Source organism: Thermodesulfobacteriota bacterium (assembly GCA_040754335.1).
GTDB lineage: Bacteria > Desulfobacterota_D > UBA1144 > Nemesobacterales > UBA2774 > 2-12-FULL-53-21.
Genome location: JBFMCV010000001.1, coordinates 460350 through 575692 on the forward strand (window position 1 = coordinate 460350; position 115343 = coordinate 575692).

At 55.3% G+C, this 115343-nt stretch carries 103 protein-coding genes and 1 other RNA gene (2 of these 104 cut by a window edge); 28 read left to right on the top strand and 76 right to left on the bottom strand.

Annotated elements, in window-relative coordinates; translation table 11 throughout:
- Positions 1–1062, bottom strand: partial view of an ABC transporter permease gene (locus AB1598_02205; protein MEW6143808.1) — the 5' portion only. The gene continues 87 nt to the left of window position 1, outside the view; the window shows 1062 of its 1149 coding nt (coding positions 1–1062); it begins with the start codon at positions 1060–1062; its stop codon lies off the left edge, out of view.
- Between the two features lie 94 nt (positions 1063–1156).
- On the opposite strand from AB1598_02205, the gene AB1598_02210 reads away from it, so the two are divergent.
- The gene (locus tag AB1598_02210) at positions 1157–2248 is read left to right on the top strand and encodes a hypothetical protein (protein ID MEW6143809.1); all 1092 of its coding nucleotides are present in this window, start codon (positions 1157–1159) and stop codon (positions 2246–2248) included.
- On the opposite strand, the gene AB1598_02215 is transcribed toward AB1598_02210, so the two are convergent.
- On the bottom strand, positions 2245–3114 hold the full coding sequence (locus tag AB1598_02215; protein MEW6143810.1) for a phosphatidate cytidylyltransferase: 870 nt from the start codon (positions 3112–3114) through the stop codon (positions 2245–2247). The two genes, AB1598_02210 and AB1598_02215, sit on opposite strands and share 4 nt — an antisense overlap.
- A 109-nt stretch (positions 3115–3223) precedes the next feature.
- Here AB1598_02215 and AB1598_02220 point away from each other — a divergent pair, with 109 nt between their 5' ends.
- Entirely contained in the window at positions 3224–3940 is a 717-nt protein-coding gene (locus AB1598_02220; protein MEW6143811.1) for a formyltransferase family protein, read from the top strand.
- A 27-nt stretch (positions 3941–3967) separates the two neighbouring features.
- Here the strand turns inward: AB1598_02220 and AB1598_02225 are convergent, their stop codons facing one another.
- Positions 3968–5653: a glutamine--tRNA ligase/YqeY domain fusion protein gene (locus AB1598_02225; GenBank protein MEW6143812.1), complete on the bottom strand. Its 1686-nt coding sequence runs from the start codon at positions 5651–5653 to the stop codon at positions 3968–3970.
- Positions 5654–5782: 129 nt separating this feature from the next.
- Between AB1598_02225 and hemB the strand changes: the two genes are divergently transcribed.
- On the top strand, positions 5783–6766 hold the full coding sequence (gene hemB, locus AB1598_02230) for a porphobilinogen synthase (protein ID MEW6143813.1): 984 nt from the start codon (positions 5783–5785) through the stop codon (positions 6764–6766).
- A 3-nt stretch (positions 6767–6769) separates the two neighbouring features.
- Entirely contained in the window at positions 6770–6970 is a 201-nt protein-coding gene (locus AB1598_02235; GenBank protein MEW6143814.1) for a DUF4177 domain-containing protein, read from the top strand.
- Between the two features lie 332 nt (positions 6971–7302).
- On the opposite strand, the gene AB1598_02240 is transcribed toward AB1598_02235, so the two are convergent.
- Positions 7303–7740 (bottom strand): EamA family transporter, encoded by a 438-nt coding sequence (locus AB1598_02240; protein MEW6143815.1) that lies wholly within the window; start codon positions 7738–7740, stop codon positions 7303–7305.
- 36 nt (positions 7741–7776) lie between these two features.
- A complete protein-coding gene (locus AB1598_02245; protein ID MEW6143816.1) occupies positions 7777–8493 on the bottom strand; it encodes an HAD-IA family hydrolase in 717 nt (238 codons plus the stop codon).
- 51 nt (positions 8494–8544) lie between these two features.
- Between AB1598_02245 and AB1598_02250 the strand changes: the two genes are divergently transcribed.
- Positions 8545–8946: a hypothetical protein gene (locus tag AB1598_02250; GenBank protein MEW6143817.1), complete on the top strand. Its 402-nt coding sequence runs from the start codon at positions 8545–8547 to the stop codon at positions 8944–8946.
- A gap of 14 nt (positions 8947–8960) precedes the next feature.
- Here the strand turns inward: AB1598_02250 and metH are convergent, their stop codons facing one another.
- Positions 8961–12659, bottom strand: coding sequence for a methionine synthase (metH, locus tag AB1598_02255; GenBank protein MEW6143818.1), 3699 nt, complete (start codon positions 12657–12659; stop codon positions 8961–8963).
- Positions 12660–12713: 54 nt separating this feature from the next.
- Complete coding sequence (locus tag AB1598_02260; protein MEW6143819.1) at positions 12714–13520, bottom strand: hydroxyacylglutathione hydrolase; 807 nt, start codon at positions 13518–13520, stop codon at positions 12714–12716.
- A 156-nt stretch (positions 13521–13676) separates the two neighbouring features.
- Between AB1598_02260 and AB1598_02265 the strand changes: the two genes are divergently transcribed.
- The 3 genes from AB1598_02265 to AB1598_02275 all read left to right on the top strand — a co-directional run bounded on the left by AB1598_02265 (position 13677) and on the right by AB1598_02275 (position 15739).
- Positions 13677–14114, top strand: coding sequence for a hypothetical protein (locus AB1598_02265; GenBank protein MEW6143820.1), 438 nt, complete (start codon positions 13677–13679; stop codon positions 14112–14114).
- Between the two features lie 88 nt (positions 14115–14202).
- Positions 14203–15492, top strand: coding sequence for a threonine synthase (gene thrC, locus AB1598_02270; protein MEW6143821.1), 1290 nt, complete (start codon positions 14203–14205; stop codon positions 15490–15492).
- Positions 15461–15739, top strand: coding sequence for a MoaD/ThiS family protein (locus AB1598_02275; protein MEW6143822.1), 279 nt, complete (start codon positions 15461–15463; stop codon positions 15737–15739). Before thrC ends, AB1598_02275 begins: the two co-directional genes overlap by 32 nt.
- 38 nt (positions 15740–15777) lie before the next feature.
- On the opposite strand, the gene dnaJ is transcribed toward AB1598_02275, so the two are convergent.
- The 28 genes from dnaJ to AB1598_02415 form a co-directional block, all read right to left on the bottom strand.
- Complete coding sequence (dnaJ, locus tag AB1598_02280) at positions 15778–16872, bottom strand: molecular chaperone DnaJ (protein MEW6143823.1); 1095 nt, start codon at positions 16870–16872, stop codon at positions 15778–15780.
- 25 nt (positions 16873–16897) lie between these two features.
- Positions 16898–18733 (bottom strand): molecular chaperone DnaK, encoded by a 1836-nt coding sequence (dnaK, locus tag AB1598_02285; protein ID MEW6143824.1) that lies wholly within the window; start codon positions 18731–18733, stop codon positions 16898–16900.
- 23 nt (positions 18734–18756) lie between these two features.
- Positions 18757–19389, bottom strand: coding sequence for a nucleotide exchange factor GrpE (grpE, locus tag AB1598_02290; protein MEW6143825.1), 633 nt, complete (start codon positions 19387–19389; stop codon positions 18757–18759).
- Positions 19390–19569: 180 nt separating this feature from the next.
- Positions 19570–20526, bottom strand: coding sequence for a Ppx/GppA phosphatase family protein (locus AB1598_02295; protein MEW6143826.1), 957 nt, complete (start codon positions 20524–20526; stop codon positions 19570–19572).
- Between the two features lie 213 nt (positions 20527–20739).
- A complete protein-coding gene (fusA, locus tag AB1598_02300) occupies positions 20740–22821 on the bottom strand; it encodes an elongation factor G (GenBank protein ID MEW6143827.1) in 2082 nt (693 codons plus the stop codon).
- Between the two features lie 120 nt (positions 22822–22941).
- On the bottom strand, positions 22942–23145 hold the full coding sequence (gene rpmE, locus AB1598_02305) for a 50S ribosomal protein L31 (GenBank protein ID MEW6143828.1): 204 nt from the start codon (positions 23143–23145) through the stop codon (positions 22942–22944).
- A 177-nt stretch (positions 23146–23322) separates the two neighbouring features.
- Complete coding sequence (gene dnaK / locus AB1598_02310) at positions 23323–25269, bottom strand: molecular chaperone DnaK (GenBank protein ID MEW6143829.1); 1947 nt, start codon at positions 25267–25269, stop codon at positions 23323–23325.
- Positions 25270–25311: 42 nt separating this feature from the next.
- A complete protein-coding gene (locus AB1598_02315; protein MEW6143830.1) occupies positions 25312–26166 on the bottom strand; it encodes an RNA polymerase factor sigma-32 in 855 nt (284 codons plus the stop codon).
- A gap of 180 nt (positions 26167–26346) precedes the next feature.
- Positions 26347–27513, bottom strand: coding sequence for an ADP-forming succinate--CoA ligase subunit beta (sucC, locus tag AB1598_02320; GenBank protein ID MEW6143831.1), 1167 nt, complete (start codon positions 27511–27513; stop codon positions 26347–26349).
- A 27-nt stretch (positions 27514–27540) separates the two neighbouring features.
- A complete protein-coding gene (locus AB1598_02325; GenBank protein MEW6143832.1) occupies positions 27541–28281 on the bottom strand; it encodes a succinate dehydrogenase/fumarate reductase iron-sulfur subunit in 741 nt (246 codons plus the stop codon).
- Entirely contained in the window at positions 28282–30009 is a 1728-nt protein-coding gene (locus AB1598_02330) for an FAD-binding protein (GenBank protein MEW6143833.1), read from the bottom strand.
- Complete coding sequence (locus AB1598_02335) at positions 30010–30741, bottom strand: succinate dehydrogenase (protein MEW6143834.1); 732 nt, start codon at positions 30739–30741, stop codon at positions 30010–30012.
- Positions 30742–30886: 145 nt separating this feature from the next.
- Entirely contained in the window at positions 30887–31825 is a 939-nt protein-coding gene (gene mdh / locus AB1598_02340; protein MEW6143835.1) for a malate dehydrogenase, read from the bottom strand.
- An 86-nt stretch (positions 31826–31911) separates the two neighbouring features.
- On the bottom strand, positions 31912–33165 hold the full coding sequence (gene icd, locus AB1598_02345) for an isocitrate dehydrogenase (NADP(+)) (GenBank protein MEW6143836.1): 1254 nt from the start codon (positions 33163–33165) through the stop codon (positions 31912–31914).
- Positions 33166–33331: 166 nt separating this feature from the next.
- Positions 33332–36025, bottom strand: coding sequence for an aconitate hydratase AcnA (gene acnA, locus AB1598_02350; protein MEW6143837.1), 2694 nt, complete (start codon positions 36023–36025; stop codon positions 33332–33334).
- A 224-nt stretch (positions 36026–36249) separates the two neighbouring features.
- A complete protein-coding gene (fabF, locus tag AB1598_02355; GenBank protein ID MEW6143838.1) occupies positions 36250–37482 on the bottom strand; it encodes a beta-ketoacyl-ACP synthase II in 1233 nt (410 codons plus the stop codon).
- A complete protein-coding gene (gene acpP / locus AB1598_02360; protein MEW6143839.1) occupies positions 37482–37727 on the bottom strand; it encodes an acyl carrier protein in 246 nt (81 codons plus the stop codon). The genes fabF and acpP overlap by 1 nt, the downstream gene beginning before the upstream one ends.
- Before the next feature lie 20 nt (positions 37728–37747).
- Complete coding sequence (fabG, locus tag AB1598_02365; GenBank protein MEW6143840.1) at positions 37748–38494, bottom strand: 3-oxoacyl-[acyl-carrier-protein] reductase; 747 nt, start codon at positions 38492–38494, stop codon at positions 37748–37750.
- The gene (fabD, locus tag AB1598_02370) at positions 38487–39413 is read right to left on the bottom strand and encodes an ACP S-malonyltransferase (protein ID MEW6143841.1); all 927 of its coding nucleotides are present in this window, start codon (positions 39411–39413) and stop codon (positions 38487–38489) included. The genes fabG and fabD overlap by 8 nt, the downstream gene beginning before the upstream one ends.
- Positions 39414–39444: 31 nt before the next feature.
- A complete protein-coding gene (gene rpmF, locus AB1598_02375; GenBank protein ID MEW6143842.1) occupies positions 39445–39636 on the bottom strand; it encodes a 50S ribosomal protein L32 in 192 nt (63 codons plus the stop codon).
- A 30-nt stretch (positions 39637–39666) separates the two neighbouring features.
- The gene (locus AB1598_02380; protein MEW6143843.1) at positions 39667–40179 is read right to left on the bottom strand and encodes a DUF177 domain-containing protein; all 513 of its coding nucleotides are present in this window, start codon (positions 40177–40179) and stop codon (positions 39667–39669) included.
- A 98-nt stretch (positions 40180–40277) separates the two neighbouring features.
- Positions 40278–41246 carry an oligopeptide/dipeptide ABC transporter ATP-binding protein gene (locus tag AB1598_02385; GenBank protein ID MEW6143844.1) on the bottom strand — a complete coding sequence of 323 codons (969 nt, stop codon included), beginning with the start codon at positions 41244–41246 and terminating at the stop codon, positions 40278–40280.
- Between the two features lie 7 nt (positions 41247–41253).
- Positions 41254–42231: an ABC transporter ATP-binding protein gene (locus AB1598_02390; GenBank protein ID MEW6143845.1), complete on the bottom strand. Its 978-nt coding sequence runs from the start codon at positions 42229–42231 to the stop codon at positions 41254–41256.
- Positions 42232–42265: 34 nt separating this feature from the next.
- Positions 42266–43270, bottom strand: a complete 1005-nt coding sequence (locus AB1598_02395; GenBank protein MEW6143846.1) for an ABC transporter permease — start codon at positions 43268–43270, stop codon at positions 42266–42268.
- Positions 43267–44268 (bottom strand): ABC transporter permease, encoded by a 1002-nt coding sequence (locus AB1598_02400; protein ID MEW6143847.1) that lies wholly within the window; start codon positions 44266–44268, stop codon positions 43267–43269. Before AB1598_02400 ends, AB1598_02395 begins: the two co-directional genes overlap by 4 nt.
- 147 nt (positions 44269–44415) lie before the next feature.
- Positions 44416–46065, bottom strand: coding sequence for a peptide-binding protein (locus AB1598_02405; protein MEW6143848.1), 1650 nt, complete (start codon positions 46063–46065; stop codon positions 44416–44418).
- A 39-nt stretch (positions 46066–46104) separates the two neighbouring features.
- Positions 46105–46866, bottom strand: coding sequence for a slipin family protein (locus AB1598_02410; GenBank protein MEW6143849.1), 762 nt, complete (start codon positions 46864–46866; stop codon positions 46105–46107).
- A gap of 25 nt (positions 46867–46891) precedes the next feature.
- A complete protein-coding gene (locus tag AB1598_02415; protein ID MEW6143850.1) occupies positions 46892–48337 on the bottom strand; it encodes a nodulation protein NfeD in 1446 nt (481 codons plus the stop codon).
- Between the two features lie 137 nt (positions 48338–48474).
- Between AB1598_02415 and AB1598_02420 the strand changes: the two genes are divergently transcribed.
- On the top strand, positions 48475–49155 hold the full coding sequence (locus tag AB1598_02420) for a tetratricopeptide repeat protein (GenBank protein MEW6143851.1): 681 nt from the start codon (positions 48475–48477) through the stop codon (positions 49153–49155).
- Between the two features lie 40 nt (positions 49156–49195).
- Here AB1598_02420 and AB1598_02425 read toward each other — a convergent pair whose 3' ends face one another.
- Positions 49196–50539 carry an SH3 domain-containing protein gene (locus AB1598_02425; GenBank protein MEW6143852.1) on the bottom strand — a complete coding sequence of 448 codons (1344 nt, stop codon included), beginning with the start codon at positions 50537–50539 and terminating at the stop codon, positions 49196–49198.
- A gap of 140 nt (positions 50540–50679) precedes the next feature.
- Positions 50680–50919, bottom strand: a complete 240-nt coding sequence (locus AB1598_02430; protein ID MEW6143853.1) for a zf-HC2 domain-containing protein — start codon at positions 50917–50919, stop codon at positions 50680–50682.
- A gap of 427 nt (positions 50920–51346) precedes the next feature.
- On the opposite strand from AB1598_02430, the gene AB1598_02435 reads away from it, so the two are divergent.
- Both AB1598_02435 and AB1598_02440 read left to right on the top strand, forming a co-directional pair.
- Positions 51347–52744 (top strand): magnesium chelatase, encoded by a 1398-nt coding sequence (locus AB1598_02435; protein ID MEW6143854.1) that lies wholly within the window; start codon positions 51347–51349, stop codon positions 52742–52744.
- Positions 52741–54345, top strand: a complete 1605-nt coding sequence (locus AB1598_02440; protein MEW6143855.1) for a VWA domain-containing protein — start codon at positions 52741–52743, stop codon at positions 54343–54345. The genes AB1598_02435 and AB1598_02440 overlap by 4 nt, the downstream gene beginning before the upstream one ends.
- Positions 54346–54408: 63 nt before the next feature.
- On the opposite strand, the gene AB1598_02445 is transcribed toward AB1598_02440, so the two are convergent.
- The 12 genes from AB1598_02445 to AB1598_02500 form a co-directional block, all read right to left on the bottom strand.
- Positions 54409–54699: a GIY-YIG nuclease family protein gene (locus tag AB1598_02445; protein MEW6143856.1), complete on the bottom strand. Its 291-nt coding sequence runs from the start codon at positions 54697–54699 to the stop codon at positions 54409–54411.
- Between the two features lie 77 nt (positions 54700–54776).
- A complete protein-coding gene (locus tag AB1598_02450) occupies positions 54777–55688 on the bottom strand; it encodes a metallophosphoesterase (GenBank protein ID MEW6143857.1) in 912 nt (303 codons plus the stop codon).
- 20 nt (positions 55689–55708) lie between these two features.
- Entirely contained in the window at positions 55709–57031 is a 1323-nt protein-coding gene (mtaB, locus tag AB1598_02455; GenBank protein ID MEW6143858.1) for a tRNA (N(6)-L-threonylcarbamoyladenosine(37)-C(2))-methylthiotransferase MtaB, read from the bottom strand.
- On the bottom strand, positions 57004–58092 hold the full coding sequence (gene mnmA, locus AB1598_02460; GenBank protein MEW6143859.1) for a tRNA 2-thiouridine(34) synthase MnmA: 1089 nt from the start codon (positions 58090–58092) through the stop codon (positions 57004–57006). Before mnmA ends, mtaB begins: the two co-directional genes overlap by 28 nt.
- Positions 58093–58416: 324 nt before the next feature.
- Positions 58417–59655: a hypothetical protein gene (locus tag AB1598_02465; protein ID MEW6143860.1), complete on the bottom strand. Its 1239-nt coding sequence runs from the start codon at positions 59653–59655 to the stop codon at positions 58417–58419.
- Between the two features lie 297 nt (positions 59656–59952).
- A complete protein-coding gene (rpmA, locus tag AB1598_02470) occupies positions 59953–60213 on the bottom strand; it encodes a 50S ribosomal protein L27 (GenBank protein ID MEW6143861.1) in 261 nt (86 codons plus the stop codon).
- Positions 60214–60232: 19 nt separating this feature from the next.
- On the bottom strand, positions 60233–60544 hold the full coding sequence (gene rplU / locus AB1598_02475) for a 50S ribosomal protein L21 (protein ID MEW6143862.1): 312 nt from the start codon (positions 60542–60544) through the stop codon (positions 60233–60235).
- 349 nt (positions 60545–60893) lie between these two features.
- Positions 60894–62027 (bottom strand): FAD-dependent oxidoreductase, encoded by a 1134-nt coding sequence (locus tag AB1598_02480; GenBank protein MEW6143863.1) that lies wholly within the window; start codon positions 62025–62027, stop codon positions 60894–60896.
- A gap of 55 nt (positions 62028–62082) precedes the next feature.
- Positions 62083–63099 (bottom strand): methyltransferase, encoded by a 1017-nt coding sequence (locus tag AB1598_02485; protein ID MEW6143864.1) that lies wholly within the window; start codon positions 63097–63099, stop codon positions 62083–62085.
- Positions 63100–63640: 541 nt separating this feature from the next.
- On the bottom strand, positions 63641–65515 hold the full coding sequence (locus AB1598_02490; protein ID MEW6143865.1) for a radical SAM protein: 1875 nt from the start codon (positions 65513–65515) through the stop codon (positions 63641–63643).
- Positions 65516–65775: 260 nt separating this feature from the next.
- Positions 65776–66267 carry a ribonuclease E activity regulator RraA gene (rraA, locus tag AB1598_02495; protein MEW6143866.1) on the bottom strand — a complete coding sequence of 164 codons (492 nt, stop codon included), beginning with the start codon at positions 66265–66267 and terminating at the stop codon, positions 65776–65778.
- 49 nt (positions 66268–66316) lie between these two features.
- Positions 66317–66829, bottom strand: coding sequence for a histidine phosphatase family protein (locus tag AB1598_02500; GenBank protein MEW6143867.1), 513 nt, complete (start codon positions 66827–66829; stop codon positions 66317–66319).
- A 128-nt stretch (positions 66830–66957) separates the two neighbouring features.
- On the opposite strand from AB1598_02500, the gene AB1598_02505 reads away from it, so the two are divergent.
- The 3 genes from AB1598_02505 to AB1598_02515 all read left to right on the top strand — a co-directional run bounded on the left by AB1598_02505 (position 66958) and on the right by AB1598_02515 (position 68787).
- Complete coding sequence (locus AB1598_02505; GenBank protein MEW6143868.1) at positions 66958–67488, top strand: IPTL-CTERM sorting domain-containing protein; 531 nt, start codon at positions 66958–66960, stop codon at positions 67486–67488.
- Between the two features lie 18 nt (positions 67489–67506).
- Positions 67507–68037, top strand: coding sequence for an IPTL-CTERM sorting domain-containing protein (locus tag AB1598_02510; protein MEW6143869.1), 531 nt, complete (start codon positions 67507–67509; stop codon positions 68035–68037).
- A gap of 213 nt (positions 68038–68250) precedes the next feature.
- The gene (locus AB1598_02515; GenBank protein ID MEW6143870.1) at positions 68251–68787 is read left to right on the top strand and encodes an IPTL-CTERM sorting domain-containing protein; all 537 of its coding nucleotides are present in this window, start codon (positions 68251–68253) and stop codon (positions 68785–68787) included.
- A gap of 299 nt (positions 68788–69086) precedes the next feature.
- On the opposite strand, the gene AB1598_02520 is transcribed toward AB1598_02515, so the two are convergent.
- Positions 69087–69575 carry a GNAT family N-acetyltransferase gene (locus tag AB1598_02520; protein ID MEW6143871.1) on the bottom strand — a complete coding sequence of 163 codons (489 nt, stop codon included), beginning with the start codon at positions 69573–69575 and terminating at the stop codon, positions 69087–69089.
- Between the two features lie 205 nt (positions 69576–69780).
- Here AB1598_02520 and AB1598_02525 point away from each other — a divergent pair, with 205 nt between their 5' ends.
- Both AB1598_02525 and AB1598_02530 read left to right on the top strand, forming a co-directional pair.
- The gene (locus AB1598_02525; GenBank protein MEW6143872.1) at positions 69781–70614 is read left to right on the top strand and encodes a hypothetical protein; all 834 of its coding nucleotides are present in this window, start codon (positions 69781–69783) and stop codon (positions 70612–70614) included.
- A gap of 203 nt (positions 70615–70817) precedes the next feature.
- On the top strand, positions 70818–71432 hold the full coding sequence (locus AB1598_02530) for a YceI family protein (protein ID MEW6143873.1): 615 nt from the start codon (positions 70818–70820) through the stop codon (positions 71430–71432).
- 246 nt (positions 71433–71678) lie between these two features.
- Here the strand turns inward: AB1598_02530 and AB1598_02535 are convergent, their stop codons facing one another.
- From AB1598_02535 to AB1598_02545, 3 genes are all read right to left on the bottom strand, one after another.
- The gene (locus AB1598_02535) at positions 71679–72320 is read right to left on the bottom strand and encodes a hypothetical protein (protein MEW6143874.1); all 642 of its coding nucleotides are present in this window, start codon (positions 72318–72320) and stop codon (positions 71679–71681) included.
- 172 nt (positions 72321–72492) lie between these two features.
- Positions 72493–73146: a metallophosphoesterase family protein gene (locus AB1598_02540; GenBank protein MEW6143875.1), complete on the bottom strand. Its 654-nt coding sequence runs from the start codon at positions 73144–73146 to the stop codon at positions 72493–72495.
- An 11-nt stretch (positions 73147–73157) separates the two neighbouring features.
- Complete coding sequence (locus tag AB1598_02545) at positions 73158–73763, bottom strand: diadenylate cyclase (protein MEW6143876.1); 606 nt, start codon at positions 73761–73763, stop codon at positions 73158–73160.
- Between the two features lie 248 nt (positions 73764–74011).
- Here AB1598_02545 and AB1598_02550 point away from each other — a divergent pair, with 248 nt between their 5' ends.
- On the top strand, positions 74012–75706 hold the full coding sequence (locus AB1598_02550) for a thiamine pyrophosphate-binding protein (GenBank protein MEW6143877.1): 1695 nt from the start codon (positions 74012–74014) through the stop codon (positions 75704–75706).
- 397 nt (positions 75707–76103) lie between these two features.
- Positions 76104–76838: an SDR family oxidoreductase gene (locus AB1598_02555; protein MEW6143878.1), complete on the top strand. Its 735-nt coding sequence runs from the start codon at positions 76104–76106 to the stop codon at positions 76836–76838.
- Between the two features lie 63 nt (positions 76839–76901).
- Here AB1598_02555 and AB1598_02560 read toward each other — a convergent pair whose 3' ends face one another.
- Positions 76902–79766, bottom strand: coding sequence for a choice-of-anchor I family protein (locus AB1598_02560; protein ID MEW6143879.1), 2865 nt, complete (start codon positions 79764–79766; stop codon positions 76902–76904).
- A 192-nt stretch (positions 79767–79958) separates the two neighbouring features.
- On the opposite strand from AB1598_02560, the gene AB1598_02565 reads away from it, so the two are divergent.
- The 3 genes from AB1598_02565 to AB1598_02575 all read left to right on the top strand — a co-directional run bounded on the left by AB1598_02565 (position 79959) and on the right by AB1598_02575 (position 82495).
- The gene (locus tag AB1598_02565) at positions 79959–80996 is read left to right on the top strand and encodes a M42 family peptidase (GenBank protein MEW6143880.1); all 1038 of its coding nucleotides are present in this window, start codon (positions 79959–79961) and stop codon (positions 80994–80996) included.
- Positions 80997–81094: 98 nt separating this feature from the next.
- Positions 81095–81847, top strand: a complete 753-nt coding sequence (locus tag AB1598_02570; protein MEW6143881.1) for a hypothetical protein — start codon at positions 81095–81097, stop codon at positions 81845–81847.
- 318 nt (positions 81848–82165) lie between these two features.
- Positions 82166–82495: a hypothetical protein gene (locus AB1598_02575; protein ID MEW6143882.1), complete on the top strand. Its 330-nt coding sequence runs from the start codon at positions 82166–82168 to the stop codon at positions 82493–82495.
- A gap of 196 nt (positions 82496–82691) precedes the next feature.
- Here the strand turns inward: AB1598_02575 and AB1598_02580 are convergent, their stop codons facing one another.
- From AB1598_02580 to ptsP, 3 genes are all read right to left on the bottom strand, one after another.
- Positions 82692–84002 (bottom strand): citrate synthase, encoded by a 1311-nt coding sequence (locus tag AB1598_02580; protein ID MEW6143883.1) that lies wholly within the window; start codon positions 84000–84002, stop codon positions 82692–82694.
- A 229-nt stretch (positions 84003–84231) separates the two neighbouring features.
- Complete coding sequence (locus AB1598_02585; protein ID MEW6143884.1) at positions 84232–85137, bottom strand: site-2 protease family protein; 906 nt, start codon at positions 85135–85137, stop codon at positions 84232–84234.
- Between the two features lie 62 nt (positions 85138–85199).
- On the bottom strand, positions 85200–87503 hold the full coding sequence (gene ptsP / locus AB1598_02590) for a phosphoenolpyruvate--protein phosphotransferase (GenBank protein ID MEW6143885.1): 2304 nt from the start codon (positions 87501–87503) through the stop codon (positions 85200–85202).
- A 310-nt stretch (positions 87504–87813) separates the two neighbouring features.
- Here ptsP and AB1598_02595 point away from each other — a divergent pair, with 310 nt between their 5' ends.
- A complete protein-coding gene (locus AB1598_02595) occupies positions 87814–89247 on the top strand; it encodes an FAD-dependent oxidoreductase (GenBank protein ID MEW6143886.1) in 1434 nt (477 codons plus the stop codon).
- Between the two features lie 37 nt (positions 89248–89284).
- On the opposite strand, the gene AB1598_02600 is transcribed toward AB1598_02595, so the two are convergent.
- The 7 genes from AB1598_02600 to rph all read right to left on the bottom strand — a co-directional run bounded on the left by AB1598_02600 (position 89285) and on the right by rph (position 98290).
- Entirely contained in the window at positions 89285–91294 is a 2010-nt protein-coding gene (locus tag AB1598_02600) for an RNB domain-containing ribonuclease (GenBank protein MEW6143887.1), read from the bottom strand.
- A 104-nt stretch (positions 91295–91398) separates the two neighbouring features.
- The gene (locus AB1598_02605) at positions 91399–91797 is read right to left on the bottom strand and encodes a DUF5329 family protein (protein ID MEW6143888.1); all 399 of its coding nucleotides are present in this window, start codon (positions 91795–91797) and stop codon (positions 91399–91401) included.
- Between the two features lie 12 nt (positions 91798–91809).
- The gene (locus tag AB1598_02610) at positions 91810–93444 is read right to left on the bottom strand and encodes a glycosyltransferase family 39 protein (protein ID MEW6143889.1); all 1635 of its coding nucleotides are present in this window, start codon (positions 93442–93444) and stop codon (positions 91810–91812) included.
- 165 nt (positions 93445–93609) lie between these two features.
- Complete coding sequence (locus AB1598_02615; GenBank protein MEW6143890.1) at positions 93610–95151, bottom strand: glycosyltransferase family 39 protein; 1542 nt, start codon at positions 95149–95151, stop codon at positions 93610–93612.
- A 51-nt stretch (positions 95152–95202) separates the two neighbouring features.
- Positions 95203–96816, bottom strand: a complete 1614-nt coding sequence (locus AB1598_02620; protein ID MEW6143891.1) for a CTP synthase — start codon at positions 96814–96816, stop codon at positions 95203–95205.
- Between the two features lie 160 nt (positions 96817–96976).
- Positions 96977–97564: an XTP/dITP diphosphatase gene (locus AB1598_02625; GenBank protein ID MEW6143892.1), complete on the bottom strand. Its 588-nt coding sequence runs from the start codon at positions 97562–97564 to the stop codon at positions 96977–96979.
- A 9-nt stretch (positions 97565–97573) separates the two neighbouring features.
- Positions 97574–98290: a ribonuclease PH gene (rph, locus tag AB1598_02630; protein MEW6143893.1), complete on the bottom strand. Its 717-nt coding sequence runs from the start codon at positions 98288–98290 to the stop codon at positions 97574–97576.
- A gap of 215 nt (positions 98291–98505) precedes the next feature.
- On the opposite strand from rph, the gene AB1598_02635 reads away from it, so the two are divergent.
- From AB1598_02635 to AB1598_02645, 3 genes are all read left to right on the top strand, one after another.
- Positions 98506–98841 carry a metalloregulator ArsR/SmtB family transcription factor gene (locus AB1598_02635; protein ID MEW6143894.1) on the top strand — a complete coding sequence of 112 codons (336 nt, stop codon included), beginning with the start codon at positions 98506–98508 and terminating at the stop codon, positions 98839–98841.
- Positions 98841–99338: an SRPBCC family protein gene (locus AB1598_02640; protein MEW6143895.1), complete on the top strand. Its 498-nt coding sequence runs from the start codon at positions 98841–98843 to the stop codon at positions 99336–99338. Before AB1598_02635 ends, AB1598_02640 begins: the two co-directional genes overlap by 1 nt.
- 248 nt (positions 99339–99586) lie before the next feature.
- Positions 99587–99997, top strand: a complete 411-nt coding sequence (locus tag AB1598_02645) for a hypothetical protein (GenBank protein MEW6143896.1) — start codon at positions 99587–99589, stop codon at positions 99995–99997.
- Between the two features lie 68 nt (positions 99998–100065).
- Here AB1598_02645 and sulP read toward each other — a convergent pair whose 3' ends face one another.
- The 5 genes from sulP to dtd all read right to left on the bottom strand — a co-directional run bounded on the left by sulP (position 100066) and on the right by dtd (position 104232).
- Positions 100066–101799 carry a sulfate permease gene (gene sulP, locus AB1598_02650; GenBank protein ID MEW6143897.1) on the bottom strand — a complete coding sequence of 578 codons (1734 nt, stop codon included), beginning with the start codon at positions 101797–101799 and terminating at the stop codon, positions 100066–100068.
- Between the two features lie 257 nt (positions 101800–102056).
- The gene (locus tag AB1598_02655) at positions 102057–102374 is read right to left on the bottom strand and encodes a DUF5615 family PIN-like protein (GenBank protein MEW6143898.1); all 318 of its coding nucleotides are present in this window, start codon (positions 102372–102374) and stop codon (positions 102057–102059) included.
- Positions 102375–102557: 183 nt separating this feature from the next.
- Positions 102558–102911, bottom strand: a transfer-messenger RNA (tmRNA) gene (gene ssrA / locus AB1598_02660).
- 135 nt (positions 102912–103046) lie between these two features.
- Positions 103047–103496 (bottom strand): SsrA-binding protein SmpB, encoded by a 450-nt coding sequence (gene smpB, locus AB1598_02665; GenBank protein MEW6143899.1) that lies wholly within the window; start codon positions 103494–103496, stop codon positions 103047–103049.
- A 286-nt stretch (positions 103497–103782) separates the two neighbouring features.
- Positions 103783–104232: a D-aminoacyl-tRNA deacylase gene (gene dtd, locus AB1598_02670; protein ID MEW6143900.1), complete on the bottom strand. Its 450-nt coding sequence runs from the start codon at positions 104230–104232 to the stop codon at positions 103783–103785.
- Between the two features lie 139 nt (positions 104233–104371).
- On the opposite strand from dtd, the gene AB1598_02675 reads away from it, so the two are divergent.
- A complete protein-coding gene (locus AB1598_02675; GenBank protein MEW6143901.1) occupies positions 104372–104713 on the top strand; it encodes a LysM peptidoglycan-binding domain-containing protein in 342 nt (113 codons plus the stop codon).
- On the opposite strand, the gene AB1598_02680 is transcribed toward AB1598_02675, so the two are convergent.
- The 4 genes from AB1598_02680 to AB1598_02695 all read right to left on the bottom strand — a co-directional run bounded on the left by AB1598_02680 (position 104710) and on the right by AB1598_02695 (position 108377).
- Positions 104710–105906: a sigma-70 family RNA polymerase sigma factor gene (locus AB1598_02680; GenBank protein MEW6143902.1), complete on the bottom strand. Its 1197-nt coding sequence runs from the start codon at positions 105904–105906 to the stop codon at positions 104710–104712. The genes AB1598_02675 and AB1598_02680 overlap by 4 nt on opposite strands.
- 223 nt (positions 105907–106129) lie before the next feature.
- On the bottom strand, positions 106130–106549 hold the full coding sequence (locus AB1598_02685) for a hypothetical protein (GenBank protein ID MEW6143903.1): 420 nt from the start codon (positions 106547–106549) through the stop codon (positions 106130–106132).
- A gap of 322 nt (positions 106550–106871) precedes the next feature.
- Positions 106872–107282, bottom strand: a complete 411-nt coding sequence (locus AB1598_02690) for a hypothetical protein (protein ID MEW6143904.1) — start codon at positions 107280–107282, stop codon at positions 106872–106874.
- Positions 107283–108170: 888 nt separating this feature from the next.
- Positions 108171–108377 carry a dodecin family protein gene (locus tag AB1598_02695; GenBank protein ID MEW6143905.1) on the bottom strand — a complete coding sequence of 69 codons (207 nt, stop codon included), beginning with the start codon at positions 108375–108377 and terminating at the stop codon, positions 108171–108173.
- A 210-nt stretch (positions 108378–108587) separates the two neighbouring features.
- Here AB1598_02695 and AB1598_02700 point away from each other — a divergent pair, with 210 nt between their 5' ends.
- Complete coding sequence (locus AB1598_02700) at positions 108588–109724, top strand: acyl-CoA dehydrogenase family protein (protein MEW6143906.1); 1137 nt, start codon at positions 108588–108590, stop codon at positions 109722–109724.
- A gap of 119 nt (positions 109725–109843) precedes the next feature.
- Here the strand turns inward: AB1598_02700 and AB1598_02705 are convergent, their stop codons facing one another.
- Together AB1598_02705 and AB1598_02710 are read right to left on the bottom strand one after the other, a co-directional pair.
- The gene (locus AB1598_02705) at positions 109844–110041 is read right to left on the bottom strand and encodes a hypothetical protein (GenBank protein MEW6143907.1); all 198 of its coding nucleotides are present in this window, start codon (positions 110039–110041) and stop codon (positions 109844–109846) included.
- 21 nt (positions 110042–110062) lie between these two features.
- Positions 110063–111091, bottom strand: coding sequence for a nitroreductase family protein (locus AB1598_02710; GenBank protein ID MEW6143908.1), 1029 nt, complete (start codon positions 111089–111091; stop codon positions 110063–110065).
- Positions 111092–111376: 285 nt separating this feature from the next.
- Here AB1598_02710 and clpB point away from each other — a divergent pair, with 285 nt between their 5' ends.
- Positions 111377–114010: an ATP-dependent chaperone ClpB gene (clpB, locus tag AB1598_02715; protein ID MEW6143909.1), complete on the top strand. Its 2634-nt coding sequence runs from the start codon at positions 111377–111379 to the stop codon at positions 114008–114010.
- A gap of 768 nt (positions 114011–114778) precedes the next feature.
- Here the strand turns inward: clpB and pyrF are convergent.
- Positions 114779–115343, bottom strand: partial view of an orotidine-5'-phosphate decarboxylase gene (gene pyrF, locus AB1598_02720; GenBank protein ID MEW6143910.1) — the 3' portion only. The gene runs 158 nt beyond the window's last position; 565 of the gene's 723 nt are visible here — the last part of the coding sequence; the start codon falls outside the window, past its right edge — the gene reads right to left on this strand; its stop codon occupies positions 114779–114781.

Consider the following 115343-nt stretch of genomic DNA (forward strand, 5'->3'; position numbering starts at 1 on the left):
CGCATCTCCTACCGCAGACGGGCCTCTCGAAGCCCTCATGCCCGAGAGGCAGCCCACGCCGGCTATCAGCACCGCGAAAAAGAGGGTCTTGAACAGTCCCGCGAGAAGCATAGTGTACGTCCCCGAAGCCGTTATCTGGTTTATATACGTCTGGACCGTGAACCCCATGGAGAGCATCACCACCAGGCCCCCTAGTATGCCGAAGAGGTTACCGAAGACGGTGAGCAGGGGTAGCATGAAGAGGGCCGCAATCACCTTGGGCACGACGAGGAAATTCACCGGGTCGAGACCCATCGTGTCGAGTGCGTCGAGCTCCTCGTTCACCTTCATGGTGCCGAGCTCGGCTGCGAATGCGGAGCCGCTCCTGCCGTTCACGACGAAGGCGGTCATCAGCGGACCGAGCTCTTTAAAATAAGCGATGACTATGAGGTCGGCGACGAATATCTGTGCGCCGTACTGTTCCATCGGTATGGCGGACTGGAACGCGATTACGAGGCCGACAAGGAAATTCACGAGGGCGATGATGAAGAGGGAGTTCGCGCCGAACTTCTCGCACGTGACGAACACGTCCTTCCATCTGACCTTGAAAGGGTTTAACGCCGCAGTCAGCAGCCCTACCGTGACGCGGCCGGTAAAGTATATATGCACCCTGAACTCTTCGAGCACCGCCCACGATTTCTCGCCCAGCCTTTCGATGAGGTTCCCCGAAGGGGGTTTGCCGGCCCCTTCCGGTTTTGCGAGTACATCGGGTTTGAAGAGCCCGTAAAGTTTTTCTGTATCCGGGCTCAGCCCTCTCAGCTCGAAGCCTCCCCCTTTCTTCTCCTGCGTCAGCTTGAGCTCGATGAGGAGGGCTATGCCGGAGGCGTCGCAGTATTCGATCCCCTCTCCGTCCACGATAAGCTTCCGGGGGCTCGATTTCTTCAGCTCGCTCTCGGCATCCTGCCATATTTTCCCCGTCGTGTAGGCGTCGAGCCGTCCCTTTATTTTCAGCACGAGGGTGTCGTCCCTTTCTTTTGATGCCTCGACCGAGGGTGGGGAGAACGCGGGGCCGTTATATTTCATATTGTTATCGGCGGGTATTCGAGTACCGATAATATGACACCAAAACGTTGGATTAACAAGTGAGATTAACATAGAATAAACAATAAAGACGGATATGAAAGGAAATCCACCGTTTGTCAGGAACCTGGACGCGATCTCTTACGCCGAAGTCTTTATTATCTGCGCGGTCTCCGCTATTCTGACCATCAGGCTGTTCCTGCACATAACCGGATACCCTCAGATCGGGAACAGCACGCTCCATGTCGCGCACATGCTCTGGGGCGGGCTGCTGATGCTCGTGTCGATAGTCATGCTGATAGCGTTTATCGGGAGGCGGAGCGAGCTCTGGGCGGCGGTCCTCGGCGGGGCGGGGTTCGGCACGTTCATTGACGAGGTCGGGAAGTTCATCACCAGGGACAACGACTATTTCTTCGAGCCCTCGGTCGCTATCATGTACATCGTGTTCGTCCTGATCGTCATCTCACTCCAGATGATAAAGTCCGGCTGGACGTTCACGAAAAGAGAATACCTTATAAACGCGCTCAGGGGTCTCGAGGAAGCTGCGCTCCGGGACCTCGACGAAGACGAGAAAAAGAAGGTCCTCGGGTATTTGGCGAAAAGCGATCCGGATAACCCTCTCACCTCTCCTGTAAGGAATCTTATTATGGGTACGACCCCTCTTCCCGCGCCGGAGCCGGGGATATACGAGAGAGCAAAGTCCGGGTTCCGGAAACTCTACGAGAGGATTGCCGGAACCCGTTATTTCAGGGCGGGCATAACCGTCTTCTTCCTCCTCCAGCTCTTCGTGACTCTTGCTTACGTGGCGGTCATCACGCTCTTTATCGGGTTCGGGAAAGAGAGGCTCCTGAACGTACGCGCGCTCGAGAATATTACCGTCACTCTCGGAGACCTTACGTTCGTCGACAAGGCCCGAATATTCTCGTCCCTGCTTTCGGGCGTCTTCGTTTTCCTCGGCGTTTACTACTTGAGGAAATCGCGTCTGCTCGCTTACCGCATGTTCGAGTGGTCGGTGCTCGTCTCCATTCTCCTTACATACGTGTTCGTATTCTACAAGGAGCAGTTCGCGGCTCTCGCAGGACTCACATTAAACGTGCTGATACTGATAGGGCTCAGGATAATGATAAGGCGGGAGCAGGCGGACGCGGTGACGAGAGAGGTGGCCCGGAGCTTCGGCGGTTTCAATTAACCGTGTATGGCGCCGCCAGTTATGTAATAAATGAGGACGAAATAATACGATACAGGGAACACGAAGATAAGGCTGTCGAACCTGTCGAGCACACCGCCGTGGCCGGGGACTATGCCGCCCGTGTCCTTGATGCCCGCCCCCCTCTTGATCGCCGATTCCACGAGGTCCCCGAACACCGCCGAGACCGCTATGATTATGGATAGGAATATAGTCCAGTCGGAATTGAGAGGGGAGCCGAACCCGTAATTCACTATTATTCCGGTCAGTATGCAGGCTATGATACCGCCTATCGTGCCTTCTACGGTCTTCCCGGGGCTGATTTCAGGCGCGAGCTTTCTCTTTCCCAGCCTGAGCCCGGTGAAATAGGCGCCCGTGTCGTTAAGGAACGTGCACGCGACTGTGAAGAATATATAGAAGAAACCGGGGTCCTTGAGTCCCTGCCCGTTTAAGGCGAACTCCCTGATTGCCTCTATATCGCCTATGTTTCGGAGAAGAACGGCGTGGCCGAGGAGCCAGCCGATATAAACGATGCCGAAGAGCGTGACGCCGGCCCTCAAAACGGTGCCCCCTTCCCTCAGCTTCCACAGCTCGAACACGAGGACGAGCACTACAGCGCCCGTGAATGTCATCATGAAATAGAAATAGCCCATGTACGCGGAGAGGGCGAGGAGGAGGGAGAAGGCGATCCCCGATATCTTTTCGTCGGGGAAGTTCTTTGAGCGCAGGAGCTTCTGGAACTCCAGCTGGCCGACGAGTATAAGGGCCATGATGAAGAGGAGGTACACGACGCCCCCGATGCGGAATATCGCATACAGGATCGGCACCGCTACGGCGGCCGTAAGTATCCTCTGCCAGAAGTTGCTCATGTTATTCAAGTAGATATACTTTCCATGACTTGCGAAATAATGCAACTGAATTCTACATCCGATGAACGCTCCTCTGATAGAGCCTTTGTATAGTCCCTCCGGTGAGCCTATGAGGGTCGCGGTTTTCCTCTCGGGATCGGGGACGAATTTCACGGCCATATACGAAGAGGGGAAGAGGCTCGCAGGTATAGGCGGGAAACCCTATGCGGCGATCGCAGCGGTATTCACGAACGTCCCCGGCTGCAAGGGGGCTCTGAAGGCGGCCGGGCTCGGTATCCCCGTCCTCGCCCTCAGCTCGAAGCTCTTTTTCTCCTCCCTCGGAAGGGACCCCGACGATAAGGAAGGAAGGGATTATTACGATGCCGCCGCACTCGCCATGCTCGAGGGAATATGCAAACCCGACCTCATAGTGCTTGCGGGCTACAGGCGGAGGCTCGGCGGCATGTTTCTGAGCAGATACAGAAACCGCGTCGTGAACCTCTATCCAGGGGATATAACCAAGGGCTATCTCATAAGGGGTGTGGACGCTTCGGTCCAGGCCATACGCGCGGGCGAGAGCTCGATAAAGTGCACTGTCTACCTCGAAAGGGAGCACGAGAGGTTCGGCCCGGCTCTAGTCCAGTCGGAACGCATATCACTCGCCGGCTATAAGGAAGAGGACGCGGAGACCCTGAACGAGCTCATACGCTCGCAGGGGGAGTGGCGCATATACCCTTACGCCGTACATAACCTGATCGCCGGGGGAAGGCTAGGAATCGATGAGGACGACAACGTCTATCTCGACGGCAAGAGGCTCGGAAAGGAAGGTTATCAATTCAGGGAATGATGCGGATTATCCGATTCACTATGCCGCCTAATCCTGCTTGCCCTTCTCTTTTGCCCAGGTGTCTTTGAGCGTGACTGTTCTGTTGAATACAGCGGCGCCCTTCTTGGAATCTATATAATCCGGAGTGAAATATCCCAGTCTCTCGAACTGGTAATTGACGCCCGGCTCGGCGTCCGCAAGCCCCGGCTCGAGTTTGCAGTCCCTGAGCACGATGAGAGAGTCGGGGTTGAGATAGTCCTTGTAATCCCCTCCGCCGCTTCCCGGCTCGGGTTCCGTGAACAGCCTGTCGTAGAGCCTTACCTCGGCCGTGATCGCGTGCCTGGCCGATACCCAGTGAATGGTTGCTTTGACCTTTCTTCCGTCGGGGGCGTCCCCTCCCCTCGTCTCCGGGTCGTACGTGCAGCGTAGTTCCGTTATCTCGCCCTCTTCGTCCTTCACCGCCTCGTTGCATTTAAGGAAGTAGGCGTACCTGAGCCTCACCTCAGCACCCGGCGAGAGACGGAAGAACTTTTTGGGCGGGTTTTCCATGAAGTCGTCCCTTTCGATAAAAAGCTCCCCGGAAAAGGGCACCTTCCTCTTGCCCATGCTTTCGTCCTCGGGGTTGTTCACCGCGTCTAACTCTTCAGACTGTCCTTCGGGATAGTTGGTTATGACGACCTTTAACGGATTGAGCACGCCCATCACGCGCAGCGCCTTTTTATTTAGATCGTCCCTCACGCTGTGCTCGAGCAGAGTCATGTCTATGACGCTCTCCTGCTTCGTTACTCCGATCCTGGAGGAGAAATTCCTTATCGAGGCGGGGGTGTATCCCCTCCTCCTCAAGCCAGAGATTGTGGGCATCCTGGGATCGTCCCAGCCGGATACATACCCTTTCTGCACGAGCTCAAGGAGCCTCCTCTTGCTCATGACCGTGTAGTTGAGGTTCAAGCGGGAGAACTCTATCTGCTGCGGGTGGTATATGCCGAGCTCGTCTAAAAACCAGTCGTATAGCGGCCTGTGGTCCTCGAATTCGAGCGTGCAGAGCGAATGCGTTATCCCTTCTATTGAATCCGATATGCAGTGGGCGTAGTCGTACATGGGGTATATGCACCAGGCGTCGCCCGTCCTGTAATGAGGCTCGTGGAGTATCCTGTACATAACCGGGTCGCGCATGTTTATGTTGCCCGAAGTCATGTCTATCTTTGCCCTGAGCACGTGCGTCCCCTCTTCGAACTCTCCCTTCCTCATGCGCTCGAAGAGGTCGAGGCTCTCTTCAACCGGCCGATCGCGGTACGGGCTTTCCCTTCCGGGCTTGGTGAGCGTTCCCCTGTGCTCCCTTATCTCGTCCGCGCTAAGGCTGTCGACGTAGGCCTTGCCCTTCCTGATAAGCTCCACGGCATAATCGTAGAGCCGCTGGTAATAATCGGAGGCGTAAAAGAGCCTGTCGTCCCAGTCGAATCCGAGCCACCTGACGTCATTCATTATCGACTCGACGTATTCCATGTCTTCCTTTTCCGGATTCGTATCGTCCATCCTGAGGTTGCACGTGCCCCCGTACTCTTCGGCCACGCCGAAATTGAGGCATATGGACTTCGCGTGCCCTATGTGGAGATAGCCGTTAGGCTCCGGGGGGAACCTGGTCGCCACCCTGCCGCCGTATTTCCCGCTCTCAAGGTCTTCTTCGACAATCGTCCTTATGAAGTCGAGGCTCTTTTTCTCTTTATCGTCGTCCATCGCCCTGTTCCGTTACCTTTATGCCGGGAATTAATAATATACAAAAGCCGGGAAACATCAAAAGTTAATGTAGAAATATAAAGTCCCTTTATTGACTTACGTGCCGTTAAGCAATTAATATATACCTTAATGTACTTCCCCGCCTACCGTCCGAGAAGGTTAAGAAAAAACGAGCGTTTGAGAGAGATGATAGCCGAGACCGCTATATCTCCCGGGGAGCTCGTATACCCCATGTTCGTCACGCCGGGTAAGGGGGAAAAGGCTGAGGTAAGCTCGATGCCCGGAATTTACAAGCAGTCCGCGGACAATATCGTAAAGGAAGCGCTCGAGGCCGAGAAGCTGGGCGTGAATTCTATACTCCTTTTCGGCATACCGGAAAAGAAGGACGAGACGGGCTCCGAGGGGTACGACCCGAACGGCGTCGTACAGAGAGCCGTGAGGGAGCTCAAGAAGAAGGCGAAGGGACTCGTCGTTATCACGGACGTCTGCATGTGCGAATACACGAGCCACGGACACTGCGGGATAATCAAGGGCGGCGAGGTGGATAACGACGAGACTATAGAGTACCTGGCCAAGATGGCCCTCTCGCACGCCGAAGCGGGCGCAGACATGGTGGCCCCGTCCGATATGATGGACGGACGCGTGGGCGTGATAAGGGACGTGCTCGACGAGAACGGCTTCGAGAGCCTGCCGATTATGGCCTATTCCGCCAAGTACGCCTCTTCATTCTACGGCCCGTTCAGGGACGCCGCGGAGTCGCCTCCACAGTTCGGTGACAGGAAGGGTTACCAGATGGACCGCCGTAACGTGAGGGAGGCGATGAGGGAGATCACGCTCGACATAGAGGAAGGGGCCGACATAATTATGATAAAGCCCGCGCTCTCCTATCTCGACGTGATAAGGGCCGCGAGGGAGGAGTTCGACCACCCGGTCGCGGCTTATAACGTGAGCGGTGAGTATTCGATGGTCAAGGCTGCGGGACGCATGGGGTGGATCGACGAATCTGAGGTCATGATGGAGATACTCACCAGCATCAAGAGGGCCGGAGCCGATATCATAATCACTTATCACGCGCTTGAGGCCGCGAGGATTCTTAACCGGTCGCGGAAATAAACTATGGAATACACAAGCTACAAGGTAGTCGAAGTCCCGCTCGTCACGGACGAGGAGCTCGAGAAGGTAATCAACCGCTGGGTCGGCGAGGGCTGGATGTTGGACGGCATACACTTCGCCATGAGGGAATCATCGAGAAGGCCGTCCATGGCCTTCGTCGTCTTCGCCTCTAATAAAAACGAAGCGGCGAAGAGCCGCATGTGATCTTGCTACAGTCCTTTTTCTAACATATCGATACCGTATTATGGCTGCGGCGATCTCGCTTTTTCATGAGATTGCTTCGCTTACAGGATTCATTTGGATTATTCCATAGAAAACTTGCTAAATTGCAATTAGCCGAAAGCGACCGATTCCTCCCTAGGTCGAAATCGTTGCTCGCAATGACAAGTTTATTCTCGCGGCTGGAAGCCGCTCCTACGGTGTTATGGTCTATTTTGTAGGAGCGGCTTCCAGCCGCGATTGAGATTCTCGATAAAGGAATCCGGAAACGATAAAAGAGAAGGAGTAGAGACCGTATGCCTGAGGGCGCGCACCCGCTAATCCGGCACGATCCTATCCCAGTTTATGAGCGCTATGCCGACGACCACGAGTACAATGCCTGCGAGGCGGACGGCGCTTATCTGCTCCTTGAGGAATATGTACGCGTAGAAGGTTGTGAAAAGAGGGAACGAGGCCGCGAGCGGCACGACGTGGCTCGCGAGGTTCTGCTTGAGGACGACGAAATAGAGTAGTAGCCCGATTATCCCGCCTACAAGCCCTCCCAGGCAAATCCAGAGGAGTGACATGCCGTCCACGTTCTTTATGTCCCTGAAGTTGCCCGTAAATATGGATATAACCACCACGATCGCGGTAGTGAACATAAACCTGATCGTCATCACGGTAAAAGGCGCCGTCTTTACTAGGCTCAGCTTTTCGAAGATCGGCGATATGCCCCATACGGCCGCTACAAGCAAGGCCCACGCTGCTCCTGTCATGATACTCCTCCTGGATTTCTGATTTTACTTCCGGATTCAGGCTTTTTTGCCGAGGACGCTTTTGATCGCGGACAGGCTTTCTATCCTGTCCATTCCCCGCACCCCCGCGTATTCCCCTCCCCTGTCAAGCAAGAGCGCCCTTATGCCGAGAGCCCTCGCCCCATGGAAGTCGTTGCATAGGTCGTCCCCTATGTGTATCACCTCGCGGGCCCCCCTGCCCGAGCGCTCGAGCGCTAAAGAGAAAATACCGTGGGATGGTTTGGCATGGCCCGCTTCGCTCGATATCACGAACACGTCGAAGTACTCGTAGATGCCGAGCCCCTTCATTACGTCGTAGACCCTCGAATCGAAGTTGGAAATTATCCCCAGGCTGTAGCCTTCGCTCTTGAGATACGATAGTACCTCCCCGGTCTCTGGAAAGAGGGTCCAAGCCTCTCCCCTGAATACCTCGAACAGCTCGTCGAAGTGGGGGCCGAACTCGTCGAACATGCCTATCTCCGAATAGACATTTTCGACGATAGCCCTCCACCACTCCTTTTCTAGACTCTTCCTCTCTTGTGCAGAAACGTTTCCGAAAGCGAGCGGCGGGGCGGACCTGAACGCGCCGGAGAAGGCTTTCTTGATAGCCGACGGGTCGGGGTCGGCGCCGTACTTCCTGGCGACCCCGGCGTAGGTATGCCCGAGTCCCCGCTTAATGTAAAATAGCGTATCGGCCGCGTCGAAGAATATGGTCTTTATTCTCTGCCTTTTCATGTCCCCGCCGTTTTGAGTGAACGGGGATTTAATATACACTCTATTTTCAGAATGAGTAGTGGAGCTTCGGGTCATAAAAGTAGCGTATACGCGGTCGCCGTACTCGACGATATGTTCTTCGCGTCCAAGATCAGGGAGGCCGCCAGGGCCTCGGGCGTCGATGTCGAGTTTATAAAGAGCGAGTATGCTCTCCACGGATTCAATCCTTCGGTGCCGCCCTCGCTGGTTATAGTGGACCTGGCGAATAAGAATATAGCCCCGCTCGATATTGTCAGGCTGATCAAATCAAGCGATAAATTCGGGAATGCGCGTGTGATCGGCTACCTGCCGCACGTGGCGAAAGAGCTCGCGGCGCGCGTCCTCGACGCAGGATACGATCAGGTGTTTCCGAGGTCGAGGCTCTCACGCGAGATCGCGGATATACTTTCAGGGATCGCAAAACCGGAAGCCTGAAATCTTCCGCGCGTTCAGTAGCCGAGATTGGGTCTCAGCCACTTTTCCGCCTCGGCGAGTGTCATGTTCTTCCGCTTCGCATAGTCTTCCGCCTGGTCCCTGTCGATGTCGCCCACGTGGAAATACTTAGCCTTCGGGTGAGCGAAATACAGGCCCGCGACCGAGCTCGGAGGGTATATGGCGTAGTTCTCCGTGAGTCTTACTCCTATGTTCTTCTCGGCGTCGAGGAGCCGAAAGAGCGTCTCTTTCTCGGTGTGGTCGGGGCACGCGGGGTAACCGGGCGCGGGTCTTATGCCTCTGTACTTTTCCTTTATCAGGTCCTCGTACGAGAGGTCCTCCCCTTTTCCGTATCCCCAGTTCTCGCGCGCCTTTTTGTGCATCATCTCGGCGAGCGCCTCGGCTATCCTGTCGCCCAGAGCCTGCACCATTATCGCCGAGTAGTCGTCGTGCTTATCCTTGAAATAGTCCGAGTACTGCTCGACGCCCTCCCCCGCAGTGACGACGAACCCTCCCAGATAATCCTCGCGGCCCGATTCCTCGGGCGCTACGTAATCCGCAAGGCACAGGTACTTCTCGTTCTCCCCCTTGTCCTTCTGCTGGCGGAGGAAATGGAAAGAGGCGATTGCCTTAGTCCGGCTCGTATCCGAATACACCTTGACGTCGTCCCCTATCCTCCCCGCGGGCCAGAACCCGAGCACGGCTTTGGGCCTGAACCTTTTTTCCGAGATGATGCGTTTCAGGAGTTTCTGTGCGTCGCCGTACAGGTTCTTCGCCTGCGTGCCCCATTTCTTGTGCTCGAGTATCTTCGGGTATTGTCCCTTGAGCTCCCATACCCAGAAGAAAGGCGACCAGTCAATGAAGGGTATTACGTATTCGAGGTGTATGTCGTCGAATACCTGGATACCGAGTTTTTCGGGCGTGTCGATAATTGCTTTCTTCCAGTCTTCCCTGAACCCTCTCGCCCTCGCCTTTTCCAGAGTAAGGAACCCTGTCTTTGTCTTCGATCTGTCGTGGAGGGTCCTCAGCTCTTCGTGTCTCTTCTCCTGCTCCTTCACGAATTCGCCGTATTTCTCCGGGTTCAGCAGGTCGTTGCACACCCCTACGACGAGGGAGGCGTCCTGCACGTGGCTCACGACCCCGCTGTAATGGGGAGCTATTTTTATGGCCGTGTGGGCCTTGCTCGTAGTGGCTCCACCGATAAGGAGCGGCGTCCTGAACCCCTGCCTCTCCATCTCTGAAGCGTTGTGCACCATCTCGTCGAGTGACGGTGTTATTAGGCCGCTCAGTCCTATAATGCTCGCGTCCACTTCCCTGGCTTTTTTAAGAATATTCTCGCAGGGAACCATTACGCCTAAATCAAAGACCTCGTAGTTATTGCAGCCCAGTACCACGGAGACTATGTTTTTCCCTATGTCGTGGACGTCTCCCTTCACGGTCGCGATGACGAATTTCCCCCTCGCCTTTCCGCCCCCGGCTTTCTGTTTTTCGGCCTCCATAAAGGGCTCGAGGTACGCGACCGCCTTTTTCATGACGCGGGCGCTCTTTACGACTTGTGGGAGGAACATCTTCCCCTCTCCGAAAAGCTCGCCCACTACCTTCATGCCGTCCATGAGGGGGCCTTCTATTACGTCGAGGGGTTTTGAGTATTTGAGGCGCGCTTCCTCGGTGTCTTTCTCAATGTAAGCGTCTATGCCCTTGACGAGCGCGTGGGAGAGCCTCTCCTCGACCGACCCCTCCCTCCACGTCTCGGCCTCTTTCTCCCTGGCCTTCCCCGTGTCCTTTATCTTCTCCGCGTATTCTATGAGTATTTCGGTAGCCTCGGGCCTCCTGTTGAGGAGGACGTCTTCCACCTTTTGCAACAGGTCTTTGTCTATTTCTTCGTACACCTCGAGCATCCCGGCGTTCACAATAGCCATGTCGAGGCCGGCGTCGATTGCGTGGTAGAGGAAGGCGCTGTGCATCGCCTCTCTCACGACGTTGTTGCCGCGGAATGAAAACGATATGTTGCTTATGCCTCCGCTCGTCTTAGCACCTGGGCAAGAGGCCTTTATCTCCCGCACCGCTTCTATGAAATCGAGCGCGTAGCTGTTGTGCTCGTCTATGCCCGTCGCGACCGTGAGCACGTTGGGATCGAATATTATGTCCTCCGGGTCCATTCCGACTTTTTTTGTCAGTATCTCGTACGCCCGCCTGCATATCCTGACCTTGTCGTCTTTGGTCGCCGCCTGTCCTTCCTCGTCAAACGCCATTACGACGGCGGCCGCGCCGTATCGCATTACCTTCCTCGCCTGCTCAATGAACTTCTCCTCCCCTTCCTTGAGGCTTATGGAGTTGACTATCCCTTTTCCCTGCAAGCACTTGAGACCCGCCTCGATAACGGAGAACTTCGAGCTGTCTATCATGACGGGGACGCGCGCTATGTCGGGCTCAGACGCTATGAGGTTCATGAAGCGGGTCATGCAGGCCTCTCCGTCGAGGAGCGCCTCGTCGAAGTTGACGTCGATTACGTTGGCGCCGTTCTCGACCTGCTGTTTCGCAACTTCAAGCGCCCCCTCGAAATCGTCTTCCTTGATGAGCTTCGCAAACCGGGGGGAGCCGGTCACGTTCGTCCTTTCGCCTACCATTATGAAAGGCGCGCCTTCCCCTATATCGAGCGCCTCGAGGCCGCTCAAGCGCGTGGCTTGAGGAATTACGGGTATCTTGCGGGGCGGGTACTTCCCCGCCTTCTCTACGATCGCTCTTATGTGGTCGGGTGTCGTGCCGCAGCAGCCGCCTACGATATTTATAAAACCGCTCGCGGCGAAGTCCTCCAGATAGGACGACGTGTCGGCCGGGGTCTGGTCATACCCTGTGTCACTCAGGGGATTTGGAAGCCCGGCGTTCGGGTAACAGCTGACGTAGCAGTCAGCTATCCTCGACAACTCTTCGATGTATGGACGCATCTCCCTGGCCCCGAGGGCGCAGTTTATGCCGACGCTCATAGGCTTCGCGTGCCTGACGGAGTTCCAGAAGGCTTCGAGAGTCTGCCCAGAGAGGGTCCTTCCGGAGGCGTCCGTGATGGTGACCGAGAGCATAAGGGGAAGGCGCAACCTGTGCTCGTCGAAGTACCTGTATATCCCGTAGATGGCGGCCTTGAGGTTTAAAGTGTCGAACGTAGTCTCGGCGAGTATTATGTCTATGCCCCCGTCGACGAGTCCCTTGAGCTGCTCGTAATACGCCTGGACCAGCTCCTCGAACGTGACCCCCCTCGCGGCGGGGTTGCTTACGTCGGGGGAGATAGAGGCCGACTTGGTCGTAGGGCCTAATGCGCCCGCGACGAAGCATCTCCTACCCGGGTGTTCCGACATGAACTCGTCGGCGGCCTTTCTCGCCAGAGCCGCCGCCGTTTTGTTCAATTCGTAAACGATGTCTTCAAGCCCGTAGTCCGACTGCGATATGCGGTTCGCGTTGAACGTATTAGTCTCGATTATATCAGCGCCCGCTTCGAGATAGCTCCTGTGAATGCCGGATACGATGTCCGGCCTCGTGAGAGAGAGGAGGTCGTTATTTCCCTTGAGCTCCTTCGGGTGGTCTTTGAATATTTCTCCGCGGAAGTCTGATTCCCCGGGCTTGTGGCGCTGTATCATTGTGCCCATAGCGCCGTCTATGAACATTATGCGCTTCGAGAGGATCTCTCTGAGAGTCTTAAGCGATTCGGATTCCTTTAGATTCATAAGGGATTATTATACCAAAACGGATTTTCGGGAGTAGTTCGGGTCGATTCGCATTCACTTCCACTCGTCCCTCAGCTTCCTGAGCTCCTTGAAATAAGAGGCATTGGAGTCTCCGAGGGACGGGTTCCTCTTTCTGAGCTCTTTTGTTATTCCGGGGGAATCATAGCGGAGAAAGGGGTTGTACGTCTTTTCCTCGCCTATAGTGGTCGGCGCGGGCTCTTTCCCTTTCTTCACGAGCTTCCTTATATCGGCAAGCTTCTTTTTGGCTTCCTTGTTGCCGGGCTCAATGTCGAGCGCGAACCTCAGGTTCGCTTCCGCATAATCGTGCCCCGGGAATATACGGAGGTCGTCCCCGAGCGTCCGTATCTTCGTCTCCATGGTTTTGAATAGCTCTTCACCGTCTCCCCTGTGCTTGAGATTACCGCATCCTGCCAGGTAAAGCGTGTCCCCGGTAAATACGTTCCCGTCCATGACGAGTATAAGGTGCTCGGGGCAGTGTCCGGGCGTGTGAATCACGTGCAGGCTAAGCTTCCCTATACGGACGGTATCCCCGTCATTTAAAGCCCTCGACCTCGGCGAGACCATGGTTCTACCGAGCGTATGGACGAGAATCTCGGCGAGAGTGACTTTTAAAATCGGATCGTTCCCCTTTATGTGGTCCGGGTGGCAGTGGGTGTTGATTATATATTTAACGCGCAGGCCATTGTCTCTGATGAAGTTCAGAACGGGCACCGGGTCGAACGGGTCTATGACGGCGCATTCGGAAGTCTCCCCGCACCAGACGACATAGTTGTAATTGCTGTCGCTTTCGGGCGCCCTTATCCTGGCTATGCCGTATCCCGCTCCTGAGAAAGTATCCATTCGAGACTCGCCTTCTTCGCTCCGTATATCCCGGCATGCCCGGGACGCGACAGTTATTATGACATAAAATATTAATATTAATTTACCGTGTAGGGTAAAATATAAGTCCTGTGCGATTAATACCGGATTTCTTCACCAGAACTGACAAGGGGGTAGATGTTGAGAGCCGAAAAGACTCATCTGTTTGCAGCCGTTCTCTTTGCCCTGATCGCGGCGGGGTGCAATAAGGAGCCTGAATACGTTCCGGGTTCGAGCATACAGGGCTTCAGGGCGGCGATATCGAAGATACTGTTCTCCCCGATCGCCTTTGACGGGGCTACCGTGGCCGTCGAGGGGATAGCGGCTCAGGTAAAGGAGGTCAATCCCGGGCAGGAGGACGTCGGCACCGAGTTCAAGCTCGTCGATCTCAACGGGAATTATATTAACGTGGATATGCCCGGCTCCTGGGAGATCGCTGACGACGATTATCTGATCGTGGGCGGTATCTACAGGAAAAACGGCAACATACTTGAGGCTGAGCAATTCGAGAAGATAGTGCTCGAAGGGGACGACCAGGAACAGGACGAAGAAATTCAAAAACGGGATGTCTGGTAGCGTCCTGCAATAACGGGATAAGGTTTTGACAATACGTTAGTTAAAGGGTAACTTCTTTGATTTATTCAATATATATGCGGGAGATTTTATGAGTTTCGTCAAGGGACTAAAGTGCAAGGAGTGCGGGGAAGAATACCCTAAGGAGCCCCTTCACGTTTGCGAAATATGCTTCGGGCCGCTCGAAGCCTCCTACGATTACGACGGGATTAAGAAAGTACTTTCGAGGGATGTAATCGAGCAGAGGGACAGGAGCATCTGGAGGTATAAGGAGCTCCTGCCGATAGACGAAGAGCCTACCGTGGGACTAAAAGTGGGTTTCACCCCGCTCATCAAGGCCGAAAACCTCGGGCGTGTGCTCGGCGTAAATGAGATTTACGTAAAAAACGACGCGGTTTGCTATCCCACGCTGTCATTTAAGGACAGGGTCGTATCGGTCGCGCTGTCGAAGGCCAAGGAGTTCGGGTTCAAGACGGCGGCATGCGCCTCGACCGGGAACCTCGCTAATGCCGTGGCGTCGCTCACCGTTTCGGGGGGCCTCGAAAGCTTCATATTCATACCCTATAACCTGGAACAGGCGAAGATAATCGGGACGACCGTTTACGGGGCGAACCTCATAGGCATCAAGGGCACTTACGACGACGTAAACAGGCTCTGCAGCGAGGTTGCGGGGAAGTTCGGATGGGCTTTCGTCAACATCAACATGAGACCCTATTACGCCGAGGGCTCGAAATCTTTCGCCTTCGAAATGATGGAGCAGCTCGGATGGCGCACTCCCAAACACGTGGTCGTTCCCATGGCGAGCGGGTCACTGCTGACCAAGGTCTGGAAGGCGATAAAGGAGTTCGAGACGCTCGGCCTCGTCGAGGCGAACGGCACGAAGATATACGGCGCCCAGGCTACCGGATGCTCCCCCATCACCACTGCGCTCAAGAACGACTGGGAGATATTCAAGCCGGTAAAGCCGGACACCATAGCCAAGTCGCTTGCAATCGGCACGCCGGCCGATGGGTTCTATGCGATGTGCGTGATGAGAGAGAGCGGAGGCTGGGGCGAGGACGTTACGGACGAAGAGATAATCGACGGCATCAGGCTCCTTGCCGAGACAGAAGGCATATTCACCGAAACGGCAGGCGGCGTGACTATGGCCGTCACGAAAAAGCTGATCTCGCAGGGAGTGATCCCGAAAAACGAGTCTATTGTCGTGTCTATAACCGGAAACGGGCTCAAGACCCAGGAGGCGATAGCCGACAGGGTTTCACAGCCACTGATAATCGACGCGAGACTCGAGGAATTTGAAGATCTGTATTTAAAAATTAAGGAACAAGAAGATAAAGGAGGTATGAAAGATGCCCTCTGTTCGCATTCCCACACCGCTTAGGAAGCTGACTTCGGAAAAAGACGAGGTTACGATAAGCGCCTCGAGCATCGCACAGCTAATAGAAGAAATGGAAAGCCAGTTTCCCGGTATCAAGAACAGGCTCTGCGATGAATCCGGCAACGTCAGGAGATTCATAAACCTCTATGTCAACAACGAGGACATAAGGTTTTTAAACGGGAAGGAAACCGCCCTTAAGGAAGGGGATGTGGTTTCGATCATCCCCGCCATAGCCGGCGGGTTCCGATGATTTACTCTTCGGGCCTGTAGCGTGGCGTTCTAGGGCGGTCACTTGTTGAAGATATCCTGGACCTTGGATACGAACCTCTTGACCATGGGTACGTTTTCCTCTTCACTCGCCCTGGCGAACTCTTCGAGCAAAAGCTGCTGCTTCTTGCTGAGCTTTACGGGCACCTCCACCTGCACCTGTATGTAAAGGTCGCCCTGTCCCTTGCCTTCGAGCCTCGGCATGCCCTTTCCCTTGAGCCTGAAGGTCTGGCCCGGCTGAGTGCCTGCCGGTATCTTGATCGTGCTTTTTCCCCTGGGCGTCGGTATCTCGATCTCCGCCCCCAGCGCGGCCTGGACGAACTCTATAGGCACGGTGCAGTAGAGATCCTGCTCTTCTCTCCTGAATAGAGGATGCTCCTCGACGTGAATCTCGATGTAGAGGTCGCCGCTCGGCCCGTTAAGATAACCGCTGTCTCCTTCGCCGCGCATCCTTAGCCTCACTCCGTCGGATATGCCGGCCGGCACCTTCACCTTAACCTGGTGGTCGGCCAGGACGTACCTCTCCCCCCCGCACCGCGCACAGGACTTTGTAATCCTCTTTCCGGTCCCTCCGCACGCGGGGCACGCCCTCTTTATGGCGAATAGTCCCTGGGAGTATCTGAGCTCCCCCCTTCCTCCGCAGCTCGTGCAGATGACTTCGCCGCCCCTCGCGGCGCCGCTCCCCCGGCAGTCGCGGCACGTCTCGCGCCTCGGTATCTTGAGCTCTCTCTCGCACCCGTCTATGGCTTCATCGAACGTGAGGTCGAGTGAGTATTTGAGGTCCCTCCCCCTCCTGGCTTTTTCGGCTCCGCCAGCGCTGAAAACCTCTTCGAACAGGCTGCCGAATATGTCGCTGAAACCAGATTCGAAATCGATGTCCGTAAAAATGCCCTCGGCCGATATATGGCCGAAGCTGTCATAGCGCGCCCTCTTGTTGGGATCGCTCAGCACCTGGTACGCTTCGTTTATCTTTTTGAATTTCTCTTCGGCTTCCGGGTTGCCCGCGTTCCTGTCGGGGTGGAATTCGAACGCGAGTCTCTTATAGGATCTTTTTATTTCCTCACCGCTCGAGTCGCGCTCGACCTGAAGAATCTCATAATAGTCGATACTTTCCATTAATCAAAGAATCCGTACGGGCGTGTTATTCGCCGCCGCCGTGCGCCTCCGGGCCTTTCTCGTGTTTGGAGTATATCACCTCGGCGAATTTATACGAGGCTTCCTTAAGCTCTTCGAATACGTCTTTGATGTATACGTAATCGACGCCCGCGAGAGCCTCTTTCATCTTGTCGACGGATTGCTCGATCCTGGATTTGAGGTCGGCGTCCACCTTGTCGCCGTAGGAGTCAAGCGTCCTCCTGACCGAATACAGAAGCCCTTCCGCCTCGTTCTTGAGCAGCGCGATGTCCTTCCGTCTCTTGTCCGTGTCGGAGTACTGTTTGCTCTCTGTTATTATCGACTGTATTTCGTCATCGGACAAGCCGCTCGACGTCACGACCTGTATCGCCTGCTTCTTTCCGGTCCCGAGGTCTTTAGCGGAGACGTGGAGTATGCCGTCCGCGTCCACTTCGAACGAGACCTCTATCTGGGGTATCCCTCTCGGAGCGGGCGGTATGCCGATGAGGTTGAAGTTTGCAAGCGATATATTGCCGTCCACGAGCTCCCTCTCCCCCTGAAGCACGTGGATGCCGACGAACTCCTGGTTGTCGAAGGCCGTTGTGAATATCCTGCTCCGCTTGGTGGGGATGGTCGTGTTCCTTTCTATGATCTTCGTGAAGAGTCCCCCTCTCGTCTCGACTCCGAGGGAGAGCGGCACTACGTCGAGCAGTAGTACTTCCTCGACCTTCCCTTCGAGCACCCCGCCCTGAATCGATGCCCCTATGGCCACGACTTCTTCGGGGTTTATACGCGTCTGGGGCTCTTTCTTGAATATATCCCTTACCTTTTCCTGAATCTTGGGCATCCTTGTCATTCCGCCGACGAGCACTACTTCGTCTATGTCGGCGGGGTCCAGCTTCGCGTCCTGGAGCGCCTGTCTGCAGGGTATCTCCACCCTGTCCACGAGCTCGCCTACGAGTTTCTCGAACTCTTCCCTCGTGATCTTGTAATTGAGGTGCTTGGGGCCGGTCTGGTCTACAGCTATAAAGGGCAGGTTTATCGTGGTTTCATGAACGGAAGAAAGCTCGTGCTTAGCCTTCTCGCATGTCTCCCTGATCCTCTGGAGCGCCATCTTGTCTTCCCTGAGGTCGATCTCGTGCTGCCTTTTGAAGTCTTCGAGCACGAGCTCTATGAGCATCTGGTCGAAATCGTCTCCGCCGAGGAATGTATCGCCGCTCGTGGATTTCACCTCGAAAACCCCGTTCGCGATCTCCAGTATCGTTATATCGAACGTGCCTCCCCCGAGGTCGAACACCGCAATCCTCTTGTTCTCTATCTTGTCGAAGCCGTAGGCGAGCGCAGCGGCCGTGGGCTCGTTTATAATCCTCCTCACGTTTAGCCCCGCTATGCGGCCTGCGTCTTTCGTCGCCTGCCTCTGGAGGTCGTTGAAGTGTGCCGGGACCGTGATCACGGCGTCAGTCACCTCGTATCCGAGGTACTCCTCGGCGACCTGCTTCATTTTTAAAAGCACTATGGAGGATATCTCCTGGGGGCTATAAGTCCTGGCGTTAGTCTCTATCCACGCGTCGCCCGATTCGTTAGGTACTATGTCATACGGCGCAAGACCTTTGGCTTTCTGGACTTCGGGCGAATCGAAGCGTCTGCCTATGAGGCGCTTCACTCCGAATATGGTGGTCGTGGGGTTTACAACGGCCTGTCTTTTGGCGACCGCTCCCGCGAAGCGGGAGTTATCTTCGGTGAAAGCGACGACGGAGGGAGTAACCCTGCTCCCCTCCTCGTTGGGTATCACGACGGGGCTCCCGCCCTCTATGATCGCGACACATGAGTTAGTGGTTCCTAGGTCAATTCCTACTATCGCCATGTCCGCCTTCCGTTAAATATTTTTTAATCGCCGTCAGTCAGGTCGAATACGTCACCCGAGCCTGCGCCGCCCTGGTTTTGGTCCGTCTCGCCCGCGCCGCCCGCACCCTTGGATACGACGACGAGCGCCGGCCTGAGCAGCCTGTCTTTTAGCGTATATCCCCTGAGCATTTCCGATATAATGAGACCGGGCGTGAAGTCGGGGGATTCGACGCGCTCGATCGCCTGATGTAGCCTCGGGTCGAATTCCTGTCCCGGGGAGGCGTCGACGAACTGTACGCCGAACTTCTCTAGGCAGCTCAGGAACTGCTTGTGTACGAGCTTGACCCCTTCTATAAGAGGCTTGGGGTCTTCCTCCGCATCCACGTGATCGAGCGCGCGCTCCAGGTTATCTATGACGTTGAGGAGGGCCTTGATGAGCTCTTCGTTCCCGTACGAAATGACGTCCGCTTTCTCTTTCGCGAGTCTCTTCTTATAGTTCTCGAAATCGGCCGCAAGCCTTATGTACTTCTGATAGAGGTCCTGGTAGTCCTTCCCTCCTTTCCTGGGGACCCCTTTCTCTTCCTGTCCGATCTCCTCTTCTTCCCCGCTGTAGTTGTCCCCGTTTTCTCTCAATTCTATATCTCCTTCTTTATTGTCGTTATCGTTCGGATTCATATTTACCTCCTGGTTTCAATCGACCTGTAAGCGGGCACGGTGAATATATAATTATAGCGCTTATCTCGGCGGCCGCGTTACCGTTCGGCAGATGTTGTGCGGCTCGGGGCAGTAATCCTAAATCCTTATGCAAAATATAATAATCCCACGATAATTTGTCAACGTAGAGTTGTCAAAGATTTATCGTGCGCGCGTCCCCATGCCGCTTGACCGGACTATCATGTTATACGCCACCCCTTCGAGCAGCCCGGCGTCGCTTACGACCATGCTTGTCGCTGAAAACCTGTCCATTGTATTGAGCACTATCGATATTCCGGAAATTATGAGGTCTTCCCTGCCCTTTTCGAGGCCGGGGACCTTGGTCCTCCCGGTCTTGGGAAGGCCCAGCAAGATTTCGAGCGTCCTCTCTATCATTCCCCTCGTGAGGACGAAATTATTCACTAGCGCGGGATCGTATTTCTCAAGTCCTAGCTCTATGGCGGCAAGCGTAGTCGGCGTCCCCGCCGTCCCTATGAGGGTCAGGCGGTCCCCGCCAGCCGCGGGGAAGCAAGACAGGCCATCAGCAATTGTCCCGCGGACGTCCCGGTTCAGTGAGGCGATATCCGAGTCCGTGTCGGTCTCGCCCCCCAGATACTTTTCCGTGAGGCGCACCACTCCGAGCCCCGTGCTTGCGATTTCCCTGATCTCCCCACCCTCTATGTATATATACTCGGTGCTGCCGCCCCCTATATCGAATATGAGGCAGTCGGGCGTGCCGAAGCTTACCGAGTTGAGCACTCCCCTGACCGTAAGCCTCGCCTCCTCGTCTCCGGATATCACGTCTACGGATATACCCGTTTCCGACTCGACCTTCCTTATGAAATCCTGTCCGTTGAGCGACTCCCTGACGGCGCTCGTGGCGACGGCACGCAGCTTCCCGACGCCGTATTCCTTCAGCTTGAGCGAAAAGCCCGAGAGCGCTTTTAACGACCTGTCCATAGCGTTAGGACTAATAAGCATCTTTCCGGGGGCGAGACCTTCGCCGAGACGCGTTATCTCGCGGCAGATGTAGAGCTTTTTGAGCGAAGCTCCTTCTCCCGTTTCAGAAACGAGAAGCCTGAATGTATTAGACCCTATGTCTATAGATGCTATTCGCACTCAGCCGTCTCTCGTGTAATAGATTCACTGACTGTGACAATTCTCCGCACGCGTATCCGCGCCCTGCGCCGGACTATATAGATATACCAGATTTATAAAGGAATGAAAGGGAAAACCGAGCATACTTAAAGAACTTGTGTAGAAAACACAGGCCCTTATCCGTAAACGTTACGGGCCCACAGGCACGGTTTTGAAACCACGGTGATCGCCTGCTCAGTGCTCGTGGGCGGTTTTGGAAGCTCCCGCTTCTTCTATAATCTTCCCTGCAAGGTGATCGGGGACCTCTTCGTAATGGGAGAAGTCCATGCTGAACGTGCCCCTGCCGCTCGTGATCGACCTCAGCTCAGGCGCGTATGTCAGCACCTCGGCCATCGGTATGAGCGCCCTTACAACATGGGTACCGTTTAAGGAGTCCACGCCCGAGACCTTGCCCCTCCTCGAGTTCACGTCCCCAATTACGTCCCCCATGCATTCGTCAGGTATGGATATTTCCATCTTCATTACTGGCTCGAGAATTACGGGTCTGGCTTCTTCCATCGCTTTCCTGAACCCCATGGAGCCCGCTATCTGAAAGGCTATGTCTGAGGAGTCGACCGGGTGGTATTTGCCGTCGAACAGCGTGACCTTGAGGTCGACTACCGGATAGCCGGCTGCGACGCCCTTCTTCATCGCCTCGATCACACCCTTTTCAACCGACGGGATGTAGTTCTTGGGTATCACTCCGCCCACTATGTTGTTGACGAACTCGAAGCCCTTGCCCCGGGGGAGCGCCTCCACCTCGAGCCACGCGTCGCCGTACTGGCCTCGCCCTCCCGTCTGCTTAATGTACTTGCCCTCGGCCTTGGCCTTGCCCTTCACCGTTTCTTTATAAGGGACCCTCGGCTTCTTGAGCTCGACATGGACCCCGTAAATGTCCCGAAGCTTGTTGACTATCACCTCCACGTGGGACTGCCCGGTTCCTGAAAGCAGGAACTCCTTCGTCTCCTCGTCGAGCCTGTAGTGTATGGTCGGGTCTTCTTCCTGTATCCTCGCGAGCGACGGGTTCAGCTTGTCCTCGTCGTTCCTGCTCTTGGGCTCGATCGCGTAGGAGAGCACGGCAGGGGGGAGCTCGACGGGCTCTATCACCATCTGATGAGCTTCGTCGGTGAGCGTATCGCCCGTAGACGCGTCCTTGAGCTTGTTCACGGCAACGATGTCGCCCGCGAGAGCCGGGCTGAACGGGAATTCCTTTTTACCTACGAGCCTGTGGAGGTGCCCGATCTTCTCTTTTATCTTTTTGCTGGAATTGTAGACCGAAGTGTCTCCATTGAGCGACCCCGAGAAAACCCTGAATATCGATATCTTTCCGGCGTAGGGGTCCGAGACCGTTTTGAAAATATATGCCGAGAAGGGTTCTTTTTCGTCGGGCTTTCTTTCGACCTTCCCGCCCGCCGGGTCGAGCCCCTCGATCGTCTTCCTCTCGGACGGGGACGGCAGGTACTTGGTTATGGCGTCGCTCAGCACGTTTATCCCTATCATGTGCGTGGCGGAGCCTATGAGGACGGGGATTACCTTCGCCTCGAGTATCCCCTCGTGGAGCATCCTGATTATCTTTCCCTCGTCGATCGACTCCCCTTCGAGATACTTCTCGAGTAACTCGTCGTCGAGCTCCGCGACCGACTCTATTATTTTTTCCCTCTGGGACCTGGCTGCCTCTTCCATATCGGGAGGGACGGGTATCTCTTCGAATCCCGCGCCGCCTCCGTATTTATAGGCTTTCATTTCGATAACGTCTACGACCCCCTTGAAATCGTGCTGCTGGCCTATCGGGAGTATCAGGGGGAGGAGCTTCACCTTGAGCTCCTTCGATATGCTCCCGAGTGTGGCCTCCAGGCTCGTGTTTTCCTTGTCGAGCTTGTTGATAAAGATTATTTTCGGCAGGCCGCCCGTCATGTCCCAGTACTTCCGTACCTGAACGGCCACGTCGCCGCCTACAGCGCCTACCACTATCACGGCGCCGTCCACTACCTTGAGTGCGCTATCGGCTTCGTATAAGAAGTTTAAAAAACCAGGCGTGTCTATGAGGTTTACGAGGTGGGATTTGGTTTCGAAGAACGCTACGTGGGAATTTATAGACATCCTTCGGTGTTTTTCTTCGGATTCATAATCAAGCACCGAGCCGCCGTCGTCGACTTTTCCGAGCTTGTCGGTGGCTCCGTGCAAATATAAGAGTGATTCGGCTAGAGAAGTTTTACCTGCGCCGTGGGGAGAAACGAGCGCAACGTTCCTTACGCTTTCCCTACCATACTCCTTCATCGAAGATTACCTCCGTAGTCTGTCGTTGACAAAAATTCTCATCAAAGCCCTTTGTCGTCTCCTCTTTGAATAAAATTCCCTAAAGTCGGTCGATTGTATGTGGCGCCCTGGGTCGGATGTCTAGTTCTTGGCGTACTTCTTCCTGAACCTTTCGACGCGGCCCTTGGACTCGGCAGCCCTTTCCTTCCCCGTGTAGAAAGGATGACAGTTGGAGCAGACCTCTACAGTGAAGTCTTCAAACCGCGTGGACCTGGTTTTGTATTGTGCGCCGCAGGAGCAGCTTATGGTGACTTCTTTATATTCCGGATGAATATCCGCTTTCATGGTGATACCTCCTTATGCTTATGCGCGGGCAAATCGTTTTCGATTTATATGGACCCAGATTTATTAATATTAAATTAACATTTATATGCCGGCTGTTCAATAGCTTATAGCAAACAAAAAGGCGGCCGGGGGCCGCCTTTTTGCTGTTTTTGTAATCAGCGATGCACTTTGATATTCTTATTTTTCTGTGAATTCGGCGTCTATGACGTCGTCGCCGTCCTTGCCGCCCTCGCCTTCGCGTCCGGCCTCGCCTTCGGGCGCCTCGCCCGGCCCTTCCTGCCCGGTACCTGCCTCCTGCGCGCCGTCCCCGCTCTGGGCCTGCTGCTTGTACATCAGCTCGGCGAGCTTATGAGAGGCGTGGGTTATCTTCTCCGTAGCGGAATCGATCTCGGAGGCCTCGTTGCCCTTGACTGCCTTTCTTCCCTGCTCGAGGGCGTCTTCGAGCTCCTGCTTGTCGTTTGCCGAGAGCTTGCCTTCGAACTCCTTGAAGCTCTTCTCTGTCCTGTATATTAGCTCGTCGAGCCTGTTCCGCTTTTCCACGAGGTCGTGGCGCTTCTTGTCCTCTTCCGACTTCTCCTCGGCGTCCCTTACCATCCTGTCCACTTCTTCCTTGGAGAGCCCGCTCGAGGCCTCTACCCTGACCTTCTGCTCCTTCTGGGTGGCCAGATCCTTAGCGGATACGTGGAGTATGCCGTCGGCGTCGATGTCGAAAGTCACCTCGACCTGGGGTATTCCCCTTGCGGAAGGGGGAATGCCGTCGAGTATGAACCTGGCGAGCGTCCTGTTGTCGCCGGACATCTGTCTCTCGCCCTGCAGCACGTGGATCTCGACCGAAGTCTGGTTGTCTTCGGCAGTAGTGAACACCTGGCTCTTCTTGGTCGGGATTGTCGTGTTCCTTTCTATGATCCTCGTCATCACGCCGCCCAGAGTCTCGATACCGAGGGAGAGCGGGGTAACGTCGAGCAGCAGCACGTCCCTTACCTCTCCGCCCAGCACAGCGCCCTGTATAGCAGCGCCCATGGCCACGACTTCGTCCGGGTTAATGCCCTTGTGTGGCTCCTTGCCGAAGAAATCGGTGACCACTTTCTGTACGAGCGGTATCCTGGTCGACCCGCCGACGAGAATTACCTCGTCGATGTCGGCCGCCTTGAGACCGGCGTCCTTGAGCGCCTGGCGGCAGGGCTCGAGAGTGCCCTTTATCTTGTCCTCGATCAGCTGCTCGAACTTGGAGCGCGTGATCTTCATGACCAGATGCTTCGGCCCGGTCGCGTCGGCAGTGATGAACGGCAGGTTGATCTCCGTCTCGAGAGTGTTCGATAGCTCGACCTTCGCCTTCTCCGATTCCTGTCTCAGCCTCTGGAGCGCCATCTTGTCGTTCCCGAGGTCGATGCCCGATTCTTTCTTGAATTCGGCGATTATGTAGTCCATTATGAGCCTGTCGAAGTCGTCTCCGCCCAGGTGCGTGTCGCCGTTAGTCGATTTGACCTCTATGACGTTGTCGCCGACCTCCAGTATCGATATGTCGAACGTGCCGCCGCCCAGGTCGTAGACCGCTATAGTCCCCTCGCTCTTTTTGTCGAACCCGTAGGAGAGAGCGGCCGCCGTGGGCTCGTTTATGATCCTCCTGACCTCGAGGCCAGCGATCTTGCCCGCGTCCTTCGTGGCCTGCCTCTGGCTGTCGTTGAAATAGGCGGGAACCGTGATAACGGCCTCTTTTATCTCGCCGCCTACGTAGTCCTCCGCCGCCTTCTTGAGTTTCATCAGGACGTGGGAAGAGATCTGGGGCGGTGAGTACTGTTTCCCCATTACCTCTACCCATGCGTCGTCGTTTTTGGTCTTTACTATTTTATACGGGAGCCTCTTGGCCTCGCCCTCGACCTCCTCAAAGCGCCTGCCCATGAGCCTCTTTACCGAGAATACCGTGTTTTCGGGATTGACTACGGCCTGTCTCTTGGCAGGGCCTCCGACGAGTATGTCGCCGTCCTTCGTAAATGCGACTACAGACGGGGTGATACGCGACCCCTCCTCGTTTATGATTACCTTGGGCTCTCCGCCCTCCACTATAGCCACGACCGAGTTTGTGGTCCCGAGGTCGATCCCGATTATCTTACCGCTTTTCGCCATTTGTATAGCCTCCTCGACTTGTTATCTGTTTTCAGTACCGTGTCAGTTTCCCTGAGTGACCGAAGTTTCGACCTCGCCCCTCAGCTTCTTGAGGGCCTGGACCTCTATCTGCCTTACCCTCTCCTTGGAGATGCCGAGCTCGTCCCCGAGCTCCCTGAGCTTGCCCTGCGGCGTGGACAGGTACCTTCTCTCGATCACGCGCTTTTCGCGCGGAGTCAATTTTTTCAGTCCCTTCTCCAGTCCTTCCCTGGCGAGCTCCGACTGCTCGAGCGTTTCGAGCACTATTTCCTGGTTCGAATTCGCGTCCGAAACCGTGTCCAGATACGTTATCGATTCGTCGTCCTGTAAAGACGTATCGAGGGAAAAGTCCCTCGATGCCATCCTGAACTCCATGTCGATCACGTCTTTATCCTTCACTCCGAAAAGCTCGGCTACCTTCCTGATATCCGATTCCGTCAGCTCGTCGTGCTGGATATTGAGGTCCTTCTTCGCCCTTCCGATCTTATGGAAGAGCTTGCGCTGCGCCTGAGTGGTGCCGATCTTCACATGGCTCCAGAACTTCATTATGTGGTTCTGTATCTTCGCCCTTATCCACCACACGGCGTACGATATTAACCTGTATCCCTTGTACGGGTTGAATTTTTTAACAGCCTTCATCAGCCCTATAGTGCCTTCCTGAACAAGGTCGCTAAGCGGGAACCCGTACGATATATACTCGGACGCTATCTTTATCACGAACCTGAGGTTGGATACAATTAACTTGTTGGCCGCTTCAAGGTCGTTGTCCTCGTAATATCTGACCGCAAGGCTGTATTCTTCTTCTTTGCTTAGAACCGGGTATTTTTCGATTTCCTTAAGAAAAACACCTATCGGCTCCCTGACTGCAACTGCTTTCATCCGTTTCATACCTCCTTTTTGAAAACTAATCATCATCGGGGAAATGTCAAGGGGATGAAATAATGAAAGCTGAAATATATTATTCTAATGAGATTGGGTAGTTAATAAAGATAAATTAACACTGTTCTTGAACATTACAAGGGTCGCGGAGCATACCGGCCGCTAGGACGCACGAAGGGTTTAACCCGCCTGTGCCGCCTCGACGACTTTTTTAGCCGCCTCTCTCATGTCTCCGCCGGTTATGATGTTAAGTCCTGATTGCGACAGCATTTTTCTACCGAGCTCGACGTTCGTCCCTTCGAGCCTGACTACGAGCGGGACGTCGATGCCTACTTCTTTTGCCGCGGTGATTATGCCTTCGGCTATAGTGTCGCATTTCATTATGCCGCCGAATATGTTTACGAAGATGGCCTTCACGTTGGGGTCGCTCAGTATCATCTTGAAGGCCTGGGTGACCTGCTCTGTGTTGGCCCCGCCGCCTACGTCGAGGAAGTTGGCCGGCTCCCCGCCGTGGTGCTTTATTATGTCCATCGTCGACATCGCGAGCCCCGCCCCGTTCACGAGGCAGCCGATGTTGCCGTCCAGCTTCACGTAGCTTATGCCCCACTTCTTGGCTTCGAGCTCCGTCGGGTCTTCTTCTGAGGGGTCGTGGAGCTTTTCAATGTCCGGATGCCTGAAGAGCGCGTTGTCGTCGAAGTTCATCTTCGCGTCGAGCGCGAGCACGTCCCCGCTCTTGGTCAGTATGAGGGGGTTTATCTCCGCGAGCGAGCAGTCCTTTTCGGTGAAGAGCTGGTAGAGCCCCGATATGAATTTCACCGCTTTATTTACCGTCTTGCCCTCGAGACCGAGGAAATATGCTATTTTTCTGCACTGATATGGCAAGAGGCCGACTGTGGGGTTTACGTACTCCCTCGTTATTTTCGAGGGGTGCTTCCTCGCCACCTCTTCTATCTCCATGCCGCCCTCCCGGCTCGCCATTATGACTATCTGCTCCCTCGACCTGTCTATCACCATGCCGAGGTAGAGCTCTTTCTCTATCTCCGAGGCCTCTTCGACTAGCACCTTCTGTACGAGCTTCCCTTCGGGCCCCGTCTGATGGGTCACGAGTATCATGCCGAGTATCTCTGAGGCTATCTGTTTTACCTCTTCGAGCGTCGAGGCGAGCTTGACTCCCCCGCCCTTCCCCCTTCCTCCTGCGTGTATCTGAGCCTTTACCACGAACCTGTCCACATTGAGGTCTTTCGCAATCTGATGCGCCTCGTCATCCCGGAAAGCGACCTTCCCCGTGGGCGTTGCCACGCCGTACTGTGAAAGGAGCTCCTTCGACTGATACTCATGGATATTCAATTTAAATCCTCCTCGGAGAAACTGCGGTTATTGTTTGGGGCTGCCCTTCGACCTGCCGAAAAGCCACTGGAGCGGGTCGAAATACGTGTCGGCCACCCTTTCCTTAAGCGGAATAATGGCGTTGTCCGTAATGTGTATGTGCTCGGGGCAGACCTCGGTGCAGCATTTCGTTATGTTGCAGTATCCGAGTCCCGCCTGGCCCCTCAGGAATTCCTTCCTGTCGAGCGTATCGAGGGGATGCATTTCGAGCTCGGCCATTTTTATGAACATGCGCGGCCCGAAGAATTCGTTCTTCTTGTCGTGGTTCCGGAGTATATGGCAGACGTCCTGGCAGAGGAAGCACTCGATGCATTTACGGAACTCCTGGCCTCTCTCGACGTCTTCCTGGTACATTACCCATTTCGTGTCCTTTGCCGGAGTGAACGGGGGTATCATTTTTCTGACCTTGTAGTTCCAGGACACGTCCGTCACGAGGTCCTTTATGATCGGGAATGTCTTGACCGGGTATACCGTTACGGGCTTGTCGAGCGGGAGCGAATCGAGCCTTGTCTTGCACGTGAGCTTCGGCATGCCGTTTATCTCGGCGCTGCACGAGCCGCACTTGGCGGCCTTGCAGTTCCACCTCACCGCCAGGTCCCCGTCGTAATTCGCCTGTATGAAATGGATGGCGTCGAGGACGACCATCCCTTCTTCGAGCGGCACTTCGTATTCCCTTTCCTTGCCCCCGTTAGAGTCGCCCCTGTAGACCCGCATTTTAACGACAGCCATTTATTTGTGACCTCCCTCTACGATCTTCCTCAGCTCCTCGGGCATTTGAGGAAGCGGGGATGTTCCTATTTTCATTGTACCGTTGTCTTTGGATATTACCGAGTTCACCGTCCCCCACTTTTCGTTATCGTAATTAGGGAAGTCCACCCTGCTGTGCGCGCCCCGGCTCTCTTCTCTCTGGTGAGCGGATTTCGCAATGGCCTCGGAGACGATGAGCATAGATTTCAGGTCCTTGCAAAGGTGCCAGCCCGGGTTGTACATTCGTGAGCCTTCGATCCTCAGCTGTGAGGCCCTGTCCTTGAGCACCTGTAATTCTTCGAGTCCGTCTTCCAGTTTTTCCTTCGTTCTGAATACGCCCACATAAGAGCTCATGGCTTCCTGGAGGGCCTGATGCACGGTGTAGGGGTTCTCCCCTTCCGCGTTCTCGAACGGCTTCAGCATCTCCTGAGAGGCTTTTTCGAGATCGACGTCGTCTATCTTGAGAGTGTTGTCGCGGAGCTCGTTCGCGTACTGAGCCGCGCCGAGACCTGCCCTCCTTCCGAATACGAGGAGGTCGGAGAGCGAGTTCCCGCCCAGCCTGTTCGCGCCGTGCATGCCTCCCGCCACTTCACCCGCGGCGAATAATCCGGGCACCGTGCTCCCCGCAGTGTCGGCGTCGACGCGGACACCGCCCATCATATAGTGTGTGGTCGGGAACACTTCCATAGGCTCTTTAGTTATGTCTATCTCAGCGAACTCCATGAACTGGTGGTACATGCTCGGGAGCTTCTTCTTGACGTATTCGGCTCCCCGGTGAGAGATGTCGAGGTAAGCTCCCCCGTGGGGTGTGCCGCGTCCTTCCTGGACCTCGATGTAAATGGACCTCGCGACGACGTCTCTCGTCGAGAGCTCCATCCTCTGCGGGTCGTATTTTTCCATGAACCTTTCGCCGTTCCTGTTTGTGAGCAGGCCGCCCTCGCCCCTTACCGCCTCAGTGACGAGCAGCCCCTTCACGCTCGGGGGCCATACCATTCCGGTCGGGTGGAACTGTACGAACTCCATGTCTATGAGCTCGGCCCCGGCGTCATAGGCAAGAGCGTGTCCGTCGCCCGTGTATTCCCAGGAGTTGGAAGTGACTTTGTATGACTTTCCTATCCCCCCTGTGGCGAGAATTACGGCTTTGGTCTTGAACAATACGAACCTGCCGCTCTCCCTCCAGTAGCCGAAGGCCCCGGATATCCTTTCACCGTCCTTTAATAAATGAGTAATCGTGCATTCCATGTACACGTCCATTCCGGAGTGTATGCCCCTGTCCTGTAGCGTGCGTATCATCTCGAGCCCGGTCCTGTCGCCTACGTGGGCGAGCCTCTTCCACGTGTGGCCGCCGAAGGCCCTCTGCATGATTTTGCCGTCCTTTGTCCTGTCGAAGAGCGCACCCCAGTGCTCGAGCTCCCTCACGCGCTCAGGGGCTTCCTGCGCGTGGAGCTGTGCCATGCGCCAGTTGTTGAGCATCTTTCCGCCGTGCATCGTGTCGTGGAAATGGACCTTCCAGTCGTCCTGCGCGTCGACGTTCGCGAGCGCAGCCGCGACGCCTCCCTCCGCCATGACCGTGTGGGCCTTGCCCAGGAGAGATTTGCAGACGAGGCCTACCGAGGCCCCCTGAGCCGATGCTTCTATCGCCGCCCTGAGACCCGCGCCTCCCGCGCCGATCACGATGACGTCGTGCGTATGTGTTTCGTACTTCTCCATTTAGATTAACCTCACGTCTGTGATAACGCCCCTTGCGAGAAGGAATACATAGAGGTCGGCAAGCGCGACGCCGAAGAGGCTCACCCATGCCCACAGCATGTGGTGCTCGTTAAGCGCGGTCGCCTTACCCCATAGCATGAACCGTGTGGGGCATTTCGAGAATACATCGAGATTGCCGCCTATGAGATGGCGGAACGAATGGCATGAAAGAGAATAGAGCGTGAGCAGCGCGGCGTTCGCGAAAAGTACCAGCGTGCCAACTCCCACGCCGAAGCCGTCTTCGAACTTGAGCGCCTTGAATGCGTCAACCCAGAGGAAAAAGAGCACTACGCCTGCCGCATAGAAGAAATAGCGGTGTATGTTCTGGAGTATGAACGGGAACTTCGTCTCCCCGCAGTAAGAGCCTTCCTTCGCGACAGGTTTCACTGCGCAGGCGGGTGGAGAGAGGAAGAACGACCTGTAATAGGCCTTCCTGTAGTAGTAGCAGGTCGCCCTGAACCCGAGCGGCGCCCACAGTATGAGGAGCGCCGGCGAGAACGGCCACCAGGAAGCGAGTATGTAGGGTGAATAAAAAGGGGAAAGGTACGGCCCGTAAATGAAGTCCGCGTTTGAGAACGCGCGCCATGTGGAATAGACGCCGAATGCGCCGAGCACGGCCGCAGTCACGAGGGGAGCGACCCACCATGCGTCACGCCTCAGCGTGATTGCGCTCTCTCCGGTTCCGTTTGCCATCTCGTACCTCCCTAACTTATCTCAGTACTTGTATTTTAGTGTCACGGGCTAGCAATATGCTTTAAGGAAAAATCGGCCTGTAATATTATATGACCGCCCGGAGCTAGTCAAGCCGAAAGACGCTCCGGGCGCGCCGCTTTGTCCCTTATTTTGCTGTCTTATCTATATGATCGCAGAGCTCTTTTACGTGGCTTGCCGAGACCTTGAGCTCTTCGGATTCTTTTTCCGTGAGCTTTATCTCGAATATCTTCTCGACGCCCTTTCTCCCGAGGATTACAGGCAGGCCGACGAATATGTTGTCGATGCCGTACTCACCCTCTGCCAGCACGCAGCATGGGAGTATCTTCTTCTTGTCCTTGAGGATAGCCTCGACCATCTCGACCGCGGACACAGCCGGGGCGTAGAATGCGCTCCCCGTCTTGAGAAGAGCGACGATCTCACCTCCGCCTCCCCTTGTCCTCTTGATTATGGATTCTATCCTGTCGGCGGGGATGAGCTCCGTGATAGGCACGCCGGCCACAGTGGTGCACCTCGCGAGCGGCACCATGTCGTCGCCGTGTCCGCCGAGCACGAACGCCTCTATGTTCTCGACCGACACGCCGAGCTCCATTCCGATGAACGCCCTGAACCTGGCCGAGTCGAGCACGCCGGCCATCCCCATCACGCGCTCCTTGGGGAATTTGCTGACCTTGTGGGCGACGTAAACCATAGCGTCGAGGGGGTTGGTCACGAGGATCAGTATCGCGTCGGGCGACCTCTTGGCTACGTTCTCGGTCACCTGTTTCACTATTTCCGTGTTCGTGGCTATGAGGTCGTCCCTGCTCATTCCGGGCTTTCGCGGAATGCCCGAAGTTATGACGACCACGTCCGAATTAGCCGTCTCTTCGTAACCGTTGGTACCCGTGATGTTGACGTCGAGGCCGTAAACCGGGTTCATCTCCATCATGTCGAGCGCCTTGCCCTGCGGCATGCCCTCTACTATGTCGACAAGCACTACGTCTCCGATCTCTAACTGTGACAGCATCATCGCCGTCGTGGCGCCGACGTTGCCCGCGCCTATTACTGAAATTTTCGGTCTGCTCATCTTGAATGCTCCTTCACTGTTTCTTTATTGTTGTTTATTTCCTTTTGTTTTGTTGCCTGCCGGATATTAGCGAATATTACACGATCCTAAACCGGAACCCTGTCCATATTGGCCGCTATGGTCTCTCCGAACTCCGAGCACTTGAGGAGCTTCGCGCCCTCAAGCTGCCGCTCGAGGTCGTATGTCACGGTCTTGTCGAGAATCGTGAGCTCCATCGCCTTTACTATAAGGTCGGCCGCTTCGTTCCATCCCAGGTACTCGAACATCATCACGCCCGAGAGTATGAGCGAGCCGGGGTTTACCTTGTCCTGCCCCGCGTATTTCGGCGCTGTGCCGTGTGTCGCCTCGAAGAGAGCAAGGTAGTCGCCTATGTTGCCTCCGGGGGCCATCCCGAGCCCTCCTACCTGCGCCGCGCACGCGTCGGACAGGTAATCGCCGTTCAGGTTCGCCGTCGCTATGACGTGGTATTCCCGCGTCCTCGTGAGTATCTGCTGAAGCATGTTGTCCGCGATCCTGTCGTTTATCACTACCGTCCCGCCTGGTCTCCTGCCGCTGTACTTGTCCCAGAGGTCGTCTTCCGTAATCACTTTATCGGGGAATTCTTCCTTCGCGAGCTCGTATCCCCAGTCCCTGAAAGCGCCTTCCGTGAACTTCATGATATTCCCTTTGTGGACTATGGTGACGCTCTCCTTCCCCTTCTCGATCGCGTGTCTGAGCGCCTTCCTCACGAGCCTCTTCGTCCCGAAGGGGCTTATGGGCTTTATGCCTATGCCGGAGCCCTCCCTGATGTTGACGCCGTACTTTTCTACGAGATAATTTCTGATTTCTATAGCTTCCTTGGACCCGCTCTGCCACTCTATGCCCGAATATACGTCTTCCGTGTTCTCCCTGAATATGATCATGTCCATATCCTCGGGTCTCTTTATGGGGGAAGGCGTGCCTTTTATGTACTTGACGGGACGCACGCAGGCGTATAGATCGAGCAGCTGCCTGAGAGCGACGTTCAGGCTCCTTATCCCTCCGCCTATAGGGGTCGTGAGGGGGCCTTTTATGGACACTATGTATTCCCTGAGGTCTTCGAGAGTTTCCTCGGGCAGCCATTCGCCTTTGAGATTGAACGCTTTCTCGCCGGTGAGCACCTCGCGCCATACTACCTTCCTCTTGCCCTTGTAAGCCTTCTCGACTGCGGCGTCGAAAACTATCTGCGATGCCCTCCATATATCGGGCCCCGTGCCGTCTCCTTCGATGAAAGGGATGATAGGTTTGTCGGGGACTATTAGAGATTCATTCTTTTTGTCTATTTTAATTTTCTGTCCCGCGCTCGGTTTTGAGGATGACATCGTGAGAACTCCTGTTAAAAAATTTGGACTGAAATATAAATAATAAACGCCGGAAATTCAAATATTTGAAGCGTCTCGGGCGTCGTCCCGCCCGTCCCCGCATTCGGGCGCACTTATAGGCATACGGTATAAACGAGAGCACCGTACGCCTGCCCGGTCGGACGGATTATTGCTTCATCATCTGTCTCAATACCGTTTGCAGTATTCCGCCGTTTTTATAATATTCGACCTCTATTGGGCTGTCCAGACGGCAGGTTACGTTAAACGTAAAATTATCCCCTTCCTTCCGCGTGACCCTGACGGGGATGTCTTTCCCGTGTTTCAGGTCATCTGTAATACCTTCGATGTCGTACGTTTCGTACCCGGTGAGCCCGTATGCGGCCGCGTTCTCCCCGTCCTTGAACTGGAGCGGAAGGACGCCCATGCCTACGAGGTTGCTCCTGTGTATCCTTTCGAAGCTCTCCGCGATGACCGCCTTTACGCCGAGGAGCACCGTGCCCTTGGCGGCCCAGTCGCGCGAGCTTCCCGTGCCGTACTCCTTCCCGCCTATGACTATGAGCGGCGTCCCTTCGGCCTGGTATTTCATCGACGCGTCGAAAATGGACATCTGCTCGCCCGAGGGGACGTGCCTGGTCACGCCTCCTTCGACGCCCGGCAGCATGAGGTTCTTGATTCTGATATTCGCGAATGTTCCGCGTATCATGACCTCGTGGTTCCCTCTCCGGGACCCGAAGCTGTTAAAGTCCCTGGGCTCGACGCCGCGGGCTACGAGGTATTTTCCGGCGGGGCCGTCTTTCGGTATGGATCCTGCTGGCGAGATGTGGTCGGTCGTTATGGAATCACCAAGCAGCGCGAGCGCGTAAGCACCCTTTATGTCCATTGCGCCCGGAACTTCGAGAGAGAATTCCTCGAAGAACGTCGGGTTCTGTATGTATGTGGATTTCTTGTCCCACTTGTAGAGGTTCCCCTCGGGGACGTCGAGAGTCTTCCAGGTCTCGTCGCCTTCGAAGACCTGGGAGTACTGAGCCCGGAAGAGCTCGGGGTTGAGCACCTTGTTCACCGTATCGCTTATCTCTTTCTGCGAGGGCCAGATGTCCTTCAGAAATACGGGCTTCCCGTCCTTGCCCGTGCCTATGGGCTCCTTGTAAACGTCTATGTCAACCGTGCCCGCGAGCGCGAAAGCGACCACGAGGGGGGGCGAGGCGAGGTATGCGAATTTAACCAGCGGATGCACTCTGCCCTCGAAGTTCCTGTTCCCGCTCAGCACCGCGGCGCACGTGAGGTCGTTCGCTTTAATAGCTTCCTCGACGGGCGCAGGCAGGGGGCCGCTGTTGCCGATGCAAGTCGTGCAGCCGTACCCGACTAAGTCGAAGCCGAGCTTGTCGAGGTGCTTCGTGAGTTGGGCGGCGTCGAGATAATCCGTGACCACCCTCGAGCCGGGCGCGAGGCTCGTCTTGACGGAAGGCCTCACTGCGAGCCCCTTTTCCACGGCCTTCTTCGCGACGAGTCCTGAAGCCACCATGACCGACGGGTTCGAGGTGTTCGTGCAGCTCGTAATGGCGGCTATCGCGACAGAGCCGTTCCCTATCTCGTCTTTTCTTCCGTCTATGTCGATCGCGACTTTTTTATTGAGGTCCTTGCCGTCGCCTGTCTTGGTCTTGAGCACTTTTTCGTAAGATTCCTTGAGCGTCCTGAGGGAGACCCTGTCCTGAGGCCGGCTCGGCCCCGCCATCGACGGCTCGACCGTGGAGATATCGAGCTCGAGCGTGTCCGTGTAAACGGGGTCGGGCGTGGCGTCCGTCCTGAATAGTCCCTGCTCTTTCGTATAGGCCTCTACGAGCTCTACGAGCTTCCTGTCCCTCCCGGTGATCTTCAGATAACGGAGCGTCTCCTCGTCGACGGGAAAGAACCCCATCGTAGCGCCGTATTCGGGCGCCATGTTCGCTATCGTGGCCTTGTCGGACAGCGCGAGCTGGCTTAGACCCGTCCCGTAGAACTCGACGAACTTTCCGACTACTCCCTTTTTCCTCAGCATCTCCGTCACGGTGAGCACGAGGTCGGTCGCGGTGACTCCTTCCGAGAGCTGGCCGTAGAGCTTGAACCCGATCACTTCAGGGACGAGCATGTAGAGCGGCTGGCCCAGCATGCAGGCCTCGGCCTCTATTCCGCCCACTCCCCAGCCGAGCACGCTCAGGCCGTTAATCATGGTCGTATGCGAATCCGTTCCCACGAGGGTGTCGGGGTAGGCGACCGTCTTGCCGTTTATCCTGCCCGAAGAGACTACGCTCGCAAGACACTCGAGGTTCACCTGGTGGACTATGCCCGTGCCCGGTGGGACGACCCTGAAATTGTCGAACGCCTTCTGCGCCCATCTTAAAAATGCGTACCTCTCGCCGTTACGCTCGTATTCGCGCTCAACGTTCAATTTGAAGGCCTTGTCGTTCGCGAAGTAATCGACCTGCACGGAATGGTCGATGACGAGGTCTACAGGGACTATGGGGTTTATCTTGTCGGGGTTGCCTCCGAGCCTGTTGACTACAGTCCTCATGGCCGCGAGGTCTACGACGCACGGGACGCCCGTGAAGTCCTGGAGTATCACGCGGGCAGGACAGTAGGGTATCTCGTCCGCGTTAAGTCCCTCGGGGCTCCATCCGGCGAGGGCCCGTACGTGGTTGTCGTTTATCACGCTCCCGTCGTAATTCCTGACGACGTTTTCAAGAAGAATCTTTATCGATACCGGCAGGCGGGAAATATCCTTCCCGAGTGACTTTTCTATGGATTTTAAAGAATAATAATCGACTTCGCCCGCGCTCGTTTTAAGCGTAGAAAGGGCTTTCAGCTTATTGTTGATCTCGCTCATTCTATTCTCCTTAGCTTGCTGGTTAAGCGGAAGGTTTACCCTAACATTCTACAGTTGAATCGGTACAAATCAAGCGTAAGCGGACCTTGAATCCTCGCGGATTCATGCGAAGCGGCGCTGCCGCCGGCGCGGGGTTTTATTGAATGATGCCTATGGTGTTATAAACGGAGTCCGCGGGGAGAATATTCATCGACGGCGCAGTGTCCGGGGCGTTCGCTTAGGCGTCAGCCGACCTTTCTGAATATGAGCGAGGCGTTTGTACCCCCGAAGCCGAACGAGTTGCTGAGCGCCGTTTTTATCTCGGCTTTCCTCGCCTCGTTGGGCACGTAGTCGAGGTCGCATTCGGGGTCGGGGAATTCGTAGTTTATCGTCGGCGGGAGTATGCCCTGATCGAGCGCGAGCACCGTGAAAGCGGCTTCGACCGCGCCTGCCGCGCCCAGCAGGTGTCCCGTCATCGACTTGGTCGAGCTCACGGGAATCTTGTAAGCTCTCCGGCCGAAGACCTGCTTTATGGCGTTCGTTTCGTTCGAGTCGTTGAGCGGAGTCGATGTCCCGTGCGCGTTTATGTACTCGATTTCGTCCGGGTTCACTCCACCGTCCTTGAGCGCCGCGAGCATGCACCTTTCGGGCCCGTCGAGCGACGGCGCAGTTATGTGGCTCGCGTCGCTGCTCATGCCGTAGCCGACTATCTCGGCGTAGATTTTTGCGCCCCTTTTCTTGGCGAATTCCAGCTCCTCCAGTATCAGCATCCCCGAGCCTTCGCCGATTATGAAGCCGTCCCTCTCCTTGTCGAACGGCCGGGAGGCGCGCTCAGGCGCGTCGTTCCGCGTGGACAGCGCGCGCATTGCGTTAAACCCCGCGAACGTGAGCGGGATGCAGGGGGCTTCCGTGCCGCCCGCGAACATGACGTCCGCCTCGCCGTTCCTTATCGCCATGGCCGCGTAGCCTATCGCGTGGGCGCTCGCGGCGCATGCGGTCGTAGTGCAGCAGTTGGGGCCCTTGGCGTTGAAGAATATGGATACGTACCCGGCGGCCATGTTGTTGATGATATTGGTGATGAAAAACGGGGAGAGGCGTCCCGGGCCTTTTTCGGCCATCGTGAGCACTGTGTTGACGTATGTCTCCATTCCCCCGATCCCGGAGCCGATAATGGTGCCCGCGCGTGGAGAGAGCTCATCCGTGATCTCGAGCCCCGCGTCCTCGATCGCGAGCTTCGCGGACGCGACGGCATACTGGATGAACGCGTCCGTCTTGCGCGCTTCTTTCGGGTTCATGAAGAGCTCCGGGTCGAACCCGTGTATCTCTGCCGCGATCTGCGTCTTGTGCTCGGACGGGTCGAATTTCGAAATCCTTCTTACGCCCGGCCGCCCGGCGCACACAGCGTCCCAGGTCTCCTTATTCCCGATTCCGAGAGGTGTTACGAGCCCTACGCCCGTAACCGCTACCCTTCTTTTCATTACTTTTTACGCTCCAGTATGAAGTTTACCGCATCCTGAACCGTTATGATGGACTCCGCGTCCTCGTCGGATATCTCGAGACCGAACTCGTCTTCCATCGACATGATAAGCTCTACCAGATCGAGGGAGTCTGCTCCCAGGTCTTCGATGAACGAAGATTCGGGTGTGATCTCGTCCTCGGTCTTACCCAGCTGACCCGCCACCATCTCCTTCACTTTCGCGAGTATTTCCTTGTCCTGAGCCATTTTAAATACCTCCTTTGATATTAAGTATAAATTCCGCCGTTTACCCTTATTACTTCACCTGTGATATAGGAAGCCTCTTCAGAAGCGAGGAACGCTACAACGCCGGCGATGTCTTCGGGCGATCCGTACCTGCCCATAGGTATCTTCTCTATGTACTGTTTCTTTATATCTTCCGGGAGATTGTTGTTGATGTCCGTCTCTATGAAACCGGGGCTTATGGCGTTTACCGTCACGGCCCGGGGCGCCATCTCCCTCGCGGCCGCCTTCGTAAAACCTATTATGCCCGCCTTCGAGGCTGCGTAGTTCGTCTGGCCGGCGTTCCCCATCTCTCCCACGACCGATGTTAAATTTATTATCCTCCCCCACCTCTGCTTCATCATCGTGCGCGCGACGGCCTTGGTGCAGTTAAACACCCCGTCGAGGTTGATGGAGATCACCTTGTCCCAATCTTCTTTGTCCATCCTCACCAAAAGCGTGTCCTGGACGACACCCGCGTTATTTATGAGTATGTGTATCGCGCCATGCTCCTCGATAATTTCTTCGATCTTCTTCTGTACTGTATCGTAATCGGAAACGTCGAACCCCGATAGGGCGCCCTTCCCTCCCGCTTTCTCTATCTCGGCGACCACGTCCTTAGCCGCTGGTTCGTTTTGAGCAAAATTAACGACCACGAACGCTCCTTCTGCCGCGAGCCTTATCGCCACGGCCCTTCCGATCCCTCTCGAACCCCCTGTCACGAGCGCTACCTTTTTACCTGATTCAGCCATTTTTGAGTGACTCCAGTTGTGACTTGTTTTCGAGATTGCCTACCTCGACATTGGGGAGCGTCCTCTTTATAAGGCCCGCGAGCACGTTCTTGGGGCCTATTTCGATGAACCTCCCGACCCCCGCTCTCCCGAGGGTCTCGACCGATTCGTACCATCTGACCGGACTCGTGACCTGCCGTACGAGCAATTCCCTCGTCCTCGACGAATCACTGTTTAAAGCTGCGTCGCAGTTAGTCACGATCGGCACGCTCATCTCCCCGAATTCGATCCCCTCCAATACCTCAGCAAGCCTCTCGGCCGCGGGCTTCATGAGTATGCAGTGGAAGGGAGCGCTCACGTCGAGCGGGACCACGCGCTTTGCTCCTTTCAGCTTCGCCTGCTCCGAGGCCTGAATGACCGCGTCCCTGCTCCCGGAGATCACTGTCTGGCCGGGCGCGTTCAGGTTAGCCGGGCTCGCGACCCGCGAATCGCCGGACACCATATTGCATATATCCTCGACGGCTCCGATCTCGAGTCCGAGGACGGCCGACATGGCGCCTTCGCCCACCGGTACAGCTTCCTGCATGAACTCCCCCCTTTTTCTTACCACAAAAACGGCATCTTTGAAAGCCATCGAGCCGTTCGCAACGAGCGCCGAATACTCCCCCAGGCTGTGGCCGGCCACGAAATCGGGCCTGAGACCTGACTCCGACTCCAGCACCCTGAGCGCCGCAGTAGAGGCGGTCAGGATCGCGGGCTGCGCGTTGGCCGTGAGAGACAGCTCGCCCGCATCTCCTTCGAAGCAAAGCCCCGCCATGTCGAAGCCGAGCACGTCGCTCGCCTCTTCGAAGGCCTTTCTCGCCGCGCCGAACTCTTCATAAAGCTCCTTGCACATCCCCACGTACTGGGAACCCTGGCCTGGGAACACGAAAGCAATCATCTGTTAGATCCTTAAGCGAACGGGGAAAGCCTTATGAAACCTCTTCCTGCTTTTCCTTTATGTATGTCTTTCCCTTGTAGAACCCGCAGCCGGGGCACGCCCTGTGTGGGGGCTTGTGCTCCCCGCAGTTCTGGCAGACGGAAAGTCCGGGATTCGCAACCTTATAGTGGGTTCTGTTTTTCCTGGACCTTGACCTGGAATGTTTTCTTTTCGGAAGTCCCATTTTTCATTCTCCCTTTGTCTTCTTCATAATTTATATCTTCAGTTTTTTGAGCGCCGCGAACCTGGGGTCCTCCCAATCCTTTTCGCAATCGCACGTCTCTTTGTTCAGATTCGTCCCGCATCTAGGGCAGAGGCCCTTGCAGTCCTCGCTGCAAACCACCTTAACCGGCAGCGAAACGGCTATCAGCCCCCTCAGGTAATCGTCGAGGTCCACTTCGTCGCCCCTGTATGTCTCATGATCGACGTCATCGACGTCTATCACCTTGTCGGCGGGAGAGAGGAGGAGCCTTATATCGGGTCTTATTTCGAGCCTGACCGTCTCCAGGCACCTCGAGCACGGGACCTCTATGGAAAAAGAGAGGTTTCCGAGCACGGTTACTTCCCTGAGCGCCTTCGTTACCACGAGGTCGACGTCAATATCCGACGCGAGCCTCATTCCCTCTTCGCCCGACTTCAGCTCGGGTATGTTATCAAGCCATCCGGGACTCATGTGCGTGTGTATGTGGAGTCCCTCGTCCCTGATGTCCGATAAACTGATCTTCATCGCCCCGACTCTTTGTCAAATATCGATTATGAAATAACGGGTTTAAATAATAATACAAGATGAGAGGTTTGCAAGTAAAAAGGAAATGCGGCGGTATCTCAGGCGAGGTGGCAGGAGACGAAGTGTCCCCCTCCGGCGTCCCTGAGCTCGGGGACTACCGTGCTGCACTTTTCGACAGCAATAGGGCAGCGGGGATGGAAACTGCAGCCTGACGGGGGGTTTATGGGGCTCGGCACGTCGCCCTTGAGCACTGTCATTTTTCTTTGCTTGTCTGGGTCGGGCACCGGGACCGATGAAATCAGTATGCGCGTATACGGGTGGAGGGGGTTCCGGTAGAGCTCTCCGCTCGGGGCGGACTCCACCACCTTCCCCAGGTACATTACGGCCACCCTGTCGCTTATGTGTCTCACGACGCGGAGGTCGTGGGATATGAAGAGGTAGGTGAGCCTGAATTTCTCCTGGAGCTCCATGAAGAGGTTTATTATCTGGGCCTGCACCGAGACGTCTAATGCCGATATAGGCTCGTCGCATACGACGAACTCGGGGTTTAGCGCAAGGGCCCTCGCTATGGCGATCCTCTGCCTCTGTCCCCCGCTGAATTCGTGGGGATACCGGGAGAGGGCGTCTTCCCGGAGTCCCACTGTCCGCAGCAGCTCGCGCACAATGCCCTTTCTCTCTGCCGGCGAGGAGATATCGTGTATCACGAGCCCTTCGGAGACTATGCTCTCGACCTTCATTCTCGGGTTGAGCGAGCCGTAGGGGTCCTGGAATACGATCTGCATTTTTTTCCTGTACGGGCGCATCCGGGACGGGCCGAGCCCGGTCAGGTTTTTGTCCCTGAAGAATATTTCGCCGCCAGTAGGCTCGAGGAGCTTTATTATGGTCTTGCCGAGAGTCGTTTTCCCGCAGCCGCTCTCCCCGACGAGACCTACGGTCTCGCCTTCGGATATGGTCAGGTCGACGCCGTCTACGGCCTTTACGAAATTCGTGATCCTCGAGAGTATCCCTGTTCCTACCGGGAAATATTTTTTGAGACGTTCTATTCTGACGAGCTCTTTAAGCGGCATACGTGTCCTATATCCTCACATCGTCCGCCCGCCAGCACGCGGACCGGTGCCCGGACGCGTGCTCCGCGAGAGGGGGCTCATCTCTCCTGCATTTATCTATAACGAGCGGGCACCTGTCCTGGAACCTGCATCCGGGCGGGAAGCTCCCGGGGCTCGGCACGACGCCTGGTATGGCGTCGAGCTTCTCCTTGCTCTCTCTCATGTCGGGGATGGAGTTTAGGAGCCCGACCGTGTAGGGGTGCTTCGGGTTCTTGAAGAGCTCCCTCGTCACGGCGTGCTCTACCACCTTGCCCGCGTACATCACATAAACGGTATCCGCTACCTCGGCGATTATGCCGAGGTCGTGCGTGATGAGCAGCACCGCCATGCCCATCTTTGCCCTGAGCTCGTTTATGAGCTCGAGTATGCCCGCCTGTATCGTGACGTCGAGCGCAGTCGTGGGCTCGTCCGCTATCAGCACCTCCGGATTGCAGGCGAGAGCCATGGCTATCATCACCCTCTGCGACATCCCGCCTGAAAGCTCGTGGGGGTAGTTCTTTATCCTCTTCTCCGGAGCCGGTATGCCTACCAGCCTGAGAAGCTCTATGACCCTTTCTTTCTCTTCCTTCTTCGAGATCCTTAGGTGCGTCCTCAGCGCTTCCCCTATCTGGTCGCCTACGGTGAAGACGGGGTTGAGCGAGCTTATGGGCTCCTGGAATATCATGGATATCCTGTTCCCGCGGAGCGCCCGCATGTCCCGGTCGCTCGAGTGGAGTATGTCGGCCCCGTCGAAGATAATCTCGCCCCCTTCTATCCTGCCCGGGGGCTCCGGGATGAGGCGCATTACGGAGAGCGCGGTAACGGTCTTCCCGCACCCGCTCTCGCCTACGACCCCCACTATCTTGCCCTGGGGTATGGAAAGAGAAACGCCGCTTACGACCTCTACCCTCCTCCCTTCGGACGAGAACGAAACAGTCAGGTCTTTTATCTCGAGCGCCGTTTCCATTATATATCCTCTCTCCTTCTCACGCGGCTCACGGTCATCCGCCCCCCGTGAACTTGGGGTCTATGGAGTTCCTGAACCCTTCGCCCAGGAGGTTGAACGCCGTCACAGTCAAAAATATAGCCGCGCCGGGGAATAGGACAAGCCACCAGGCGAAATCGACGTAACGCTGCGACTGCGAAAGCACGTCCCCCCAGCTCGGGTCGGGAGGAGGCACCCCGAAGCCGAGGAAGCTCAACCCCGACTCTACCAGTATCGCGCCTGCGATCCCGAAAGTCGAGTCGACGAGCACGGGGGCGAGACCGTTGGGGAGCATGTGCTTCATCATGACCCTGAAGTCGTTGCCGCCTAACGCGACCGCGGCCTCGACGTATTCGAACTTCCGGAGCTTGAGGAACTCCCCCCTGATGAGGCGCGCGACGCCGGTCCAGCTCGTAGCGCCTATCACTATCATTATGTTATATATGCTCGGGTCCCTGAAGGCGAGTATCGTCAGTATGAGGAAGAAGACCGGGAACGTCATCATCACCTCGAATAGGCGCGATACTATAAAATCTGTCGTCCCTCCGTAATACCCCGCTATGCCGCCGAGTATTATGCCTATCACCGCTGATATACCCACGGCGATGAACCCTATCGAGAGCGAGATCCTAGCCCCGTATATCATCCGCGCGAGCACGTCCCTGCCCCTGTCGTCCGTGCCGAAGAGGTGCTCGCCCGAGGGAGGGTTAAGTATCTCGAGCAGGTTGTTCTCGGTGGGGCTGTATCTCACGGGCGGGAATATAGCGAAGTCTCCCGGAGCGAGATTCTTGCCCAACTCCTTGAAATCGGTCCCGAAGAACTCGGGATAGCGGAAGAGGACAGGGAAATAGTAATTCCCCTCGTATTTGAGGACTATGGGCTTGTTGCCCGCGAGGAAGCTCTCGAATACCGCTACGAACAGGAGGAGAAGTATCACGACGAGGGCGGAGAAGGCCAGCCTGTCCTTTTTGAATTTCCTCCACACACTCCCCCAGTATCCGACGCTCGTTTTCTCCGTCACCTTCTGCCCCCGAAGCTTATCCTGGGGTCTACGAGCACGTAGACTAGGTCCGATATCAGTATCCCTATGAGTGTGAGGAACGCCGATATAGTAGCTATAGCCATTATCATCGGGTAATCGCGGGCGAGCACCGACTCGAACCCGAGCTGGCCTATCCCCGGTATTGAGAATATCGTCTCTATGATGACGCTCCCGCCTATCATCGCGGGGAGTATTCCGGCGAGTATGGTTATTATAGGTATGAGCGCGTTTCTCAGCGCATGCTTGAGTATGACCTTATGCCTGGGAAGGCCCTTGGCCGAGGCCGTCCTCACGTAATCTTCCCTGAGCACCTCGAGGAGGCTCCCCTTCTGGAACCTCGAAAGGTAGGCGAGGCTCCCGTAAGTGAGGCAGAACACGGGAAGGACTATGTGCCAGAGGAAATTGACCGCCTTCTCGGGGAAGGGATAATTCTCCGCACCCGGCGAGAGTATCCCGTAAACGGGGAAGACGTTCCAGTACTCCCCCCCGCCGAGAAAGAAAATAAGTATCATCGCCATCCAGAAGCTGGGTATGGAATAGAGGATGAAAAGAAGGAACGTGCTCGCCCTTTCGCCGGCCGTCCCGTGCCTGACGGCCGCGTAAACCCCTATGGGTATGGCAGTCAGATATATGAGGACTATCGATATAAAGTTGAGCGTGATAGTGATGGGGAGACGCTCCGCTATTTTATCTATGACGGGGCGGTGGTCTTTATACGACCGTCCGAAGTCGAGAGTGGCTATCTGCTTTAACCATATCCAGTATCTTACGTATATGGGCTTGTCGAGTCCGTAGAGCCTCTTCGTCTCCTCGACTATCTCCTTCGTAATAGCCTCCGACTTTATGCCTTCTTCCAGCTGGAGCTTCCTCTCGACGGGGTTCCCGGGGGCGAGCTGGATAATGAAGAACGTGATTATCGTTATCCCGAGGAGCGTGGGTATGAGCAGTACGAGTCGCTTGATTATATAGTCTCTCATGTCCGGGCCAATCGGAATTATATGCGGTTATAGGGGAAATATTAAGCGCGGCTATAAAATGCCGTCCTCTATGCCCGCCCGGATTAAAATTATACGGGTATACGTCGATAAGTCTCAAGCCGGATTCGCGCGCTGCCGTACTCGACGCTATTCTGCGTATCTATGGAGCTCCTGGGGCACGTACCATTCTATGGGGTCGACGCCCAGGGGATAGACCGTGACGTTCTCGAAGCGCTTGGCGACGGCGACGGTGGCCTTCCTGCAGAAGAGGAACGTGTAGGGCTGCTGGTCGTTCACGATCTCCGAGAACTTCCGGTAAAGCTCTATCCTCTTTTGTCTGTCGAACTCCTGCCTGGCCTGCTCGATCAGCCTGTCGGCCTCGGCGTTCTTAAACCCGACGAAGTTCGAGCCGCTCTCGGCCTGGGTCGAGCTCCATATCTGATATGGGTCGGACTCGACGCCCATCGACCAGGCGAGAGTGACCGCGTCGAATTTCCTTTCGTTGAGCCTGGTCGTAAATACCGCCCATTCGGTCTTCCGTATGTCCATTTTTATCCCCATCTTGTCGAGCTCTTCCTTGAGTATGGTAGCTATCTTCTCACCCGTTTCGGAGCCGCCCGGTATAAGGAACTCGAACGCGAACTTCACCCCGTCCTTATCCCTTATACCGTCGCCGTCGTGGTCGGTCCAGCCTGCCTCTTCGAGGAGCGACTTGGCCCGCGCGGGGTCGTAAGGGATGGGCTTTATGTCCTTATCGTATTCGGGGCTGTTTATGTAAAAGGGGTTCGTGACCACGGCCCCGAGGTCGAACATAATTTTGTTCAATATAAGCTCCCGGTTCACGAGGTGAGTCATGGCCCTCCTGACGCGCTTGTCGGAGAAAAAAGGCCTCGCCGAGTTCCATCCTATGTAGCTGTAGTTGGGCGTGTAGTAGCTAAACTTGTCGAAGTTCTTTTCGAAATCGGGGGAGCCCGTCTGCATCTCCCACTGTATGGGGGTGAGGCTCGCGACGTCGAGCTCCTCCCTTTTAAGCACCTGGAGAGCGACGGAGGGGTCGGTGATAATCCTGAACACGATTTTATTGATGTGAGGTTTTTCCCCCCAGTAGTCGGGGTTCTTTTCGAGCACTATCTCTCTCCCGGTCGTCCACTTCACGAACCTGAACGGGCCCGTGCCTACGGGAGCCCTTCCCGCGGGGTTCGTGTTGAAGTCCCCCTTTTCGAAAATGTGCCTGGGCACTATGGGGATTCCGCCGCAGAACTCGAGCGCGAGGAAGTAGGGCCTCGCGTAAGTGAACTTCACCGTGTGCTCGTCTATCGCCTCCACGTCCTTTATCTCCTGGTAGTAGCTCCGGAGCTGCGGTGCGTCGACTTTCGGGTCCATAATGGTCTTGTAGGAGTACACGATGTCATCGGCGGTGAACGGTACGCCGTCCTGCCACTTGATCCCCTCCCTTATTTTGAACGTGTACGTGAGCTTGTCGTCCGATATCGTCCAGGACTCGGCCAGGAGCGGTTTTAGTTCGAGTGTCGCGTTGTCCCGTTTGACGAGCGTTTCGTACACATTGCCCCCCGTTATTATCCCCTCGTAGGCGTCTGTCGCCGTGATGGGGTTGAGCGTCGCGGGCTCCGCACTAAGGTGGTAAATGAGCCAGTCGCCCTCGACGGGCCCGGTCGCGGTTTTGTCCGATGCGGATTCCGCCGGTGCGGTTTCATTTTTCTCTTCCCCGGATTTGCACGACAGGAGTCCGGATATTATGGCAATTCCCAGGAACGCTGATAGCAGTATTCTCTTCACATTAGTCTCCTTGAGTATGTCTGAATTGAGTTTGTCTGATTAATCGCTGCCCGCTTTATCTATGGACTTGAGTATCGGTTTTATGAGGTCGATGGGGAGAGGGAATACTATAGTCGTGTTCTTTTCCGATGACATCTCGAGAAGCGTCTGGAGGTATCTCAACTGTAAGGACATCGGGTTACGGGACAGGATATCGGATGCATCGGCGAGCTTGGTCGCAGCCTGGTACTCCCCTTCGGCGGAGATTACCTTAGCCCGCCTCTCTCTTTCGGCCTCCGCCTGGCGCGCCATGGCGCGCTGCATCTCCTGAGGCAGGTCGACGTACTTTACCTCGACCAGCGTGACTTTTATTCCCCAGGGGTCCGTGTGCTTGTCGAGGACCTCCTGGAGCTTGATGTTGAGGGTCTCCCTCTCGGCGAGGAGCTGGTCGAGCTCCACCTGTCCCAATATGCTCCTTAGAGTGGTCTGGGAGAGCTGTGAGGTCGCGTAGAGGTAATTCTCGACCTGTATTACCGCGTTTACGGGGTCGACGACGCGGAAATAGACGACTGCGTTCACTTTGACCGAGACGTTGTCCTTCGTGATTATGTCCTGCGGCGGCACGTCCATCGTGATCACCCTCAAGCTTATCTTTACCATCTTATCCACGATGGGGATGATCCAGTTGAATCCCGGCCCTTTGGGGGCAACTATCCTGCCGAGCCTGAATACGACGCCCCTCTCGTATTCCTTCAGGATTTTCACGCCCGAAAGTATGAGGATAACTATGATTCCTATGAATATTACAAGCGGTGAGAACATTTTTTGCCTCCTCGTCTATATGTGCTTATACCCTTTTTACCTTGAGCTTAAACCCCTTGAGCACTTCGACTACCTTTATCCTGTCCCCTTTCTGTATAGGCTGGTCGCTTTCGGCGTCCCAGTATTCCCCGTCGATATATATCTTACCCGCTGCCTGTATTTCGGATACGGCGATACCCTCCTTCCCTATGATACCTTCGAACCCCATACGGGGCGCAAGCTTCTGAGCCTTTATCAAATAGAATATTACGTAAGCGAAGAAGAGTCCGAAGGCGAGCGTCGAGGCGATGACGACGTCGAAGCCGACCCTCAGATCTGACTCCGGAGTGTCGAACAGAAGAAGCGCCCCGAGAGCGAAGCTTATGAGCCCGCCCAGGGCGAGCACACCGTGGCTCGTAACGTATATCTCCGCCACGAAGAGCGCAATGCCCAGGAGGAGAAGAGCTATGCCCGCGTAGTTGAAGGGCAGTATCTGGAACGAGACGAAACCCATGAGGAGGCACACAGCGCCCGCGACGCCCGGGAATACGAGGCCGGGGTTGTAGAATTCGAGCAGCAGCCCGAGCGAGCCCAGCGACAGGAGGAGGAACGCTATGTCAGGCGTGCTCACTATGTCGATGAACTTCTGCTTCGCGCTCATGGCGATCCTCGTTACCGCGGAGCCTTTCGTGCTGAGTATTCTTTCTCCGCCCGGGAGCTTCACCTTCCTGCCGTCTATCTCTTTGATAAGGCTCTCGAGGTCGGGCGCTATGAGGTCGATCACGTGTTTTCTGAGGGCCTCCGACGCCGTGATCGAGGAGCTTTTCCTTACGGCCTCGACCGCCCACTCGACGTTCCTCCCCCTCTCCTCGGCAATGCTCTCCATGAAGGACGAGGCGTAGTTCTCGAGCTTCTCGCCCATTATGTCCCTTGCGGGCTCTGCGTCCTCACCCACGCTGTCTTTCTTTTTTGCCGTTTTGTCTTCTTTTCCGTTATCCTCGTCCGGTTGTTCCTTTCTGCCGGGTTCTTCATTCTGTTGAGGCGAAAGTGAGACCGGGTGGGCGGCTCCTATGCTCGTGCCGGGGGCCATGGCCGCGATGTTCGCCGAGAGCGTGATGAACACGCCTGCGGACGTCGCGGAAGCCCCCTTGGGCGAGACGTAAACGACAACGGGGACCGGGGAGTTGAGTATGAGCTTCACTATTTCCTTGGTCGAGGTGAGGAGGCCGCCGGGCGTGTCGATGAGAATTATAAGCGCCTCCGCCGAGATTCTCTCCGATTCCTCAAGACCCGTGCGTATGTAATCGAGCGTCGCTGGATTGATCGTTCCGTTTATCTCTATTACGACGACCCCGTGAGGGGACGCGTCTTCTCCTGAGACTGGCTGAGGAGGTGATTGAGCGTCGGCGGCCGAGCGGAAAATTCCCGCGTAGTCTCCCGTGAAGAGGCAAAAAGCGAGTGTTGATAATATAATGGGAATCAGTCTGACCATGCCCGGACCCTAGTTTTAGTTTAGCCCCGGCGCGGGCAATCCGCAAGGAATAAGCCTTCACGCGCGGTGCGGCGGTGCACGGTCAGGGCTCCCGTATCGGCCTTGTAATTCCAAAGCCCCTGATTATAATTCTCCCCATGGCTACGAAAATTAAATACACGCAGAAAGAGCTGAAAGGGCCGGATAAATTCAGCAGCACCGTTATCGCGGGCTTCGAATATTTCTCCGACCATTCGAAAAAGATTGTTCTGATAGTGGTTGCGGTGATCGCCGTGCTCGTCGCGGCTTACATCCTGCAGGGGATGAGGGAGAACGAGGACGACGAGGCGGCCAATATGTTCAATTCCGCCGTAGAGCAGTTCGACGCCGGGAACGAGCAGGAAGCGCTTAACGGGTTCCTCGCTGTGAGAAAAGAGTTCCCGGACAATAAAATAACGAAGATCGCTCTCTATTACGCGGGCGTCATAAATTTCAGGCTCGGGAATTACGACGAGTCCATAAACGACCTCAACGAATTTCTGAATTCGGGCGTCGACGAAGACCTGCTCATACAGTCGGCGCTGCTCACGCAGGGGCTCGCGAGGTTCGAGCAGGGGAAGTGGCAGCAGGCGGTCGAGTTCCTTTCGCAGTTCGAGAAGATGCCCGAAGGGCCTATACGCGACCGCGCCAGGATCCATCTCGCCATGTCCTACGAGAAACTGGGGCAGCCGCAGAAGGCTGAAGCGATATATAAAGACCTTTATAAAAGACCCGCGGCCATGAACCCGGGCGTGTCTCCTGTGAACGTGAACCCTTCATCGGGGAAGGGAGATAATTGATTTCCCTCTGATTTAATTCCAGGCGGGTCCCGAAGAATACTTAATTCGTCTCTCTAATGACCTTGGCGGATATCCAGCCTTCTTTTCCGTCGGGGGCCTGTATCTTGACCCACCTGCCCTGTTTTTCGCCGAGCCCCTTGAACACGTCGCCCTCTTTCACTACGGTAACGACGTCGTTCCCCATTCCGGGGCCGCTCCTCACGTTGGCGCCTACGCCTATGACCGTGTAATTTACGGAGGCTCCGGCCGTCGGCTCCGCGGGCCGGGTTTCGGGCTGATTTTCCGTCTTCAGCGGTAGTGAAGGCGGTTTAACCTCTGCCGCTTCTTCCGCCTTTTCGCCGTCGATGACGGCTTCAGGCTTGGCGATGGGTAATATATTATTGTTCTGCTTGACGGCGTCTGCGGCTTTCCCGGGCGCTTCCGGGGCTATGACCTCTTCTTTCGTGACGGCTGCGGGGGCTTGAGCCGCGGGTTCTTTCCGCGCTTCCGTAGCGGAATAGGTCTTAACGCCCGAGACCGGGACCTCTTCCACTCCCCACATCCTCATGAGCATGTCGTAGAAAAGGACGCCCACTATTACGCCTAGAATCACGAGACCCGCGCCGATGACGTACGAGTTCTTTATCTTCGTTTCTTTGTCGTCCTCGGCGGAAGCGGTCTTGGGAGTCGATTTGATCTCGGGCTTGGCCTTGGGTGTGGCTGCTGCCTGCGGCGGGGCTTTCCGAGGTGTTTCTTTTCTCGGCTCGTCAGGGCCTATATAGTCTATATTCCTCGCCCTGGGCGTTTCGGCCTCGGCGGGTTTTACGGTCTCGGGCTGCCGGAGAGAGGGCTTCACGTAGTCGATCCCTGTCACTTCTTCCGTCTTTCCTTTTTCGTCGATGCCCGAGCCGTTCGATTCGGCGACGCGCGCTATCTCTTTCTGAAGCTCCCTGAGCTTGAGGTCGAGGTCGGTCTGGGAGGCCCCCAGCTGGAGGTTGTAGACGGAATAAATAGAATCGAGCTTCTGCAGATACTCGTTCTTGTTCTTTTCGATATCGCCGCTTATCTCGTTAAGGTAATCCCTTATTTCGTAGACAATACCAGCGACCGAGGCGGGGGTAAGCGGGGATTCCCTGGGGGTGGCGAACAGATTTTCGGAGTCGGCGGCAGGGGCGGGCTCGCGCGACTTCCTTTCAAGATCCAAAAGCCTGATGGTGAAATCGCTTAACCTGAGCTTGTATTTGTCCGTGAGCGCCTGAATGAACGTAATCTGTCCTTTGTAGAGCTCCTTCGACTGGGAAATAAGATTGAGAGTCTTTATGAGACGGAGGAGCTCGAGCTCAAAGTTAGCAGATATCCGCTTCAGGTTCTCCTGAGCGAGATCTTTATCTATATCCCCTTTCATCTGGACCCACCTGTAAGTTCAAATATAGTATATATGCACAAAGATGGAAATAGTAAATTTTATTTGACGGCGGACCTGCCGCGGGTGGGCGGGTTTGGGCGGCAATAAATTCTTTAATACGGGATAATTAACGGGAGTGATCAGCAGGGTTTTATCTTGGATTTAAGGAGGGTCTTGAGCCTTTCCCTGATCTCGGGGGTTACGAAGGGCCTGTCCTTAAGCTTCCCCGTGAGCTCGAGCATCCTTTTATACGTGTCCACGAACGCCCTGCACTCTGGACACTCGGACGCGTGCTTCTCCAGCTCCTCGAGAGTCTTCATGTCGAGCTCGTTGTCTATGTAACCCATTATATTGTCGACTAAATCCTTACACATGAACATATCGTATTCTCTCCGGGGCGGGGAAGGCTATCGTACGTTGGCCGTTTCCGGGTCGCAGTTCCGGACGGGTATGCAGAATCCCTCCGCCTTTCGTATACGGCTGCGGCCGCTCCCTCCTTTAAATTTAGATGTAAAAACGTGGCGGATGACTCAGCGGCCCTATCTTCGCCTCCGCACGATGCTTCATTATATACCCTAAGCAACCTTGTTGAAAGCACGGCACGTATTTAATGTTCCCTGTGCGGCTTCAAATAGGCGCGGATTACAATTATAATTTCATGTGTAAACTATAAATGAACGGCCGGGTTCCGTTTTTACGCTGCGGAAGGGGCGGCTCCTTTGAGAGGCTGCTCCCGACGGGAAATTCTTGATACCTGTCCCGAAAGAGGACGGCGATTACTACTTCAGGTTCCGGAGGGAAAATATAATGTTCGAGAAACCCGCTACGATCGGGCAGCTTAAGGCAAGCGAATACAGGGTGCTCTCGGTCAGGGAGGAGATGAGGAAGAACCTCATCGACAAGCTGAGAAGGGGCGAGACCCCGTTCCCCGGGGTGATAGGCTACGAAGACACGGTCATCCCTCAGGTCGAGACTGCGATACTCGCGGGCCACGACATTATATTCATAGGCGAGAGAGGGCAGGCGAAGTCCCGCCTCATCAGGTCACTCGTGAACCTCCTGGACGAAGAAATTCCCGTTATAAAAGGCGGCGAGCTAAACGACGACCCTTACTCGCCCGTAACGAAATACTGCCGGGAACTCGTCGAAAGGTACGGGGACGATACCGAGATAGAGTGGATAGGGAGGGAAGCGAGGTACAGCGAGAAGCTGGCCACTCCCGACGTTTCGGTCGCGGACCTGATCGGCGAAGTAGACCCCATAAAGGTCGCCGAGGGCAGGTACCTGTCTGACGAGCTCACAATACATTTCGGGCTCATACCCAGGACCAACAGGGGCATCTTCGCCATAAACGAGCTGCCTGACCTGGTCGAAAAGGTACAGGTCGGGCTATTCAACGTCATGGAAGAGAAGGACATACAGATAAAGGGGTATAAGATCAGGCTCCCTCTCGACATATGCATTGTGGCGACGGCGAACCCTGAAGACTATACGAACAGGGGAAGGATAATCACGCCTCTCAAGGACAGGTTCCAGTCCCAGATAAGCACTCATTACCCGAGGACGCGCGAGATAGAAATCGTCATAATGGAGCAGGAGGCGTATGTGCCCGGCGGAGAGGGTTTCTCTCTCAGGGTGCCGAGGTTCATAAAGGAGATCATCGCCGAGATCTCGTTTCAGGCGAGGAGCTCTGGCGATATAAACCAGCGCTCGGGAGTGAGCGTCAGGACCACCATAGCGAACTACGAGAGCATAATGGCTGCCGCGGAAAAGAGGGGCATCGTGCTCGGGGAGCGCGAGATCGCGCCCAGGATTACGGACTTCCCTTCCATAGTGCCCTCCACGAGCGGCAAGATAGAGCTCGAATACCTCGGGGAAGATTCCACGGAAGGCGCCGTCGTGGAAAAGCTCATAAAGCGCTCGATCAAGACGGTGTTCGATTCGTATTTCCCGACGCTCGACGTGTTAGCCGACGTGATAAAGAGCTTCGAGCACGGCTACGTCGAGGTCGCGGACATGATGCCGTCCGAGGACTACATAATGGGAGTGAGGGAGATAAAGGGGCTCCAGGGCTGCGTCGATTCCCTCGGGGTCTCGGGGTCGCCCGCCGAGATCGCGGCCGCCGTCGAGTTCACGCTCGAAGGGCTTCATCTCAACAACAAGCTTAATAAGGAAAACGTCCGGGGAAAGATAATATACAAATGACCACCTTATACAGGTACCTCAAGTGGGACGGGAGCCAGCCCGGGTTCGACCTCGGCGCGGAGGATTTTTTCAGCGAGCTCTCGGACTACCTGATGGAGGGCTGGACCCCTGACGAGGCCTGCGAGTGGATACTGAAGCAGGGCCTCAAAGGGCAGAGCGTGAAGGTCATGGGGATAGACGACCTGCGCTCGGAGCTGAACGCGTGGAGGCAAAACTCGTACGACAGGTTCAATCCCGCGAAAGCGCTCGACGAGATAAAGGACGAGCTCGGCGAGATAGTGAGCCGGGAGCTTGCGCATTTAAACGAATCCCTTCCGTCAGGTTCGGACGAGCTTAGGGAGAGGCAAAAATTCCTGGGCGGCCTCGACCCGAGGCCGGGCCAGGCCATAGAAAGCCTGAGGGACTACGATTTCCTCGACGACGAGGCGGCGGACAGATTCAGAGCCCTTCTAGAAAGGCTCGAGGACATAAGGAAGGTCGAAAGGTTCATAAAGCGGTTCGGCGAGAAGTTCACGGGCGGGTCCCATATCTCTTTCGACGACCTGCTCGAGCTCATAGACAGGCTCGAGGAGTCCGAAAGGATCGAAAGGAGCCTCATATCCGGGAATTTTGACGACCTGGACGCGGGCCGCATGGACTGGCTCCTGAGCGGGGAAGGACAGAGGTCTCTACTCCTGCTCAAGAACTTCAAGTCGGCGCTCGAAAAATCGGGGTTCGTCAGGACGAGGGGGGAGCGTACCGAGCTCACGCCGAAAGGAATCAGGAAGTTAGGCGAAGGGGCGCTCACGGACGTCTTCTCGTCGCTAAAGCGGAATAAGATAGCCGAGCACGAGACCGGGTTGAGAGGGTCGGGCTCGGCAAGGCCCGAGGAATCGAAGGATTACGAGTTCGGGGACCCGTTCAACCTCAACATAGTGCAGACGCTGAAGAAGTCTCTCGCGAGGGAATCGGGCGGAAAGGGGATTAAGGTCGATCCGGAGGACTTCGAGGTCTTTGAGACGGAATACCAGACCCACGCCGCTACTGCGCTCCTCCTCGACCTCAGCTGGTCGATGAGCTTTCAGGGCAGGTTCCCGGCGGCGAAAAGGGTCGCGCTCGCGCTTGACCACCTCATACGGACGAAATATCCCAAGGACGACCTCCACATCATAGGGTTCTCGACGAGCGCGAGGAAGCTCAAAACGAAGGAGCTGGCCGTGACGACCTGGGACTCAAACGACCCGTTCACGAACATACAGGAGGCCCTCTCGGTCGCGGCAAGGACTTTATCGGCGTCGAGGAACACGAACAAGCAGATAATACTCATCACGGACGGCCAGCCGACGGCCTATTACCTGGACGGCTACCTCCAGGTGGAGCTGCCCATGTTCTTCGGCGGGCTCTCGCCGAGGGCTACGTTCGAGACGCTCAAGGAAGTGAAGCGCGTGACAGGGATGGGGATACGCATAAACACGTTCATGCTCGACGACAGCCCGTCGCTCAGGCGCTTCGTCGACGAGATGACGCGGATAAACAAGGGGCGCGCCTTCTTCACCACCCCCGAGCACCTGGGGAAGTACCTCTTCGTCGATTACTTGAAGCGGAAGAGGAAGGTGCTGTGATTTTTTAATTCTGTCATTGCGAGTGGAGATAACGCAGTTATCGAAGCGCGGCAATCTCTGTTTTTAAATTTCTTCATATAAGTCTTTCCAATCTTTATTCATTCTATTAATTAGTTCGATCTTTTTCATCCTCGATCCGGCTTTTATCTGTTTTTCCCTGCTTATCGCTCCATAGATATCCTCACATACTTCGTAATATATGAGTTTCGATACATTGTATTTTTTGGTAAAGCCCTCGACGAGCTTCTCTTTGTGTTCATATACCCTTCTTGTCAGGTCGTTTGTAACTCCTGTATATAGAACTCTATTGTTCTTATTCGTAAGAATATAGACGTAGTAGTATTTATTGTTCATAAAGGTAATTATAAACTGATAGAGATTGCCGCGCTTCGCTGACTACGTCAGCTGCGCTCGCAACGACAAAATAAAAATCAATCGCACTCATACGGCTTCGAGAGCGTGATGACCTTATCGAGGCCGGGGGTGAAGAAGCGGCGCTCGTGGTTCCGCGACCGGACGAGCATCTTGTCCGAGCCGCAGGCGAAGGTCAACACCCTCGACTGGGGCTCCTTTATGCCGCCCAGGTCGGGGCGTATGGACGATATCTCGATAAAAACCGTGCCGTTCAGTTTTTTCTGCTTCACTATCATGCCGAAGAGCTCCTGCGGCATGTGGAGGTGCCCCGAGAACCAGAGATCGACCTTGTATTCCCTGAGCACTTCCCTGAACCTTTTCGAGTCCGTTATCTGCCTCGCCTTAAGCCCCGAAAACGTAATGCCGCTCCCCTTGAGCGGCGCGTGAGTGACCGTTACGATTATCTTGTCCTGGTTGTTTATGACGAGGTCCTTCCACCACTCGAACGTCTCGTCCGATATCACAGTTGCCTTGCCCCTGTCCTCGTTCGACATGAAGATAAACAGTATGTTCCCCTTCTCTACGGTGTAATGCGGTTTCTCCTTGAGCTTCGCCTGGAATATTTGCCCCTTGTCCGTCTTGTAGTCGTGGTTCCCTATTATCTCGTGCCATTCCCTGATATAGGACTTCTCCCTTGCCTCGATGTACAGGTCGTAGCTCACCTCTCTCGGAAAATGGACTACGTCTCCGGCGTTGAAAGCCATGTCTACGTCCGGGACGTTCTCGTTGATGTCCGCGACCGCATTTCTAAACGGCTTTGTGCTCCCCTCGTACTTGATATGCGTGTCTGAGAGCGCCCAGACCGTAAGCGTTTCGTCGGGGACGTACCAGTCTGCGGCGGCGAGCTCCTTGCCCGTCGATGGCCCTACCTGGCATGACGTGAGCGCGAATATGAGAAGGAGAAGCAAGGGTATTAGACGTTTATTCATTCCCGGTAGTAAATACGAGGTCAGGAGGCCGCCCGGATAGGAGATGCCAATGCCTCCCCGGCCGATATGCCGGTGATCACGGCTTCAATTTCTTCCCCCGGCTCGTGCTCACCGCCCGTAAGCCTTACGGGTATGTAGTTGGGAGTCGTGCCCTTCCCTCCCTTCTCTACGAGCACGGGGAGCGTGCGTCCTATGAAACGGCCGTAGAATTCGGCTTTCTTTCTGAGTCCGAGCTCCCGGAGCCGCGCGCTCCTTTCCTTTATCGTCCCCGGCGGCACCTGTCCGGGCATGGACGCTGCGGGCGTGGACCTCCGTTTCGAATACGGGAATACATGGAAGTAAGTGAGCGCCGACTGCCCTGCGGTCTCGTACGTGTTCACGAATTCCTCTTCCGTCTCTCCGGGGAAACCGACCATTATGTCCGAGCCTATGGCCGCGTCGGGCATAGTCTCCCGGATGAGGTTCGTAATTGCGAGGAAGCTGTCGGGGGCGTAGCGCCTCCTCATCCTTTTCAATACACCGGCGTCCCCGCTCTGGAGCGCGATGTGGAATTGAGGGCATATGGTCTCTGACCCGGCGATGAACTCGATGAGCGAAGGCTCCGTATCGGCCGGGTCGAGAGAGGTGAGCCTCACGCGCCTCACTATCTTCTCCCGCTCTATCGCCCGGACCAGCTCCCCGAAGCTCGAGCCTATGTCCCTCCCGTAGCTCGCTATGTGGACTCCGGTGAGGACTATCTCTTTATACCCGGCCTCTGCGAGCTTCTCCATCCTGCGGAGTATCTCGTCTATGGACAAGCTCCTCGACCTGCCCCTCGCCCGAGGTATTATGCAGAATGTGCATGCGTAGTTGCAGCCGTCCTGCACCTTTAAAAACGCCCTTGTCCTTCCGGGGAAAAACTCTATGCCCGGCGTCTCGAACCCCTTTTTCTTCTCCCTGAATATGTCGGAAATGTAGAGTTTCGGCTCGCTCTGGGTCTCCCCCTCCCTTATGACTCTCAGGAGCTCCGAGAACTTGTGCGAGTTGCCTATGACGTAATCGGCGTCGGTAATATCCTTTATCTCGTCAGCCGATACCTGTGCGTAGCAGCCCGTTACGACGACGACCCCTTCCGGGTTGGCCCTGCGCGCCCTGTGTATGTAATGCCTCGCCTCGGCGTCGGCCTTGTGCGTCACCGTGCACGTGTCTATCACGTAAACGTCCGCCTTTTCGGGGAAAGGGACCCTCACGTACTTGCTCTTGGGGAGCCTGTTTAGGATAGCGGCCGTATCGTACTGGTTCACCTTGCAGCCGAGGGTCACGACGGAGATGCTCTTCACTGGGGGAGCACCTCTCTGATCCATCCGCCGCCGAGCACCCTGTCTCCGCTGTAGAACACGACCGCCTGGCCGGGGGTGATGGCCCTCTGGGGGTCTTTGAACTCGACCATGCCCCCGGACGGGCCCCACATCCTGAGTGTAGCAGCACTCTCGGGGTGCCTGTACCTGACCTTCGCCTTTACTTCAATTATACCGTCTAACATATTGTCGATATATGCATTATCTACCCATGTTATATTTTCGGCAACGAGTTTCATCCCGTAGAGCTCGTCTTTCTCCCCGACGTAGACCCGGTTTGCGCCGGGATCTATGCGGGTGACGTACATTGGCTTGCCGGCGGCTATGCCGAGGCCCCTCCTCTGCCCGACCGTGAAGGAGAAGACGCCTTTATGCGTCCCGAGCACGTCGCCCCTGGAGTTCAATATATCGCCCTTCGCTTCGGTGAATGCGGACCTGGCAGTGAGATAATCCCTGTAATTCCCGTCAGGGACGAAGCAGACTCCCGTGCTGTCGGGCTTTTCCGCCTGCCTGAGCCCGAAGCCCTTGGCTATATCCCTGACCTCGTCCTTGGTCATGTCCCCGAGGGGAAACATCAGGCGGGAGAGCTCTTTTTGTGTAAGCGTGTAGAGGAAATAGGTCTGGTCCTTCGATTCGTCCGCTGCCTTCCTGAGCGAGAGCCGTCCTCCGGCGTCCCTTTCTATCTTCGCGTAATGCCCTGTCGCCAGGTAATCCGCCCCGAGGTCGAGAGCCTTCTGCAGAAGGAGGTCGAACTTTACGTGCTTGTTGCAGAGCACGCACGGGATGGGGGTCTTGCCCGACATGTACTTGTCCACGTAATCTGTGAGGACGTATCTATCGAACTCCTCCGTGAAGTTGACGACGTAATGGGGGAATCCGAGAGAGGAAGCCGCCCTCCTCGCGTCCACGACCTGGTCGAGGGAGCAGCACCCCCCTTCCGCTTCTCCATACTCCAGAAGCTGCATGGTAATGCCTATGACGTCGTGGCCTTCCTTTTTGAGAAGCGCCGCTGCAGTGGTGCTGTCTACGCCGCCGCTCATGGCGACGACTATGCGCTTTCTGTCCATAATAGTGTCAGAAAGATTACCCTAGGCGCGAAAATGAGACAAATCCTTGTGGATACAGGCGTGCTGTCCTGCCCGGACGGGATTCCTACCCGAATTGTAGGAGCGGCTTCCAGCCGCGACACACGTAGTGTGGTTTATGAAAAGACGAGATTCCCGATTTGTTAATGAGATTTTTTAATTCCCTCCTTTCGTAAAGGAGGGTTAGGGTGGATTTTTCTTATAAATCCCCCATAATCCCCCTTTTTCTAAGGGGGAAAATAAATGGCATTCTCAGGACGAACGGATTTGGTTTCGTTGTTGATGGTGGATGAGGTAAGCGATTTCTCAGACCACGCCCTCTTCGACGCCGACTATGGAGTAGTAGTGATCGTTCCCGAGCTTGAGCTCCCGGGCCTCGACGAAATCTTTCACAAGCGCGTATATGTCGGCCGACACGATGACTCTCCACACTGGCGCTACCGTGCATATCCTCCTCGCCATGTCCGTAACCTCCTTCACGCCGTGGGGCATGCCGGAGTCATCATATACGGGGACGGACTTCATGCCTATGCCTATCTTCCCGCTTATCGCGGCCTTGCCCTCTATCTTCCGCTCCCTCGTTATGCTGGCCAGGAGCTGGAGCACCTCGACGGCCGAGCACACGGCTTTTAACTCCGCGTTCACCTGCTCTTCGGGGGCGTTGAAGAACGCCACTATCTCGTCCTTGAGAAGCGCCTCGATGACGCCTCCGTAGTTGGATATTATGGCTGAGGCTGCTTTCCTGTAATCGGCCAGGAACGCGTTGAACTCCGCCGGCTTGAGCGTGTTCGAGAGCTCATTGAAGTCGGCTATCTTCGCTACGACGACCGTGACGTTCCGGGGCCTCGCGTGGATTTCCTCTTCCTCGTCTTCTTCGTCGCGGGCGGATATGAGAGTCGGCTGGAACGGCGGCAGCTCTTCCTCGACGTCCTCCCTCCGCTTCATGCGGTCTACCATCTGGTTGAAGGTCTCATACGCCCTTATCGTTGCCACGTCGTCTGACGATTCGGGGTCGAGTCTGGCTCCTGCCAGGTCTCCGCGCGCGACACTCTTCATCGCCGCGATGAGCTTCTCCATCGCTTCGTTCCTTCCACCCGAGAAGAGAGACAATATGAATATGATCACTACAGCGACCGCTATGCCTATGAGCGCGCTCCACATGAGGGACGACAGTATGAGGCTCTTCCAGTCCTTCCCCGCGACGCCGAGCACGATAGTGTTGTTCTCGGGCGTGCTTATCGGTATGATCTCCAGGCCTTCCGACTCTTCGCCGCCGAAGCTTTCGAGGAGTATCCCTTCCGCGTTGAGCAGTTTTATATAGACTATGTCGCTTCTCGAATTGAGTATGTCCTTCGAGGTGTCGGCGAAGCTCTTGCCCGTGCCCTCGAAGAGCCTTGCCAGCTCCTGTCCCCTTTCTTCCGTGATAGTGGTGGTGAAATAGTAAGAGTTAAAGAGAGAGATCAATACCGATATCAGGATGAAGATGAAAGCGAGAACGAGCGCGTTTCCCGAATACAGATTCCCTATCCTGGACTTTAATCCCATTTACCTCGTTTCTCCGGCTGTCTGATCGGACGCGCCGCGCAAGCGGGGATGGCATCCGTCTCTGGTGTATATCTGAAAAGAAAAAGCTACCTTCATAATACTGGCAAAAATTTACCTAGTAAAGATAAATTTTAACAGAGTGTTAAGAAAATTCCCGGCGTCTTATTCGCGCCTGAGGCGCGCGCGAAACCGTCATGCAGGTGGGGATTGATTCTGGGGGATGCCGGGCCTGATTCTCCCGATGGTGTGCCGGACGGCTGCCGGTCTCGAAGTTTGTCCGGTTTCCTGGGACCGTGCCTAAGCCTCTTTGGGCTGTATATTGATTCTGGTCTTGGTTTTTTCGAACGTCTGAAACTCGACGACCCCGTCCTTGAGCGCGAAGAGGGTGTGGTCGCGTCCTATTCCGACGTGGAGCCCGGGGTGGAACTTCGTGCCGCGCTGCCTCACGAGTATGTTCCCCGCCCTGACCGACTCGCCGCCGAACTTCTTGAGGCCGAGCCTCCTGCCTATCGAGTCTCTACCGTTTTTAGAACTTCCGCCGCCTTTTTTTGTTGCCATGTTAAGTTATCTCCCCGCTTTACTTTGAAATATCCGTGATCTCGACCGATGTGAACTTCTGGCGGTGCCCCGTCTTTTTCCTGAAGTCCTTCCTTCTCCTGAACTTGAATACTACGAGCTTCTCGCCCTTCTTCGTGCCGAGTATCTTCGCCTTGACTACCGCGCTGTCGACGACGGGCGAGCCTACTGTCGTGCCGCCTTCGTCCGCAACCAGCAGTACTTCCTTGAATTCCACCTCGTCGCCGGGGTTTCCGTCCAGCAATTCTACGTCGATCACGTCGCCCTTGTTCACGCTGTACTGTTTTCCGCCGGTCTTTATTACCGCCTGCATGATATACTCCTCCCGCTTGTGTGAAAGGGAAAATTATTCATATTAATGGCGAGTTGTCAAATTTTTTAAAGCACGTGATACGGAAGACGAAGAAGCTCGCGCTTCTTCATGAGCGCGTTTTTGTTTTTTGCGCGCTTCTTTTATTACTGTGTATTCCTTCCCTGTGCTTCCTTCAACTGTGTATTCCTTAGTGTTCATATTTTGAACACCCGGGTGTTCATATTCTGAATAGGGGTGTTCATATTCTGAACAGGTGGGTGACGTTTTGTTCACCCTCCCCGGCTCGTGTGACGCGCCGCTCGCGGGACTTCCGGTTTAAGGAAACCACGCTTAAAAGCGGCCGCTTGAATCACAGGCCGAACCAGCGGGCGCGCCGGCTGGAACCGAAATGCTCTTTCTCTGACCGCAAGGCGACTGAAGGCTCGTGGTAGGTGCCCGTAGGCGAAGGCCCCGAGAAGAAATCCACGTCCACACGCCCTATCCGTCCGCCGCCGAACTCGATGTAGCATGAGCCCGCGCCGTTGTAACCGCCGGGCTGCACGCCTCCCCTTATGTGCGCGGTCAGCGAAGCCGCGACGGCGCGTGCCGCCCCCTCCGCGAAAACGCCTGCCTTGGGCGTCCCGGTATTAGCAATGTCGCCAATCGCGTAGACCCCGGCGAACCGTGTTTCGAGCGTCCTCGGGTTTACAGGGACCCAGCCGTTCTCGGCCATGCCGCTCGACTCGACGACCTCAGGCGCGCGGTGCCTGGGCACGCCCAGGTACAGTTCGTAGGGCAGCTCGCTGCCGTCGTCAAGCACCGCGGACCTTCGTCCGGGGTCGAGCGACGCGACGCGGCGTCCTGGGACGAACCTGATGCCGCGCTCCGCAAAGGCTGCGACGAGGGCCCTGGAAGTATCCGGCGACGGCGGCACCGGGCTCCCGAACGGGAGCACCAGCGTGATTTCGCATTTGCCGCGGACTCCCCTTTCCGTAAGATAATCGTGCAGAAGAAGCGCGCATTCGCTGGGGGCTGGCGGGCACTTGAACGGCGCTGCGGAAACGCCGATGATTGCGCTGCCCTTCGAGAAATTTTGAAGCGCACGCCGCAGCCGCTCCGACCCGGCCACGGAGTAAAACTCGCTCCCCTCCTCGGCCAGTCCCGGTGTGGCGTCGAGGTCATAGTCTGCTCCGAGCGCAACGATCAGGAAATCGGACTCATAGCTGCCGGCGTCTGTCGTGACGCGCCGCGCGTCCGGATCGATCGACGTAATCGTCTGCTGGAGAAAGCGTACGCCGGGTTTTACGAATCTGCTGTAAGGCAGGCGGACCGCATCAGGCTCCTTCAGTCCGAACATCACGTCGAGCTTCGAATAGCCGAAAATAAAGTGGCCGCTCTTGTCGATGAGGGTCACATCGACCTCATCTCCGAACGTCTCCGACAGCAGAGTGGCGAGCTCGAGGCCTCCGAAACCCGCTCCAAGAATCAGGACGCGCGTCTTCATAGAAATATCCCCCTGGAAATAATAATGACGGATGAGTCCGGCAGCGCCCGGATCCCTACTTATACGCAATAGCCGCGCTGCAGGGGCCAAGCAGGTGCAGCACCTCGAATTCCCTGAACCCGGCCTCCCCGCACCACTCCCTGAAATCGGCCCCGGTGAAGTCGAACGCGTCCCCGAACTCTATGAGCATGTTGAGGGACATGAGGAGCCCGAAAGTGTTCTCGCGCCGGGCATCGTCTATGATGTTCTCGACCGCGATGAACGCGCCTTTCGGGGGCAGCGCTTCGTAGGCAGACCTTATCAGGTGTTTCTTCTTCTCGAGGTTCCAGTCGTGGAGTATCATCCCCATCGTTATAACGTCTGCCTTCGGCAGCGGGTCCTTGAAGAAGTCGCCGGACGCGGTCTTGATGCGGTCCGACATCCCCGCCCGCTCTATCGACTTCTTAGCGATGGGCTCGACCACAGGGAGGTCGAAGGATGTGCACGCGAGGTTCCTGTGCCTTTCCGCGACCGCGATGGATAAGACGCCCGCAGCGCCGCCCACGTCGCAGAGGGTCCTGTACCGGGAGAAGTCGAACTTCTGGGCGAGCGCTGTGAAATTCTGCCGCGAGAGCCCGGTCATCGCCCCCATGAACTGCTCCAGGCGCGGGATGTCCGCGTAAAGCTCCTCGAACAAGGGCTTCTGGCTGTGCTTTATCTCGTTCTGCGGCTGCCCGGTCCTGAGAGCTTCCGGCAGGTCGTCCCAGTATTTGAACAGGCGTGCGTTCAGCATCTCGAGGATGCCGCCCACGTACGTATCGCCGTTCCTGTCGAGATAGTGCCGCGAGGTCTCGTTGTTTTTATAGAGCCCGCCCGGGCCGTCCCCGTCCCTGTCGAGGAACCCCATCGATACGAGCGCGTCCAGGAAATCGTACGTCCCCCTCGGGTGGAGGGAGAGTTTTTTCTCGATTTCCTTTGCGGTCATTGAGCCCGTGCCCAGCAGCGTGAAGAGGTCCATCTCGACTGCCGTGAGCAGCACCTTGGATTCCCAGAACCCGAAGGCTGTGCGCATTATGGGAAAATGGTCTTTCATGGGAATCATAATACCTGTAAATTTGGCGGTTTTGTGTGAATCTGGGAAAAGAAAAGCAAAAGGGGCGGACAATGTCCGCTATTTATTGTCATGCTGAACCCTGAATTGATCCCGTATCAAGTACGGGACATGGTTCAGAGCGGGTTTGTTTCAACATCTCGCTTTATTCGTGAGATTGCCGCGCGAATTTTTCATTCCCTCCTTTGGAAAAGGAGGACGATTGCAAGCGAGCGTGCAATCGGACGCCATGCGCTGATTGCTATTGGGTTGTATAGCTCGGTACAAGCGTAAGATAAGCCAAATCAGGGAGGATTTTTCTTTTTTATTTTTAAATTCCCCTTAATTTAGATTTAATAGCTGCGTAACTCCAATTAAGATAGTTCTGTGCCGTATATCAGCACCGACCAATTCCTCCGATTTGTCGGAATTGTTCCCCTTTTTCTAAGGGGGAAAAACATAGCAAGCTCAGCGTGAACGGTTTTGGCTTGTAAGTGGTGAGGCAAAGGGGTTTCAGGAGAATCATAAAACACACGTATGTGTGTCACCCTTCCAGCACCAGGTTGAACACTGAGGAATCGATGTGCACCTTGTCGCGGAGTTTCTCGTTCACGGCGACGTAGATCCTGTCCCCGTATCGGGAGAGCCGCTCGAAGAGCCTGTGTAGGTGGTGGCGCTCCGCCTCGTGCAGCTCCTCGATCTTGAGCGTTACCGACGAGGGCGAATTCTGGAGTATATTTTCAATGTGCGTCCCGATGTGGTCGAAGAAATCGACGTCGAGCATCCCCTTTATCGAGATCGACAGGTTGTGCGCTGCGTTCCTCATTTTACCCAGCGACACCTCAAGCACGCCCTTGTTGAGGTAGCGCTCGAACGTCTCTTCGAACGTGGCGAGGTGGTTCCTGGCGAGGCTCCCTTCTTCGTCCGTGACCCTTATGAAATGGCGGTCTACGTAGTTCCTCATCGATATCCCTATGGTCCAGTCCTGTATGACGAGAGGGACCATTGAGGGGTTAGTGAAAGGGAAAGTCCTCAGGAAGTGATAGGCCCTCGGGAGGCCGCCCGGTACTATGCCGTTCATAATGAACCTCATGAGCGAGCGTAACTGTTCGGCTATGCCGTAGGTGCTCCTGAATAGCGGGTTCTTCATGTGCATTGTCTTGTTGTTGATCCTGTCCGCGATGGTGCGGTCGTCGAGGAGCCTGAAGTACAGGTCGCGGTAGCCGTTCACCATCTCCTCGTAGGACATCTGCTTCGGTATGAGGTTCGTGCCGAGCTTGGTGTTGTCTGTCCCGCTCGCGTCTTTAATCAGACGCCCGTCTTTCTCGAGCCTCTCGTAAAGAGGCGTCTTGGGCACTGCGGTGAGGAGGCCGATCATCGCGGCCTGTATGCCGGAGCTCTGTATGAAGTTGTATTGCAGGTCGAACGTGCGGAGCGTGTCGTTGTCGAATCCTATTATGAAGCCCGCCAGCACCTCTATGCCGTATGAGTATATGTGCCTGATGGAGCCGAGTATGTCGGACCTCGTGTTCTGGAACTTGAGGGTCTCTTTGAGGCTCCCCTCGTCCGGGGACTCTATGCCTATGAACACCCAGCCGAAGTTGGCCTGCGTGAAGAGGTCGAGGAGCTCGTCGTCCTGGGCGATGTTGAGTGACGCCTCCGTGCCGAAGAGGAATTTGTAATTGTGCTCCATCTGATAGTCCCTCAGATATGACATGAGCTTTTTCGCGACGGGCTTGTTGCCTATCAGGTTGTCGTCGACGAAAAAGACGTTTGTGACTCCAAGTTTCCGGAGCTCGTCGAGCTCCCTCCCCACCTGCTCGAACGACTTCACCCTGGGTTTCCTTCCGAACATGACTATGATGTCGCAGAACTCGCAGCGGTACGGGCACCCCCTCGAGAACTGGAGGCTCACCGCCTGGTATTTGTCGAGCTTGAGGAGGTCGAAGCGTGGCGTGGGAGAGTCTTCGAGCGATACCTCTCCGCATTCCTTGTATAGCTTCCCCGGCGCGCCTTTCTCGAAGTCGGCGCAGAACCTTTTCCATATGTATTCCGCCTCTCCCGCGATTACAGTGTCGGCGAGGGTCTCGAAGTATTCGGGGCAGAGCGAGGCGTAGCTACCGCCCGCTACGACGTAATAGCCCCTGTTCCTGTAAAACCGGAGGAGCTCCTTCTGCCTCGGGAACTGCACCCCCATCCCGCATATGCCAATAATGTCCGCAGTGGGGTTAAGCGGAATTGTTTCTATGTTTTCGTCTACGATCTCGATTTCCCAGCCTGGCGGGCAGAGCGAGGCGAGCGTGGCGAGCCCGAGGGGCGGGTTTATGGTCCTGATGCTCCCGGGCATTATGTTGTCGACGGCCCATTTGAAGCTCCAGAAGCTTTCAGGGAATCTCGGATTAATGAGTAAAAGTTTCATCGCTCCTCCGCTCATATAGGAACCGGGTGGTCGTATAATGACCCCCCTCCATTTTAGATTATCTTCTTATTATTAGCAATAGATTTTTGAGGGAAGGAGAGCGGCTTCGCTTAAATTCGCGCCAGGCCTGTCCCGGCCTGTCCTGAACTTGATTCAGGAACTTGACCCGGGAACTCGCTCCTACAAAAATACAACCTAACTCTTGTAGGAGCGGCTTCCAGCCGCGATGTTTGTTCTTTCCTTCCTAAGGAAGAGGGAGATCACCCGCGCGGCATTATTAAAAGCTCGGCGGAGACTATGATCCCCGTGCTGTCTGCGTAGACGTACTCGCCGGGGCTGAAGGTAACGCCCGCGAAGGTTACGGGTATGTTAAGCTCGCCCGCGCCCTTCCTCTCGGTCTTGAGCGGGATCGAGGCGAGCGCCTTGACGCCGAGGCCGAGCGCGGCAATGGCGTCCACGTCCCGTACGGCGCCGTATATAATCAGCCCCTCCCACCCGTTCTTCTGTGCGGTCTCCGCAATGAGGTCCCCGAGAAGCGCCTTCCTGACAGACCCGCCGCCGTCGACAACCATGACCTTTCCGTGTCCGGGCTTGCCGGCGTTGTCCTTGACGAGGGAGTTGTCCTCGAAGCACCTGATGGTGACGATCTCGCCGCCGAAGGAGCGCCTGCCGCCGAAGTCCCTGAAGACGGGCTCGGCGACCCGGACGAGCGAGGGGTAGAGGTCTGTGAGGTCTGGGGTCGAGTATTCCATGCCGGTTAATCCTGATTAAGGGGAATTTATACAGCCGCCCGGGGAAATATCAAGCCTTGCCCCAGAGCTTTTTCGGGTAGTCGAATTCGAGGAGCCTGCCGCCGCCTTTCCCTACGTCTTTCCATTTAGCTGCGTCGAACTCGAGCAGCACCACGCCGCAGGTGGGGATGTTGTCTATGCCGGCGTTAGACAGCTCGTTCGCGAAGGAGGTGATAGCGGGGTTGTGGCCGACCATCATCACGGACCTGTACTTGTCGTCGAACCCCCTCACGACGTCCATGAGACTGCCGCCGCCGAAGGTATAGATGCCCTCGTCCGCGACCACGTCCGATTTCTTGAAGCCGAGCTCCTTCGCTATCTTCTCCGCTGTCTTGAGGGCGCGCACGGCCGGGCTCGACGTTATCATGTCGGGCTTGATGTCGTAGCCCGCCAGGTGCTTCCCCATCCTGGGAGCTTCTTCCTTGCCCCTCTCGTTAAGCGGCCTCTCCCTGTCGTCGAGCGATATGTCGTCCCAGCTCGATTTCGCGTGGCGGACCAGGAAGAGTCTTCTTGATTTCGCCATTGATAGCACCTTATTTTAAATGCTAACATCCGGGTGAAGGATGGCAAGGCGGTCGTTACGTTACTGTATTGCTTAATCCTCTTTACTCTTTTATAATTGAGCCAATTTATCATTTAAAGGAGGAATCTATGAATTCTTATTTACGTAAGGCCATACCGTTTTATGTTCTTATCTTGTCTGTCGCGGTTCTGCTGCTGATACCGTCGTTCAGCGACACCGCCCACGCGCAGTGCGCCGTGAGCATCTGCAAGAGCGCTCCCCAGCTTCCGGTTCCTCAATCGCCGGAAGATTTTGTTATCTTTCCCTTCACTGTTTCTCAAGGAGGTGATAGTGATTCAGGTGGAATAGTTGCAAACTTCGAATGTGAAGGGCTTGCTTTCAGCGGAGACGATCTTGAAATCGTCGAGGACTCATTTCCGGGATGGGAGCTCGAGAGCGTAGAGTGCAGCGATTCGGCGCTTATCGACGTAACATTTATCGAGAACGGTGTAAGCCTCGATTGTCTCGGCGGAACCGAGATAACGTGCACGTTCACGAACGTGAGAGGTGCGAGCCCAATACCCACGCTTTCCGAGTGGGGGATGATAGCGGCGGCGGCGGGGTTGATTTTGATAGGCGTGTTCTTCGCGGTGAGGCGTAAGAAAGCGCTAAGCATTTGAATCAAAGGAGGGATGTCCATGAATTATATTTCGCGAATTATGATGCCGGTTTTCATATTTACGCTTTTCGTAGCTGGTTTGCTGTTGGCACCTGCTCTTAACGACAGCGCGCACGCGCAGTGCGCGTTGACCCTATGTAAAGAATCACCGGACCTTCCGATTCCGGAGTCTGAAGAAGATGCGTTCTTCTTTTTCTACAGTATCGAGCAAGGCGGTCAGGGCACTGTATTAAGCCTGCCCGCCAACGGCCCCTGCTTCGGCGACGCATTCGGCGGGAATGATCTCGAGATAGTTGAAAGTGTTCCAGAAGGATGGACACTCGAAAATGTCGAGTGCAGCGATTCGGCGCTTATCGACGTAACATTTATCGAGAACGGTGTAAGCCTCGATTGTCTCGGCGGAACCGAGATAACGTGCACGTTCACGAACGTGAGAGGTGCGAGACCGATACCCACTCTCTCCGAATGGGGCATGATCGCCGCGGCTGGGGGGCTTGCGCTGATAGGGGTGTTCTTCGCAATGAGACGGAGGAAGGCTCAAGCTGCGTGATGCAGGATATGTCCTTGACCCGTTCGTCCTGAGCATGTCGAAGGATGAGCGGGTTGATGAAAGAAGATTGGAATGCATGAAGCCTCTTTCTCCGTTACGGAGAAAGAGGCTTTTTTATCCGGGTATGTATATGCATTCCCGATAATTCCGATTGCTAAGAAGCACGATTTGTTTTAAAATCTGTTTATAGAGAGCTTGAAGGAGGATGGGTATATGAATAGGTATCAGAATAAAACACTGCCTGTTTACATGTTTTTTTTGTTTGCATTAGGACTGTTAGTGATCCTTTCGTTCTCCGATACCGCTACCGCGCAGCCGGCCTGCGGTGTGACGATCTGTAAAAGCGCACCCCAGCTGCCGCCCGCTGAATCCGAGGTCGACGCGGTCTTCTTTCCGTTCACCGATATAAGCGGACAAACGGTGACCGAATTTACACTGGCCGCCAACGGACGTTGTACGGGGCGCGGCCTCGAACCCGGTCAGAGCGCTGAGATTATTGAGGATCCCTTCGAAGGATGGCAGCTCGTGGATATCGAATGTGACACTGCTCCAGGCGTAAGTACTACGTTCAGTGAGAACGGCGTGAGCGTAGAGTGTTTGTCCGAGGGTTTCATAACGTGCACGTTCATTAATCTGAGGGTACCGGCTATCCCTACCCTCTCCGAGTGGGGTATGCTCGCGGCTGCGGCTGGGTTGGCTTTGATTGCTGTGTTCTTCGCTATTAAGCGCAGAAAGGCGCAGGCTGTGTAAAAATTTGTAGGAGCGGCTTCCAGCCGCGATAGGATTCAATTGAAAAGATGTGATTCCCGCTTTCGCGGGAATGACAAATCATTAACAAACCCGTTCGTACTGAGGTGCAGAATCTGCGCACATGTATGTTTGCTCCGTCACTCCTCAGCATTCGCCAAATAAGGGAGCAAGGACAATGCTGATCTGCGAGCCTGTCCTGAGCGAAGTCGAAGGGTCGAAGTATGAACGGGTTTGCTTCAATGTTGATGTGAGCAAAGGAAATACGTATGGATTGTTTTCGAGCGGATGGTCTGCGCTTCTTACGACCACGGCTCCCTGTAGTAGTAAACGAAGTTGGCGACGGACGGCCTCTCGGTCCACCCGAGCTTCTTGTAGAATCCGGTCTTGTATGAGAGCTTCTCCTTGCCGTTAGTCAGCATAAGCCTCATGCAGCCCCTTTGCTTACCCTCCTCGATGACGCGCTCGACGAGCGCCTTTCCCACTCCCATGCCGCCCGCTGAAGGGCTCACGAATACGTCGGATACGTATCCCTCCAGGCTGCCGAGCATGATGAACGGGACCCAGTGGACGTTGAGGAACCCGGTCACGGTGTCGTCTTTGTCGACGGCGACGATAATAGTGTGTCCTCCCCTGTCGCGGCGGCAGTGCGCTATCAGCTTTTCGATGGGCTCTGCCACTTCTTTGAGCGGGAGCGCGTTCCTCCTCTCGGACCAGCCGATCTCCCTCAGTATCTCGGCCATACGGACCGCGTCACCGGTCTTCGCTTCACGGATATTTATCTCGGGCATTGGAATCTCCCTATTGCGGGAATTAAGATGAATATAAAAAATATATAGTCAAATTGGCATATTCGATACAGGCGGCTCCGTGCGGCGCGTGATTGCCCAATGATATGTACGGAATTGTTGCGAGTTGACGTTTCTGTTAAAATTAAGTTCGTAATTGATTACTTTACCGTGATATTTAAGCCTTTTCCGCAAGGAGGATGAAAGTATGTTCCGTGAAGGATTCAATTGCTCTCTATACCCATATCCGAAGTACATTGTCATCATCTTGTTGTTTAACTCCGTCTTTTGTCTGTTATCGAGCGAGACCGCGCTTAGCCAGCTGATGGAGGATATCGATACGCCGCCCGCGGTGTCGGTGCCGCCCGATGTTTTATGGGACCAGACGGCGGGCATAGCTTCTACCGACATTTCGTCCCAGGATTTTACGGACGGCGGAGGGGTGCTCGACCATTTCGATACGCGCGCTGCTGACGATTTCCAGGTGCGCGGCGGTTTCTTCTGGATCATACAAACCGTTTACGCGTTCGGCGCTTTCGACGACACCACGCCCGACATCATCGATTCGCTGAACGTGTACTTCTTCACCGACAAGGACGGCCTGCCCGATACTCTGCATTCGCCGTGCGTATACGAGGACATACTGCCCGAAGACATCACCGTGCCCAATTTCGTGGTCGATCTCCCCTCCCCGTGCAAGCTCGAGCCCGGCATATACTGGGTATCGGTCCAGGCTAACATAGGCTTCATTCAGAACGGTCAGTGGTTCTGGCATGAAAATTCGGTACAGAGGCTTAGCCCGTTCGTCTGGGAGAACCCCGGCGACGGCTTCGGCTCAGGATGCGTGCAGTTCACCCCCGCTCAGGCCGACTGCGGCGCCGATTCCCCCGACCTGTCGTTTCAGCTCGCCGGACTTGAGATACCGGCAGTAAGGCCGATCCCGACGCTGGGCGAGTGGGGGATGATTTTGACCTCGGTCATACTGGGGATGATCGGAATTGGCGCTTACATTGTTATGAGGAAGAAGGCGGCTAAAGCCTGACCCGCCTCCATCCGCTATCGGAAATACGACTGCGCGAAACGGCCGGAAGAGCTGAATGTTCCTTCCGCACGGCCGCGATCGTTGCATAATTTGTAGATACGCCCGGAAAGCGTGGTATTTGTCTGAATCCCTGAAACTTTCCGCTCATCTAAAGGTTTAATTATGCTGTATGCGTATAAACTCTTAAACAGGAGGAATTAAACATGAAATTCGCAAAAGGTATTGTGGCTGTGCTTGTAGCTGTAGTCTCCCTTGTTCTCGCTGACATGAGCGAATCGCGGGCCGAGGCCGAGGCATACGCGATCGACCCCGACCACTCCCAGGTCATTTTCAAGGTTAAGCACATGGGAATAAGCACCGTCACGGGCAGGTTCGACCTGGTCGAAGGGTCGTACACGTTCGACGACAAGGACATAAGCAACTCGAGCGTGGAGACGACCATCACCACCGCAAGCATTAATACGAACAAGCAGAAGAGGGACGACCATCTGAAATCCCCCGATTTCCTGAACGTTGAGAAATACCCGACTATAACCTTCAAGAGCAAGGAAGTAAAGAAAGGGGACGGTGAGGATTTCACCATCGTCGGCGACCTCACTATAAACGGCGTTACGAAGCATGTCGAGCTCGACGCCGAGTACGGCGGCAAGGCTACCGACCCGATGGGGAACGAGCGCACCGCGTTCACGGCCGAGACCGAGATCGACAGGAAGGACTACGGGATCACCTGGAACAAGACGCTCGACTCGGGCGGTCTCGTCGTAGGGGACGAAGTGAAGATAGAGCTCGAGGTGGAAGGGATAAAGAAGAAGGGGTAGTCGGAAAATTTAACTTGTATGAGTTTCTAAATATCTGTAGGAGCGGCTTCCAGCCGCGATTATTTACGTGAGAAGCGGAAAAACTAAATCCCCCTTTTTCGAAGGGGAAAATGCTTTTAATTCCCTCCTTTGTAAAGGAGGGTTAGGGGGGGATTTGATTTTGGGGTATTGAAATACGCCCGTTTTGGTTTGAAAGGAAGCGGTGAGTAATTCTCATTATCATATATGAGAGCACACCTTGTGCGCCTACTCGACCTTTATTTCCCCGCCGGGTTTCTCCTGAATAGCGGTTTCGGTGATGACAGCGCCGCCCGTGCCGCATATGTCCGCGGGCTCGGGGACGTTTCGTTTGACATCGACAGCCGTTTCCTTGACGGACAGTTTCTCGAGCACGAGCGAGGACTCGACCCTGACGAGGTCTCCTGTGAGGCAAGTCCTTGCACCCTCCCCTATATCCCATTCCCTGCACTTTTCCCCGCCGACCGTCTTTTCGACTCCGGGCTTGGCGCCTGTGTTCGCCATGAATTCCTTTGTGAACTCGGCAGGGTCCTTGCCCTTTATGCGCTTATATATCTCCGGGAACATCGGGTTCTTTACCTTCGTCCCAGTGTTTTTGTCGAGGTCTATCTTGATAATCCACTGCTCCCCGCCCGTGATCCTGGTTATCACCTTCTCGTTAATCCTGAAGGGATCGCCGTCCGGTATTTTCACCTCCGTCGTTTCGGTCCAGCACAGCGTCCTCCCCCACTCGCCCGAATACTCGGTCTTTTCCCCGGTGCTGTTCCCCTCGACCTTGTATTTGACCATATAGCTCTCGAGAGGGTGGTATTTCTGCTCCTGTGCATGTGAGTGGTGGGTTCCCAGAAGTATGGATACCGGGGCCAGCATGGGGAGTAGATATTTGAAGTATTGATTTAGGATTGTTATATATCTATCAATAAATATGGAAAATATATATGTACTGAGCAGTTTCATGACGGGTTTCAGTATCTTGCTTCCTTCCCTCCTTTTGTAAAGGAGGGTCAGGGAGGATTTCCATTTATTTAATAGAATTTTCTGTTCAAAACTTCCTTATCTCGAGCTCGTTTATTCCGTCGGTAACGTCGAGAAAGGCGTAGGAGCGCGTGCCGAGGGGGCCCGGGTTGACTATCTTCGTCACGCCTATTACATCTATCCCGGGCGCCTCGTGGATGTGCCCTGTGAAGCAGACGAGCGGTTTACGGCGCTCTATGTATTTCCTCACGGCCCTGCTTCCCACGTGTGTCCCGTTCGTAAGCCTGTCATTCAGCGTGCCGTACGGGGGCTGGTGGGAGACCAGTATCTCCGGCCCTGCATCCTCGTCAGCTTCAGTCCCTTCGAATAACTCTTCGTACTCCTCCTCCGTATAGACGTTTGGCGTCGGGCTCGGACATGGGAGAGAACCTCCCGCCCCGGTGAAAGAGACCCCGTCGACGCTGACGGTTTTCCCGTGGAGGTTTATTTTCAACGAGGAGAGGTATATGTCGACCGCCTTCGTGTCGCAATTCCCGGTTACGGCGAGTATTTTCCCGTTATATTTCCCGACCGCTTCCAGCACGTCCCGCGCGTCTTTCTCGCCGCCGAATTGCGTCAGGTCGCCCGAGATTATGACGAGGTCCGCCGAGGAAAGCGCGCCTCCGATCGCGTCTACAGGTTTGATGTTCCCGTGTATGTCAGCGATGTTGATTATTTTCATACCGCAAGCCGTCAGTTCCTTGTGATGACCCCTTCTTCCGTGACGGTATCGGTTACGAGCTCGTCGTTGAACTGGGCGCCGTACTGCCTCAGCATCCAGAGCTCGGGGATGATCTCCCCGACGATGGCACCGTTGTCGAATACGCGCACCATAGAGCTCTCCGAGACGACGATCGCCACGGCGTTGGTCGTCCTGGTTATCGAGGCGGCAGCCATGTGCCTGCTCCCGAGCCCGAGCGGCAGGTCGAGCCCTTCCGAAGTGGCGTCAATGTAGCGGCACGCCGAGAGCACGATACCTTCATCCGATACTATGAACGCCCCGTCGAGCTGGGCGAGCTCCTTTACTGTATTGCGCATGCCGGGATCTCCGATGTGTCTCAGAGATTCGGGATGGCCGTAAAGAGGGTCGAGTATCATGGGGCGGGAGCGGAGGAGCGTTGAATCGGTGTCCGATATCACGAACATGGTCCCTATCTTTCTCCCTTCCCTCCCTTCCCTGGCAATCTCCATGGCGAGGTTGAGCACGCTTTTCAGGTTTTCGGGATCTACCTTGCGCTCGGGGCAGCATATGCCCGAAACGAGCCTTCTGTGAGCCTCTATCTTCTTCGCTATATCCATATAAGCACCCCTCGATCGATGTAGATTAATATAACTGATAAAGGATTCTTACGCCCGTGCGGAAAACGGCCGCTGATAATAGATTCGCTCGAACATGCTCCGCTCAAACCGGTGCTCGCGGTGATTTCGCATTTCCGCGGCGACTCGCCGTTTTTGGTGATATGTTTAGTGTTGTAATTCCAGGCCGGGAACACGGCCATGCTCCGGTTTTGCAGACTCGGAGACCATATACATAGGAGATAGAGAATATGAGCGCGGACACTCAGGTTACAGTAGGGTCGTACATCGCATCGAGGCTCGCGGAAGCGGGCGTAAGGCATTACTTCGCAGTGCCGGGCGACTATAACCTGATACTTCTTGACGAGTTTTTGAAGAACGGGGACCTCAAAATGATAAGCTGCTGCAACGAGCTCAACGCCGGATACGCAGCCGACGGGTACGCGAGAGCGAACGGCGTCGCGGCACAGGTCGTCACTTTCTCGGTCGGAGGTTTGAGCGCGCTTAACGCTATAGCCGGGGCATATGCCGAGGACCTGTCCGTGCTGATAATATCCGGCGGACCGAACACGAATTCAGAGATGGAAAACCAGGTGCTCCATCACACCTGCGGTGAGGTGCGCTACAGTTATCAGAGGGACATATTCTCCCATGCGACGGCCATGTCGGTGATCGTGAGACACCTGGAGGACGCTCCCTATCTCATAGACAAGGCGATAGAAAAGTGTGTCTTCAGGAAGAAGCCCGTGTACCTCGAGATTCCGTGCAACCTGGCGGGGCTCAAGGTGCCACCTCCGAAGAGGAAATATTTCCGCAAGGAACCCGTGAGCCACCCCGATGCGCTCGAAGAGGCCGTCGAGAAGGCGTCAGCGTTCCTTTCCTCGGCGGCGAAAGCCGTGCTCGTGGCGGGCGCGAAGCTCCGTCCGTTCGGCGCGGCGGAGGCTTTCAGAAAACTGGTGGACGCATCGCAATACGCCGTCGCGTCCATGCCTGAGGCTAAGGGAATCATCCCTGAAAACCATCCGGGTTATATCGGCACCTACTGGGGGCCGGTGAGCAGCCCCGGTACGGCTGAGATAGTTGAATCGGCGAACGCGTACCTCTTTGCGGGGCCCGTGTTCACGGACTACACGACGTGCGGCTTCTCGGCACTGATAAAGCCGGAAAAGCTCATCCACGCGGGGCCCGATTTCGTGAAGCTCCCCGGCGTGACGTACAGCGACATAGCGCTCTCGGACTTCCTCGAAGCGCTCGCCGGGAAGGTAAAGCCCAACGGGGCTTCCCTCTCCGCATACAACAGGATTCGAGTCGAGCTCGCGCCCGAGCCTCCGGTGAAGAAGGACGCGCCTATAACGACGAGGAGGCTCTTTGCGCGCGTCGGGGAAATGCTCACGTCGGGAAACACGGTTATCGCGGAAACAGGCGACTCGTGGTTCAACGCGATAAAGCTGAGGCTCCCCGAAGGGTGCGGGTTCGAGATACAGATGCAGTACGGCTCGATCGGATGGTCGGTCGGAGCGACGCTCGGCTATACGCTCGGGAGCGCGGAAGGAAAGCGCGTCGTCACGTTCGTCGGCGACGGCTCGTTCCAGTTGACGGCGCAGGAGCTCTCTACGATGATACGCTACGGGCTCAATCCGATAATATTCCTCATCAACAACGGCGGCTATACGATTGAGGTCGAGATACACGACGGCCCCTACAACAACATCAAGAACTGGGACTACGCGGGGCTCGTCGACGTTTTCAACGCCGGCGAGGGGAACGGGTTCGGCGTGAGGGTAAGGACGGAAGGTGAGCTCGACGAGGCTGTAAAGAAGGCCCTCTCCAATGATGGTTTGAGTTTGATCGAGGTGATGATAGACAGGGACGACTGCAGCAAGGAGCTCCTCGAATGGGGTAGCCGCGTGTCCGCCAACAACGGCCGTCCTCCCATGTGCGGGTGATGGGAAAAATTCAGACTAATTATTTTTTTCCTCGCGCCACGCCCGTCCTGAGCGTAGTCGAAGGGATGGCGCTCCTGCAAAAGTTAAAATCTCGGGTCTTGTAGGAGCGAGTTCCCGAATCAAGTTCGGGACAGGCCAGCCGCGAGTAATTTTTAATCCACCCTGCCGCTCCACCTTTTCCCTATGAGGAAATAAAAATGAAAAGGTGAGATGCTGAAACAAGCCTGCCCTGAACCATGTCCCGTACTTGATACGGGATCAATTCAGGGTTCAGCGTGACTATATAGAGACGTCTGGAGACAAGGGTGGAGAGACGCACTATGTGTGAGTCGGAATGGTAATAAAGACAGCAATGCACTATTATTTTATTGATTCAAGCATCGGGAGGAGTGCAGAAATGCCTGAGAGAGTAGCTCTTGTAACAGGCGGGGCCAGGGGGATCGGCAGGGAGATAGCGCTTGCGCTCGCGGAGAGGGGGTGGTCAGTCGCAATATGCTACAGGAAGAGCAAGAAAGAAGCCGCCGAAACCGTAAAGGATATAGAATCCAGCGGGGCCAGGGGAGTCCACTATAAGTCGGACGTGTCGAACCCCACGTCGGCGGTAGACCTGGTTAGAAAGGTCGAAGGCGAATGGGGTAGGATAGACGCGCTCATAAACTGCGCGGGGCCCTATCACAGGGTAAACCTGCTCAAGGAGTCGGTCGAAGGCTGGCACGAGATGTTCGACAACAACCTCCACCCCGTTTTCTATCTCTCGCGCACAGTCGCCGAAGGCATGAAATCGCGCGGCTGGGGGAGGATAATCAATTTCGGCATGGCTAACGCGGATAAACTTAGCGCGCAGACGGAGATAACGGCCCACTACATCGCCAAGGCGGGCGTGCTCATCCTCACGCGCTCGCTCGCGAGGCTCCTGGCCCCTCACGGCATAACTGTGAACGCCATATCTCCCGGTTTTATCTACTCCGGAAGCGCACCGATGGAGGAGCTCGAAAGCATGGTCAAGACGATACCCGCGGGATACATAGGGAGCACGAAGGACGCGGTGGACACGGCTTTGTTTCTCTTATCCGATGAGGCGCGGTACGTGAACGGGACTAATATACATCTAAGCGGCGGTTGGGGGCTTTAGCAGTGATAAAAAAGGGGGAACATATTGTCCCCCCTCTTCTACTCGTCGTCTACTCAATTCTTCTTACTCGTCTATTTCATATACCGTGGTCGTACCGCTTATTTCGTTTCCAACGACGAGGAGCGCCTTTCCGTTCGGGCTTTCGCTCGAAGGGACGAAGAACAATCCTTCCGGCCCGAGGTCGCCGGCAAGCGGGTTCGAGCTGTCGTCCGGGTTCTGTGCATCTACGGCAAAGTTGCGGTTGTTCATGTATTCGACGAATTTGGGCGAAGTCGGCTTCGTGATGTCGTACACCATTATTCCGCTTATCCTCTCGAGCCCTATGAACGCGTACGTCTTCTGCCCGATCTTGCCTACGACCACTCCCTCGGGCTCGGGCCCTTTGTCGTCGCTCCTTGAGTCGAACGAATCGTTGTCGGTATTATCCGAGTTGAACTGCGCTGGGAAGGCGTCCGCCGTTATGAACTCGAAATCGTCGCTTGAGTCGTAAACGAGGTTTCCGAAGGAGTCCCATATCGAGAAAGACCTTGCGCCGAAGCTGAATATCCTGTCGTTATCGCCGTCTCCGTCGATGTCCCCTATGATATTGGTCGTCTTGAGCCTGCCGAGGTTCTCGTCGTCGCCAAGCGTGGAAGCGTCCGGGAATTCGTCCGGGTCGAGGTCCAGGTCCTTCACCCTCTCTTCCTCCGAGAAGAATTCGAAATCCCTGGTGTCGCCTTCGTTTGCGGTAACGTAATAGGTTGCGCCCTTATAGCTGTACTTGTCTATGCCGTCCGACTGGTACATGCCCAGCACCGGCCAGTTCTGGATATTGATCGCGGAGTCATCGTCGGATGCGTCGAGCATGTTGCCTTCGGAGAATTTGATGAGGCCGAGGACCGGCTTGAACCCTGCGGAGGCTTCTATGCCGAAATCGTTGTCGTTCATCACGGCGATACGTCCGTCCGGCAGGATCGTTATGCCCTCCGCCTTATCGCTCGGGAGATAACCGAGCGACGGGAGGTTGAGCACCTTCCGTTTGAAGACGGGTATGATCCCGAGATCAACGAGCGCGTCGGGCGAATGCTTTTCTAGCGTCATGCCGGCCGCGAGGTCCGCGAGAGGCAGGTTCCTGATATTCGTGGCCCCTTTCAGGTCTATTTCGAATACGAACTTTTTGGCGGTCGATACGAGCGCACTGTCCCTCTCTATGACCAGGAACTTGTCTTCGCCTATGAAGACCGCGTCGCCTATCTTGTCCACGTCGTCGGGCGTGTGCGCGGGCCTCTCGAGGAGATAGACGTACTCCGCGACGGGGTTCAGGTAATCAGGAGAGCTTTCGTCCACGTCCACAGCCAGTATTCTGAGAACGCGCGAGCTCCTGGCCGAGCTGTCGGGGTTATCGAGCGGGGACTGTACGAACGCATAGAGGATCCTCTTGTCGGGGTCGAGCGCCGTGCCCTCGAACCCGCGGTTCACCCTCCGCTTGCTGTAGACCTCCGGGAGCGTCTCCATTCCGTAGAATCCCGGGCTGTTCGCGTTAGGGCCGAACTGCGCAATCTTTAAAGCCGAATCCCCGAGGAGGTGCGTGTTTTCCGGGACGAGCCTGACTATCAACTTGCCCTTGTCCGTGAAGTGATATATCGCAGGCCTGTATTCGTCCACCATCCAGAAAGAGTTATCTATGGGGTCCCTGACTATCCCTTCGAGGTCTGCTCCGAAGCGGTCGTATTTGACCGGATTCCCTTTCGCGTCAACCGGTATCTCGTCGAAGCCCGGTATGTTGGGCAGGCCCGTGATAGGCGTCTTCCCGTCCGCGCGGGTTAAAAGTATGGTTTTCGTTATTTCGGCTTCTTCACCATCATGGCCGCCGAAATCGTTATGTCTCCCGTGCCCGCCGCCGTTCTTCTCTGTTTCGAACGCTATTATCCTCGCCTGATATTTGGGGAGGTTGAACGTACGCGAGCCGTTTACGACGTCCGCGCCGTTCGGTCCCCTGTCGGAAACGGTGAGGAATTTGAGCACTCCTTTCTTTCCCGAACCGTCGTAATGGAGGCCCGAGAATCCGCCCAGTTTTATCTTGAGCTTGTTCGCGTCTATGCCTATGAGCGGGAGCTCGTCGAATTTAAAGAGGTCGAGGCCGGGCTGCCCCGTGCTGTGGTCTTTCCACCCTGCGGGGAGTATGTCGACTATTTTGGGCGTCGCGATATCGACCACTGCGAACGCGTTTGCCTCCTGCAGGGTGACGAAGGCCTGCTTTCCGTCGGGGGATATCGCAGGGAATTCGGGCTCTAGCTCGAGCGACATCGGAACCCCCTCCTGGAGCCTCAGTCCCTTGTTCGTGAATTCGGCTTCCCTGCCGTCGAACGCGCCGAATCCGAGCGTCGTTACGGTTGCCGAGGGAACGCCTGACGGGATTTTTACTACGCTTATTGACCCCGGCGGGTTTGCTATCAGGTTGCCGCCGCCGTCCTCGACGGGCTCGCCTTCGTTAGCGACGACGAGTGTTCTGCCGTCAGGCGAAAACTTTACCGCGTCGGGGAGCACGCCCACGTTAACGAACCCGAGGAATGCGCCCGCTGTATCGTAGAACACAAGGTAGCCGTTCATGGTCGGGTCCGCATTCTCAGTTGCGACTGCGACTATGCCGTTTTTCACGTCGACGCTGTTCACTCCGCCGACTGAGAGACCCAGATCCACCGCCACGTCTATTGAGAACAAGAGGGTCGGCGCGGTCGGGTCCGAAATACTGATCGCTTCTACGACCGACTGGTCAGCATTTATGACGAATACGGTCTCGGTCCCAGGGTCGTAGGCGACTATCTCGGCAGCGCCGTCTTCGAATACCCCCGTTTCGTATGTCCCTATCGGTGTGAGATTTATGCCTGCCATGGATGATGCCGGCAGTGCCGATAGAATGATTAAAGCGATATATAGGAATCTCGACATTCTCACTTCCTCCTTTGTTTGATTGTTAATTGATTCGAGAAGCAGAGAGAGTTTCGGCGATTTTTATAAAGCCATGGTTAACTGCCGGTTAACCGGGAGTTAAGAAGGCGATGATAAACGCGACGCGGCCGTTATCGGTTACAAAACCGGAAACTGGAATTCTTTCCTTGCTTTGTTATAATCATCTCTCCAATGGACCTGGGTTTACTCAAGAAACTATGCGAAGCGCCGGGCCTCCCCGGCCACGAAGGGCCTGTAAAGGAGATCATAAGAGAGGCGTTCTCCGAATTCACGCAAGATATCGGAGAGGACGCCCTCGGCAATATCATAGCCCGCGTCCCCGGAAAGGGGCCCAAGCTCGTCATCGACGCCCATACGGATGAGGTGGGGTTCATGGTGAGCCATATCGACGCCAAAGGGTTCCTCCACGTCATCCCTTTAGGCGGCATGGACCCGAGGGTCTTTTACGCGCAGAGGATAACAGTGTGGGGGAGAAAACCCGTCACCGGGACAGTAGCCGCCATACCTCCCCATGTGAGCCGGAACTCGAACAACAAGGAAGTGCCCGAGGTCGAGGACTGCGTCGTCGATCTGGGGCTTTCGGCGGACAAGGTCAGGGAGCTCGTCAGGGTCGGGGACGTTGCGTCATTCAACTACCCGTTCGAAGAGACTGAGGACGCGCTTATCTCCAAAGCAATCGACGACAGGGTCGGGTTATTCGTAATGATCGAAGCGCTTAAAAGAAAGCCTAAGCTCTCCTGCGACCTCTATCTAACCGCTACCGTCCAGGAGGAGGTGGGGCTCAGGGGCGCGAACGTGATAGTGCCCGCGATAGAGCCCGATTTCGCAATTGCGATAGAGGGCACGGTCGCCATGGACGTGCCGGGCATATCGGAGCACAAGACGCTCGCAAATACGGGCAAGGGCCCTGAAGTGAGGCTCTCCGACAGGTTCCTCGTCGCACACAGGCCGTTCAGCGACTTTATAATGAAAACGGCTGAGCTGAAAAAAATCCCCTACCAGATCACCGTGAAGAAGGCGGGCTCGACCAACGCGACGGCCATGCAGGTCACTGGAAAGGGCACGCGGGCGGCTTCGGTATCGGTCCCGGTGCGCTACCTCCACAGCCCCAGCTGCCTCGCCTATAAATCCGACATAGGGCACACGATAGACCTGATACACGCGGTCATTGAAAGCGTAGGAGACTTTGGGAAAGACCCTTCGCGCTGATATACTTATTACGCATAATGCGGAATAAGTACTTTTTGGCCGCGATACTATCTCTGTTATCTCTCATCCAAACGTTCCGGGCGTGGAGCGCGGACTCCGTGAGCGCTTCTGTAAGCGCGCGTAATACGCCTGCCGGTTACGACCCTGCGCCTGCTCTCGAGAACGCGTGGGAGGTATTCGGCGCATACCACGAGGATACGGGGAACATAGACGAGGCCGTTTCAATCACGGAGGAGATATTGAGGCGGGACCCGTCAAACGTCCCCGCGCTCGTTTTCCTCTCTCGCGTGTGGCTCACCTACGGATACGTGAAGGCACGGACGAAGGACGAGCTCATACGCGTCTTCGAGAACGGGAAGGACGCCGCGGAAAAGGCGATAGAGATCGATTCCGGTAACGCCGACGCCCATTTCTTCTACGTCGCCAACCTGGCGTCCCTGGGCGATACGAAAGGTCTCTTCAACTCACTCTTCATGCTCCCCGAGGTGAGGCGGGAGCTCGAGACCGTGCTCGAGATAGACCCCAACCACGTGAACGGGCTCGCCATGACCGGGGCGCTTTATCTCTATCTGCCGTCCATGCTCGGCGGGGACCTCCACATATCGGAGGTATATCTCAAGAGATCTATATCGCTCGACCCGCACGTTTCGTCGGCGGGACTGTATCTTGCGCTCAACCTAAAGAAGCAGAAGAGGTACGACGAGGCGCTTGAGGTGCTGAGAGGCATAATAAACGACAGGAACCCTTCCTTCTATCCCGACTGGTTCGAGAACAGGAAGTACGCGTACCTGATGATGAGAGCGATCAAGAAAGAAATGCGCGGGGAGACGGCAAGGAGAGAGAGTGAGTAGCACTGTGTAGTAAATACGTAAATCTGTAGGAGCGGCATCTTGCCGCGATTCCCCTTATCCCTTCCACCTTGGGGGACGATTGCGATAGTTAAGAGCAATCGGTCACTCTCTCAACGAAGACGGCAAATTAACTTGATTCAGCTCGTCCTTGCCTGAGCCAAAATAAGGTGAAGGATGGGGGTGAACAGCCGGAATTCCCTAAATTTTTTTATGGAGTCCACGCATAATTCAGATCATACTGAGCCTGTTCAGAGTGGAATCAAAGACGACTGGACCAACAATTGCCCCAATTTAATATTGAGTTATATTAGGATAGTGATGTACGTAGAAGAACTGCTTCGAGTCTTCGACACTGCTGCGGCGGACTTCCCCGCGCTCGGGACTGAGCGCGCGAGGGAGGAGCTAAGGCGCGCGATCGAGGGGAGAAAATACGACCTCCAGGACGAGGCGCTGATCGAGGTTATCGTCAGGCAGGACAGCCGCGACCTCGTCGAATCCTTTACCGAAGCCTACGGCGCTCTTTCGGGCGGGCTTGAAGACGGGGACGAGGCTGTAAAAGAAGCGATACGCGTTTATATCGCCTCCCTCGAGCATCTAATCAATTATTATCACACGAGCCTGATTGGAAAGCACTTCTCGAGCACCTGACACACACTCACATGTGTGAGATTTTATGATTTTCGCGTGCTCCCGAGAAGTGGCCGGCTAACTTGGCAGGGATCTTCAATCATTGCAAACGATATCGTTTAACCCCCATCCTGTCCTTCCCCCTGTCAGGGGGAAGGTATCTCGTCACGGATGGAGTTAATCGGTTATTCGTTTTGTAAATTCGGTTGTGTACTGATTACGCCTTCTTCTTTTTGCCCCTTTCGGACATCGGAACGTACTTGCGGTTCCTTTCGCCTAGGTAAACCTGCCTCGGACGGGCGATCCTCCTCTCGGGGTCTTCGAGGAGCTCAATCCACTGGGCGAGCCATCCGGGCGTACGCCCGATCGCGAAGAGCACGGTGAACATATCCATCGGTATACCCATGCTCTGGTAGATGAGGCCCGAGTAGAAGTCCACATTCGGATAGAGTTTCCGCTTGACGAAGTAGTCGTCCTCGAGCGCTATCTTCTCGAGCTCGAGCGCTATGTCGAGGAGCGGGTTCTTTCCCGTGACCTCGAAGACGTCGTATGCGATCTCCTTTATTATCTTGGCCCTCGGGTCGTAGGACTTGTAGACGCGGTGTCCGAACCCCATGAGCCTGAACTCGCCCGACTTCGCCTTCTTTATGTATTCGGGGATGTTCTTGACCGAGCCTATCTCCTTGAGCATCTGGAGCACGCCCTCGTTGGCCCCGCCGTGGAGCGGGCCGTAGAGCGCGGCTATGGCCGCGGCGGTCGCCGAATAGGGGTCAGGCAGCGAGCTCCCGACGTTACGCATCGCGCTCGCGCTGCAGTTCTGCTCGTGGTCGGCGTGCAGTATGAAGAGTATGTCTATCGCCCTTTCGATAGCGGGGTTCGGCTTGTACTTGAGCTCCGTCATCTTGAAGAGCATGTTGAGGAAGTTGCCGGCGTAGGAGAGGTCGTTGTCCGGGTATACGTAGGGCATCCCCATGGAATGGCGGTAAGCGAACGCCGCCATTGTCGGCATCTTCGCTATGAGCCTGTGCACCTGGATGTCGCGTATCTCCTTGTTGAATATGTCCTTTGCCTCGGGGTAGAACGTCGATAGCGCGCCTACGGTCCCGAGGAGCATGCCCATGGGGTGAGCGTCGTAGCGGAAGCCGTCCATGAACCGCTTGATGTTCTCGTGCACTATCGTGTGATGGATAATGTCGTATACCCACTGCTCGTATTCCGATTTCGACGGCAGCTCGCCGTGGAGGAGCAGGTACGACACCTCGAGGAAGTTGCTTTTCTCGGCGAGCTCGGCTATGGGGTAGCCCCTGTACTCGAGTATGCCGTTGTCGCCGTCAATGTACGTAACCTTGCTTATGCATGCCGCCGTGTTCCCGAAAGCGGGGTCATAGCTCATCATGCCGAAGTCGTCGTCCTTGACCTTTATCTGCTTGAGGTCCGCTGCCCTTATAGTGTCGTTCTCGATGGGTATCTCGTAACTCTTACCCGTCCTGTTGTCTGTGATGGATAACGTGTCTTTCGCCACGGCAATTCCTCCTTGTACGTTTTGTTTCCTGCAAGGTTTTTATTGTTGTTTCAGTGCCAGTTCAATTGTTAAGGATTATTTGTCCTAAATACGAGTGCCTGCGGACTACTAAACTTACCCTAACTCCCGAAATTATCAATATTTATAAAAAATTTCGGGAGGGTGAATTTTTGCCCTGTTAATGAGCCCTTACGGACGAGTATCGACGCTATGTCCGGACGCGCGGCGGCGGGCCCTAGGCTAGCTTTATGGGCACCGGGGTAATGCACCCGATAAAGATCAAAAGAGCAATGAATCCGAGGAGTTTCCTCCCGGTGTCGAGCTCCCCCTCGTCGTGTATCGTGGGTGGGTGCTTCGTGCCGATGAGCGTGAGCAGCACGGCCCACAGTATCCAGCCGGGCCAGCCCTCGAATTCCGGTAGACGGCTGAGGACATCGCCGACGCCTGCCCCGGCGAACCTCTGGTAAAGGAGAAACAGCGGCTCGGTCCCTATGCCGAAAATTATAAGGAGCGCTATCATGACGACGGACACTGTCTTGTGCGTCTTCTTCGAGAAAAGGGAATACACGATATGCCCCCCGTCGAGCTGTCCGGAGGGGATGAGGTTGAGCGCCGTAACGAATAACCCCACCCATCCCGCGAAAGCCACCGGATGGAGGAAGAGGTCTTTCCCTTCGGGTATCTTGCCGAAGAATATCCCCGAGAAGAAGGTGAATATGAGTGGCGAGCCGAGAACGAGCCCCTGCCCCGCCTCCCCTTCCGGGACGTCCACTATCGTCGAGAGCCTGATCCCTATGAGCAGGACCGGGACGCTCGCTATGATCCCCGCAAGCGGGCCCGCAATCCCTATATCGAACAGGGCTTTACGCGTCGAGATAGGGGACTTTATCTTTATGAACGCTCCGAACGTGCCAATCGGCGATATAAAGGGCGGCGCAGGGATGAAGTAAGGGGGCGTTATGTCGACACCGTATTTCTTTCCGTAGAAGTAATGCCCCATCTCGTGAGAGCCGAGTATGAACAGGAGCGCCCCGGAGAAGGCGAGCGCGCTCAGCACCGTCCCCCCGAACGAGAGGCCCGTCGCGAAGGTGGTGAGGACCGTGAGGATAAAGAGGATAATATGTATCTTTCCGACTTTCATCTGCAGGGTGTAAAAAATACCTCAGTAATCGGAAATTGGAAGCTGGAGTCCGGTCATCCCCGTTATTCGATCTCTATGAGCGCCGGGTCCACTGTCTCGAGGGCTTCGACCAGGTATCTCTCTATATCCGAGTTTTTCTGTATGTTCAGGATGTCACGCCTCACCGTTCCGAGCATGTATTTGTCGAGCTTCTTGCACAGGTACCTGATATAGGGGACGTGCGATGGAGAGACGCTCAGCTGCCTGTAGCCGAGGGCTATGAGGCTTAATGCGCCTGACGGAGTGCCCGCGAGCTCGCCGCAGACGGATACCTCCATGCCCGAGTGCCTGGTCTTGTAGTATATATCGTCGAGCACGCGCAGCACCGCGGGATGGAAGCCCGAGTACAGGTGCCCTACGACGTTAGAGTTCCTGTCGACCGCGAGCACGTACTGAATGAGGTCGTTCGTGCCCACGGAAATGAAATCGATCATGTCCTTGTAGTCGTCCAGCTGGTAGAGAATCGCGGGCACCTCGAGCATTATGCCCAGGGGCGGTATGTCGTTCGTGGACAGCCCCGCCTCCGCGGCCACCTGCTCTATGATCTCCCTCGCCGTCTCCACCTCCCAGAGGTTCGTTATCATCGGGAGGAGTATCCTGAAACGGTACCCCTTCTTGAGCGTAAGAAGTATCGCCCGTATCTGGTTCTTGAAGAGGTCGAGGTACTCCATCGAGAACCTTATGGCGCGGAGCCCGAGCAGCGGGTTGTCCTCCTTAGGGAACTCGAAATAGGGAAGGAGCTTGTCGGCACCTATGTCGAGCGTGCGGACGGTGACGTATCCCTCGAATTCCTTGGCGATGTCGTTGTATATCCTTACCTGCTCCTTTATCCCTGGCCACTTGGCGTACTGGCTGAACGCGAACTCCGTGCGGAACAGGCCCACGTCTTTTATGCCGTAGTGCTTGGCGAGCTGCACGTCTATCGGGAAGCCGATATTGGCCGTTATCCTGACGCCCAGGCCGTTATGGTCGGTGTTCTCCTTGCCCGCTTCTTCTATTACCTCCCTCACCTTCATTAGCTTGCTGTAGGTGTTCTGGTACTCGGCGATGAGGCTTTCGTCCGGGTTCGAGAATATAAATCCGGTCTTGCCGTCGACTATCACCTTCTCGCCCGATTTAAGCAGTGTGCATATGTTGTCTATGCCGACTACCGCCGGGATGCCGAGCGACTTCGCTATTATGACCGCGTGCGAGGTCTCGCCGCCCCTCTCTATCACGACCGCCGACACCTTGTTCTTGAACAGCATCGAGATGAAGGAAGGCCCTATGTCGTATGCGGCGAGAACCGAGCCTTCGCGGGGCTCGGCCGCGACGCTCCGCCCCTTCTTTAGCTTGACTAGATCCTGGAGCACCCTCTCGCCGATGTCCCGGAAGTCCTGGGCCTTCTCCCGGAGGTATTTATCGCTCAGCTCCTCGAACTGCTGCGCGATCGATTCTATGCCCTCTATCACCGCAAGCTCGGCTGGGATGTTCTTTTCCTTGAGCTTCTGCAATATTGTGGCCCTGAGCGTAGAGCCCTGGAGTATCATGAGGTGTGCCCTGAATATGTCTATCTCGGCCTTGGAGAGGAGCGCCTCCTTATCGAGCGTCTTTATGAGGTCGCGGAGGTCTTCCTCTACCTCCTTGAGCGCCTTCTTGAGCCTCTCTTTCTCGATCTTGGGGCTTGACGGCGTGAGCTTGTCGGCGCTTATCTGCTGATAGAGCCCCCTGAATATGAAGACGTTTCCTATCGCAACGCCGGTCGAGACCCCCTTCCCCTGGTACGTCCTCGTCTCGTGCTTGACTATCGAAGGCGTTTTCAGGCGCTCGAGCCTGTCGGCTACCTCGAGCAGCCCCGCAAGCCTGGAGGCGATTATCTGAAACAGCGTCTCCTCGGCCGGGTTGATGAGCCTCTTGTCCTTTGTCTGGCCGACCAGTACGCCGATGCACTTGTTCTGGAGGATTATGGGGACGCCTATGTAGCTCTCGTATTCCTCCTCCCCTATCTCCGGGAAATACCTGTACCTGGGGTGCTCGGAAGCAGGCATCACGGTGATCGGCCGGGAGGACTCGAACACGAGCCCCGTAAGACCTTCATCGGGGCTCAGCGTGATAGGGTGCCTCAAGGGGTCCACGTGGAGCCCCTTCGTCGAGCGGAGCCTGAGCACGTTCTTTTCCCTGTCCCAAAGGTATACCGAGACCACGTCGAAGCGGAGCGAGCCCGCTATCTTGTTCACCACTTTTTTCAGAATGGTGTTGAGGCCCGTCGATTTATTGACGAGGTCGCTGATCTCCTGGACTATCTTCAGGTGGAAGTCCGCTCTGTCTACTGTTTTCTTGGTAAGCATGAATTATTCCCGGCCCGGATTTCCGCATGCGCTGGAGACATTACGCTCCGCGGCGCAGAGTCCATTCCGTAATATTATCAATACAGGCGGCGTCCGACGCTAGCAGATCTCCTTCCGACGCCCGATTTTTCGGAATAAATACACCTGGCGGGATTTTTTGGTATATTTATCGCCTGAATTATAATACTCGTTAAAAACCCGGATGCATAATTCCCGAGTAAAAATATAATTCCTATAACGAGCGGGTCAATAAGAGGCCGGGCTGCGGCGGGAGCTCGAATACATATATCGGGACGAAGGGAAGCTGATCATGGAGAGCAGCATAGATAAAAAGAGGGTAATTAGGGCGGCGATAATCGGGTCGGGACCCGCGGGGTTCTATACTGCAGAGCACCTTCTCAAGCAGAAGGGCGCCGGGTTCGAGGTGGACATGTTCGACAGGCTGCCTACGCCCCACGGCCTAGTGAGATCGGGGGTGGCTCCCGATCACCAGAAAATAAAGTCCGTCACAAAGGTGTACGACAAGATTGCGTCCGACCCGAGGTTCAGGTTCTTCGGGCTCGTCGAATTCGGAAAACACGTAACGCTCGAGGACTTGAAGGAGCATTACCACGTGGTCGTATTCGCCACGGGGGCGCAGACGGACAGGAAGCTCGGGATACCCGGCGAAGACCTGAAGGGGAACCATACGGCGACGGAGTTCGTCGCATGGTACAACGGACACCCCGATTACAGGCGCCTTACGTTCGACCTCTCCCGGGAGACGGCCGCGATCATAGGCGTGGGGAACGTCGCTATCGACGTAGCGAGGATACTCTGCCGCACGGTCGAGGAGCTCAAGGAAACCGACATCGCCGACTACGCGCTTGAAGCCCTCGGCAAGAGCCGCATACGGGACGTGTATCTCCTCGGCCGGAGGGGCCCTCTCCAGGCCGCGTTCACGAACCCCGAGGTGAGAGAGCTCGGGAAGCTCGCGGGCGCTCACCCGGTGACGCTCCCGCACGAAGTCGAGCACGACGAATTTACGGTCGAGGCGATAGAAACGAATAAGGACCAGACGGCGATCAACAAGATAGAGATACTGAGGTCGTACTCAGACCCGAGGCACCACACGAAGGATAAAAGGCTCCATATCAGGTTCCTCGTCTCCCCGGTCGAGATCATAGGGGATGCCGAGGGCCGCGTACGCGCATTGAAGCTCGCCAAAAACGAGCTCTACAGGGCGGAGGACGGAAGCGTGCGATCCCGCCCCACGGGGGAGTACGAGGAGCTCGAGACGGGTCTCGTATTCAGGTCTATCGGTTACCAGGGCGTGCCGCTTCCGGGCGTCCCTTTCCACGAGAAATGGGGGGTGATTGAGAACGTGAAAGGACGCGTGACCGACCCGGCTACGGGAGGGCACGTAACCGGCCTCTACGCCGTGGGCTGGATAAAGAGAGGGCCTACGGGCGTCATAGGCACCAACAAGCAGGACGCGGGGGAGACTGTCGAGTGCATCATGGAGGACGTCGTGAAGAGCGCCGTGAACGAGCCCGGAGCCCCGGATGCGGGAAGCGTCCTCGAGCTTGTCGCACGCAGGCAGCCCGATTACGTGACCTACGAGGACTGGCTCAGGATAGACAGCATCGAGGTCGAGAGGGGGAAGGCTCACGGGAAGCCCAGGGTGAAGTTCACGAGCGTGGAAGAGATGCTCGAGGCGTTGAAATCAGGGAAAAAGGCACGGAAAGGCACGGATAGCACTTAATACCCGAGATAATGTAAAGCATTATATATATATTCTATCAAGCTGTAGTTAAAGACAATATTTTTCTGAGTGGGTCGACTTTCCTGATCCGGAGCTTCACTCTTTCACCCTCCGCAGGGACTTTATCCGAGCCGAGAGCCACCGGGGTTTCGAGGAGATAATCGGGCAGGTATGCGCTCGCTCTAGTGTCCGTGACGGAGCTTACGATGCCCTCGATCTCCTTCCCTTCGAGGGTCCTCAGGTGTTTGTAAAGCCAGTACCTCTCCCTCTGCCTCTCTATGGTCTTCTTGTCCCGTATCCCGACCTCGATGCGGGGATAGATGTTTTCGATCTCCTCCTCCGAATAAGCCGTCTCCCCGTAGAGGAGCTCCGACACTATCTGTCTCTGCATTATGATGTCAGGATATCTCCTTATGGGAGAAGTAACCTGCGTATATACGTCTATGCCGAGAGACATGTGGGGCTCGGGGCTGAGCCCGACCCTCGGGGCCCTCAGGAACCTCACGACGCGCACGGGGTAGAGGGGGTCCGATTCGTCGAGCGCCCTCACGTCGTCGGGCACGGGCTCCGGCTGCGAGCGGTATATGCCGGGTATCCTGTTATCCCTCAGGAACCTCCCAGCCATCCTGTTCATCAGTATCATCATCTCGGCGACGACGACGTGGGCTATGGAGTTCATCAGGTTCTTTTCGATCTTGATCCGCCCCTCGCCGTTTATCCTGATCTTGAGCTGCGGTAGTTGGACTATGAGGGCTCCCGCCGCGAGCCTTCTCCTTCTCAACTCGAGCGCCGTCTCTCTCATCCTCACGCCGAGCGGGTCGTTCAGGAAGAACCCGCTTCCCTCCGTGTAGCTCATGTTCTTCCTCACGCGTATTACCGAGTTCGTGAACCTCTGGCTTTTTATGTTGCTCTCTTCGTCGAACGTCACGAGGAGAGAGAGGGACAGGCGCTCGGTCTTCTCAATAAGACTCAGCCTTTCGCTGACGAGCCTGAGCGGGAACATGTGTATGCGTTTTTCAGGCAGGTATATAGTCTCCCCCCGCCTCCCGGCCTCTTCGTCGGCCTCGCTCCATTTGGGTACGAGCGCGGCGACGTTCGATATGTGTATGCCGACCTCGATGCCTTCAGGCGTTTCCCTTACCGAAAGGGCGTCGTCTATGTCTTCCGTGTTCTCGTCGTCGATCGAGAATATATCGAGTCCGGTGAGGTCCTCGAAGCCTTCTCCGGGGAGGCTCTCGCTTATTATCCTGTCGCTCTCTATCTCGACCCCTTCCGGGAAATCGTCCCTGATCGAGAACCTTTTTAATATCGGATCTTCGTCCTCCTGCCACGCCCCCGCCTTGATGAGGAACTCGAGAGCGCCTTCGGGGTCCTTTATGCCGATCTCCGAAAGGAACGATTTGGCTTCAGGAGACCGGCCGAATTTATCCAGATAAGTCACGTACCCGCGTAGGAGCTCCGCGTACTCCGAAACCTCGCCGAGCGCGCCTTTCGCCTGGGCGCTCCCCATAAGCACGCCCTTCGCCCAGTAAAGGGCCTTTTCCCGCTCCTCTTTCTTTTTCTCTTCGGTCTCCTTCTTTCTGATTATCTCCCCGGCTTCTTCCCGCGTCCTCGGCGAGTAGCCTCCCTCTCCCCTCCTGAAATATATATCGTCCTTGTCGACGGCCCAGAAGAGTGCGAGCCTTTCCTCTACCGAGGCCCCTTTTTCCCCGAAATAGAGCGCCGCGAGCTCGTCGAAGGTCACCTCTTCTTCTCCGCCTTCATAGCACTCCCATATCGTCACGAGGTCTATGCCCGGTTTCTTTTCGTCGAGGTCTCTTCTCAGGTCCCTCAGTTTGTGTTTCTTTTCCGAGGCTGTAAATTCGCCTTCGATCCTGAGGCCGCTTGCGAATGCGATCTTGTCGGGGTGTATGTCCACCTCCCTCCCCTCTTCCGAGAAAAGCGTGTACTCGTCCCCGAGCGCCCGGACGAATATGCCGAGCGAGGGCTCCTTCCGTTTCCTGAACAGCACGACTTCGCATTGCGACGGGAATGTTGGCCGGGTCATGGAGGTAGTATTCTAATTGAGCGTGCGGGTTTTACAAAAATTTGGGGAAAATTCAGTAACGGCAGCCGGTTTTACGGATTAAGGGCGCCGGTAGGTAGGAAATTTCAGCGGCTTTCCCTGTATTTCCCGAGCTCCCTGAGGAGCCAGTCGCCGGTCCTCTCGGGTTCCCTGCCCGGGCATACGATGAAGTAGTATTTGCCGCTGATCAAGCTCTTCGTGGCCGCGTATTCGATGAACCCTTCGGTCGACGTTATATCTTCCCGGAAGTGCTCGTATTTCTTCTTGATATGCCCGTAAGCCTGCCCGCCGTCATACATCTTGCCGTTCCTTTCGAAGCCGCAGGGGGAGGTCTTCACCAGATTTAGAAGGTATTCGACTTCGGGCTTCTCTGACGCCGGTACGTCCGCGCCCGCAGTATTCGGGAGCGTTATGAATAGACTGAACATCAATAACAGCAGCTGATTCGGTGTCTTCGCTTTTATACCGCATAACATCTGATGCATCCTCGGAAAAGCTCACTCCGGTTCTCGCGGCGCGTCGGTATTCTTTTTAGGCTCCCTGAGGTCGTATATGATGTAATCGGGGCTCTCCCCGCCCGGGACCCTCGGTATAACATACCTTACGTCTTCACAGTCGAGCGGTGCGTGCTCTCTTCCGGGAGTTATCGACTCCGCAAGGACGGGATATTCGCTGTCGAGCGTCTTCTTCAAATCTTCCTGACCTTCGAACAGCGGGACGTTGGTGACGATGAAATATTCGGGCGAGTATTCTGATATGATTTCATCCAGGAGCACTTTCATGTCGGATTGTTTCAATCTTACGGTGGGATCCCCGATTTGATGTACGGTTGGCCAGAGAACACCGTAAATTCTTCCGTAGTACATAACCCTGTCGCCGTCATGGTAGTCGAACAGGACCGTTTTCGTGCTGTGGCCTACTTTTTCCCCTATTTCTTTGTAGGATCTCACCTGGGCTTCGAAACCCGAATCGCTGAGCAGGCCGACCGAGTTCTTTATGCACAACGAGACCGCGACTATGAAAAGCAGCCAGACGCCGAGCCGCCATAAGCCTCTGTTCGATGACATTGCCCCTAATAAGTATGACGCTACGATCCCGATGGACAGGGCCACGATCGGGATCAGTATCAGGTGGTAGTAAAGGTGGTTTTGAATATGATAGGGGAAAGCCAGACAGAATAGGACGTATCCCGCCCAGAGGCCCAGAAGGAAATGCCTCGTATTTCCCGAACGCACAAGCAGGAGACCGAGAAGTGCGATAAAAACAGAATACCGTCCGATCGCGCCCGACACCATATAATACCATCCCTTCCAATAAAACGTCTTCGTTAGGAGAGCGGGGACGAAGCTGGAATCGGCCTGGCTTTTCAGATAGCCCGCGATGAATATACCGTAGCCGTAATATATGAAAGACGGCAGCAGGCTCGCCGCCAGGAATATAACGAGGTCGCGCCCGAAGAGAATGTTCCGGATATTTTTTGAAGGTATCCTCATGGCGATGAAGACGCTCAGTATAGGAAAAATGCAGGTCGGCTTGACCAATATCGCGAGCGCCGAGAAGAGACACGCGGCTGCGAGACCATAACCCGAGGGCGACCTGTAATACCTGAATATCGAGTAGACGGTCGCCATGAAAAACATGATCATCAGCGGGTCGGGCTGAAAGCTCCTGCTCCCGACCACGCCCAGAGGCAAAAACAGGAAGAACGCTGTGGAAACTATCCCCGCGTCGGGGGAAATCATTTCGGATGCGAGGCGGTAGAGGAGGAGAGCGGCTATCATCCAGAACATGATCGACATGAGGCGGGGGATTATAAGGTGCTCGCCGCCGACCGCGCGGTAAATCAGGGACGCCGTTGTTTCCGTTATCGGGGGCTCGAGAGGCTTCGGCTTCGCCGCGAGCGCTTCCTTTCTGACCTTCTCGCTTACAGACTGAGGCGACGACTCGTAGTAGAAGGCCCTCGCGAGCATGGCGGCCCTGTACTGGCGTACCGGGTAAAAGTCGAGCGGCGGGGCGCCTGCGTTATACAGGCGCACGCCCAAAGCCGCGGCGAAAATAGCAATCAACAGGAGCCACCTGTAGATCCCGCGCTCCGGAAAGAACGATGCTCCGGTTTCTTCCTGCCGATTCATGGTATCCTCAGCTGCTTCCTGATGCCCGGCCGGCGGTAGTAACTTTGCCGGGTATCAAAAAATATCACGTGATATTAACAGTAAACAATTATACGCGCAAATGGGAGGGCGGGACTTAACGCCATTAGTCGGTAATACTCCGAAGGCGTATGCGGGCGGACCGGGCTACTCCGCGCCCGGAGAGGAGGATTTACTCTTCAGGTCGTAGATTATATAGTCCTGGGTTTCGGCGACCACGGCGTACCCGGTGTCGAGCGCTTCCTTCAGCTCATCCTGCCCTTCGAGCTGGCTGAGGTCGCTGATTATAAAATACTCGGGGGACCTTTCCGTTATTAACTGCGCCAACAGCTCTTTGCCCCTATCGTGAGGCTTTCCCCTCATCCTCCAGCTTTCGAAATCATTACGCGTAGGCCAATTTTTACCTGCTAGCTTTCCGTGATACTTGAGCCTGTTGCCGTAATATCCATCGAGAATTATCGTATTGTCGCTGTGGCTTACAAGCTCGCCGATTTCCTTGTCCAGCTCGATCCGCGCCTCGAACCCCGAATCGTTCAAGAGCGGCGCCGATGTACGGAGAGAAAGGATTATCGCAGATGTAAATAATATCCAGGCCCCCAGGCGCAAGATACCTTGACACGGTGCGAGTCGTTCCAGGAGCACAGCCGCCGCTCCGCCCAGTGAGAGCGCAACGATCGGGATTAGCATAAGATGGTAATAATCGTGCGTGGATATATGCATAGTGAAAACCAGACCGAATACGACGTAGCCTATCCACAATCCCAGGAGGAATGCTCTCTCCGCGCCTGACCGTACGAGTAATATACCCGCCAGAGAGAGTATTAAAGGCCATTTCCCTATTATGATCGAGACCAGGCGGAGCCAGCCGAGCCAGTAGGAATTCTGCATATACAACCCCGGCACGAATCTCCCCTCCACTTGATCCTTGAGGAAGCCTGCAAAGAAATATGCGTATACAGAATACAGGATAATCGGCGTGACGCTTACGGCCGCAAAGATAACCATATCCCTGCCTGAAACGATCTTCCGTAAGTCCCCCGTCGAAATCCTGCTTGCGATGAACGCTCCGAATAACGGGAAAAGACTCACGGGTTTTACGAAAGCGGCGATCGCGCTGAGTACGGATGCTGCGCCGAGGTTCTTGGGCGACGGCTGCCGATAATATTTAAAGACCGAATACAAAGCGGCCAGCAAAAACATGACCATAAGAGGGTCAGGCTGAAAGCTCCTGCTGGCCCACACTCCGTACGGCAGGAAGAGGAAGAAGGATAAGGCGATTACCGCCGCGTCAGGCGATATGAGGTCCCTCGCGAGCAGGTACAGGAACACGGCGGAAGCGAGCCAGAATATAATGCTCATCAGCCGCGGGATTACCATGGACTCTCCACCGAATATACGGTAAAGAACGGAGGCCGCGTATTCGATTATGAACGGCTCGAGTAGAGGGGGCCTCGCAGCCAGCGCTGTTTTTTTCTCCGCCTCGGGCGCCGAGTCCTGTGACGAGTAGTAGAACGACCTGGCTATCAGGAACGAATGGTACTGGCGCACTTCGTGGAAATCGAGCGGAGGAGATTCGACGTTGTAAAGCCTGACCGCTAAAGCACCTGAAAACATGACCATGAGGAGGACATAGAGGTATACACCCTTATCCGGAAAAAACGACTTCGCTCCGATTCGGTCATGAGACATTGAGCCGGACCTTCCTTCTGTATTAGCAGTCGGATTAATAGTAAATATATACTATCCGGCCGAGAGAGAGGACTTGTACTCCATCGCTACCTTTATGAAGTCCCTGAATAATGGGTGGGGTTTCCGGGGGGTGGATTTGAACTCCGGGTGGAACTGGCAGCCGACGAACCAGGGGTGGCTACCGAGCTCTATCATCTCGACTAGGTTCCCGTCGGGGGAGAGACCGCTCAGCACGAGACCGTTTTCGTTCAATCTATTTCGGTACAGGTTGTTGACTTCGTACCTGTGCCTGTGCCTCTCGGATATTTCCTGGGATTTGTACGCGGCGAAGGCGAGTGTGTCTTTCCTGAGCATGCAGGGGTAAGCGCCAAGCCTCATGGTGCCGCCGAGGTCGCTCACGCCCCTTTGCTCTTCCATGAGGTCTATGACGGGGTCGGCCACGTCATCCCCGCACTCGCGCGAGTTGGCCTTTTCGATGCCGCACACGTTCCTCGCGAACTCGACGACGGCCATCTGCATGCCGAGGCAGATGCCGAAGAAGGGGACCTTCCTCTCCCTCGCGTATTTCACGGCCTGTATCTTCCCCTCGAAGCCCCGTTTGCCGAAGCCGCCCGGCACGAGCACGCCGTGCACGTCGCGGAGCAGCGAATCGACCCCTTCTGACTCGATGTCCTCGGAATCGACGTACTTTATCTCCACGTGGGAGTCGTTGGCCATGCCCCCGTGCGAGAGGGCTTCGTGCAAGCTCTTGTACGAGTCCTTGAGGCTTATGTATTTCCCGACGACGCCGATCCTGACCTCGTGCTTCGGGTTCGCGAACCTGTACGCTATGTCCTCCCACTCGGATATGTCGGGCTTCCGTGTCCACATCTTCAGGTAATCGACTATGATCTGGTCGAGCTTTTCCTGGTGGAATATGAGAGGCACTTCGTATATCGAGCCCACATCCTTGGCCGTTATCACGGCCTCTATCTTTATATTGCAGAAGAGGGCGATCTTTTCCTTTATGTCCCGCGGGAGGAACCTGTCCGTCCTGCACAGCAGTATGTCGGGCTGTATACCTATCTGGAGGAGGTCTTTCACGCTGTGCTGCGTGGGCTTCGACTTGAGCTCGCCCGCGGCAGCGAGATACGGCACGTACGTCAAGTGTATGAAGAGAGTGTTCTCCCTCCCGAGGTCGGTCCGGAGCTGCCTCACGGCTTCGAGGAACGGGAGGCTCTCGATGTCCCCAACAGTGCCGCCGACCTCGACGATCACGACGTCGTTGTCCCCCGCTACGTCCAGAATGCGGGATTTTATCTCGTCCGTTATATGGGGGATCACCTGCACGGTCTTGCCCAGGTATTTCCCTTCCCTCTCCTTGGTTATTACGGAGTAGTAGACCTTGCCGGTCGTGAAGTTATTTTTCTTGGAAAGGTTGCAGTTCGTGAATCGCTGATAGTGTCCGAGGTCGAGGTCGGTCTCGGCCCCGTCGTCGGTCACGTAGACCTCCCCGTGCTGGAAGGGGTTCATAGTCCCGGGGTCGACGTTGATATAGGGGTCGAGCTTCTGGAGAGAGACCTGGAGCCCTCTCGATTCGAGGAGCGCACCTATCGACGCGGCGGCGAGTCCTTTCCCGAGGGACGACATAACACCACCTGTCACGAATATGAATTTTGTCTTCAACTGATAATGACCTCAGAGAGCGATAATGATTTTATGGCGGGACCGTCTTGGTCTTTACTAATATATTCAATACCGATTAATCTTGCAAGACCGGGGGTTGTAAAATTTTTCCTGCGTGCGGCGGGCCGGAATAATCGGCCTTCATCCGCCTGCCGGGAGCTCATCCTTCTTTTAACAGCTTGATCAGGGCTTCCGAGGCGCGGGCCCTGTGGCTTATTTTATTTTTCAATTCGGGCGATATCTCCGCCATCGTTTTTCCGTACTCCGGCAAAAAGAACACGGGGTCGTATCCGAACCCGCCCTTCCCCCTTGGCTCGTCGATAATGATCCCCTCGCAGCTGCCCTCGGCGACGGTCTCTTTCCCGTCAGGCGTGACCAGGGCGAGGACGCAGACGAACCTCGCCTTCCTGTCTTCTGCGCCCCGGAGCTCGGTGAGCAGTTTTCTGATGTTGTCCCTGTCCGTAGCCCCTTCCCCTGCGTACCTTGCGGAATAAACTCCCGGCCTTCCGCCGAGTGCGTCCACCGCGAGTCCCGAATCGTCGGCGAGCGCGGGTAAGCCTGAATAAGCGGCGATCGCGCGGGCTTTTTTTATTGCGTTCTCACTGAACGTCATGCCGTCTTCCGCTACATCGGGCGGGGATTCGAGATCGTTCAAGGATATTATTCTCCCGAAGACGCCTTCGAGGAGCCCCGCAAACTCCCTTATCTTCCCTTTATTGGACGTGGCCAGGACTATTTCGTTTATCATTTCGGAAGATCATTCGGCGAGGATTTCCTTTTGCTTCGCTATGAGCTCGGATATGCCCTTTTCGGCAAGCTTGACGAGGGCGTTCAGGTTTCTTTTCGAGAACGGCTTCCCTTCGGCTGTCCCCTGCACCTCGACGAAGAGCCCGGAGCCGGTCATGGCCACATTCATGTCGACCTCCGCCTTCGAGTCCTCCTCGTAGCTGAGGTCGAGCGCGGACTTGCCGCCTATAATGCCCACGCTTACGGCGGCGATGAAATCGACGATGGGGTTCTCCTCTATCATGCCCGCCCTTATTAGGCTGAGCGCCGCGTCCGATAGCGCGACGAACGCCCCTGTGATCGAAGCCGTCCTCGTCCCGCCATCCGCCTGGAGCACGTCGCAGTCAATCGTTATAGACCTCTCGCCGAGCTTGTCGAGGTCTATCACCGATCTCAGCGCCCTGCCTATTATCCTCTGAATCTCGTGGGACCTCCCGCCTATCCTCCCCCTCACGCTGTCCCTCGTTATCCTCTCCTTCGTCGAGCGAGGGAGCATGGAGTACTCGGCCGTGACCCAGCCCCTGCCCGTGTCCTTGAGGAACGGCGGGACCCTGTCCTCGACGGTCGCCGTGCAGAGGACCTTCGTCTCCCCCGTTTCTATCAGGGCTGAGCCCTCGGCGTACTTCATTATCCCTCTCGTCATCTTTACGGGACGGAGCTCGTCCCACTCTCTTCCGTCAGGGCGCATGTTCGTTGACCTCACCGTTAGTTAGTCGGAAATGATAACATATCGGGGGAATTGAGTCTGGTTAGGAGAGAAAAGTTATCATTTCGAACACATTAGCCGTCGGAATGACACCTCCATCTTGACCTGCCCCCGGGTTGGTAACGATAACGGCCGCAGGTTTGTCAAATAATACTTAGGCATTGACATAAGTATTCATGCCCGGTATAGTTAGGTATATGCCTAACATTCATGCGGAGCTCGACCGCGTTTTTCATGCCTTGTCCGACCCGACCCGGCGCGCCGTATTGGCACGGCTGAGCGAGGGCCCTGCTCCCGTGAGCGAGCTTGCGCGGCCGTTCAGCATGTCGCTGCCCTCTTTCACGCAGCACCTGGGCGTGCTCGAAGAGTGCGGGCTCGTACGCTCGCAGAAAAAAGGCCGGGTACGCACCTACCGGCTGATGCCGGAGCCTCTTAAAGAGGCGGAACGCTGGATAGAGAAGCGGCGCGTGCTATGGGAGCACCGCCTCGATCAACTGGACAATTACCTCGAAACATTAAAGGAGAAAGAATAATGGCAAATGAGAAATATAATCATAACCCCAAGCTCGATCTGGTATTGGAGCGTATCGTCGACGTGCCGAGAGAGCTCGTCTGGAAAGCCTGGACGACGCCCGAGTATCTCATGAAGTGGTTTACCCCCGCCCCCTGGCAGACGGTCGAATGCGAGATAGACCTCCGTCCGGGAGGCATCTTTTACACGGTCATGCGCTCGCCCGAGGGGACCGACCACCCGAATAACGGCTGTTACCTCGAAGTCGTCGAGAACGAGAAGCTCGTCTGGACGGACGCGCTCGAGAAGGGTTATCGCCCGTCCACGACCCCTAACGACTGTATCGACAGCTTCTTCACGGCCATCATCATGCTCGAGCCCCGCGGGAGCGGGACGAAATATACGGTCATCGCGCTCCACCCCGACGAAGAAAGCCGCAAGAGGCACGAGGAGAGGGGATTCCATGACGGATGGGGCGCCGCGCTCGACCAGCTGGTCGCCTTCGTGAAGACGTTATAGGTGACTCAGGCTGCTGATGTTGAGCGCAGGCGGCCTTCTGCTGAATATTTACGAAGGAGTAAATACGAAATCAGGCAAGTTATGAGATTGGTCCCCTGTACCGTCCACTAAACGTCGAGTCAAGCCGGGTCGCGCGATGCAAAGCCGGCTGTTTTGATGACATGTCCAGACTTTCAGCGGTATTGACATCGCTTTACGTGCTCCAGTAGAGTTATTTGCAGGTGCAGTTTCAGCTAACAGGGGGGAATATGAGATATATTCTGATTTCATCGGTATATCTTTTTATTTTTTCAGTATGCGTTTCATTTATCGGCGCGAGCCTGAATACCGCGTCAGCGGGCGAAGCGCTCGACGGCAGGACTTTTTCGGTCGAGCTGATCGAGACGGGTCAAAATGAGACGGCCAAGGACGAGCTGATATTTAAGGACGGGACCTTCTTCTCCACCGAGTGCGAACAGTACGGCTTTACTCCGGCTAAGTATGAATCGAAGTCAAAAGACGGCGTGATTTTATTCAAATCCGCACTCACGAGCGGTAAAGAAGGAAAGACGGAGTGGGAAGGCGCTGTTACGGGAGACGAAATTACCGGTACGATGTTCTGGACGAAGGAAGGTCAGGAACCGATCATTTATACCTATAAGGGCGCTATAAAAAAATAGCTCGCTAATGCGCATTTCAGACCGTGAATTCGGTAACAATCAGGCCCTCGGGTCAGTGTCGTAGACCGTTAAACGCTGTTTCCTTCTTTGTCCTTATCCGCCTCGCGCGCTACTACAGGGACGAACGGCACGGGACGGGGCACTTTCGGGAGGCCGAGTATCTCCCTCGCGCGGTTGAGCGCGTCGTCTATGTTCCCGAATATGTTCTCCTCCCCTACCTCGTCCCAGAGTCCCGAGCGCTCCATCGCGAATAGAGGCTGGGCGTGGACTCCCGAGAGTATGAGGGTAGTCGAATCTTTCCTCAGCTCGTGCAGGAATTCCCTTATCATGTGAAGGCCCGTCGCATCTATCGCAGGCACGTGCCTGATACGGAGTATCACGACCGGCACGGGCTTTTCGATGAGGTCGATAGCCTCCTTGAACCTGTCCGCGGCGCCGAAGAAGAACGGGCCCTGTATCTCGAATACCTCGACGCCTGGCGGCACGTCCCGCTTGCTTATGGCGTTCGGGTCGCTCTCGTCGTCCCCGTTCCCCTGGAGCTCGCGCGTTATCATGCCGACGTTCGTTACTTCCGACATCCGCCTTATAAAGAGGAGCGCAGCCATGACTATGCCTACTTCCACGGCTACGGTCAGGTCGACGAATATAGTGAGGGCGAACGTGGTCAGGAGCACCATCACGTCGCTCTTGGGTGCCTTGAGGAGCCCTATGAAATGGCCTATCTCGCTCATGTTCCAGCTTACGACGACGAGTATGCCGGCGAGCGCGGCTAAGGGGATGAGCTTCGCGAGCGGGGCGAGGAACAGGAGCATTATAGCGAGGGATATTGCGTGTATGATTCCCGCTACGGGCGTTTTGGCGCCGCTCTTTATGTTCGTCACCGTCCTTGCGATGGCTCCGGTAGCGGGAATACCGCCGAAGACCGCCGAGCCTATGTTGGCGACGCCCTGTGCGACGAGCTCCATATTCGAGCGGTGGCGGCCGCCTATCATACCGTCAGCGACTGTGGCGGAAAGGAGCGACTCGATGGCCGCGAGCATGCCTACGGTGAAGGCGGGCGATATTAAGGCTTTTACCTTCTCTATATCGAAAGACGGGAAGCTCGGCACGGGTAGCGTCCTCGGGAGGTCGCCGAAGCGGCTCCCTATCGTCTCCACGTCGAGCCCGAGGGACGTAGCCGCCACTGTGGCCGCGGTCATGCCGATGAGCATCGCGGGGAGCCTCGGCACGAACATGCGCGTGACTACTATAACCATGATCGTCCCGATGCCGATTGCCGCAGCCTCGGGGTTTAGCACGTCGAGGTGACGGACGTATTCGATCCATTTCGGGATGAACTCGGCCGGGACGTGGTCCATTCTGAGGCCGAGGAGGTCCTTTATCTGGGTCGAGAATATGACGACGGCTATGCCGGAGGTGAACCCGGTCGTGACCGGGAACGGGATGAATTTTATGAGTCCCCCCATGCGGAATAGACCCAGCGCGATGAGGAACCCCCCCGCGAGAATCGTGCAGTAGACGAGGCCGTCGTATCCGAACTCGGCGACTATGCCTGCCACTATGACGACGAAAGCGCCCGTGGGTCCCCCTATCTGCACCCTGCTCCCGCCGAGGAGGGATATGAGGAACCCGGCGACTATGGCCGTGAAGAGGCCCCTCTCGGGCGTCACGCCGCTTGCTATGGCGAAAGCCATTGCCAGAGGGAGGGCGACTATGCCCACCGTGACGCCTGCGAAGAGGTCGTGCGTGAAAGTCGATTTGCTGTAACCGCGCAGTGTTGTGAAGAGCTTGGGCAATAACATTGAAGTAGGTGTCCTTTCCGGCGAGACCGGGTGAGAGTGTCCTGAAAACGAGTATCAGACGACGATTTCCGGACGGAGTTATCCCGTAAGGAGCGGCGTCACGGTTAATATTTCAGTTTGAGACATATAGGTTTTTTTGATGCCTGCGGACCTTGCGTCTATGATGCGGGGGTCATGGCCGATCCGCGGATTGCGGATAATTGTTCAGTGAAATCACCCCTTGTCAAGTGAACGGTGCGTATACACAGGGAGGAATCTTATGAGAAACTCCCCATAGGCAGGTGCCGAACACGTATGCGCTCTTCATCGAAGATAATGACACAGCCATGTTCCAGGTAATCCCGAATGCTGTCCGGTTTGGTGAGCAAAAGCGCGAGCTGTTTTTCCGGCCGTCGTTCGGTACCCCGGCGAAATATAATTATTGATGGCTTCCTGCTCTCCCTCAATGCCGGCAGTGTCCCGAAATCGGTATCCGCGGAGACGAGAATCCGGTCTTCGCGGAACGCCCTGTCAAATACCCCTCCATCATCTGACCGGTGCAGCTGGTAATCGCGGACATGGACGGCAAGTGTGATAAAGCGTTATCAATCAGGAATTTCAAGATATATTGGCGAACGGAAGCTCACGTTCGCGTACAACTTCAGCGGCATATTGAAGAGCCTCGTGAATATCTTCCGGCTCCAGGTCGGCCCTGAGAAGTTCCGGGAGCAGGGTTTGCAGCGAGACCCGCTACATGCTTTTATATTTAGAGCGAAGGGTGGTGGAGGCGCCGGGAATCGAACCCGGGTCCGAGAAAGAGACTCGCGAGGCCTCTACATGCTTAGTCTATCATTAGTTCTCGCAGTGAATTTACCGATAGACAGGGTTTTCACCGCCAGCTCCGAATGTTTTCTCGTCCCCAGGCGTCCAGGGCGTCGCCTGCGGACCAGCCCGCATTGTGTCGCCTCGTTCAAACCCGCGGGCGGGGTTTAAGGAGACGTCGCCGCTCAGTTAGGCAGCGAGTGCAAAGTCATTGTTGGCACTTGTGTGTGCTCCGCCAGTTTTACGAGTTAGTCGGAAGCTCGGCATGCAGCACAGGCTATCCCATTCCCCGTCGAAGCCATGTCGCCCCCATTGTCAAAGAACAAAATACTTTAGGAATGCTGTGTAACTGCCTATTATATAAACATTTATTATTTCAGTATTGTCAAACCGGATCCCGGTCGCGACATTTTAAGTTTACCTTACTTTGGGGGATTTATACAGGATCAGTAGCACTTCTTCATAGCCTTCTCCATCTCCCTGTCGGCCTCTCTCCGCTTTATGTCCTCCCTCCTGTCGTGGACCTTCTTGCCCTTGCCGAGAGCGAGATCGACCTTCGCCTTCCCCCTCTTGAAGTATATCTTGAGTGGAATGAGGGTGTATCCCCTTATCATGGTCTTGCCCATGAGCCTCTGTATCTCGCGCTTGTTAAGCAGCAGCTTCCTCTCGCGCCTCGGGTCGTGGTTGAATGCGCTCGCCTTTTCATAAGGGGCTATGTAGCTGTTTACGAGGAATACCTCCTCGTCCCTTATCATGGCGAAGCTCTCCTTTATGCTCGCCTGGTTCTCGCGGAGCGACTTCACCTCGGAGCCCCTGAGCTCGATACCGGCCTCGTAGTTCTCCTCTATGTCGTAATCCCTTTTCGCCCTGGGATGGGTACAGACCACCTTTTCCATTTTTGTAATATAATCCCTGACCCGGGGAAATCAACTTTATCGTTAATTCCTTCCCCCTTGAGGGGGGAAGGTGAAGGATGGGGGTGAACAGACCGACTTTCGTTCCTTAGAAAAAGGAGGGATAGGGAGGACTTCCCAATTCTGTCATTTCGAGGCGAAGCCGAGAAATCTGTTATTAAAAAGAAAACAATAGATTTCTCATGCATTCGAAATGACATAATTATAAAGGCGAAGGGAGACAGCAAAAACGAGATCCTGAAACAAGTTCAGTATGTCGGACAAAGAATCAAAACTCCCTCTTGCTGTCGAGCATCAGCGTCACAGGTCCCCAATTGACGAGATGCACTTCCATCATCGCGCGGAACCTGCCGGTTTCCACCTTCGCCCCGCGCTCCCTCAGCTTATCGACGAACAGCTCGTAGAGCCTCTCCGCAACCTCGGGAGCGGCGGCCTTGTCGAAAGAAGGCCGTCTTCCCTTCCGGCAATCGCCGTATAGTGTGAATTGGGATACGACCAGCACGGAGCCGCCTGTGTCCGTCACGGAAAGGTTCATCTTTCCTTCCGAGTCCTCGAATATCCGGAGCCCGAGGATTTTCTCGGCAAGGTACTCGGCGTCCTCCTCAGTATCGTCCTTCCCCGCGCCCAGGAGCACGAGCACACCCTCTCCTATCCGGCCCACGGTTTCGCCTTCGACCTCCACCCTCGCCTCTTTTACACGCTGAACTATGGCTCGCATAATGCAATTCCCGAATCCGCGGAAATTCACAGTGTTGTCTTAACTTCCCGAAAATAATACCAGCTAGGAAAATGATTAAAATATAAGGAATATGTATTATACTTGGTATAGATAGGGTTCAATAAAGGGGTGGGTTACGATGCGTATATTTAATGTAATTCCGGTATTGATGATCGTTCTGGGTCTTGCGATTCCGCTGGCGAATTCAATCGAATTCCCTCCGGAGCCGCCGAAGAAGCTCGTTATCCACACGGTAAAGAGCGGGGAGGAGCTTCACCTGCTGGCCGGATACTATTTCCTCGACTGCAGGCAGTGGCCTCGGATATACCAGGCGAACTTGGGAACAATTTCGAACCCGAACAAGATTTATCCCGGTCAGGAGCTTTACGTCTACGTGGAAGAGGACTGGACGCCGCCGTTCGACCTCGACGCCTACGTCGAGAAATGGCGTCCTTACTTACTCAGCGGCACAGTGCCTTAAATCAGGTCCCTCAGGTATTCCCCGATGTAGGATGACGAAATCTTGTCGAGGGCGGATTTTTCTATCTGCCTTATCCTCTCGCGAGTTACACCGAATATGTCCCCTATTTCGTTTAGCGTGTAGGTGGTCTCGATCCCTATGCCGAAGCGCATCCTGATTATCTCCTGCTCCTTCGGCGTGAGCATGGACAGTATGTCCTCTATCCTGTTCTGGACGGTGCGCTTGAGTATGGCGGAGTCGGGAGGCGGAATCTTCTCGTCCTCGACGAATTCGATGTGAGTCCTCTGGTCCTCGTTCGATATGGGGGTGTCGAGCGACTGCACGTTGTTCATGACGTCTGAAGCTGTCTGTATTATCCTCTTCACTACCGCTGGCGATATCTCGAGCTCCTTCGCTATCTCCTCGCACGTGGGCTCCCGGCCGAGCTCCCTCGAGAGCATTGTCGTGACCGCCCTTACCTTGCCGGCCCATTCGTAGAGATAGACCGGTATCCTTATCGTCTTCGTCTTCTCGAAGGGCGCCCTGAATACCGCCTGCTGTATCCACCACGAAGCGTATGTCGAGAACTTGTATCCTAGCGTGTAGTCGAATTTCTCGACCGCTCTCATGAGTCCGAGGTTCCCTTCCTGTATGAGGTCTGCAAGCGGGAGCCCCCTGCCCATGTAGTTCTTCGCTATGCTGATGACGAGCTTCAGGTTCGACTTGATGAACCTGTTCTTGAGCTCGGACGACCTCCTCACGTACGCATTGGATAAGGTGTTCATCCTCTCCATATAGTTGATGAGGTCCTTGCCGGTCGAAGCCGGGTATTTTTTTATGGAGCTTTTTTTCTTTGAAGTGTCTTTCGAGATCTCGGAGAGTACCGCCCTTATTGCCTCGGCCTTGTTCTCGCATTTCTTGATATTGGCCGCTATCCTGAGCTCTTCCTGGGGTGAAAGGAGAGACGTCTCGTATTCGAGGTCCTTGAAGTATACGTGGAGGAGCCTGAGGTGCTCTTCCAGTTTAGATTTCCGGTTCTTCTTCCGGCCGCCGGCCCCTTCCAGCGTGGTGAATTCGGGGTCGAATTCCGCGCCTTCCTCGGCGAAACCATCGTCCCCGCCGTATGCATATAATGTATAATTTTCGTCAGGCGCGCCGGATTCGATTTCAGCGAGCCTCGGAGTCAGCTTTTCGAGGTCTTTCTGCTTTTTCATATTCCCCTTTAACCTATCCCTGAGACGCACGGGATTCCTTTATAGAGTCAAAACTATACGCTCCTTCAATACCCGCAGCAGGTATGAGGGCACCCGGCATAACCGGGGCTTATTCGATCTAACGGCTGTAGTCGAACAATATATAAAGCGGTTTATTTTGGTTTTTTCGGGAGGACCGGGATAATTGGCCCTCCCCTCAAATTTTCTTAATCTTATAACCCGATCAGACCTTAATGGTATCGAGCGCTTCGTCGAACATGGTAAAAGCCTTGATCACGTTCTTCTTCGCGAAATCGTGGCTCTCCGCAGCCACGTTGCCCGAAATACCCTTAAAAGAGTCTACCAAGTTTTTCTGAAACTCAAACACCTTTTCGATGCCGTCCTCAAAAGCACTGGTATCGATCTTTGTGAACGGGTAGTCCTGTTTCGGGAGCGTCCCGTAGAATTCCTTCATGGTGCTGAAATATTCCTTTTCAGCCTCGATCACGTAGTCGAGCTGCTTGTTCAGCACCTTCTTGTTCTCCTCGGCTACGGAAAGGGAGAAATCGAGCGTATTAAGGTATGTTTCCTTAACGAGCTTCGACAGCTCCTTTACAGGCTCGGTGAAATCCTTAACGTCGTAAGCATGTTTAGCGGTTGCCATCTTAATGACCTCCTGTTCTGATCTATAACTAATATAAAGACTGGGAATTCAATTGTCAAGGGAAAATGTACGCATATGCGAAGATTCATAAAATTATAACTACCTGTAAACACAGGCTATATAAAATTGTCAGAAAATATTATTATGCATGAGCTTATATTTTTGCGCCTGCGTGGGCGGGGTTTATAAGGGTTCAAAACAGAGGTTGCTGTTGTGAATAATGCGGAAATGAGTTCAGAGAGTAGAATTATCTAAGCCTTCAAAGATATGCAATTACTTGAAGATTGCTTTCTAACTAGCTGAAACAATGGCTAGATTATTTTTAAGACCCTTTTCTCATGAAGTCCTGGAACATGGAAGCGGTGTTCTTCACCTGCTCCATCCAGCTCTCCTGTATTTTCTGCATGTTCCTCATGTACTCGGAGAACTTGTCGTCCCCCATCCCGAGTCCGGACATGGAGCTTCCGCTGCCGTACTTCATAGGGCTCTCGGACATTATCCGGAGCATCCGCTTCGTGGTCTCCATGATGTTTTCCATGAGCTGCTTCTGGAGCTCGAGTGATTCCATGAAGAGCTTCTGCTGGTACTCGATGACGGGCTTCGTCATCTCCTGGGCCTTTTTCTGGCCCTCGAGTATCGGCTTGGTGATCTTCTCGATCTCTTTCTTCTGGGTCTCGAGGATCTTGATGAATTCCGCAAAGATGTTTTCAGAGCTTTCCTTCTTAGTCGCCATTTCGGTGCTCCTTAACACGTGATACTACTATTATAAATCCGGTGTGAGATTGTCAAGCTTTGTGGCGAGGGGTCGCGGTTATGAAGAAGTGTCGATTTTGGATTGAATCAGCGAACCGCCTCACGAACGGAACCATAACAGGCGCACTCGGAGAGACGGAATGGTTTATCGCGGCCTGCTTAAGCCGACGCCCTTCGTCTGCGGTAAATGAATATCCCCGCTGCTCCGACGATACCCAGTGCGATAACAATGGTTATAAAGCTCCACTCGTTGAGCGTCGGGATCGGCGCCGGGGTTACTTCACACAACCCTGTTTCTTCGTTACAGTCACCCGGCCTTACATTATCTATGCGGCATGCCGGGGTTCCTTCACCCAAATCAAAACATTGATCAGGCTCGAATTGGCAGCAATCGCCGAGGGTCGGGAGTCCGGAAAAGCTCTCTTCGGATAATGACAGAAACAGAAATCCGGCAAACAGGAATGAAAACAGGAAAAAGAGGAGCCGGTTCCCGATTAACATGGTTAGCCCCCTTTAACGGTTTACTCCATTATATCTAAACAGAGTGGGGATAACAATAAATATTTACCAGTATGTCTAAATAATAAGCTTACTATGGGGCTCACCGTGATCTGTTTCTGGTTACACTGAAAGAAGCAGCCGGAGTGGGTGCAGTTCTGAACGCCTTCAAGCGTGCTTGGTTAAACAAGGAGATTTAAGTATAGGCAACGTCTTGCCGTTAAACTCAGGGAGCGGCCGGATAGTGTTTCATAAGCGGATAAATGAAATTATCCGCATTTTGAATCCCTGACACCCCATACCTGTCAAGCGGTGCGCTTATGGGACCGCTCCCCTTAATACGATTCCGTCAATTAACGACCGGGGGTTATTAGCCCTCCAGTATGAACGTAATCCTGATGTGCGCCCTGTATTCGGTGATCTTCCCGCCCTTGCCTATGGCGGCGTTCATCTTGGTTACCTCTACGCCGGTGAGCCCGCGGAGCGTCTTGTTCGCCCTGTCGAGTGCGTTCTTTACCGCGTCGTCCCACGATTTCGGCGACGATCCAATAATCTCGGTGATCCTTGCAACAGCCATGGCTAATACCTCCTTAGTGTGATTTATTACCTCAAGCTCCCCGGTCCCATTACTACTATAATAAAAATGGGAAAAAAAAGTCAAGGTAAATTTATCCCCTTCCATCGGCTTTATTACACAAATTTTATAATCATGCTATAATCAATCTCACAAAAAAAGACACCCGTTTTAGAGGGCATAATTTTATAATGTCAGGAGGGCCCTATGCCTATAGATTTCGAGTTTACTGAAGAGCAGCAGATGTTCAGGGATACGATACGGGACTTCGGTGAGAACGAGATAGCGCCGCTCGTGGAAGCCGCGGAGAAGCATGAGAAATTCCCCAAGCAGATATTCCCCAAGCTCGGGGAGATGGGTTTCCTCGGCATCTCTTTCCCCGAGGAATACGGCGGCGTGGGTTTGGACAAGGTGACGGAATGCATATTCGCCGAGGAGATGGGGCGCATTAACGCGGGCATAGCCATGTGCATTAACGCGCATACGAGCCTCTCCTGCGTGCCCGTCTATAAATTCGGCACGAAAGAGCAGAAGGAGAAGTATCTTATACCCGGGATCGAGGGAAAGGTCATTGGCGCGCTCGGGCTGACCGAGCCCGACGCAGGCTCGGACGCGAGGAGCATACGAGCGACGGCGACGAAAAAGGGCGGGAAATACCATCTCAACGGTACCAAGACCTGGATCACGAACGGCACTATGGCCGATTTCGTCATCGTCGCCGCCTATACGGACAAGACCAAAAAGGGCACGGGTATTAGCCTGTTCATAGTTGACGCTGACGCCCCCGGCTTCACGGAGAAGAACAAGATACACAAACTCGGTCACAGGTCGGCCGACACGGCCGAGCTCGTGTTCGAGAACTGCGAGATACCGGAAGAGAACCTCCTCGTCGGCGAGGGCGGGTTCAACGGCGCTATGGATACGCTCCTAGGCGCGCGCATCACGCACGCGGCCAAGTCCGTGGGCATAGCGCAGGCGGCTTTCGAGTTCGCGCTTCAATATTCGAAAGAAAGGGAGGCGTTCGGTAAGCACATATCGAAGTTCCAGGCGATAAGCTTCAAGCTCGCCGATATGGCGGTGAAGATAGAGTCCGCGCGGCTTTTAGTCTTCAAGGCGGCATGGCTTTACAGCAACGACAAGAAGGCTCTAAAGGAAGCTTCGATGGCTAAATTGTATGCCGCCGAGGTGGTGCAGTGGGTAGCGACCGAGGCCGTGCAGGTGCTGGGCGGATACGGGTACGGTGTCGAGTTCCCGGTAGAGAGATATTACAGGGACGCCAAGCTCGCCTCCATTACGGAAGGCACGTCCGAGATTCAGCACATCGTCATAGCGAGGGAGCTCGGGATCTAAGGCTCTTTAGAACGTAAATCAAATTACAAATAAAAAGCGGGGACGCATCGTGAGACGCTCCCCGCTTTTTTGTGTTCTTGATCGTAACCCTGTTCAATATCCTGATACTGGCAATGACCTTATTTCCAGGGGGCCGTCATCTCGCCCTTGTTCGGGTCCTGGAACTTGAGCCACTTCGACGAATCGTAGTGAGCCGCCGCGTAGCATAGTATAGCCGTCGTGGCTATGAGCTGCTCGGGCGTGGATTTCGTCAATTCGGCCCGTTTCTTTATGATGTTCAATATCGGATCTGGTATGTTAACCGTAACTTCAGCCATTTTTAGAACCTCCTTATATTCTTAGTCTGTATCGCCGATGCCTCTTTCTTTCCTGTACTGGTCGAGTACCTCTCTCTTCACAGTCGGAACGACCTTGAAGTCGCCTTCCTTCGCGCCCACAATAGTCGCTTCCAGTTCAGCCTGGGATAGAGGCTCCACCTTCTTGTCGACCGCGTTGACTGGGTCACCGAGCTGCGAGGGCGTGAGCTTCCAATCGGTGAGGGCGTCTTTTCCGAGCCCGAACCTTATCGTTAGCTTGTTTATCTCCTCGAGCCTTCCCGGCGTCGGTCCGGGCGTCTGGATCATCTTCAGCTCTTCGAGCAGCTTCACTGTCTTGGGATCTCTCTCGAACGGCTCTCCGACCTTGCCCTTGAAGAACATCGTCTCGAACGGGGGGCGACCCCTCGTTCCGCCGCCGTCGAGGTTCTCGGACGGATACCCTACGGTCATCAGCCAGCAGAATACGTACGACGGCGGGAGGTTGAATTTGTCCTTGACGTTCCTCCTCGCTCCGCCGCTCGCGCCGTTAAGGCAGCAGCCGAGCCCGAGGGCCGTGGCAGTGAGGATAGCGTTCTGTATCGCGTTTCCGAGGTCTATGCATGCGAGCCTGTGAAGGACGAAGTCAGGGAGAAGGGCAGGCAGCGGGAAAAGCCTGTTAACGCGGTCATACTCCCATCCGTGAGCCTTGTCGAGGGCTCCCGTCCTCATCAGGTCGTGGAGCTGCTGACCCTGCGTGTCGTACGCCGCGAGGTCATAGCACCAGAAGATAAGTATCGGAGCCATCTGCGTCGTTATCTGGCTCCAATCCGAGATGAATTCCCAGATTTCCGGGTCTTCGTCTCTGTAAACTACTATGCCCCTCTGCCCGTTGAAGTTACCGGCTGACGGGGCGAGCCTTGATGCTTCAAGCATAGCCTGTACCTTCCATCTCTCGACAGGCTTGTTTGGTTCATACCATCTTATCGATCTCCTCAAGCCTATCGCTTCGAAAGTATTAAGCGGTTGGACCTGACTGGCCTGAGGGAGAGCGTCGGAAATCAATGTACTCATTTCGGCCTCCTTATATAAATTGTGTTTTCTTACCAGACAATCAACCATATTATTATTTCCGAAAAAAAAAGTCAAGTTATTCGTGCAATAAGGGACTATTAGTACTAATTTTCGGCCGGAAACCCGATGCCGCGCCCGGCCGCTGCCGCAGTCTGCCGGGGGGTGCTGCCCGCGCCCTACCCTTATATCGTCCAATAGTCTAGAATTATTTGATAATTCAGGGTTGAATTCGGAGCTTTGATTACTATATTTAGATAACGATAACTTAACGGAGAAAGTGAGATAATGAAATTCGAGAAACTGACTATAAAAGCGCAGGAAGCGTTGGCCGAGGCGCAGTCCCTCGCACAGGAGGGGAGCAACCAGGTTGTGGACATACCCCACGTCCTGACGGCGCTTCTTGCAGAAGGCGGTATACCGACACAGATCCTCGGAAAGTTAGGCGTGAACACGGGCATAGTCCGCGAGATCGCGCAGAGAGAGATCGCGAAGCTCCCCAGGGTCCAGGGGGAGTCCGAGCAGGTCTATCTCAGCCGCGAGCTGAGCAAGGCGTTCAAAACGGCAGAGAAGGAGGCCAAATCCCTCGGAGACGAGTACATAAGCACGGAGCACCTTCTGCTCGGAATCGCCGAGGACGCAACCGGGGAGCTCAAGAACGAGTTCAGGAGGCTCGGCATTACAAGGGACAGCATACTCCGCGTGCTCAAGGACATAAGGGGCGGCCAGACGGTTACGAGCCAGTCCCCGGAAGACACGCTCCAGTCCCTCAAGCAATACGGCAAGGACTTCACGGAGCTCGCCCGCGAGGGCAAGATCGACCCGGTAATCGGTCGCGACGACGAGATAAGGCGCGTCATACAGGTGCTCTCCCGGAGGACGAAGAACAACCCCGTCCTCATAGGCGAGCCGGGCGTGGGAAAGACCGCCATTGTCGAGGGCCTCGCACAGAGGATAGTTAACGGGGACGTGCCGGAAGGGCTCAAAAACAAGAAGCTCATCGCCCTCGATATCGGGTCTCTTCTCGCAGGGGCAAAGTTCAGGGGGCAGTTCGAGGAGAGGTTAAAGGCAGTGCTCAAGGAAGTCACCGAATCGAAAGGCGACGTAATACTTTTCATAGACGAGATACATACTGTCGTAGGCGCGGGAGCGGCCGAAGGCGCGGTCGACGCGTCCAACATGCTTAAGCCCGCCCTTGCGAGGGGAGAGCTCCACTGCATAGGCGCGACCACGCTCGACGAATACAGGAAGTACATTGAAAAGGACGCCGCGCTCGAAAGGCGGTTCCAGCAGGTCTTCGTCGACGAGCCTTCGGTAGAAGAGACAATATCTATACTGAGGGGGCTCAAGGAGAAATACGAGGTCCATCACGGCGTGAAGATAAAGGACGAGGCCATTATCGCGGCCGCCGTGCTTTCGAACCGCTACATCACGGCGAGGTTCCTCCCGGATAAGGCCGTAGACCTCATAGACGAGGCGGCGGCCAGGCTCAAGATGGAGATAGACTCCATGCCTACCGAGATCGACGAGATCGAGCGCCGCATTATGCAGCTCGAAATAGAAAGGGAGGCGCTCAAGAAAGAGAAGGACGAGGCGTCCAAGAGCAAGCTACAAGTGATCGAGAAGAATATCGCTAATCTGAAAGAAGAGTCGAACACGCTCAAGGCCCAGTGGAAGAGGGAGAAGGAGCACATTACCGAGATACGGAAGATAAAGGAAGAGATAGACCAGTTGAAATCCGACGCCGAGATCGCCCAGAGGAAGGGCGACCTGTCGAAGGCCTCCGAGCTCCTCTACGGCAGACTTCCCGAGCTAAACAAGAAACTCGACGAGCTGAGCAAGGAGCTGGCTGCCGTTCAGAAAGGGAAGCAGATGCTCAAGGAAGAGGTCGACGCCGAGGACATTGCGGCCATAGTCTCCAAGTGGACGGGCGTACCCGTATCGAGACTATTGGAAGGTGAAGTAGAAAAGCTCATACACATGGAGGACAACCTTCACGTAAGGGTCATAGGCCAGGATAACGCCATCACGGCCGTATCGAACGCGCTCAGGCGCTCGCGGGCCGGACTGTCCGACCCCAACAGGCCCATAGGCTCCTTCATGTTCCTGGGGCCGACCGGCGTAGGTAAAACGGAGCTCGCTCGTGCGTTAGCGGAGTTCATGTTCGACGACGAGCACGCGATGATACGCATCGACATGAGCGAGTACATGGAGAAGCACACCGTTTCGAGGCTCATTGGCGCGCCCCCGGGATACGTCGGATACGAGGAAGGCGGGCAGCTTTCCGAGGCCGTGCGTAGACGCCCCTACTCCGTCGTGCTCTTCGACGAGATTGAGAAGGCGCACACGGACGTATTCAACGTCCTGCTCCAGATACTTGACGACGGCAGACTGACCGACGGGCAGGGACGTACGGTAGATTTCAAGAACACGATAATCATAATGACGTCCAACCTCGGGAGCGAGTACATTCACGAGTACATAAACCGCCCCGAGACGATGGAAGAGCGCGTCATGGAGGTCGTGAGAGGACACTTCAGGCCCGAGTTTCTTAACAGGGTTGATGAGATAATCATATTCAGGGCGCTCGGCATGGAGCAGATAAAGAAGATAGTCGATATTCAGATAGAGCACCTGAGAAAGAGGCTCGCCGAGAAGAAAATAGACCTCGACCTGACCGACGAGGCAAAGGACCTCGCCGCAGAGAAGGGGTACGATCCCGTTTACGGCGCTCGGCCCCTAAAGAGAACGATACAGAAGCTCATACAGGACCCGCTCGCGAACGAGATTCTCAAGGGCGAGTTCAAGGAGGGGGATCACGTCGTCGTCGACGTCGGCAAGAACAACGACCTCATTCTGACGAAAGAGGTCAAGGCCCCGAAGAAGGAAAAGGAAGAGAAGAAGGCCAAGGCCGCGAGTTAATCGAAAACGAACCGGGCACTCCCTCAGGATGGGGGAGTTTAACAGATAACGTATCGCGGCTGGAAGCCGCTCCTACATTTGTGGTGGATTTTTATTTCTTGTAGGAGCACCATCTTGGTGCGATTCGTTTCAAATCCACCCTGCCCCTCCTTTGGATCCTGAAACAAGTTCAGGACAGGTGGAGGGAATTAACTGCAAAAGATGAGATTGCTTCGCTACGCTCGCAATGACAGGAAAGAACTACATCCAATGAGAACTAAAACCGTTCGTACTGAGGCGCAGAATCTGCGCTCATATAAGATTCCCCGGTCACACTTCGGCTTTCGTTAAATATATGGAGCCGAGATAATACTGAGTTGCGAGCCCGTCCTGAGCGAAGTCGAAGGGTCGAAGTATGGACGGTTTTTCACCCTTACCATCAAAGGAGGGAGAAAAAAATAAAAAATCACGAAATCGACTCCACAATCTCATCCACAACCGCTTCGGGGTTGTCGGCTTCGGTTAAGGTGGCTTGCTTAGTATTTTCCCCCTTAGAAAAAGGGGGATTCAGGGGGATTTGGTTTTAAGAGAAAAGGAAGAAAAGAAAATCCTCCCTCACCCTCCTTTTCCAAAGGAGGGAATTGAAAACGAAAAGCATAAAGATAGATTTCTCCCGTTTTATGTTCTACTACCCGGATGCTGTTTGAGAAGCAAATGAGTAATCAGCCTAGGGCGTCCTGCTTCTCGCTTGCTCGAAGCAGTGGTTGAAATGACAGGAGAGTTGTTAGGTTAGGAAATAGATTTCACAATCTCATCCACAACCGCTTCGGGGTTGTCGGCTTCGGTGATCGCCCGGCCGATGACGAGGTAGTCAGCTCCTTTCGCCACTGCATCCGCCGGAGTCACAACACGCTTCTGATCGTGAGCCTCTCCGCCGGGGCGTATTCCGGGGACGACCAGCGTGAACCTGTCCCCGAACTCCTTCCTCAGCATTGCCACTTCCATGCCTGAGCAAACTAGCCCGTCCACTCCCGCCTTGTCGGCGAGTGAAGCGAGGCTCAGAACCGCATCCTTTGTCGATGAATTAATGCCGATCCGCTTAAGGCTTGCCTCGTCGTGGCTCGTAAGAACCGTGACCGCGAGTACAAGCGGCTTATGTCTCTTGTGTTGCGAGGCTTCGTCGACGACGGCTTCAGAGACGGCCTTCATCATCTCCACGCCCCCGAGCGCGTGTACCGTGAACATGCTCACACCATAGCGCACCGCCTGTCTCCCCGAATGCTCCACGGTCGAAGGTATGTCGTGGAACTTGAGGTCGAGGAACACGTCAGCTCCCATGTCGCGGAACTCTTTA

Excerpts from the sequence above, each read along its gene's own strand:
- rpmE (MEW6143828.1), bottom strand. The coding sequence starts at position 23,145 with ATGAAAGCGGATATTCATCCGGAATATAAAGAAGTCACCATAAGCTGC.
- clpB (MEW6143909.1), top strand. The coding sequence starts at position 111,377 with ATGAAATTCGAGAAACTGACTATAAAAGCGCAGGAAGCGTTGGCCGAG.
- AB1598_02500 (MEW6143867.1), bottom strand. The coding sequence starts at position 66,829 with ATGGCGAAATCAAGAAGACTCTTCCTGGTCCGCCACGCGAAATCGAGC.
- AB1598_02430 (MEW6143853.1), bottom strand. The coding sequence starts at position 50,919 with ATGTTCATGTGTAAGGATTTAGTCGACAATATAATGGGTTACATAGAC.
- AB1598_02225 (MEW6143812.1), bottom strand. The coding sequence starts at position 5,653 with ATGGACGACGATAAAGAGAAAAAGAGCCTCGACTTCATAAGGACGATT.
- AB1598_02450 (MEW6143857.1), bottom strand. The coding sequence starts at position 55,688 with ATGAATAAACGTCTAATACCCTTGCTTCTCCTTCTCATATTCGCGCTC.
- rpmA (MEW6143861.1), bottom strand. The coding sequence starts at position 60,213 with ATGGCAACAAAAAAAGGCGGCGGAAGTTCTAAAAACGGTAGAGACTCG.
- AB1598_02575 (MEW6143882.1), top strand. The coding sequence starts at position 82,166 with ATGTACGTAGAAGAACTGCTTCGAGTCTTCGACACTGCTGCGGCGGAC.
- AB1598_02705 (MEW6143907.1), bottom strand. The coding sequence starts at position 110,041 with ATGGCTGAAGTTACGGTTAACATACCAGATCCGATATTGAACATCATA.
- AB1598_02680 (MEW6143902.1), bottom strand. The coding sequence starts at position 105,906 with ATGAAAAAGCAGAAAGACCTCGAAAAGCTGACTCCGAGGCTCGCTGAA.
- AB1598_02380 (MEW6143843.1), bottom strand. The coding sequence starts at position 40,179 with ATGAAGATCAGTTTATCGGACATCAGGGACGAGGGACTCCACATACAC.
- AB1598_02675 (MEW6143901.1), top strand. The coding sequence starts at position 104,372 with ATGCGTATATTTAATGTAATTCCGGTATTGATGATCGTTCTGGGTCTT.
- thrC (MEW6143821.1), top strand. The coding sequence starts at position 14,203 with ATGAGTTTCGTCAAGGGACTAAAGTGCAAGGAGTGCGGGGAAGAATAC.
- AB1598_02275 (MEW6143822.1), top strand. The coding sequence starts at position 15,461 with ATGCCCTCTGTTCGCATTCCCACACCGCTTAGGAAGCTGACTTCGGAA.
- AB1598_02215 (MEW6143810.1), bottom strand. The coding sequence starts at position 3,114 with ATGAGCAACTTCTGGCAGAGGATACTTACGGCCGCCGTAGCGGTGCCG.
- AB1598_02220 (MEW6143811.1), top strand. The coding sequence starts at position 3,224 with ATGAGGGTCGCGGTTTTCCTCTCGGGATCGGGGACGAATTTCACGGCC.
- fabF (MEW6143838.1), bottom strand. The coding sequence starts at position 37,482 with ATGAAAAGAAGGGTAGCGGTTACGGGCGTAGGGCTCGTAACACCTCTC.
- AB1598_02525 (MEW6143872.1), top strand. The coding sequence starts at position 69,781 with ATGTTCCGTGAAGGATTCAATTGCTCTCTATACCCATATCCGAAGTAC.
- AB1598_02235 (MEW6143814.1), top strand. The coding sequence starts at position 6,770 with ATGGAATACACAAGCTACAAGGTAGTCGAAGTCCCGCTCGTCACGGAC.
- AB1598_02615 (MEW6143890.1), bottom strand. The coding sequence starts at position 95,151 with ATGTCTCATGACCGAATCGGAGCGAAGTCGTTTTTTCCGGATAAGGGT.
- AB1598_02505 (MEW6143868.1), top strand. The coding sequence starts at position 66,958 with ATGAATTCTTATTTACGTAAGGCCATACCGTTTTATGTTCTTATCTTG.
- rraA (MEW6143866.1), bottom strand. The coding sequence starts at position 66,267 with ATGGAATACTCGACCCCAGACCTCACAGACCTCTACCCCTCGCTCGTC.
- AB1598_02550 (MEW6143877.1), top strand. The coding sequence starts at position 74,012 with ATGAGCGCGGACACTCAGGTTACAGTAGGGTCGTACATCGCATCGAGG.
- fabG (MEW6143840.1), bottom strand. The coding sequence starts at position 38,494 with ATGGCTGAATCAGGTAAAAAGGTAGCGCTCGTGACAGGGGGTTCGAGA.
- AB1598_02535 (MEW6143874.1), bottom strand. The coding sequence starts at position 72,320 with ATGCTGGCCCCGGTATCCATACTTCTGGGAACCCACCACTCACATGCA.
- AB1598_02560 (MEW6143879.1), bottom strand. The coding sequence starts at position 79,766 with ATGTCGAGATTCCTATATATCGCTTTAATCATTCTATCGGCACTGCCG.
- ptsP (MEW6143885.1), bottom strand. The coding sequence starts at position 87,503 with ATGCTTACCAAGAAAACAGTAGACAGAGCGGACTTCCACCTGAAGATA.
- AB1598_02435 (MEW6143854.1), top strand. The coding sequence starts at position 51,347 with ATGTTCGAGAAACCCGCTACGATCGGGCAGCTTAAGGCAAGCGAATAC.
- AB1598_02685 (MEW6143903.1), bottom strand. The coding sequence starts at position 106,549 with ATGGCAACCGCTAAACATGCTTACGACGTTAAGGATTTCACCGAGCCT.
- rplU (MEW6143862.1), bottom strand. The coding sequence starts at position 60,544 with ATGCAGGCGGTAATAAAGACCGGCGGAAAACAGTACAGCGTGAACAAG.
- AB1598_02695 (MEW6143905.1), bottom strand. The coding sequence starts at position 108,377 with ATGGCTGTTGCAAGGATCACCGAGATTATTGGATCGTCGCCGAAATCG.
- mtaB (MEW6143858.1), bottom strand. The coding sequence starts at position 57,031 with ATGGATCAGAGAGGTGCTCCCCCAGTGAAGAGCATCTCCGTCGTGACC.
- mnmA (MEW6143859.1), bottom strand. The coding sequence starts at position 58,092 with ATGGACAGAAAGCGCATAGTCGTCGCCATGAGCGGCGGCGTAGACAGC.
- acpP (MEW6143839.1), bottom strand. The coding sequence starts at position 37,727 with ATGGCTCAGGACAAGGAAATACTCGCGAAAGTGAAGGAGATGGTGGCG.
- AB1598_02515 (MEW6143870.1), top strand. The coding sequence starts at position 68,251 with ATGAATAGGTATCAGAATAAAACACTGCCTGTTTACATGTTTTTTTTG.
- AB1598_02510 (MEW6143869.1), top strand. The coding sequence starts at position 67,507 with ATGAATTATATTTCGCGAATTATGATGCCGGTTTTCATATTTACGCTT.
- dtd (MEW6143900.1), bottom strand. The coding sequence starts at position 104,232 with ATGCGAGCCATAGTTCAGCGTGTAAAAGAGGCGAGGGTGGAGGTCGAA.
- AB1598_02420 (MEW6143851.1), top strand. The coding sequence starts at position 48,475 with ATGGCTACGAAAATTAAATACACGCAGAAAGAGCTGAAAGGGCCGGAT.
- fusA (MEW6143827.1), bottom strand. The coding sequence starts at position 22,821 with ATGAAGGAGTATGGTAGGGAAAGCGTAAGGAACGTTGCGCTCGTTTCT.
- AB1598_02595 (MEW6143886.1), top strand. The coding sequence starts at position 87,814 with ATGGAGAGCAGCATAGATAAAAAGAGGGTAATTAGGGCGGCGATAATC.
- AB1598_02400 (MEW6143847.1), bottom strand. The coding sequence starts at position 44,268 with ATGAGAGACTATATAATCAAGCGACTCGTACTGCTCATACCCACGCTC.
- AB1598_02610 (MEW6143889.1), bottom strand. The coding sequence starts at position 93,444 with ATGAATCGGCAGGAAGAAACCGGAGCATCGTTCTTTCCGGAGCGCGGG.
- AB1598_02480 (MEW6143863.1), bottom strand. The coding sequence starts at position 62,027 with ATGAAGACGCGCGTCCTGATTCTTGGAGCGGGTTTCGGAGGCCTCGAG.
- AB1598_02335 (MEW6143834.1), bottom strand. The coding sequence starts at position 30,741 with ATGGCAAACGGAACCGGAGAGAGCGCAATCACGCTGAGGCGTGACGCA.
- AB1598_02640 (MEW6143895.1), top strand. The coding sequence starts at position 98,841 with ATGGCAAATGAGAAATATAATCATAACCCCAAGCTCGATCTGGTATTG.
- AB1598_02645 (MEW6143896.1), top strand. The coding sequence starts at position 99,587 with ATGAGATATATTCTGATTTCATCGGTATATCTTTTTATTTTTTCAGTA.
- sulP (MEW6143897.1), bottom strand. The coding sequence starts at position 101,799 with ATGTTATTGCCCAAGCTCTTCACAACACTGCGCGGTTACAGCAAATCG.
- AB1598_02210 (MEW6143809.1), top strand. The coding sequence starts at position 1,157 with ATGAAAGGAAATCCACCGTTTGTCAGGAACCTGGACGCGATCTCTTAC.
- AB1598_02330 (MEW6143833.1), bottom strand. The coding sequence starts at position 30,009 with ATGGAGAAGTACGAAACACATACGCACGACGTCATCGTGATCGGCGCG.
- AB1598_02465 (MEW6143860.1), bottom strand. The coding sequence starts at position 59,655 with ATGGGATTAAAGTCCAGGATAGGGAATCTGTATTCGGGAAACGCGCTC.
- AB1598_02385 (MEW6143844.1), bottom strand. The coding sequence starts at position 41,246 with ATGCCGCTTAAAGAGCTCGTCAGAATAGAACGTCTCAAAAAATATTTC.
- smpB (MEW6143899.1), bottom strand. The coding sequence starts at position 103,496 with ATGGAAAAGGTGGTCTGTACCCATCCCAGGGCGAAAAGGGATTACGAC.
- AB1598_02240 (MEW6143815.1), bottom strand. The coding sequence starts at position 7,740 with ATGACAGGAGCAGCGTGGGCCTTGCTTGTAGCGGCCGTATGGGGCATA.
- hemB (MEW6143813.1), top strand. The coding sequence starts at position 5,783 with ATGTACTTCCCCGCCTACCGTCCGAGAAGGTTAAGAAAAAACGAGCGT.
- dnaJ (MEW6143823.1), bottom strand. The coding sequence starts at position 16,872 with ATGGAAAGTATCGACTATTATGAGATTCTTCAGGTCGAGCGCGACTCG.
- rph (MEW6143893.1), bottom strand. The coding sequence starts at position 98,290 with ATGCGCCCTGACGGAAGAGAGTGGGACGAGCTCCGTCCCGTAAAGATG.
- AB1598_02600 (MEW6143887.1), bottom strand. The coding sequence starts at position 91,294 with ATGACCCGGCCAACATTCCCGTCGCAATGCGAAGTCGTGCTGTTCAGG.
- AB1598_02445 (MEW6143856.1), bottom strand. The coding sequence starts at position 54,699 with ATGAACAATAAATACTACTACGTCTATATTCTTACGAATAAGAACAAT.
- AB1598_02325 (MEW6143832.1), bottom strand. The coding sequence starts at position 28,281 with ATGGCTGTCGTTAAAATGCGGGTCTACAGGGGCGACTCTAACGGGGGC.
- AB1598_02415 (MEW6143850.1), bottom strand. The coding sequence starts at position 48,337 with ATGGTCAGACTGATTCCCATTATATTATCAACACTCGCTTTTTGCCTC.
- AB1598_02555 (MEW6143878.1), top strand. The coding sequence starts at position 76,104 with ATGCCTGAGAGAGTAGCTCTTGTAACAGGCGGGGCCAGGGGGATCGGC.
- AB1598_02490 (MEW6143865.1), bottom strand. The coding sequence starts at position 65,515 with ATGAAACTTTTACTCATTAATCCGAGATTCCCTGAAAGCTTCTGGAGC.
- AB1598_02565 (MEW6143880.1), top strand. The coding sequence starts at position 79,959 with ATGGACCTGGGTTTACTCAAGAAACTATGCGAAGCGCCGGGCCTCCCC.
- AB1598_02625 (MEW6143892.1), bottom strand. The coding sequence starts at position 97,564 with ATGATAAACGAAATAGTCCTGGCCACGTCCAATAAAGGGAAGATAAGG.
- AB1598_02425 (MEW6143852.1), bottom strand. The coding sequence starts at position 50,539 with ATGAAAGGGGATATAGATAAAGATCTCGCTCAGGAGAACCTGAAGCGG.
- metH (MEW6143818.1), bottom strand. The coding sequence starts at position 12,659 with ATGAATCTAAAGGAATCCGAATCGCTTAAGACTCTCAGAGAGATCCTC.
- AB1598_02440 (MEW6143855.1), top strand. The coding sequence starts at position 52,741 with ATGACCACCTTATACAGGTACCTCAAGTGGGACGGGAGCCAGCCCGGG.
- dnaK (MEW6143824.1), bottom strand. The coding sequence starts at position 18,733 with ATGGCGATAGTAGGAATTGACCTAGGAACCACTAACTCATGTGTCGCG.
- AB1598_02390 (MEW6143845.1), bottom strand. The coding sequence starts at position 42,231 with ATGGAAACGGCGCTCGAGATAAAAGACCTGACTGTTTCGTTCTCGTCC.
- acnA (MEW6143837.1), bottom strand. The coding sequence starts at position 36,025 with ATGAGCGAGATCAACAATAAGCTGAAAGCCCTTTCTACGCTTAAAACG.
- AB1598_02245 (MEW6143816.1), bottom strand. The coding sequence starts at position 8,493 with ATGAAAAGGCAGAGAATAAAGACCATATTCTTCGACGCGGCCGATACG.
- fabD (MEW6143841.1), bottom strand. The coding sequence starts at position 39,413 with ATGATTGCTTTCGTGTTCCCAGGCCAGGGTTCCCAGTACGTGGGGATG.
- AB1598_02250 (MEW6143817.1), top strand. The coding sequence starts at position 8,545 with ATGAGTAGTGGAGCTTCGGGTCATAAAAGTAGCGTATACGCGGTCGCC.
- AB1598_02545 (MEW6143876.1), bottom strand. The coding sequence starts at position 73,763 with ATGGATATAGCGAAGAAGATAGAGGCTCACAGAAGGCTCGTTTCGGGC.
- AB1598_02635 (MEW6143894.1), top strand. The coding sequence starts at position 98,506 with ATGCCTAACATTCATGCGGAGCTCGACCGCGTTTTTCATGCCTTGTCC.
- AB1598_02485 (MEW6143864.1), bottom strand. The coding sequence starts at position 63,099 with ATGAAAGACCATTTTCCCATAATGCGCACAGCCTTCGGGTTCTGGGAA.
- dnaK (MEW6143829.1), bottom strand. The coding sequence starts at position 25,269 with ATGGCGAAAAGCGGTAAGATAATCGGGATCGACCTCGGGACCACAAAC.
- AB1598_02710 (MEW6143908.1), bottom strand. The coding sequence starts at position 111,091 with ATGAGTACATTGATTTCCGACGCTCTCCCTCAGGCCAGTCAGGTCCAA.
- AB1598_02265 (MEW6143820.1), top strand. The coding sequence starts at position 13,677 with ATGTTGAGAGCCGAAAAGACTCATCTGTTTGCAGCCGTTCTCTTTGCC.
- AB1598_02585 (MEW6143884.1), bottom strand. The coding sequence starts at position 85,137 with ATGAAAGTCGGAAAGATACATATTATCCTCTTTATCCTCACGGTCCTC.
- AB1598_02260 (MEW6143819.1), bottom strand. The coding sequence starts at position 13,520 with ATGGATACTTTCTCAGGAGCGGGATACGGCATAGCCAGGATAAGGGCG.
- rpmF (MEW6143842.1), bottom strand. The coding sequence starts at position 39,636 with ATGGGACTTCCGAAAAGAAAACATTCCAGGTCAAGGTCCAGGAAAAAC.
- AB1598_02690 (MEW6143904.1), bottom strand. The coding sequence starts at position 107,282 with ATGGCGACTAAGAAGGAAAGCTCTGAAAACATCTTTGCGGAATTCATC.
- AB1598_02520 (MEW6143871.1), bottom strand. The coding sequence starts at position 69,575 with ATGCCCGAGATAAATATCCGTGAAGCGAAGACCGGTGACGCGGTCCGT.
- mdh (MEW6143835.1), bottom strand. The coding sequence starts at position 31,825 with ATGAGCAGACCGAAAATTTCAGTAATAGGCGCGGGCAACGTCGGCGCC.
- AB1598_02605 (MEW6143888.1), bottom strand. The coding sequence starts at position 91,797 with ATGCATCAGATGTTATGCGGTATAAAAGCGAAGACACCGAATCAGCTG.
- grpE (MEW6143825.1), bottom strand. The coding sequence starts at position 19,389 with ATGAATCCGAACGATAACGACAATAAAGAAGGAGATATAGAATTGAGA.
- AB1598_02315 (MEW6143830.1), bottom strand. The coding sequence starts at position 26,166 with ATGAAAGCAGTTGCAGTCAGGGAGCCGATAGGTGTTTTTCTTAAGGAA.
- AB1598_02530 (MEW6143873.1), top strand. The coding sequence starts at position 70,818 with ATGAAATTCGCAAAAGGTATTGTGGCTGTGCTTGTAGCTGTAGTCTCC.
- icd (MEW6143836.1), bottom strand. The coding sequence starts at position 33,165 with ATGTCATCCTCAAAACCGAGCGCGGGACAGAAAATTAAAATAGACAAA.
- AB1598_02540 (MEW6143875.1), bottom strand. The coding sequence starts at position 73,146 with ATGAAAATAATCAACATCGCTGACATACACGGGAACATCAAACCTGTA.
- AB1598_02410 (MEW6143849.1), bottom strand. The coding sequence starts at position 46,866 with ATGTTCTCACCGCTTGTAATATTCATAGGAATCATAGTTATCCTCATA.